Below are 112,933 nucleotides of genomic sequence, written 5' to 3' on the forward strand. Positions count from 1 at the left end.
TGTGGGAGTCCGTCAAGCAGGCCGTGGTCGAGCAATATTCACGTGAAGGCGAACCCGACCGCGCGTATGTTGCGCGTCTGCGGGAGCTGATGGGGCAGCTGATGCTGCGCGGGGAGTTCCTCAACGCCCACGCGGCGGTCGAGCAGGTCCTCGCCGAAACGATCGCCAAGCGGGCGGGCGGAGCGGATCACCTGCTGTGCCGCCTGATGGCCTCGTCGGTGGAAAGCGCGGTCCGGGTCGCCTTCGTCAACTGGTTCATGAGCGAGGGCGAACCGTTCCTGCCGACCCTGGAACGGCTGCTGGACGAGCTGGCCACCGGCATGCCGACCCTCACCGGCGGCACCACACCGAAAACCGAACCGGACACCACCACACTGGGGGAACCGTTGTGCTAGTCAAGCTCCTGCGCAGCCACCTGCGCCCGTACAAAACCACGCTGTGGGTGATCGTCGTGCTGCAGCTGGTGCAGACGATCGCGATGCTCTACCTGCCGACGCTCAACGCCGACATCGTCGACAACGGGCTGATCAAGGGCGACATGGGCTACATCATCCGCGTCGGCGGGGTGATGCTCGCCGTGACGCTGGCCCAGGTCGCCGGCTCGATCGGCGCGGTCTACTTCGGCGCCCGCACCGCGATGGCGGTCGGCCGCGACATCCGCGCCGGGATCTTCCACCAGGTGCAGGACTTCTCGGCCCGCGAGGTCGGCCAGTTCGGCACGCCGTCGCTGATCACCCGCACCACCAACGACGTCCAGCAGGTCCAGATGCTGGTGCTGATGACGCTGACGCTGATGGTGTCCGCGCCGATCATGTGCGTCGGCGGCATCGTCCTGGCGCTGAACCTCGACGTGCCGCTCTCCTCGCTGCTGCTGGTCATCGTGCCCGTGCTGGCCATCGCCGTCGGGGTGATCATCTCCCGGATGCGCCCGGCGTTCCGGCTGATGCAGGTGCGGCTCGACCGGATCAACCAGGTGCTGCGCGAGCAGATCATGGGCATCCGCGTCATCCGCGCGTTCGTCCGCGACAAGCACGAGCGCGCGCGGTTCGACGTCGCCAACGACGAGCTGCTGACCGTGTCGCTGCGGGTCGGCCGGCTGATGGCGCTGATGTTCCCGATCGTCATGCTCGTCATGAACGCTTCGAGCGTCGCGGTGCTGTGGTTCGGCGGGCAGCGCATCGACTCCGGCAGCATGCAGATCGGGGCACTGACGGCGTTCCTGTCCTACCTGCTGCAGATCCTGATGGCGGTCATGATGGCCACCTTCATGTTCATGATGGTGCCGCGCGCGGAGGTCAGCGCCGAGCGGATCAGCGAGGTGCTCGACACCGAGTCCAGCGTCCGCCCGCCGGTGACGCCGATCCGGCCCGGCAAGGTGCACGGGCACCTGGAGCTGTCCGGGGTCGAGTTCCGCTACCCCGGCGCGGAACAGCCGGTGCTGTGCGACATTTCGCTGATCGGGCGGCCGGGTGAGACGACCGCGGTGATCGGCTCCACCGGTACCGGCAAGACCACGCTGCTCAACCTGATCCCGCGGCTGATGGACGCCACCCAGGGCACGGTCAAGGTCGACGGCGTCGACGTGCGCGACCTGGACCCGGCGGTGCTCGCCCGCGCGGTCGGGCTGGTGCCGCAGAAGCCGTACCTGTTCGCCGGCACCATCGCGACCAACCTCCGGTACGGCAACCCGGACGCCACCGACGAAGAGCTGTGGCACGCGCTGGAAGTGGCGCAGGGCAAGGACTTCGTCGAGGCGATGGCCGAGGGCCTCGACGCGCCGATCGCCCAGGGCGGCACGAACGTCTCGGGTGGGCAGCGGCAGCGGCTCGCGATCGCCCGGATGCTGGTGCACAAGCCGGAGATCTACCTGTTCGACGACTCGTTCTCCGCGCTCGACTACGCGACCGATGCGGCCCTGCGCCGCGCGCTGGTGCCGGAGACGGCCGACGCCACGGTGGTCATCGTCGCCCAGCGGGTCAGCACCATCCGCGGCGCCGACCGGATCATCGTCCTCGACGAGGGCCGCGTCGTCGGCACCGGCACCCACCACGAACTCATGGACGGCAACGAAACCTACCGGGAGATCGTGCTGTCCCAGCTGACCGAACAGGAAGCGGCATGAGTACCACGGAAGAGTCGGCGAAGCCTGCCGTCACCGAAGCCGGGGAACGGCCCACCGCCGAGCGGCAGAAGAACACCGGCGCGGCGACCGCGGGGCCGGGGCGCTTCATGGCCGGCGGCGCGCCGCCGGAGAAGGCCCTCGACTTCAAGGGTTCGCTCAAGCGGCTGCTGCGCCTGCTGGCGCCGCAGCGGGCCGCCCTGATCGGCGTGCTCGTGCTCGGCGCGGCGAGCGTCACGCTCACCGTGATCGGGCCGAAGATCCTCGGCCAGGCCACCGACGCGATCCTGGCCGGCGTGCTGGGCAAGGCGGTGCCCCCGGGCGTCACCAAGGAGCAGGTCGTCGCGGGGCTGCGCGCCCAGGGCAACGGCACGCTCGCCGACATCTACGGCCGGGTCGACCTCGTGCCCGGCGTCGGCATCGACTTCGACAAGGTCGGCCAGATCCTGCTGACCGTGCTGGCGCTGTTCATCATCGCGTCGTTCTTCGGGCTGATCCAGGCCCGGCTGACCACGACGCTGGTGCAGCAGGCGGTCTACCGCCTGCGCCAGCAGGTCGAGGAGAAGTTCGCGCGGCTGCCGCTGAAGTACTTCGACCGCCAGCCGCGCGGTGAGGTCCTGTCCCGTGTCACCAACGACATCGACAACCTGGCGCAGTCGCTGCAGCAGACGCTGTCCCAGATCGTCGCGTCGCTGCTGACCGTGATCGGCGTGCTGATCATGATGTTCCTGATCTCGCCGCTGCTGGCGCTGATCGCGCTGGTCACGGTGCCGCTGTCGGCGGTCGTGGCGGGCAAGGTCGGCAAGCGGGCCCAGCCGAACTTCATCAAGCAGTGGGCCACCACCGGCAAGCTCAACGCGCACGTCGAGGAGATGTACACCGGCCACTCGCTGGTCAAGGTGTTCGGCCGCCGCGCCGAGTCCGCGGCGATCTTCGACCAGCAGAACGAGACGCTGTACCAGGCGAGTTTCCGGGCGCAGTTCATCTCCGGGATGATCCAGCCGGCGATGATGTTCATCGGCAACCTGAGCTACGTCCTGGTGGCCGTGATCGGCGCGCTGCGCGTCGCCTCGGGCAGCTTGACGCTGGGCGAGGTGCAGGCGTTCATCCAGTACTCGCGCCAGTTCAGCCAGCCGGTGACGCAGATCGCCAGCATGGCGAACCTGCTGCAGTCCGGGGTCGCCTCGGCCGAGCGGGTGTTCGCGCTGCTCGACGCCGAGGAGCAGGGACCGGAGCCGGCGGACCCGGAGCGCCCGGCCGTCGTGCGCGGGCGCGTCGAGTTCCAGGACGTCTCGTTCCGCTACCTGCCGGAGAAGCCGCTCATCGACGACCTGTCGCTGACGGTCGAGCCCGGCCAGACGGTGGCGATCGTCGGCCCGACCGGCGCCGGCAAGACGACGCTGGTCAACCTGCTCATGCGGTTCTACGAGCTCGACAGCGGGCGGATCACGCTCGACGGCGTCGACATCGCCAAGATGAACCGCGAGGAGCTGCGCGACCAGACCGGCATGGTGCTGCAGGACGCGTGGCTGTTCGGCGGCACGATCGCGGAGAACATCGCCTACGGCGCCGACGACCCGACCCGCGACGAGATCATCGAAGCGGCGAAGGCGACCTACGTCGACCGGTTCGTGCGGACCCTGCCGGACGGTTACGAGACGATCCTCGACGACGAGGGCGGCACGGTCAGCGCGGGTGAGAAGCAGCTGATCACGGTGGCGCGGGCGTTCCTGGCCCGGCCGGTCATCCTCATCCTCGACGAGGCGACCAGCTCGGTCGACACCCGCACCGAGGTGCTCATCCAGCGGGCGATGAACGAGCTGCGCTCGGGCCGCACCAGCTTCGTCATCGCGCACCGGCTCTCCACGATCCGGGACGCCGACGTGATCCTGGTGATGGAGCACGGGCAGATCGTCGAGCACGGCAACCACGACACGCTCCTGCACAGCGACGGCGCGTACGCGCGGCTGTACGCGGCGCAGTTCGCCGAGGCCATGGCCGAGACGGACTGAGCCGTGCGTGCCCTCCCGGAGCCAGCCGCTCCGGGAGGGCACGGCCGGAGGCGGGACCCGGTGCGGCGAGCGGTAATCTGGCTTCCTCGAAAGCGAAGTGGGGGTGCCGGTCCCGCGATGGCCGACCGACTCGACGAGTACCGGCGCAAGCGCGACCGTGCCAAGACGCCCGAGCCGTGGCCGGACGGCGCACCGGAGCCGGGCCAGGACGACCTGTTCGTCATCCAGGAGCACCACGCCTCCCGCCTGCACTGGGACTTCCGCCTCGAGCGGGACGGCGTGCTCGTCTCGTGGGCGGTGCCGAAGGGCCTGCCCCGCTCCCCCGGTGTCAACCGGCTCGCGGTGCACACCGAGGACCACCCCATGGAGTACCTCGCGTTCGAAGGCGAGATCCCGGCGGGCGAGTACGGCGGCGGCTGGATGGCGATCTGGGACACCGGCCGCTACGAGACGCTGCACTGGAACGACCACAAGGTCGAAGTCGTCTTCCACGGCACCAAGGCGAGCGGCAAGTACCTGTTCCAGAACCGGCACAACCCGGAGGACAAGGGCGACTGGACCCTGCGCCGCCTCGACCCGGCCGAGGCCGGCCACGAGGACGCCCCCGAGTTCCTGGAGCCGATGACCGCGGTGCCCGGCGAGCTGCCCCCGGCCGCCGAAGACGCCGACTGGGCCTACGAATTCGCCTGGGGCGGGGCGCGGACGATGCTCTGCGTGTCCGGCGGCCGGATCACCGCGCACGACGGCTCCGGCGCCGACGTCACCGGCCGCTACCCGGAGCTGCACAAGCTCGGTGAGAGCCTCGGCTCGACGGAAGTGCTGCTGGACGGCGAGATCGTCGTGATCCGCGACGGCCGCCCCGATCCCGAAGGACTCCAGGAGCGCAGCCGGTTCGAGGGTTACGACGCGAAGCGGATCATGAAGCACAAGCCGGCCTTCTTCTTCGCCTACGACGTGCTGCACCACGACGGCCGTCCGACGCTGGAGCTCCCCTATCTGGAGCGGCGGGCGCTGCTGGCGGACCTCGACCTGACCGGCGGGACCTGGCAGGTGCCCCAGTACTTCGAGGGCAACGGCGAGGCCGTGCTGGGTGCGGCCCGCCAGCACGGGCTCGGCGGCATCTACGCCAAGCGCGCCGACAGCGGCTACGCCCCCGGCGAGGGGGACGGGACCTGGCTGCACATCGAGACGTGACCCCGCGCGTCAGAGCTTCTGCAGCAGCTCCAACGCCTTCGTCGGCGATGCCGCGTGCTCGGCCATCCCGGCCCACGGGTCTTCCTTGCGCGCCAAGCGTTCCTTGATGCGCTTCGGCGTCCAGCCGTCCGGCTCGGCCTTGCCCAGCTCGTGCCAGTCGAGTGGCGTGGCGACCCCGGCCGAGGGCCGGGCCCGCAGGGAGTAGGGCGCCACGAACGTCGACGTGTAGCCGTTGCGCTGGACGTCCAGGTACACCCGGTCGCCGCGCTGGGCCTTGCGCACCGCCGTGGTGAGGCGGTCGGGGTCGAGCCGGGCCAGCACCTCCGCGGCCGACTTCGCGAGGTCACGCACCTCGTCGTAGGTCCGGCTCGGCTCGATCGGCGCGACGACGTGGAACCCGCGCCCGCCGGTGGCCTGCAGGTACGCGGTGAGCCCGGCGGCTTCGTAGACCTTCTTGACCAGCCGCGCGATGTCGCGCAGGTCGGCGACGGTGACGTGGTCGGGCGGGTCGATGTCGATCAGCACCAGGTCCGGGTGCTCCAGGTCGTCCACAGTGGACGACCAGATGTGGAACTCGATCGCGGCCTGGTTGGCCAGGTACACCAGCGTCGCGGGGTCGTCGCAGATCACGTGCCGCACGTCGGTCGTCGTCCGCTGCGGGATCGTCTCGACGCGGATCCACGACGGCAGCTTCGGGCTCGCTTCCTTCTGGTACCACGTCTGGCCGTCGATGCCGTTCGGGTAGCGGCGCAGGGTGAGCGGCCGCCCGCGCAGGTGCGGCACCATCACCTCGGCGACCCGCCGGTAGTGCCCGACGACGTCGCCCTTGGTCAGCCCGGCGTCGGGGTAGTAGATCTTGGCCGGGTTCGACGTGGTGATCTCGTCGGCATCCACCCGGCCGAGCCTGCCCGCCGCGGCCGGTCGCGTCCACTCGGAGCTTGCTCAGGCCCGGGTCACGACCCAGGTCAGCGGGCGCGCCCGCGGCTTGGCCGCGAGGTCACGATGGAGGATTTGGGACGCTGAGCGGCCGGAATCCTCCATCGTCGATGCTTCTCGGGGAGAACCCGTTCCGGTGTCCACCATCTTGCGAGGCACGGCACTAGCCCCGCGTCAGCAGCACCGCGCCGGCCAGCACGACGACGGCCGCGGCGACCACGTTGCCCACGAGCGCCCCGGCCGAGGGCCAGGTCACCCACGTCGGGCGCAGCATCACCAGCGAAAGCCCGGCCCACACGCCGAGCACCGGGACGACCCGGGTCAGCGGGCGCGCCCGCGGCGTCGCCGTCCGGGCGATCGCCAGTGCGGCCAGGACGAGCCCGGTGACGGTGTTGCTGAGCGCCAGGATCCCCGCTCCGCCGAAGTGGGTGAGCCAGGGCGCGAGGACCAGGTACACCCCGGCCAGCAGCACGGCTCCGGTGGCCGCCCCCACTACCGGGGCGGCGATGCGCGGTGAAGTCATCACGGCACCTCCCTCCGGAGAGGTACCCGGCGGTCGCACCCGGTAATCAGACCGGCCGGGACCTGCCCGCAGCCCTCATCGCGGGCAGGCTCCGGCCGGGACGTCAGCAGCCGCAGGTGTAGTACGTGATGTCCCAGTGGTTGCCCTCGTCGCAGTAGAGGTTGCCGGAACCGGCCTTCCACTGCGGGTAGCCGTCGCCGCGGAGGCCGTCGTAGCTGAAGCTGTTCTTGATGTAGTTGTCGATGCAGCTGTTGTGCGAGATGTCCACCTTGTAGCCGTTGTAGTGGCTGTAGGTGCCCGACGCGTGCCCGACCTCGGTGCCGCCGGTGATGTTGATCGCGCAGCCGCTCGCCCGCTTCAGCGTGATCACGCCGGTGACGGTGGTCTGGTTGATCTGGTCGTAGGACGTGCAGGTCGAGTTCGACCTGGTGGTGCAGCCGCCGCTGGAGGAGTGGGTCACCCCGGCCGCGGACAGCTGTGACGCGGCCGCCGACTGGCTGAGCTTGGTGACCTCGACCTCCGCCGAAGCGGTTCCGATGGTGGCGAACACCACCGCGGCCGAAGCGGTCAGCCCCACCGCCGCCCGCACGAGCATCCGTTGTCCCGACATGACCTGCCTCCTCGGTACCTTGATCCGACGGCGGCAGCCAAAAGGGCCCGACCATAACTTCGCCAAACGCGGACGTCCGCGCGGCGGGCGTGGCGGGGTCAGGTCCTGATCTTCGTCAAGACTTCACGAGTTCGCTCCCGCTCCGGGGATTCACTGGTCACGGCGTTCAGCTCGTGCAGCGCCCGCAGCTCCCACAGCGGGAACCCGAGGTCGCGGAACAGGTCGGCCGACAGCCGCAGCACCTGCACCGCCTGCCGTTCCGCGGCGTCGGCCGCCTGGGTCCGGCCGAGGCTGAGCAGGGCGTACCCGGCCCCGCGGCGGTCGCGCAGCTCGCGGAACACGCCCATCGCCAGGCGCAGGTGCTGCCGCGCGCCCGCGGCGTCGCCGGCCCGGCGGCGGGCCTCGGCCAGGCTGCGGTGGGTGTAGGCGGCGGCGTGCCGGTGCCCGATCTGCTCGAACAGGTCCAGGGAGCGGGTCAGGCAGCGTTCGCCGTCGGCCAGCTCCCCCGCCTCGGCGTGCAGGTCGCCCAGGCTGCGCAGGACGTGCGCCTCCCAGTGCCGCTCCCGGGTGCGGACGGCGCCGCCGAGGGCACCGGTGAGCAGGTCGGCCGCCTGGTCGCAGCCGCCGTGGCGGCGCAGGACGTCTGCGTAGCGCTTCGCGGCCTGGTCGTGCCAGCGCCCGTCCTCGCACTCGCGGGCCAGCAGCATGCTCACCTCGAAGCTCTCGACCGCGCCCCGGACGTCCCCGACGTCCTCGGCCAGCGAGCCCAGCTGCGCCGCCGCGGCCGCCTGGCCGCGCCGGTCGCCGCAGTCGCGCAGCAGGCCGAGCGCCTCCCGCAGCTCGGTCTCCGCGGCCCGCGCCTCGCCGCTGTCGAGGTGGATGTCGGCGAGCGCGGCCAGCACCGCGGCGGTGCCGTTCGGGTCGTCGAGCACCCGGAACCGGTTCTCCGCCATGACGAAGTAGGTGCGCGCCTGCCGCCACCGGCCCTGCTGCCAGTGCACCGAACCCAGGGTGAAGAGTTTCTCGGCCTCCGCGTGCGGGTCGTTGCGGCGCCGCGCCGCGGCCAGCCCGAGCACCGAAACGGCGCGGGCGGAGCGGTCGAGCCACGGCGTGCCGGCCAGCTCGGTGCAGGCGTCGGCGAGCCGTCCGGTGAGCTCGTGCCAGCCGTGCGCGCCGGCCAGCCGGACGGCCGCGGCGAGGTGGGCGGTCTCCCCCGCCGCCCAGCCCGCCGGGTCGGCCGCGACCCGGCGCAGCGTCGCCGGATCCGGCTTCGGGCCGCCGGGTGCCGGGCGGCCGCGGGCCTGCTCCGCGAGCGCCAGCGTCACCTCGCACGCGCGGCGCAGCGCGACCCCGTCGGTCTCGGGCGCCGTGCCCTCGGCCAGCACGAGGCGGACGAACGGCGCCACCGTCCAGTGGGCGCCGTCGGGCACCAGCACGTGCCCGGCGGCCAGGGCGTCGAGCCGGTCGCGGGCCTCGTCGAGCGGTTTGCCGAGCAGGGCGGCGGCACACCAGTCGGGGACGGGTGCGTCGAACGCGGTGAGCAGCCGCAGCAGGTACCGGTCGGCCGCGGGACGTTCACGCAGCGCCGCCGTGACCGCCGCCCGGACGCTCAGGTCGCCCGCCGTCAGCTCGTCGAGCCGGCGGCGCTCGTCGGCCAGCCGCACGGCGACCTCCGCGACGCGCTGCCGCGGCCGCCCGGCGAGCTTCGCCCCGGCGATCCGGACGGCGAGCGCCAAGCCTACGCAATGGCCGAGAAGCCGTTTCGCCGCTTCGGGTTCCGCGCGCAGCCGGGTCTCCCCCACGATCGCCGTGAGCAGCGCCCGGGCGTCCTCTGTGGACAGTCCGGTCACCGGGACCGGGTGCGCCCCGCACAGCCCGGGCAGCGCGCGGCGGGACGTCACGAGGGTGGCGCAGCCGGGCCCGCTCGGTAGCAAAGCGCGGACCTGGGCCTCGGACGCGGCGTCCTCGAGCACCACCAGGAGCCGCCGCTCGGCGGTGTAGCACCGCCAGAGCCCGGGCAGGCCCGCCCGGTCGGCCAGCTCCGCCGGGGTCGCGCCGAGCGCCCGCAGAAACCCGGTCAGCACGGTCGCCGGATCGGCCGGGCCGGACAGCGCCGCGACCAGCTGGCCGTCCGGGAACCGGCGGCGGGCCCGCCAGGCGGCCTGCACCGCCAGCGCGGACTTCCCGGCGCCGGCCGCGCCGTGCAGCACCACCGGGGCCGGGCCGCGCAGGGCCCGGGTGACGTCGGCCAGCTCGGCCGTCCGGCCGGTGAAGTCGGGCACCGCGGGCGGCAGCTGGGCGGGCGGCCCCGGGGTCGTCCAGTCGGTGCCGGCGATCCGGCGGTAGACGTCGACGAGGTCCGCGCTCGGCCAGACGCCCGCCTCTTCCCAGAGCGCGCGCCGCGTCCGCCGGAGCACTTCGAGGGCCGACTCGCGGCGGCCGACGGCGCCGAGCGCGGCCGCGAGGCGCCCGGCGAAGCGTTCGTCGGCGGGCCGGGCCGCGACCACCGGGTCCAGCCGTTCGACGACCGACCCGCCGTCGCCGTCGGCGAGCTCCAGCTCGACCAGCTGCAGCAGCGCCGCCGAGCGCCGGTCCTCCAGCCACAGCTTGTGCGCCTCCAGCAGCGGCCCGCCGGCGACGTCGGCGAAGGCGTCACCGCGCCAGCACGCCAGCGCCCGTTCGAGCGCGCGCCGGCGCTGGGCACGGTCGTCGGCCCCGGCGGACAGCAGCGTCAGGAAGTCGTCGGCGTCCAGCTCGCCGGGCTCGACGACCAGCGCGTACCCCCGCGGGCCCGACCGCAGGCGCTGCCCGGCCGCGGCGGCGCCGAGACCGGGCGAGAGCGTCTTGCGCAGCTTCGAGACGGTGACCTGCACGATCGCCGCGGCGCTCGACGGCGCGCCGTCCGGCCACAGCTCGTCGACCAGCGTGTCACGCCCGACGTACTGGCCGGCCCGCGCGAGCAGCACGGCGAGCAGCCGCCGCGGCTGGGCCGCCGAGGGCAGCGGGACGGAGGCCGTCAGAGGGCCGAGGACCTGGAACCGCACGGCTTAACACCCCACCCGCGAGATCACCTGATCGAGCGAGCTGACCCTAGCCGTCCGGGACCGTCCGGGAAGGCCACTCACCCGGATGGCCGACGCCGTTCGCCTCAGGCGTGCGCGAGCAGCTTCGCCAGCAGCTCCGGGTGGTCGGCGAGCCCTTCCCGCAGCGTGTACTCGCGAAGCGGCTTCAGGTCGCCGTAGGGCGGGTTGTCCCAGTCCAGCGCGCCCTGCGGCGGCTCCGGGTCGTACTCGATGACGAACTGGACGGTCTTCGCGACCTCACGCCCGGCCAGCCGTTCGACCAGGTGCAGGGCGAGGTCGATGCCGGCCGACACGCCCGCCGCGGTGATCACCTGGCCGTCCTCCACCCAGCGCTTCGCGACCGGCGTCGCGCCCAGGCCGGTGAGGACGTCGCGGAACATCCAGTGCGTCGTCGCCTGCTTCCCCTCCAGGAGCCCGGCCGCGCCGAGGACGAGCGAGCCGGTGCAGACCGACGTCACCAGCTCCGCGGTGGCCGCCGCGGACCGCAGCCAGGCGAGCAGCGTCTCGTCGGCCATCGCGCGCAGCGTCGGCACCGTGCCGCCGGGCACCAGCAGAGCGAACGGCGAGGGCACCTCGTCGAACGTGTGGCTCGGCGCGATCCGCAGCGGGACGTCCGTGGCGAGCTCGTCCTTGGTCGCGCCGACGACGACGGTCCGGTAGCCGGGATCGATCTGGGCCAGCGCGCTCAGCACCTGCAGCGGGCCCACCAGGTCGAGCGGCGTCAGCCCCGGGTAGAGGACGAAGGCGATGGTCTTCTGCGCATCGGTCATGGTCCCCACCCTGGCCGGGACGCCGTGGTGCCGAAGCCGTGATGTCCGTAATCCTGCGAACCGCGTCCGAGCGCCGGTCGGGCTGCTAGCGTCCGCTCATGCCAGGCTCACCCAGACGGGTCGTGATCGTCGGATTTCCTGACGCCGAACTGCTGGACATCGCCTGCCCCGCCGACGTGTTCGACGCCGCCAACCGGCACGGCGCCCGGCCACCGTACGAAATCCGCCTCGCCAACCTCGACGGCCAGCCGATCCAGACCGCCTCCGGCCTGATCCTGCAGCCGCACCTGCGGCTCGACCAGGTCCCCGCGGACCTGGACACGCTCGTCGTCGCCGGCGGCTGGGGCAGCACGACCGCCGCGGGCGACGAGCGCGTGCTCGCCCACGTCCGGCGCCTGGCCCGGACGAGCCGCCGTGTCGCGTCGGTGTGCACCGGCGCCGAGGTGCTCGCCGCGGCCGGGCTGCTCAACGGCCGCCGCGCGACCACGCACTGGCGCTACGCCGCGAAGCTAGCCGCGGACTACCCGGCCGTGACGGTCGACCCGGTGCCGCTCTACATCCGCCACGGCAACGTCTACACCGCGGCGGGCGTCACCAGCGGGCTCGACCTGACGCTGTCGCTGGTCGAGGCCGACCACGGCCCGTCGCTGGCCCGCGAAGCCGCCCGCTCGCTGGTCACCTACCTGCAGCGGCCGGGCAACCAGGCGCAGGTCAGCCTGTTCCTGTCCGGCCCGCCGCCGGAACACCGCGAGGTCCGCGACCTCACCGCCTACATCGCCGAGCACCTCGACGAGGACCTCGGCACCCCCGCGCTGGCCACTCGCGCCGGGATCAGCACCCGCCAGCTGACCCGCCTGTTCGACGCCCACCTCGGCACGACACCCGGCCGCTACGTCCGCACGATCCGCACCGAGCAGGCGGCCCGCCTGCTGTCCGGCACCGACCTCCCGCTGGCCACGATCGCTCGCCGCTGCGGCTTCGGCTCCACCGAGACGCTCCGCCAGGCCTTCCTCGACCACTTCGACACCCCGCCCTCGGCGTATCGGAGGGTCCACGTCCGCCACACCCACACCTGACCCCGTGTCGACCCTTCAATCACGCGTGTCGACCCTCTGATCACACGTGTCGGCTCCCGGATCACACGGGCGGGCTCGCGGGCTCACGTGATCCGGAGGTCGACACGCGTGATCGAGAGGTCGACACGCGTGATTGGCGGGTCGACACGGCATATCCGGACGAACCGGGCCGTCGGCGGCCCGTTGCGCGGGGCGGGGGATCGCGCTGTCAGGATGTGCGGGTGGACCGCCCCGACCTCGACGACGAAACCGGCCCGATCCGCCGGATCACCGACGAGGCTTCCCCCACGTCCGGAACGCCGGGTACGCCCCGGAAACCGGCCCGCCGGACACCGCCGGAAGGCACCCCCTCGGCACCTCGGCGCCGCGCGGACACCGGACCACAGCGAGTCCCCGCCGGCGACACCGGGGCCCAGCGGATTCCGGGCAAGGCGGGCGAAACCGGCGCGCAGCGAGTCCGTGGGAATCCGGGCGAGACCGGGTTCCAGCGAGTGCCCGGCAAACGCGGCGACACCGGACCACAGCGGGCCGCCGGAAAGCCGACCGACACGGGACCGCAGCGGGTGCCCGGAAAAGCGGGAACCACCGGGGCGCAACGGATTCCGGGCAAGTCCGGCGACACCGGACCACAGCGAGTGCCCGCCGACACCGCGACCCAGCGCGTCCCCAGGAAACGCGGCGATACCGGACCGCAGCGCACCGCCGGAAAACTGACCGACACGGGACCGCAGCGCGCCGCCGGACAACTGACCGACACCGCCGCCCAGCGCGGCGACACCGCGACCCAGCGCGTCCCCAGGAAAAGCGGCGACACCGGACCCCAGCGGGCCGCCCGGCGCGGCGACACCGGCCCGCAGCGAGCCGCTGACGGCCGCGCGAAGGCGAAACCCCAGGAACCCGCCGAAACCGGCCATGGTCACGGGCACGGCCACGGTCACGGCCCGGCCGCCCCGGCCTCCCGCCGCGTCCGGCTGCTGCTCATCTGGATGCTCGCTCCCCTGGCGCTGGCCACCGTGGTCGCGATGGTCGTGCTGTACCCGTGGGGCAAGGCGTCGCCGACGAGCGTCGTGCCGCAGGGGACCCCCGTGCACGCGTCGATCTCCACCACGGCCACCGGGCCGTGCCTCGCGCAGGGGCAGGTCCAGGTCGGCGACCAGGCCGACCCGAACGCCAAGCCGTGCCTGACCGTCGACCTGTCGATGACCGACGGCCCGGCCACCGGCAAGCCGCTGCGCCTCACCGTGCCGATCGAGCCCAGCACCCCGCGCTTCGCCGCCGGTGACGCCGTCGTGCTCGCCTACAACGGCGGCGACGCGAACGACCCGCAGAGCTTCCAGCTGGTCGACTTCCAGCGCGGCACCCCGCTGTTCGTGCTGGCCGCGCTCTTCGCCCTCGCCGTCCTGGTCCTCGGCCGCTGGCAGGGCCTCGCCGCGCTCATCGCACTCGGCCTGTCTTTCGCGGTGATCGCGCTGTTCATCCTGCCGGCCATCCTCGCCGGCGAAAACCCGCTGGTCGTGGCCATCGCCGGGGCGGGCGCGATCATGTTCATCGCGCTGTACCTGACCCACGGGCTGACGGCGAGAACGTCCGCCGCCGTGCTCGGCACGCTCGTCAGCCTCGCGCTGATCGGCGTGCTCTCGGCGATCTTCTCGGCCGCCGCGTCGCTGACCGGGCTCGACGACAGCACGTCCACGCTGATCGGCTCACTCGGCCACGGCATCGACGCGCGCGGGCTGCTGCTCGCCGGCGTCGTGATCGGCGCGCTCGGTGTGCTCGACGACGTCACGGTCACCCAGACCAGCGCCGTCTGGGAGCTGCGCCGCGCCAACCCGGACCTGAGCTGGCGGGAGCTGTACCGCTCGGGCCTGCGCATCGGCCGCGACCACGTCGGCTCGGCGGTGAACACCCTGGTCATGGCCTACGCCGGGGCCGCGCTCCCCGTCCTGCTGTACTCGTCGATCTCCGGGGTCGGGCTGGGCGCGCTGCTCGGCAGCGAGGAGATCGCCCAGGAGATCATCCGGACGCTGGCCGGCAGCGTCGGCATCGTGGCGGCCGTCCCGGTGACGACGGTCCTCGCCGCGCTCATCGCCTCCCGCGAGCCCGCCGGGTACCTCAGCAGCACCACGAAAGCCGTTCCGTCCCACCCGTAACACCGGCGAACCCCGGCCGCGCGGCACCCGCCCGAGAGCGGTAGGAAGACGGCAGCCGATCCGGGGAGGCGCCATGTTCGTGCTCATCGGCCCGCGTCAGGTCGTGCGCGGCGCGCTGCGGCTGTTCACGGCCACCGTCCAGGCCGTCGAGTCGCTCCCGCGCATCGCCGCGGCCCTCGACGACGTCCGGGCGACGCTGCACCAGGTCGAGCGCCTCACCGCCTACGTCGCGCAGGAGGTCCCGGAGCTCGTCTACCAGCTCGAGCAGCTGCGGGAGCCGGACGAGGAGCTCAGTCGAGAGTCGCCACGAACCGGCTGACGGCCTCCATCGTGAACCGCTGCACGTACTTGCCCGACGGCGCCACCGACGCCAGCCGGTAGAGCGGGCGCTCGGCGACGCCGGTGCCGCGCGCCTCCGCCTTCAGCTCCGCCACCAGCAGCTCCCCGAAGACCAGGCCGTTCGCCTCGGTGTTGTTCATCAGCGCGTTGGCCAGCTTCCGCAGCTGCAGGATGCCCAGCTCGCGCCCGCCGGTGCCGGCGAACACCGCGAGGTCGACCTTCGCCACCTTCCGCCGGTTGCCCGCGTTGACCAGCAGGCTCACCGTGCGGCTGCCGCGGACGTCGCCGACCACGAGGTCGAGCCGGGTCGCGGTGACGAGGTCGACGTGGCGCAGCCCCCACGTGCGCACGACCAGCGTCGAGCCCTCGAGCCAGACGCGGCGCCGGATGCTGACCGCCATCACGTAGACCAGCGGCAGGGCGATCACCACGGCGACGACCAGGCCGGTCACCGTGCCGCCGATCAGGCCCGCGACCCCGCCGAACGCGGCGGCGACGATCAGCACGCCGATCAGCCCGGAAATCCCGCGCCGGCGGCGGCCGCGCGCGTCCTCGTCGAACAGCGGCAGCCGCTCCTTCGACTCCTGCTCCATGCTCACGCCCCCGTCCCGGCGAGGAACGGGTTGCCCGCGCGTTCCCGGCCGATCATCGTCGCCGGGCCGTGGCCCGGTAGCACCACCGTCTCGTCCGGGAAGCCCGCCAGCAGGTCGCGCAGCGACGCCGTGACGTCGCCGCGGCCGACCGAGCCCGCGAACAGCGTGTCGCCGGTCAGCGCGATCCGCCCGCCTTCGGCCGACGTGATCGACAACACCACCGAACCCGGGGTGTGCCCCGGCGCGTGCCGGACGTCGACGTCGAGCCCGGCGAAGCTCTGCGTGCCCTCTTCCAGCGGCACGCTCTCGCCCTCGTACAGCGCGGCGTCCGCGGGGTGCAGGTGCAGCGGGCCGGCCGAGAGCGAAGCGGCCGAAGCCACGTGGTCGGGGTGGCCGTGGGTGGCGACGAGCGCCGCCGGGACCAGCCGGTGCTCGGCGAGCGCGGCGGCCAGCGGCGCGGCCACCTCCTGCCCCGGATCCACGACCAGGCACGGCCCGCCGGCGGCCGCCGCCAGCAGGTAGCAGTTGGCCTGCAGCGGGCCGCTGCCGAACCCGACGACGAGCACCGAACGCCTCCCGGACATCCGCGCCGGATGGCGCCGATCACGATCAGGTTGAGACTAGCGGGCCCTGTACATGGTCCTCACAGGCTGTGCCCATACACTGCCGCTACCTCAGACGTGTGACACGAGCGGAAACCTGGGAGGGTACGGGGTGGCGACCAACCAGCAGCGCCGCGAAGCTGCGAAGCGCAAGCTCGAGAGGCAACTCGAGCGCCGATTGGAGCAGCAGAAGCGGCGCAGGAGGATCGGCGCCGGAGTCGTCGGCGTGGCTGTGCTCGTCGTCGCGGGCGTGGTGGTGTGGATCGTGAGCGCCAACGGCGGTGACAGCACCGCCGATCCGGCCGCGTCGTCCTCGGCCGCCCCGCCGCCGACCGAAGTCCAGATCCCGACGCAGCGCGCGGCGATGCCGAAGCGGACGACGGCGCTGCCGAACCCGACGACGTGCGACTACAAGGCCGACACGACGGGCAAGACGCCGAAGAAGGTGAACGTGCCCGACGGGAAGAACGTCCCGTCGACCGGCACGGTGAACGTGACGCTGAAGAGCACCGCGGGCGACATCCCGCTGACGCTCGACCGCGCGCTCGCGCCCTGCGCCGTGCAGAGCTTCATCAGCCTGGCGAAGCAGAGCTTCTACAACGACACCATGTGCCACCGGCTCGGCACCGAGGGCCTGCAGATGCTGCAGTGCGGTGACCCCTCGGCCACCGGCGACCCGACGGCCGACGGCCAGGGCGGCCCGGGCTACACGATGCCGGACGAGGCGTTCCCGGAGATCAAGTACGGCCGCGGCATCCTCGCGATGGCGAAGACGCAGGCCCCGAACTCCGGCGGCAGCCAGTTCTTCATGGTCTACGGCGACGCCGAGCTGTCCCCGGACTACTCGGTGTTCGGCAGCATCAGCGACGAGGGCCTGAAGGTCCTGGACGCGGTGGCCAGGGCCGGCATCGCGAACCCGAACCCGCAGGACGGCACGGGTGCGCCGACCAAGCAGGTGAAGTTCACGGGCGTCACCGTCCAGTAGTGCCGCACCGCATCGAGCTGAACGGGGACCCGCTCGGCCCGGGCGCCTTCGTCGCGGGGATGACCTCCTACGGTCATTTCACCGCGATGCAGGTCCGGGACGGGCGGGTCCGCGGTCTTTCCCACCACCTGGACCGGCTCACCTCGAGCACGCGCCTGCTGTTCGGCGCGGAGCTCGACACGGACCTGGTGCGCGCCCACGTCCGGCAGGCGATCGCGGGCGAACCGGAGCTTTCGGTACGGGTCATGGTGCTCACGCGGTCCTTCGACGAGCCGATGACACCGGAGATCCTGGTCCGGACCCTGCCGCCGCACCCGGTCGACCCGGCGCCGCTGCGCCTGCGGGCGGTGCGGTACGAGCGGGACCTGCCGCAGGTGAAGCACCTGGGCACGTTCGGCCTGATCCACCATTCCCGCCAAGCCGAGCTGGCCGGGTACGACGACGCCTTGTTCGTCGACCACCAGGGCCGGATCAGCGAGGCGTCCATCTGGAACGCCGGGTTCCTGGCCGGCGGCACGGTCGTCTGGCCGGAGGCGGCGGTGCTTCCCGGCATCACGATGCTCGTCCAACGGGAGGCCCTGGAACGGCTCGGCGTCCCGCAGGAGACGCGCGAGGTCCGGCCCGCCGACCTGCCCGCGTTCGACGCGATGTTCCTCACCAACTCGGAAACCCCGGGCCGCCCGGTCGCCTCCGTCGACGACTTCGTGCTGCCGCCCGCGGACCGCGCCGTGAAGCTGCTCGCCGAGGCGTACGAAACCGTGCCCTGGGACGAAATCTGAACCACGCCTCCGCCCACCCCGTGTAGAGAGGAACACCGGGGCCATTTGTGCCACCGGGGAGAGGGTGGGCGACGATGGTCGAAAAGCGGGTTCCCGCGGTGCGCCGCGTCCTCGGGCGCACCGGCCAGGCCGCCTGCGCCGGCGTCCTGTTCGCCGTGCTGGCCGGCGGGCCCGCGCTGGCCCAGTCCGCGCCGCCGCCCTCGCCGTCGGTGAAGTACTTCATCGTTCCCCACGCCGCGAACCCCGACGACATCACGTTGTTCAAGATCGCCGAGAAGGCGCTCGGCGACGGGCAGCGGTTCCAGGAGATCTTCACGCTCAACAAGGGCAGGCCGCGGCCCGACGGAACGCCGTTCGACGACCCGGCCGCGATCGAACCCGGTCAGGTCCTCCTGCTCCCGGACGACGCCCGCGACCCCGCGGTGAAGTTCGGGCCCCTGCCCACGCCCGCTCCGGCCGCCCCGCCCACGCAGGCAGCGGCTCCCCCGTCCGCCGAATCCGGGCTGGGTACCGGTCTCGCGTCCGCGGTCAGCGGCACCGGCGGCCTGCTCACCGGCCTGATCGCCGGGCTCTGGTGGCGACGGCGGCCGCAGGTCGTGCCGCCGGCGCCGTTCGAACCGGCCGAGCCCGGCGAGTCCCACGAGCCGCTGTGGCCCGAGCCCGATTTCGACGACGACGACGGGTCCGGCTCGGTCAGCGGCACGTTGCCGATCCCGGTGGTCGTCCCGCTGCCGCGGCCGGACCAGTCCTCCGACAGGCTGCCGGTGGTGCTGCGGCAGGAGCCGATCACCGCCGAGCACTCGATCATCTTCTTCGACACCGCCGACACCCAGGTGATCGCCGCGATCCGGCCGGGCTCGCAGTTCCGGTTCCGGGTCGGCCCCGCCCGCGAACCGGACCCTGTCACCGTGCTCGTCGTGGACGACGAAAGCGAGTGACACCGGCCCGTACCTGCCGGGTCACTCTGCGCTGAACGGATCAACCGGCGCCCGAACACTGGCCATCAGCCCTCCCGTCCCGCGATAGTCGTCTGATGACCTGGGATCCCTTCGGCACGCTGCAGAAGGCGCTGTGGATCGGCGGCGCCCCGTGGACCGGGAAGTCCACCGTCGCCCGGCTGCTGGCCGAGCGGTACGACCTGACGACCTACCACCACGACTACCGGGCCCGGCCCGGGAACGCGCTGCCGGACGACGTCCCGGCCGGCGACCAGCTGACCGAGATCATGGCCGAGTTCCGGCACCGGTTCCACTACGCGCTGGACGACCTGCGCGCGCTGACGTCGCCGCGGCCGATCGTCGCCGAGGGCCGGGTGCTGCGCCCCGAGCTGGTCGCGCCGCTGGTGGACTCGCCGGGCCGGATGGTGGTGCTCGTGCCCACGGAGCTGTTCCGCCAGCACCAGCTGCGGCACCGGCCGGAGGAGCCCGCGATCCCCGCGCAGCGGACCCGGCTGACGCGGGACCGGATGCTGGCCGCGCACGCCGTCCGCGCGGCGCACGACCTCGGCATCCGCGTCATCGAGATCGACGGCAGCCTCGACCCCGACGGGGTCACCGACGTCGTCGGCGAGCACTTCCGGCAGTACCTGGACGCCTGAAAATAGTATTAGTCCCGCGTTGTCCGGTCGTTTCCCTCCGCGGGCGGTTGACCGGATCCGGAACGAGCGCCGAAGATCGGTTCCCGACACCGTCGCCGCTTTTCCGCGCAGCAAAGGGGCTGGTTTCGTTGGCGTTCCGGAAAACACTTCGCGTGGTCCTCGCCGCCGTTCTGGGATTGACACTGCTGGGCACCCCGGCGCAGGCCGCCACCCCCGACTGGTCGCGCGCCGTCGCGGACTCGACGATCGCCGCGCACCCCGCCGCGTCGCTGGGGCTCGGGTACACCGACGCCCTGTTCCTGCTCGGCCTGCACCGCGTCTACCAGCGCACGCACGAACCCCGGTACCTGGCCTACCTCGAAGCGTGGGGCGCGGCGAAGGTGAAACCGGACGGCAGCACCGGGAACCCGTACAACGACCTGGACAGCATGCTGGCGGGCAACGTCTTCCTGGTGCTGGCCGCCGAAACGGGTGATGCGCGCTACTCGCTGGCCGCCCGGCGGATCCACGACCGGCTGGCGACCTACCCGCGGACCACCGACGGCGGCTTCATTCACAACACGACGTTCACCGGGCAGCTGTGGGCCGACGGCGCATTCATGCTCGACCCATTCCTGGCCCGTTACGGAAAGGCCTTCGGCGACACCGCGAGCACCACCGAATCGGCCGAACAACTCGTCACGTATTTCACTCATCTGCGGCATCCGAGCGGTTTGCTGTACCACGCCTACGACGAGCGCCGGAAGCAGAGCTGGGCCGATCCGGTGACCGGGTTGTCCCCGGACGTGTGGTGCCGCGCGGTCGGCTGGTTCGGTGCCGCCACGGTCGACGTCCTCGACGCGCTGCCCGCCGCGGCTCCGCAGCGCGGCGCTCTCGTCGGGATCGTCCAGTACCTGGCCCGCGGGTTCCGGAAGTGGCAGGACCCGGCGACCGGCCGGTGGTTCCAGCTGACGGTGAAGCCCACGGCCGCCGACAACTGGACCGAGACGTCGTGCTCCAGCCTGTACACCTACACGCTCTCCCGCGCGGTGCAACGCGGGTACGTCGGGAAGGAGTACCAGCCGGTGGTCGACCGCGGTTACGCCGGCGTGCTCGCGAAGGTCTCCCAGGCCGCCGACGGCACCACCGCGATCACGGACATCAGCGTCGGGACGAACGTCGGCAACGGCCGCTACTACCTGGACCGGCCGCGTGCCACCAACGACTTCCACGGCCTCGGCGCGTTCCTGTACCTCAACGAGCAGGTCCGCGGATGAGGCGCGGCACCGTCCCGCTCGTCCTGGCCGTGCTGGCTACCCTGGTGGGCACGATGCCCGCCGACGCCGCCGACCGCTGGACGGTCAGCCTGACCGGTGCGGTGACCGCCGCGGTCGCCCGCACCGGTGACGGCGGGCTGACCTTCGCAGCCACCCGGGGCGCCACCACCGTACTGGCGCCCGCGCCGCTGGGCGTCCGGACGAAGACCGCCGACCTGACCCGCGACCTGCGCTTCCTGCGCCGCTCCGACCGGATCGTCGACGAGCGGTACACAATGACCACCGGCAAGCAGCTGCGGCGGCACGCGCGAGCCGCGGAGACGACGCTGGCCTTCGAGGGTGCGGGCGGGACCCGGCTCGACGTCGTCGTCCGCGCGGCCGCCGACGGCGTCGCCTACCGGTACGTGCTGCCCGGCCGCGGGCCGGTGACGATCACCGGCGAGGCGTCGTCGTTCACCCTGCCCGCGACCGCGCCCGCCTGGCTGCTGCCCTACTCCCCCAACTACGAGAACGTCCGCGTCGAAACCACCGCGGGAACGGCGAAGGCGGGCGACTACGGCTTCCCGTCGTTGTTCGACACCGGCGGCGGGACCTACACGTTGCTCACTGAGTCCGATGTGGACGGTCGCTACTCCGGTGCCCGCCTGGCGCACGCGGCGGGCACCGCGGACTACACGATCAAGCTGGCGGACGCCTCGGTCACCGCCTCCGGGCCGTTCAGCACACCGTGGCGGGTCGCGATCACCGGCGACCTCGCGACGGTCACCGAGTCCACTTTGGTCGACGACCTGGCCCCGCCGTCGAAGCTCGCGGACACGTCGTGGGTCCGGCCGGGCAAGGTCGCCTGGTCGTGGCTGTCCGAACACGACAGTCCGAGCGATCCCGTGCGCCAGAAGCAGTACGCCGACTTCGCCGCCCGCAACGGCTGGCCGTACCTGCTCATCGACGAGGGCTGGGACGCCTCCTGGGTCCCGGACGTCGTGCGCTACGCGCGGGCCCGCGGTGTCGAGGTGATCCTCTGGTTCCGCTGGAACACCCTCGACACGGCGGCCGAGCGCGCGAAGTGGCTCCCACTGGTCAAGGCGTGGGGCGCGGCCGGGATCAAGGTCGACTTCATGGACTCCGACACCCAGGCCCGGTTCCGGTTCTACGACGACATCGCCGCGGCCACCGCGCAGCAGCGGCTGATGATCAACTTCCACGGCGCGACCGTCCCCCGCGGCCTGCAGCGGACCTGGCCGCACGTGATGAGCTTCGAGGCCGTGCGCGGCGCCGAGCAGTTCAAGACGCGGGCCGCGACCAACACGATGTTCCCCTTCACCCGCAACGTGGTCGGCAGCATGGACTACACGCCGACCGCGTTCGTCGTGTCCGACCGGGACACCACGGACGCGCACGAGGTGGCGACGTTCTTCGTCTACGAGTCCGGCTGGCAGCACGGCGCGGACAAGCCGGAGAACTACGAGGCCCGCCCCGAAGCCCTGCACACCCTCGACCAGCTGCCGACGGTCTGGGACGAGACGCGGCTGCTGTCCGGGCGCCCCGGGCAGGAGGCAGTGTTCGCGAAGCGGTCCGGCGAGCGCTGGTTCGTCGGCGGCATCGAAGCGGGCCCGGCCAAGACGGTCGACGCGCCCCTGGACTTCCTCGGCCACGGGCGCTGGCTCGCCGACACCCTGCGCGATGGCCCGGCGGGCCTGCTGCGCGAGAAGACGACGGTGAGCGCGGGCGGGCGGCTGAGCGTCCCGGTCGCGAAGAACGGCGGGTTCGTCACGGTCCTCTGCCCCGCCTGGCCGGGCCGGACGACCTGCGACGAGGCGATCCGGCAGGTGCCGGCGACCAGCCTGAGCGTCACCCCGGAGACGGCGGAGGCGACCGCGGGCACGACCGTCGAGGTCAAGGCCACCTTCCGGCTGCCGGCGGGGGCGCCGCTGCTCGACGTCGAACTCGCGCCTGCCGTGCCCGCCGGGTGGACGGTGACCGGGCGGCCGGTGGTCCGGCCGGTGCTGTTCGCCGGGCAGCCCGTGTCGGGCACCTGGCGGTTCACCGCCACCGCGGCGGCCGCCCCGGGCACGACCGACCTGCCGATCGCGGCGACCTACCGGTTCCGCGGCCGGTCCGTCCACGTCGAAGGCGCGACCAGCGTGTTCGTCCCGCCGCCGGTGCCTGCCGGCACCGCGCAGGTCAGCGCGCTGCCGTTCCTGGCGTCGTCGAACGGCTGGGGCCCGGTGGAGCGGGACCAGTCCAATGGCGACACCGCCGAGGGTGACGGCCACCCGCTGACCATCGGCGGCACGGTCTACGCCCACGGCCTGGGCACCAACGCCCCCAGCACCGTGGCGGTGTGGCTCGGCGGCGCGTGCACGGCGTTCTCGGCGGTCACCGGCGTCGACGACGAGGTCACCGAAGAGGCGTCGGTCGCGTTCCGCGTCCTCGGCGACGACGGCAAGCCGCTGGCGGAGACCCCGGTCCTGCGCCCGGGCGACGGCGCCCACCCGCTGACGGCGGACGTCACCGGCGTCCGGCGCCTGACCCTGCAGGTCACCGACGGCGGCGACGGCAAGGACTCCGACCACGCCGACTGGGCCGACGCGAAGCTCACCTGCGCGGCACCGTGACGGTGGTCTTCGTGACCGGCATGTCCGGTGTCGGAAGTCGACAGCGCTCGCCGAGCCGGCGAAGACCTCGACCGGGAAACGCCGGCGTTGCGAAGACCGGGTCGACGCGCCGCCGGCCTACGAGCGGTCAGGCGAGCCGGTGTTCCTCGCGGGCACCTTGGTGAACCAGGACGCTCCTTCCACAGTTCGCCGAGGTCGTCGTGCTCAGCGCGCCCCGCCGGTCATGCTGGAGCGAATCGCGTAGCGAGACACGGCAGGTCGCGGACCGGCTCGAGGCGCTCGTCAGCCGAAGGTGAAGTTCGGCGGGCGGCGGGCCAGGAACGCGGCGACGCCCTCCGCGTAGTCCTCGCCGTGCAGGGCCTCGGAGCGGATCTCTTCGACCTCCGCGTCCGAGGTCTGCTGGCCGGCGACGATCTTCTCGATGATCCGGTTCATCCCGCGGACCGACGCCTGCGAGCGCGAGCACAGCGTCCGGACGAACTCCAGCGTCGAAGCCTCAAGCTCGTCCGCAGGGAAGACGTCGTTGAGCAGGCCGATCTCGCGGGCGCGGGCCGCGGTGATCAGCTCGCCCGACAGCAGGAAGTACTTCGCGTGCGCCGGGCCGACGAGCGAGACCAGCTGGCGCGTCGAGTCGAAGTGGTAGACGATGCCGAGCTTCGCCGGGGTGATGCCGAACCGCGCGCCCTCGGCGGCGAACCGGAAGTCGCAGGCGACCGAGACCTGGCAGCCGCCGCCGATGCAGTTGCCCTGGATCATCGCGACCGACGGCTTCCGCATCGACGTCAGCGCGGCCACCGCGCCTTCGACGGCCTTGTCGTAGCTCGCCGCGCCGTCGGCGGTGGTGCGCAGCTCGCCGAACTCGCTGATGTCCGCGCCCGCCGAGAAGTGCTTCCCGCCGCCCGCGATCACCAGCACCTTGAGCGCGGGATCGGCCTCGACCTCGCCCACGACGTCGGGGATCGCCGACCACATGCCGTAGGTGATCGCGTTCATCTTCTCGGGCCGGGCGAAGGTCAGCCGGGCGACTTCGCCGTCGCGCGTCAGCTCGAATCCGTCGGTCATATCCGGCACATTAGCTTCTCGCCCTGAGCGAAACCTCGGGTGTGTGACGCGGTCGCGGCGCTAGCTTGGGCCCATGGCGATGATCGAGGTGAACGGGACGACGTTCGGCTACGACGAAGCGGGTGAGGGGCCCGCGGTCGTGCTGCTGCACGCCGCGATCGGCGACCGCAGGATGTGGGAGCCGCAGTTCACCACGCTCGCCGCCACCCACCGGGTGATCCGCTACGACCGCCGCGGCTTCGGCGAATCCGCCGACGGCCTCGGCGAGTTCGCCCACCACGAGGACCTGCTGGCCCTGCTCGATGCCCGGGGGATCGAGCAGGCCACGCTGGTCGGGGCGTCGATGGGCGGCGCGGTCTCGATGGACACCGCGCTCGCCGCGCCGGAGCGGGTCACCCGGCTCGTGCTGCTCGGGTCCGGCCTCACCGGCCACACGTGGCCGGACCACATGCAGGCGGACATCGCCGAGCTGACCCGCGAGGTCGACCCAGCGGACGTCGTGGCCATGTCCGAGGCCAACATCCGGTACCTGGTCGCGGGTCCCGCGCGCGACGTGTCCGTGCTGCCGCCGGAGATGCTCGCGCTGGTGCGGGAGATGTGCGAGCAGGTGTACCACCGCCTGGCCACAGCTCCACAGTGGACGGAACGGATCCCGGACACCCGCCACCGGCTGGCCGAGATCACCACCCCGGCCCAGGTGGTGATCGGCCTGTCGGACGCACTGGGTCTGATCGAGCTTTCCCGGCACCTCGCGAAGTCCCTGCCGAACGCCGAACTCGTGGAGCTGCCCGACACCGGGCACCTGCCCGCGCTCGAACGCCCCGAGGACGTCGACGCGATCCTGCGGAAGGTCCTCTAGGCCAGGAGCTTCGCGGTCAGCTCACCCCGGCTGCGCACCGACACCTTCCCGAACACCGACTTCAGGTGGTCCTGCACGGTGTGCGCCGAGATCGCCAGGCGGGCCGCGATGTCCGATGTGGACCGTCCCGCCAGTACTTCCCGGCAGACGTCCCGCTCCCGGCCGGTCAAGCCGTAGGCCGCGAGCAGCACGCCCAGCAGCTCGGCGCCCGAGGCGCGTTCGATCGTCACGGCCGTCTCGCCGTCGTCGTCCGGAACCAGCCGGCTCGCGTGCAGGAGGATCCAGCCGCCGTGGGCGTCGCGGACGCGGGCGCGGAACGTGCCCGAAGCGGCCGCCCGGGCCCCGACGACCACCGCGCGCAGCAGCACGGCGAACCGGCCCGGGGCGATCTCGTCCAGTTCGGCCCGCCACGCCCCGGCCGCCGCGGTGGCCGCCCGCTGGGTGCCGTCCGCGGCCACCACCACGATCGCCGGGTCGGCCCGCTCCCCCGCGCCGCGCGTGCGCGCGGCCACCCGCGTCGCGGCGGCCAGCGCCGGCGCGATCGACGTCAGGAACCCGACTTCGCGGTCGGTGAACTCGCCGTCGCGCACCAGGCCGGCCGCGCCCCAGGACGTGCCGTCGACGCGGAAGACGACCCGCAGCTCGTGGCCGAGCCCCAGCGGCCGCCAGACCTCGGCGAAGCGCCCGCTGCGTTCGACGTCGCGGCGGGGCAGGTCGGACAGCCGCGCCGCCGGCACCGGCCGCCCGGCCAGTTCGGCGAAGGTGTGCGGCTGGGCGCCGTCGTACTCGTAGGTCGCCAGCAGCGGCTCGTACTCGCCGGGGATCCGGGCGCGGCCGCTGGTCATCGAGCTGATCACCGCGGTGTCCGGGTCGAGCGACGCCCAGCAGGTCAGCTCGGCGGGCACCACGGCCTCGACCAGGTCGATCGCGGCCGCGTGCAGCTCCGCGACGCCGAGACCCGCCGTCGCGAGCGCGGCGATCTCCCGCCGCGCTCCCTGCGCCCGCCCCTCCCACATGGACGCAGTATGCGCCGGGCGCCCGCCGCCGCGGAATCCCAGGATCCGGGGATGGCCGCCCCGCGGGGACGTTCCTAGCGTCGGCGGCATGACCACTCACTTCAGCGCCCCGGGCGAGGGCCCGGAACTCGACACGAAGGACGCGCGGATCACCGTCAAGGTCGGTGGTGAGCACACCGGCGACACCTACGAGGTCTTCGAGGTCGACGCGCACCGCGGCCCGGCCGTCCCGCCGCACGCCGAACCGTGGGCGAAGAGCTTCTACGTGCTGCACGGCCGCATCACCGTCTACGTGGACGGCGAGCTGCACGACCTCGGCCCCGGCGCGGCGATCGGCATCCCGGCCGGCGCGGTCAACACGTTCACCGTGCACACGGCGTCGGCGCGGTTCCTCGCGGTGAGCCTGACCGGCAAGATGGGCCGGTTCTTCCGTGACGCCGACCGGAGCCCGGCCGACCGGATCCCGCAGGTCGCGCTGCGCCACGGCATCAAGCTGGTGGAGCCGTGAACGCCGTCGCGCAGGTCTTCGCCGGCATCGCGGTCCTGGTGCACCTGCTCGCGTTCGCCTGGGAGGTGCTGCTGTTCGAACGGCCCGGGGTGCACCACGGCATCTTCCGCATCCCGAGCGAGAACCTGCCCGCCACCCGGCTGTGGTCGTTCAACGTCGGCTTCTACAACCTGTTCCTCGCCGCGGGCCCGGTAATCGGGCTGGTCCTGCTGCACACCGGCAGCACCGCGGCCGGCCGCGCCCTGGTGCTCTACACCTGCGGGTTCATGGCCCTGGCGGGTGTCGCGCTCGGCGTGTCCGACCTGCGCGCGCTCAGCCGCCCGCGCGGATCGGGACGCGGCGGCGCGCTGGCGCAGACGCTGCCGCCGCTGGTCGTGCTGGTCGCGAGTGCGTTCTAGGACGCAAGTTGTTCGACGCTGGGACGAGGTTCGCCCTCTGAAGCCTCGGCGACGGGTTCCACTTTGGAGGTGGCCCCCTCAGTGCTCGCGGCCATGCCCGCCGGCCGGACGATTCCGCGCTGGACGCACGCTGCCGGACCCCTACCGGTGACGGCGGCGAGCCCGTTCCCACGTCAGCAACTTGCGACGCGCAAAGCCTGGAGGTTCTAGGACGCCGAGGTCACGCGGTAGACGTCGTAGACGCCTTCCACGCCGCGGACCACCTTGAGGACGTGGCCCAGGTGCTTCGGGTCGCCCATCTCGAACGAGAAGCGGCTGACCGCGACCCGGTCGCGGGACGTCGTCACCGAGGCCGACAGGATGTTGACCTTCTCGTCGGCCAGCACCTTCGTCACGTCCGAGAGCAGGCGGTGCCGGTCGAGCGCCTCGACCTGGATGGCCACCAGGAACACCGACGACGCCGAGGGCGCCCACTCGACCTCGACCAGCCGCTCGGGCTGGGACTGCAGGTCACCGGCGTTGGTGCAGTCGGTCCGGTGGACCGAGACACCGCCGCCGCGGGTCACGAAGCCGAGGATCTCGTCGCCCGGCACCGGGGTGCAGCAGCGGGCGAGCTTCGCCCAGACGTCGCTCGCGCCCTTGACCACCACGCCGACGTCGTTGGAGCCGCGGCGCCGGGTGACGGTGGACGGTGTCGCCCGCTCGGCGAGCTCCTCCTCCGCCGCGTCGACCCCGCCGATCAGCGCGACCAGGCGCTGGACGACGTGCTTGGCGCTGGTGTGGCCCTCCCCGACCGCCGCGTACAGCGACGAGATGTCGGCGTGGCGCAGCTCGGTGGCGATCGAGCCCATGGATTCGGCGGAGACGAGCCGCTGGATCGGCAGGCCGACCTTGCGGATCTCCTTGGTGATGGCTTCCTTGCCGCCTTCGATCGCCTCGTCGCGGCGTTCCTTGGCGAACCACTGCCGGATCTTCGCGCGCGCCTTCGGCGAGCCCGCGAACTGCAGCCAGTCGCGACTCGGGCCAGCGTTCTCCGCCTTCGAGGTGAAGATCTCGACGACTTCGCCGTTTTCCAGCTTGCGTTCCAGCGCGACCAGGCGGCCGTTGACACGGGCGCCGATGCAGCGGTGCCCGACCTCGGTGTGCACGGCGTAGGCGAAGTCGACCGGCGTCGACTCGACGGGCAGCGTGATCACGTCACCCTTGGGCGTGAACACGAAGATCTCGCGCGCGGCCAGCTCGTAGCGCAGCGACTCGAGGAAGTCGCCCGGGTCCGCCGCCTCCCGCTGCCAGTCGAGGAGCTGGCGCATCCACGCCATCTCGTCGACGTCCACGGCGTTGCCGTTGTGCGTGCCCTTGGTCTCCTTGTACCGCCAGTGCGCGGCGATGCCGTACTCGGCGGTGCGGTGCATCTCGTAGGTGCGGATCTGCACCTCGAGGGGCTTGCCGTCCGGGCCGATCACCGTGGTGTGCAGCGACTGGTAGACGCTGAACCGCGGCTGCGCGATGTAGTCCTTGAAGCGGCCGGGCACCGGCTGCCACAGCGCGTGGACGACACCCATCGCCGCGTAGCAGTCGCGGACGTCCTCGACCAGGATCCGCACGCCGACCAGGTCGTGGATGTCGTCCAGGTCGCGGCCGCGGACGATCATCTTCTGGTGGATCGAGTAGTAGTGCTTGGGCCGGCCCTCGACCTTCGCGGTGATCCGCGACGAGACGAGGTTGCTGGTCAGGTCCGTGATGACCGAGCGCAGGTAGATGTCGCGCGAAGGCGCGCGGTCGGCGACCAGGCGCACGATCTCGTCGTACTTCTTCGGCTGCAGGATGGCGAACGCGAGGTCCTCCAGCTCCCACTTCACCGTGGCCATGCCGAGCCGGTGCGCGAGCGGGGCGAGGACTTCGAGCGTCTCGCGGGCCTTGCGGGCCTGCTTCTCCGGCGGCAGGAAGCGCATCGTGCGCATGTTGTGCAGCCGGTCGGCGAGCTTGATGACCAGCACCCGCGGGTCCTTGGCCATCGCGATGACCATCTTGCGGATGGTCTCGGCCTCGGCGGACGTGCCGAGCTTGACCTTGTCCAGCTTCGTGACGCCGTCGACCAGCTCGGCGACCTTCTCGCCGAAGTCCGCCTTCAGGCTCTCGACGGCGTAGCCGGTGTCCTCGACGGTGTCGTGCAGCAGCGCCGCGACGAGCGTCGTGGTGTCCATGCCCAGCTCGGCGAGGATCGTGGCGACGGCGAGGGGGTGCGTGATGTACGGGTCGCCGGACTTGCGCCGCTGGCTCCGGTGCAGTTCCTCGGCGACGTCGTAGGCGCGCTGCAGCAGCCCCAGGTCGGCGTTGGGGTGGAGCTCGCGGTGGCTGACCGCCAGGGGTTCGAGGACCTGCTTGACGGGGGCGGCGCGCTGGGCGGTGATCCGCCGGGCGAGCCGGGCGCGCACCCGCCGGGTGGCGGACGGGTTCGGCGCCGCGCCGTTCGGCTTCGGCGGCGCGGGCTGTGCCGCCGCCTGCCCGTTCTGCGGGGTGCCCTCTTGAGCGGGCACCGCGGCGTCGAGCTCCTGGCTCACCCGCACCTCCTGCTGCTCGTGCGGCCTTCGAACCACCAGGGTAGCCGTTCGGGTTCCCCGCCCTGCCGGGTGCGCCCGTTCAGGGTGATGCCAAGCCGCGGACCAGCGGATTCACCCGATCGCCCGGCGTGGCGAAAGCCATGAGGGGCACCTTCACGGCTTTAAGGGCCGTGAAGGTGCCCCTCATGGGACGTCAGCAGACCTGCAGTGCGTGGATCTTCCGGTCCCCCAGCACGCCGCGGCCGCCGAGGGCCGCCAGTTCCAGGACGACCGAGACGCTGTCGACGACCGCGCCCGCGTCCTCCAGGAGCTTGCCCGTGGCCGCGACCGTGCCGCCCGTGGCCAGGACGTCGTCGAGGATCGCGATCCGCTGCCCGGGGTGGACCACCCCGGCCGGCAGCTCGACGGTCGCCGTGCCGTACTCCAGCGCGTAGTCGACCCGGCCCGCGACCTGCGGGAGCTTGCCCGGCTTGCGGATCAGCACCACGCCGAGGCCGCGGGCGTACCCGACGGCCGCCGCCAGCAGGAAACCGCGGGCCTCCACGCCGGCGAGCGCCTCGACGCGAGGGTCGAGGGTGCCCGCCAGCGCGTCGACCACCGCTTTGAAGCCACCCGCGTCCGCGAACAGCGGACTCAGGTCGCGGAACAGCACGCCGGGCTCGGGAAAGTCCGGCACCTCGGCGATCAGGCCGAGGGCCTTCTCCAGCTCCACGTCAGCGCTTCCGCTTCCCGGCCGGCTTGCCCGACGGGCGCTGCTTCTGGATCCGGGCGGGCACGCTCGCCGCGGCGGCGTACGCCTTCTCCTTGCGCAGTTCCTTCGCCAGGGCGTCGTCGTCCGAGGCGTCGAAGTCGTCACCCGCGGCCTTGCGCTCCTGGCTGGCCCGGCGCTGCTGGACCCGCTCGGCCTGCTGCCGGTACTTCGGGTCGCGCATCTTGAAGTCCACCAGCAGCGGTGTCGCCAGCGCGACCGACGACAGGACGCCGACGATCGTGCCCGTGAGCTGCACCAGCGCCAGGTCCTGCAGCGTGCCGGAGCCGAGCAGCAGGTACCCGACGATCAGCAGGCCGAGGATCGGCAGCAGCGCGATGAACGCGGTGTTGAACGACCGCATCAGGGTCTGGTTCAGCGCCAGGTTCGCGGCTTCGCCGAACGTGCGGCGGGTCAGCCCGAGCAGGCCGCGCGTGTTCTCGCGGACCTTGTCGAACACCACCACCGTGTCGTAGAGCGAGAACCCGAGGATCGTCAGGAGGCCGATCACCGTCGCCGGCGTGACCTCGAAACCGACCAGCGAGTACACGCCCGCGGTGACGAAGATGTCGTGCAGCAGCGAAACGAGCGCCGCCGACGCCATCCGGAGGTCGAAGTAGACGGCCAGGAAGATGACCACCGCGACGAGGAACACCAGGAGGGCGATCAGCGCCTTCTGCGAGATCTCGCCACCCCAGGACGCGCTGACCGCGCTGTCACTGATCGCCTGCACGCTCGGCTGGTTGTTGCTGCCGATCGGGCCCAGGTCCTGGAACAGCGTCTGCTTGACCTTGGCGACGTCCGCCGCGTCGAGCACCTCGGAGCGGATCTGGATCGTCGACGCGGCGCCCGTGCCGACCTTCTGCGTCTCCGCGGGCTGGTGGCCGAGCGCCTTCTGGAACGACTCCTTGGCCTGGTCCTCGGTGATCACGCCGTGGACGCCGGCGGACGGCATCTGGATCTGCGTGCCGCCCTCGAACTCGATGCCGAAGTTGAAGCCGCGGAAGATCATCGACGCGAGGCACACCAGCACCAGCACCGCGAAGAAGATGTACCAGCGCTTGCGCTTGCCGACGACGTCGAACGCGCCGGTGCCGACGTAGAGCCGGCGGAAGATGCTGTCCCGCTTGCCGGGTTTCGCCGCGACCTTGGTGTCGCCGTCGGCGTCCCTGCCCAGTTCTTCGACGCCCACGTCAGGCCTCCTTCACGTTCGCGCGGCCGACCGAGGTCGACTTGCGCTGCGAACCCACTTGCTGCACGGCGCCCAGGCCCAGGTACTTCGGGTTGGACAGGAACTTCGACTTCGACGTGGACGCGAGCGCGACCAGCGGGTGCGTGACCAGGTAGACGATCACCAGGTCGAGCACGGTGGACATGCCGAGGGTGAACGCGAAGCCCTGCACGTCGCCGACCGCGATGATGTACAGGATCGCCGCGGCCAGGAAGCTCACCGCGTCCGAGGCCAGGATCGTGCGCTGGGCCCGGGTCCAGCCGCGGGGCACCGCGGACCGGAACGTCCGGCCCTCCCGGATCTCGTCCTTTATTCGTTCGAAGTAGATGACGAACGAGTCCGCCGTGATGCCGATGGCGATGATCAGGCCGGCGATGCCCGCCAGGTCCAGCGTGTAGCCGATCCAGCGCCCGAGCAGCACCAGCACCGCGAACACCAGCGAGAAGGACAGCGCCAGCGACAGGATGGTGAGCACGCCGAGCAGCCGGTAGTAGAACAGGCAGTAGATGAAGACCACCAGCAGGCCGATGCCGCCGGCGAGCAGGCCGGCCTGCAGCGAGGCCAGGCCCAGCGTGGCCGACACCGTGGTCGCGTCCGAGGAGGCGAACGACAGCGGCAGCGAGCCGTACTTCAGGATGTCCGAGAGGTCCTTCGCCTCGGACTGCGTGAACTTGCCGGTGATCTGGGTGTTGCCGTCCAGGATCGCGACCTGGATGTTCGGCGCCGAGACGACCTGCGTGTCGAGCACGAACGCGGCCTGCTGGTTGGTGTTCTTCGAGGTGAAGTCCGCCCAGATCTTGGTGCCCTCGCTCTTGAAGCTGAGGTTCACCACCCACTGGCCGCGCTGCTGGTCGTAGCCCGAGCTCGAGTCGGCGATCTCGGTGCCCGGCAGGAACTCCGGCTCCAGCAGGTACTTGTACGTGTCGTGGTCACCGCAGGCGACCAGCGGCAGCTTGGGGTCGTCGTTGCCCTCGAGGGGGTCCTTGGCGTTCGGCGCGCAGGTGAGCGAGGCCATCGCCTGGGCGACGAGGTCCTGGTTCATGTTGCCGTCCGCGCCGATCAGCTGCGGGTTCTGCCGGACGGCCTTCGCGGCCTGGATCTGCTTGGCCGTGTCGGCGTCGACCGAGCCGTCCACCGGGGCCGGGGCCTGGCTCGACGCGGGCGGCGGGGTGCTGCTGCTCGGCGGGGCCGGGGTGGTGCTCTGCGCCTGCGCGGGCGCGGCGGCCGGGGCACCGCCGCCACCGGCGGCCGGGCTGGTCGGCGGGGCGCTTGAGCCCGCGGTCGACGTGGCCGAAGGCGCGCCCGAGGACGGTGCACCCGAGGAAGGCGCGCCCGAGGCGGGCGGCGTGCTCGGGGTGCCCGAGGCGGGCGGCGGGGTCGTCTGCGGGGGCACCACCGGCTGCGTCGCGTTCGCGACGACCTTGCGGAAGCCCAGCTTCGCCGTCTTGCCCAGGTTCTTCGCCTGGTCACCCTGCTCGCCGGGGACCGTGATGACGACGTTGTTGCCGTCGAGGAGCACCTCGGTGCCGCTGACGCCGATCCCGTTGACACGCCGTTCGATGATCTGGCGCGCCTGGTTCAGGGACTCCCGGGTGGGCTGGCCACCGTCCGGGGTACGGGCCGTGAGGGTGACCCGGGTGCCGCCTTGCAGGTCGATGCCCAGCTTCGGGGTCGGCTTGTGGTTGCCGGTGAGGAACACCAGCCCGTAAAGCACGATCACGATCAGGGCGAAGAAGGCGAGATAGCGTCCCGGGCGGAGATGCCCGGCCGATGATGCCACGGTGGATCGGTCTCCTCGGACTGGTTACGCAGGCGTAGCGGTGCCCGCCCGGAGGTTTCCGGGCCGGGACTGTGTGCGATTCACTCCCGGGCACGGGTATGACGGCGGACACGCACGCAGCACCGAGACACTACTCGGTGCTGCGTGAGCCCGGCGTTGCGGCCACACCGACTTTCGTCGGAGGTTTCGCGCCCTGCCCAGGGGATGCCGCGAGGGCCTTACTTCTTGCCGTGCTCCAGCGGCGGCGCGACCTGCGCGGTCGTCTGCGGCTCGTCGTCCTTGATGCCGTTGCCCGACTGGATGATCGACTCCTCGGCCGGCGCGTCGGAGGACGTCACCGGCGTCACGACCTCTTCGTCGACGGAGTCTTCGTCGGTCTCGACAACGGGCTCGACCTTCTCGCGGACGGCCAGCCGCAGCCAGGTGGTGACGACGCCCGGGGCGATCTCGATGTCGATCGTGTTGTCACCCGAGGTGTCGGCGACGGTGCCGTAAAGACCGGAAGTGGTCATCACGCGGTCACCGGGCGCCAGGCTGCTCTGCAGGTCCTGCTGCGCCGCCTGCTGCTTCTTCTGCTTGCGCGAGCTCATGATCAGCGGCACCGCGAGGACGAGCACCAGCAGCAGGGGCAGCAATAGACTTTGCATGATTCTCCGTTCGACGGACAACGGGCCCAGCCGAAATGTCCGTTTCTTTGGGTGTGTGCTCCTGCCAAGTGTGCCAGGTACCGGCGCGGAGGCCAGCACCCACCCGCCGGTCCGGCCCGTTCAGTCCTGCTCGAACGACGCCGGTCCGCCCTGGTCCGGGCGCCCCGGGTGATCGGCGGGCGGCACCAGGCCGAGGTGTTCCCACGCGGTCGCGGTCGCGACCCGGCCACGCGGGGTGCGGGCGAGCATACCGGCGCGCACGAGGTAGGGCTCACACACCTCTTCCACGGTCGTCGCCTCCTCCCCCACGGCCACCGCCAGCGTCGAGATGCCGACCGGCCCGCCGCCGAAGGACTTGGTCAGCGCGGTGAGCACGGCCCGGTCGAGCCGGTCGAGGCCCAGCTCGTCGACGTCGTAGACGGCCAGCGCGGCCCGGGCGATCTCGACGGTCACCTTGCCGTCGGCCCGCACCTCGGCGTAGTCGCGGACGCGCCGCAGCAGCCGGTTCGCGATCCGGGGCGTGCCCCGCGAGCGGCCGGCGACCTCCGCGCTGGCGTCGCGGTCGATCGTGATGTCGAGGATCGTCGCCGCGCGGCGGACGACCAGGTCCAGCTCGGTGTCGGTGTAGAACTCCATCTGGCCGGTGAAGCCGAACCGGTCGCGCAGCGGCCCGGTCAGCGAACCGGACCGGGTGGTCGCCCCGACCAGGGTGAACGGCGCGATCTCCAGCGGGATGCTCGTGGCGCCGGGGCCCTTGCCGACCACGACGTCGACCCGGAAGTCCTCCATCGCCAGGTAGAGCATCTCCTCGGCGGGGCGGGCGATCCGGTGGATCTCGTCGATGAACAGGACGTCACCGGGCGCGAGGTTGGACAGCATCGCGGCCAGGTCGCCGGCCCGCTCCAGCGCCGGGCCGGAGGTGATCCGGATGGCCGCGCCCAGCTCGGCCGCGACGATCATCGCCATCGACGTCTTGCCCAGCCCGGGCGGCCCGGAGAACAGCACGTGGTCGGGCGGCACCCCCCGGCGGCGCGCGCTCTCCAGCACCAGCTCCAGCTGCTCGCGCACGCGCGGCTGGCCGATGAACTCGTCGAGCTTCCGGGGCCGGAGCGTGCCCTCGATGTCCCCGTCACCACTCTGGGCCCACGCCGAGAGGGCGTCGTCCTCTTCCTCGGTCACGGCCTCATGGTCCATCAAGACGCCCTACCGCTTCCGGCCGAGGGTGGTCAGCGAGGCACGCAGCACGCTGGAGGTCGTGTGCCCGTCGCCGTCGGCGAGGACCTTGTCCACGGCCTGCTCGGCCTGCTTCGCCGGGAACCCGAGCCCGGCCAGCGCCTCGACGACCTCCGCGCGCAACGCGCCCGGCGCGCTGACGGCCGGCGCGTCGCCGGAACCGAGCGCGGTGACCTTGTCGCGCAGCTCCAGGGTGAGCCGCTCGGCGCCCTTGCGGCCGATGCCGGGCACCGAGGTGAGCACGGTGATGTTGCCTTCCACCAGCGCACCGCGCAGCTTGTCGGGGTCGAGGACGGCGAGGGTGGCCAGCGCCAGCCGCGGCCCGATCCCGGACACCGTCTGCAGCAGGCCGAACAGCTCCCGCGCGTCGGCGTCGGCGAACCCGAACAGGGTCAGCGAGTCCTCGCGGACGATGAGCGCGGTGTGCAGCCGGGTCTCCTCGCCGCGGCGCAGGGTGGCCAGGGTCGCCGGGGTGGCCTGCACGGCGAGGCCCACCCCGCCGACCTCGACCACGACGTGGTCCAGGGCGACCGAAAGGACTTCTCCGCGTACCGACGAGATCATCGTGCTGCTCCAGGGTTCTCGACCGCGGGACTCGGCACCGCGGGCTTCTTCACCAGTGATTGCTTGGCCGGGAGTTTCTTGGCCACGGGCTTGCGGACCGTGGCCTGTTTCGCGGCCGCGGCCAGCCGAGCCTTGTGCGTGCGGGCCATCTCGGCCGCGCGGGCTTCGGCCTCGGCGAGCCGGGCCCGCATCGGCTCCCGCCAGAGGTGGCAGATGGCCAGCGCGAGCGCGTCCGCGGCGTCGGCGGGGTGCGGTGCGACCTCGAGGTTGAGCAGCCGCATGACCATGGCCGTGACCTGGGCCTTGTCCGCCCGTCCCGAACCGCTGACCGCGGCCTTGACCTCACTCGGGGTGTGGAACACGACCGGCAGGCCCCGGCGCGCGGCGGCCAGCGCGACGACACCGCCCGCCTGCGCGGTGCCCATCGCCGTGCGGACGTTGTGCTGCGCGAACACCCGCTCGACGGCGACCGCGGCCGGCTTGTACCTGTCCATCCAGCGCTCGACCTCGTCGGAGATGCCGAGCAGCCGGTGCGCGAGATCCGCGTCGGGCGGCGTCCGCACGACGTCCACGGCCACGCACCGGACGGACCGGCCCTTGCCGCCGTCGACCACGCCCAGGCCGCACCTGGTCAGACCGGGGTCGACCCCGAGCACCCGCACGCTGTTGTCCTCCCGTCGCGAACATCAGTTCGAGCTTGCAGGCTACTGGGCGGCACTGCGGCAGGATGGCTGACATGCCGGAGCCATCGGATTTCATCACCCACCTGGGACTTCAGCCGCTGCCGGTGGAGGGCGGCCGGTGGGCGCAGAGCTGGCGCTCGGACACCGGGTCCGCGATCTACTACCTGCTCGTCGCGCCCGAGCTCTCCGCGCCGCACCGGCTGGACCGGGTCGAGGTGTACGCCCACCACGCGGGCGCGGCGGCCGCGATGCTGCTGCTGCACCCGGACGGCTCGGTCGAGCGGCCCGTTCTCGGCACGGACGTCGCGGCCGGGCAGCGGCCGCAGGTCGTGGTGCCCGCCGGGACCTGGCAGGCGACCGTCACGCTGGGCGCGTGGAGCCTGCTGGGCACGGTCGTGGTGCCGCCCTACACCGACGACAGCGTGGAGTTCGCGACGGCGGCCGACCTCGCCGCGGAGTACCCGTCAGCGGCCGCCGACCTGCGGAAGTTCTGAATCAGGGACCGTCGACGCCGGGGGTCCAGCTCTCGGGGTCGCCGCTCTCGGTGAGCACGAGCTGCCACTTCGCGAAGCCCTCGGGCGCGTCGGGGTGCCACGGGAACTTGCCCTCCGGCGTGGCGACGATCAGCTGCAGGGCCGGGAAGTCGCCGTCCGGGTAGATGAGGAACGCGGTGCCGAAGTACTCGGGGTAGTGCCCCTTGGCGACCCGCTCGAGGACCACCGGGACGCCGTCGAAGAAGTCGTCGTAGCGGTGGCCGACCTCGAAGATCTCGCCGTTGGCGGCGCGGTCGACGTAGGCGTCGAGCAGGACCTGGCCCATCTGCTCGGGCAGCCCCACGACGACGGCCTCGGGCACGTTGTGCAGCGCCCACGCGCAGGCGGTGAAGCAGTAGCCGGCGCCCTCGTCGTCGCCGGCGACCGTGACGACGGCGTTCCCGCGTTCCTTCGCCTGCGTCTCGATCCATTCGAGCAGGCGCTGCTCGTCCGCCGTCAGGTCGGCGGTGAGTTCGGCGGATGCGGCGGGCGTCGTCGAGGTCACGGCGCACATTCTGCCTGACGAGTCCGCCGGCGCCCAGTACCCGGGCCCGGAAAGTTGCCGGATCGGGCCGGGATGCGTTGCGGGGCAAGGAAAAAGAAATGCGCCGCGGGATGTCCCGCGGCGCATTTCTTTTTGCTGTGGTGCTCAGCCGACTTCGGCGAGCACCTCGTCCGAAACGTGGAATGCAACACCGTGCGTAGACGTTCTCGGGGCCAAGCAGCCCGAAAGCCGCCACTCGGTTCCGTACCCTGGTGGCGGCCTTCGAGACATGCCCGTTCGTCGTCAGCCGACTTCGGCGAGCACCTCGTCCGAAACGTCGAAGTTCGCGTAGACGTTCTGGACGTCGTCGCAATCCTCGAGCGCGTCGATCAGCTTGAAGACCTTCTTCGCGCCGTCCGCGTCCAGGGGGACGCTGACCGTCGGGAGGAACGTCATCTCCGCCGACTCGTACTCGAACCCGGCCTCCTGCAGTGCCTTGCGCACCGGGACCAGGTCGCCGCCCTCCGAAACGATCTCGAAGCTCTCGTCGAGGTCGTTGACCTCCTCGGCGCCCGCGTCGAGGACCGCCATCAGGACGTCGTCCTCGGTGGCGTCCGCCTTCGGCATGATCACGACGCCCTTGCGGTTGAACATGTAGGCGACCGAACCCGGGTCGGCGAGGGAGCCGCCGTTGCGGGTGAGCGCGGTGCGGACCTCCATCGCGGCCCGGTTCTTGTTGTCGGTGAGGCACTCGATCAGCACCGCCACGCCGTTGGGGCCGTAACCCTCGTACGTGATGTTCTGCCAGTCGGCGCCGCCGGCCTCTTCACCGCCACCGCGCTTGCGGGCCCGCTCGATGTTGTCCTGCGGAACCGAGTTCTTCTTCGCCTTCTGGATGGCGTCGTAGAGCGTGGGGTTGCCGTCCGGGTCGCCACCACCGGTGCCGGTCCGCGCGGCCACCTCGATGTTCTTGATCAACCGAGCGAAGAGCTTGCCGCGCTTCGCGTCGAGGTTGGCCTTCTTGTGCTTCGTGGTGGCCCACTTGGAGTGGCCGCTCATCTCTCCTCCATCTGTTCCGTACCCCGGCCGGGCACCGCGTCTCAGGCCGTCTGCCGCACGAGGTCGACGAACAGCCGGTGCACCCGCACGTCGGGCGTCAGTTCCGGGTGGAACGCGGTCGCCAGCACCGCCCCTTGCCGGACCGCGACGATCCTAGCGGTCTCCTCGCCCAGGCCGGGCACGCCGCTGACCGTGGCCAGCACCTCGACGCCGTCACCGGCCTTCTCGACCCACGGGGCCCGGATGAACACGGCGTGCACTCCACCGCCGTCCACCCCGGCGAAATCGAGGTCGGCTTCGAACGAATCGACCTGCCTGCCGAAGGCATTGCGCCGGACGACCACGTCGAGGCCGCCGAGCTGCTGCTGGTCCGGCCGCCCGTCGAGGGTCTGGCGCGCCAGCAGGATCATCCCGGCGCACGAGCCGAACGCGGGCAGCCCGCCGGCGATCCGCTCGCGCAGGGGCTCCAGCAGCTCGAACGTCTCGAGCAACCGGGACATCGTGGTCGACTCGCCACCGGGCAGCACCAGACCGTCCACTTCGGACAGCTCGGTGGCCCGGCGCACCGGGATCGCCCGCGCGCCCGCCTCTTCCAGCATCGCGACGTGCTCGCGCACGGCGCCCTGCATGGCGAGCACACCGACGACCGGCTTGGACGACACCCAACCTCCCGAAAGACCCTTCCCACCAGCCTAGACGCACTCCCGCGACAGCGGAGCGGCAGGTCAGGGGACCCCGGCGAGGCGGAGCAGCGCCGCCGTGGCCGCCGCCGCGATGACCACCACCACGAACGGGGCCTTGCGCCAGGCCAGCACTCCCCCGACCAGGACCCCCGCCGGCCGGGCGAACCCGGCGAACGAGTGCTCTTCGGTGAACGCGCTGACCGCGACCAGCGCGGCCAGCAGCACGACCGCGCCGAGCACCATGAGCCGTTCGGCCTTCGGCGAGAGTTTCACCCGTTCGCGCAGCACCGGTCCGGCGAGGCGGAAGGCGAAGGTGCCCAGGGCCAGCACGACCGTGCCGATGATCAGTTCGGTGCCGTCCATCAGCCGACCTCCTGCTTCTCGGGTTCGCGAGCCGCAACGCCGGCGAGCACGCCCACGAGGGCGAGCAGCACCGGCACCCCGGCGGGCACGAACGGCACCGCCGCCAGCGCGATGACGACGCCGAGCAGCACCGGCAGCCGCGCCGCGCGGTCGCGCAGGGAGGGCAGCACCAGGGCCAGCAGGACGGCGGGGAACGCCGCGTCCAGCCCGAACGCGTCGGTGTCGCTGATCGCGCTGCCCGCGGACGCCCCGATCACCACGCCGATGTTCCAGCAGGTGAACAGGCCCAGCCCGCAGGCCCAGTAGGTCGCGCGACGCCGGTGCATCTCCTCCTGGGCCAGCGCGAACGCGACCGTCTCGTCGCTCATCAGGTGGCTGCCGGCCAGCCGCGCCCCCCACCGCTTGCCGAGGACGTCGCCGATGGCGAACCCGAACGGCAGGTGCCGCGCGTTGACCAGCAGCCCGGCCAAGACCGCGGCGAACGGGTTGCCGCCGGAGGCCACGATCCCGATGAACATGAACTGCGACGCCCCCGCGAAGACCAGCAGGGACATCAGCATCGGCGCCCAGATCGGGAAGCCGGAGCCCACCGCGATCGCGCCGTAGGAGACCCCCACGAGACAATCGGCCAAGCAGACCAGGCCGATGTCCCGGGCGAGAGCCCGGTCGAGTGTTCGCCATATCGAACGCATGTGTTCTATGGTGAACACAGGCACCCGTGTTCGTCAAGGCGAACGTACAGACCGATGGAGCGAACGGCATGTCGCAGGAAACCACCGGCGCGCCGCTGGAGATCATCGCGGCGTCGCTGCGCCGCGAACGGACCCGCGCGGGCCTGTCCCTGACCGAAGTGGCCCGCCGCGCGGGCCTGGCCAAGTCGACGCTCTCGCAGCTGGAGTCCGGTACCGGCAACCCCAGCGTCGAGACGCTCTGGGCCCTCGGCGTCGCGCTCGACGTGCCGTTCTCACGGCTGGTGGAGCCGGACCGGCCGAAGGTCCGGGTGATCCGGGCCGGCAAGGGGCCCACGGTGTTCGCCGAACACGCCGACTACGCGTGCACGCTGCTGTCGGCGTGTCCCCCCTCGGCCCGGCGGGACATGTACCTGATCCGCGCCGAGCCGGGCACACCGCGGCGGTCCGACCCGCACATGACCGGCGTGATGGAGCACATCGTGCTGTGCGCCGGACGCGCCAGGGTGGGCGTGCTGGAGGCGCCGGAGGAGCTGCTCCCCGGCGACTACATCGCCTACCCGGGCGACGTCCCGCACATCTTCGAAGCCCTCGAGCCGGGCACCTACGGCGTCGAGATCTCCGAGTACATCTAGGAAGTACGTCTAGGGAGTCACCAGCCGCGGTCGGCGAGGCGGTGCGGCTCCGGCAGCTCTTCGACGTTGATGCCGACCATGGCCTCGCCGAGGCCGCGCGAGACCTTGGCCAGCACGTCCGGGTCGTCGTAGAAGGTCGTGGCCTTGACGATCGCCTCGGCGCGCTGGGCCGGGTTGCCGGACTTGAAGATGCCGGAGCCGACGAACACGCCCTCGGCGCCGAGCTGCATCATCATCGCCGCGTCGGCCGGGGTGGCGATGCCGCCTGCGGTGAACAGCACCACCGGGAGCTTGCCGGCCTGCGCCACCTCCTTCACCAGCTCGTACGGCGCCTGCAGCTCCTTCGCCGCGACGAACAGCTCGTCCTCCGGCAGCGACGTCAGCTTGCGGATCTCGCCGCGGATCCGGCGCATGTGCGTGGTGGCGTTGGAGACGTCGCCGGTGCCGGCCTCACCCTTGGAGCGGATCATCGCCGCGCCCTCGGTGATCCGGCGCAGGGCCTCGCCGAGATTGGTCGCGCCGCAGACGAAGGGGACGGTGAACGCCCACTTGTCGATGTGGTTGGCGTAGTCGGCCGGGGTGAGCACCTCGGACTCGTCCACGTAGTCGACGCCGAGGGACTGCAGCACCTGCGCCTCGACGAAGTGGCCGATGCGCGCCTTAGCCATCACCGGGATCGAGACGGCCTCGATGATGCCGTCGATCAGGTCGGGGTCGCTCATCCGCGCGACACCGCCCTGCGCGCGGATGTCGGCGGGCACGCGCTCCAGCGCCATCACCGCGACCGCGCCGGCGTCTTCGGCGATCTTCGCCTGGTCGGCGGTGACCACGTCCATGATCACGCCGCCCTTGAGCATCTCGGCCATGCCGCGCTTCACCTTGGCGGTGCCGGTGACGGACTGGACGGTGCCTCTGGAGGTGGTCTGCTGCTCGGACACGACGGGGCCTTTCCACAAGAAGAACAGGGGGTGACGACTCCGAGCGTAGGTCGGCGGTGGCCCCTTCAAGCAGGCCAGTACACGGCTATCTCAGGAGTCCACTTCCGGCACGCCGCCGACCAGGACCTCCGCGGCCCGGGTGCGTGCGTAGAGCACGTGACGTCCGGCACGATGCCCGCTGACCAGGCCCGCGGCCTTGAGCACGCCGAGGTGCTGCGACACGGCCCCGGCACTGAGCCGGGTCCGGCGGGCCAGTTCCGAAGTGGACGCCGGTGCGGCCAGCTCGGCCAGCAGCAGGGCCCGGCCGCGGCCCACCACGGCGGCCAGCGCACCCGGCGCGACGGCGGTGCCGGTCTCCCACAGCGTCGCGATCCCGCGCGGCGGGTACCGCAGCACCGGCTGCCAGCGCGGGTCGGTCTTGGAGAACACCCGCGGCCAGACGAACGCCGAGGGCACCAGCACCAGGCCGCGCCCGTCGAGCGGGACGGCGGCGTGCAGGTGCCGGTGCGCCACCGAGAGCGTGCCGCCCCGCCACCGGACCATCGGGGTGAGGTCGTTGAACAGCTCGGCGGCCCCGCCGCGGGCCAGCAGCCGCGACCGGTGCAGCACGTCGGCCTCGAGCAGCGCCCGGATCCGGGGCCAGTCGGGCGCCAGCACGAGGTCCCAGTACGCCTCCATCAGCGTCGCGAGCCGCTCGAGACCCGCTTCCGGGTCGCGGTGGAAGCGGTTCAGCGCGGGCGAACGCGGCACGGCCATCGCGTCCACCTCGCGCCGGACGAGGCGGGCCGGCACGTCGCGGAGGTCGGCGAGCTCGTCGGCCAGCTCCGGCAGCGGGGTCGAGGGCGTGCCCGCCAGGAAGCCCGGCAGGTGCCGGACGGGCACCAGCTCGCGCAGGAGCGAGATGTCCAGCCCGGCCTGGTCGAGCGCCGCCGTGGCGCGCTTGACCCACGGCAGGTGCAGCGCGTGCTCCCCCGGCTGGTTCAGGACGCGGACGCTCGCCACGATCTCCCACGCGGGTGAGAACGCGAACCGGGTGTGCGCCAGGTCCTCTGTGGAGAATGCCAGGTCGAGCACGCGCTGCCTTCCCGCCGGGACCGCCGCAGTCTAGGACGATCCCTTGTGGACAGTCGAGCCAGGCGCGGAAAGTCCTTGCGGGAAAGCGAAAATTCCTCGCGGGTCGTACCTCCGGGCGACCGCCCGCAACCGCGGGAGGTTCACCCCGTAGTACGCCACCGGCCAGTCCGGCATCTCCGGGTCGAGGTAGTTCACGTACCCGGTGGTGCCGAACTCCGGCCCGAGCCCGTCCCGCACGAGGGCGAGCGAACGCCGGGCCTCGGCCTCGCCGCCGTCCGCGGGCTCGGCGCCGTGCAGGAACTGGAGGCTGGCCAGGGCCTTCCGGTGCGGGAACGGCGTTTCCCGGACGCCCACGCGCGCGATGGCGCCGCCGCCCGAGTCGACGATCGTGCGGACGAGCGGGTCCCGGGTCAGCACGCCGACCACCGCACCCGGGTCGCCGAGCGGCCGCGTGAGCATCCGCGACGTCCCGACGTAGGCCGCCCGGGCCTTGACCGCCGCCCCCGGCCGGGAGTCGTGGCCGTCGAAGGTCCGCATCGCGCTCAGGTGGTCCAGCACCCGCTGTCCCCCGCCGGTCGGCGGTGTGCCGACGCGGCGGATCAGGTCGTCGAGCAGTTCCTTCAGCCGAACCTCGGGGCCGAGGAACGTGCCGCTGAGCGAAGCCTCGCCCGCCGCGAGCCCCATGCCGGACCACAGCTCGTCCGGCATCGCCGGCTGCCACTCCTGCCAGGCGGCGAGCAGCGCGGCCTGGGTGCCCACCGGGAAGTGCAGCTCGAAGGTGGCGACGTCGGCGATCGGCACCGTCGCGAACGTGAACCCGGTGACGATCCCGAAGTTGCCGCCGCCCCCGCCGCGCAGCGCCCAGAACAGGTCCGGCTCCGCGGCGGCCGAAACCGTGCGCACCCGGCCGTCCGCCGTGACGATCCGCGCGGCCTCCAGGTGATCGCAGGTCAGCCCGTACTTGCGGTCCAGCACGCCGACCCCGCCGCCGAGCGCGAGGCCGGCGATGCCGACCGTGTCGCAGCTGCCGGCGGGCAGCACCCGTCCCGCCGCGGCGAGCGTCGTGGCGATCGGGCCCAGCAGCGCCCCGGCGCCGATCACCGCGCGCCCGTCCGGCCGGACGCCGACCCCCGAGAACCGGCTGAGGTCGACCACGATCCCGGCGTCCACTGTGGAGTAACCGGGATAGCTGTGGCCGCCGCTGCGCGCCGCGATCGGCAGGTCGTGCCGGGCCGCGAAGGCCACGGCCGCCTGGACGTCCTCGACCCGCGTGGCGCCGACGACGGCCGCGGGCATCCGGAAGTCGTACATCGTGAAATAGCCCTGCTTCGCCTCCGGATAACCCGGATCACCCGGCCGGAACAGCGGTCCGGCCAGCTTCCGGCGGAGCCGGTCCCACTCGTCTCCCGGCAGTCCGCCGGCCAACCCCGCCACCGGTACGGCCCCCGAAATCCGCAGGAAGGTACGCCTGTTCACCGTCACAAAACTCCCCCTCGCCCCGCTCCCCCGGGCATTCGGCTGGTCCCGGGACCAGTGCCTTGCCGTGACCAGGGTAACGGGTGTGTGATCGAGGACACATCCCGTACATGAGCCGTTCGCCGAGGAGTCGTCATGGCCGACAGGCAAGCCAAGAACGCCGACACCGGAGCCGCCGTCGCTGTGGACGACCCCGCCAAGGTCCGCAACGTGGTGCTCGTCGGCCCGTCCGGCTCGGGGAAGACGACCCTCACCGAGGCCCTGCTCGCCGCGTCCGGCACGGTGTCGCGCGCGGGCTCGGTGGTCGAGGGGACGACGGTGTGCGACCACGACCCGGCGGCGGTCCGCCAGCAGCGCTCGGTCGGCCTTTCGGTGGCCCCGGTGCTGCACCAGGGCCACAAGATCAACCTGATCGACACCCCGGGGTACGCGGACTTCGTCGGGGAGCTGCGGGCCGGGCTGCGGGCGGCCGACGCGGCGTTGTTCGTCGTCTGCGCGGCCGAAGGGGTCGACGCCGCGACCGTCGCGGTGTGGGAGGAGTGCGCGGCGGTCGGGATGCCCCGCGCGGTCGTCGTCTCCCGGCTCGACCACCACCGGGCCGATCCGATGGCCGAGATCGCCGCCTGCCAGGCCGCCTTCGGCGCCGGCGTGCTGCCGCTGTACCTGCCCGCGGGCGACGGCCTGGTCGGGCTCATCACCCAGCGGTACTTCGACTACTCCGGCGGGCACCCGCCGAAGATCGGCGAACCGGACCCGGCCGACCTCGAGCGGCTGGCCGAGGCCCGCAACGAGCTGATCGAGGGGATCATCGCCGAGAGCGAAGACGAGACCCTGATGGACCGCTACCTCAGCGGCGAGGAGATCGCCGAGGAGACGCTGATCGCCGACCTGGAGACCGCCGTCGCGCGCGGCACGTTCCACCCGGTCATCCCGGTCTGCGCGACGAGCGGCACCGGCCTGGCCGAGGTGCTGGACGGGATCGTCCGGGCCTTCCCCTCCCCGCTCGAGCACAACCCGCCCGACGTCACCACCCCCGACGGCGACCCGCACGCGGGGCTGACCGCCGACCCCGCGGGCCCCCTCGCCGCGGAGGTCGTCCGGACGGCCGTCGACTCCTACGTCGGCCGGGTTTCCCTCGTCCGGGTGTTTTCCGGGACGCTGCGGCCCGAACGTCCGGTGCACGTGTCCGGGCACGGCCTCACCGAACGCGGGCACGAGGACCACGACGCCGACGAGCGCGTCGCGCACCTCTACTCCCCGCTCGGCGCGAACCTGCGCGAGGTGCCCTACTGCGTCGCGGGCGACCTCTGCGCGCTGACGAAGGTCGGTTCGGCGGAGACCGGCGACACCGTGTCCTCGCCCGAAGAGCCGTTACTGATGGAGCCTTGGACGATGCCGGAGCCGCTCCTGCCGGTGGCGGTGGTCGCCAAGACCCGCAGTGACGAGGACACGTTGGCCCGCAACCTGTCCCGGCTCGTCGCGGGCGACCCGACGCTGCGGCTGGACCGCAACGCCGAGACCAATCAGCTGGTGCTGTGGTGCATGGGCGAGGCGCACGCGGACGTCGTGCTGTCCCGGCTGCGCGCGGGCGGCGCGGACGTCGACACCGAGCCGGTGAAGGTCAGCCTGCGCTCGACGTTCGGCAAGCTCGCCCGGGGCCACGGCCGGCACGTGAAGCAGTCCGGCGGGCACGGCCAGTTCGCCGTCTGCGACATCGAGGTCGAGCCGCTGCCGCGCGGCGGCGGGTTCCAGTTCGTGGACAAGGTCGTCGGCGGCTCGGTGCCGCACCAGTTCATCCCGAGCGTCGAGAAGGGCGTGCGGGCCCAGCTGCAGCGCGGGCTCGGCGACGGGCACCCGGTGGTCGACATCAAGGTGACGCTGGTCGACGGGAAGGCGCACAGCGTCGACTCCTCCGACGCGGCGTTCCAGACGGCCGGCGCGCTGGCCCTGCGGGAGGCCGCGGCGAACGGGCACATCACGATGCTCGAGCCCCTGGAGGAGGTGGCGATCCGGCTGCCGGACGAGCACCTCGGCACGGTGCTCGGTGACCTGTCGTCCCGCCGCGGCCGGGTGCTGGGCACGGAAGCCGGCGACGGCGGCCGGACGGTGATCAAGGCCGAGGTCCCGGCGACCGAGCTGCTGCGCTACCTGATCGACCTGCGCTCGATGACCTCGGGCACGGCGACCTTCAGCCGCCGCCACGCCCGCTTCGAGCCGATGCCGGAAGGAATGGCGGTCCACTGACCGATTGCCATGAGGGGCACCTTCAGGGACATATAAGCCATGAGGGGCACCCTCAGGGACATCAGCACCGTGAGGGACACCTTCAGGGACGTATAAGCCGTGAAGGGCACCTTCAGGGACATATAAGCCATGAGGGTGCCCCTCACGACGACCCGGCGTCAGGCCGTGAAGTCGAAGCCGCCCGGGCGGTTGTTGCGGTCGGCCAGCAGCCCGGCCAGCGTGGCGATCGCGATCTCCGGCGGGGTCCGCGAGCCGATGTTCAGCCCGACCGGGCGGTGCACCCGGGAGATCTCGGCGTCCGGCACCCCCAGCGCCCGCAGTGCGGCCAGGTGCGGGCCGGGGTGGCGCGGGTTGCCGAGCACGCCGATCCAGCGCGGCTTCTCCTCGAGCGCGGCCTTGAGCACCGCGCCGAGCTCGTGCCGGTGGTGGTCGGTGACGACGACGTCGGCGGAGCCGTCGAGCGGCGGCAGCGTCGTCGCGGCCTCGAACCCGTCCGGGACGTCGGTCGCGCGCGCGGCGTCCGGTTCGAACAGCGCGACGTGGAACCCGAGGTCCCGCGCGAACTTCAGCAGGTACCGCGACACGGGCGAGGCGAAGACGGCGACGAGCGTCCGCACGTCCGGGTCCGGCTCGGCGGCGCCGTGGGCGACTTCGCAGGCCTCGGGTTCACTCATGCCGCCATTGTCCCCCGATTCAGCGAATTTCCTCACCCAGCGAGACCCGGAACTGGTACGTGTCCGTCTTGCCCCTGATCAGCACCAGGTACCCGCCGGCCACGCGCAGCACCGTCCGGCCCTGCGGCGACCACGGGCGCGCCGGCCGGTGCTGCTTCGCGAGCATGTACGCCTCGTCCTCCGCGCTCTCGCGGTCGGGATAGCGCTCCGCCTCGGCGACCGACCAGCCCCGCGCGTCCCCGGCGCCGCCCTGCTCCTCGATGACCACCCACCAGATCGAACTCATGCCCCTTCGACGCGGGTGGCCGTCGATCCGTTTCAGATCTCTTCGCCGACGGTCAGCCGGAAGTGGAACGTCGAGGTGCGGCCGTCGACGATCACCAGGTAGCCGCCCGCGACCCGCAGCACCCGCCGCGACTTCTCCGACCACGGGTAGGCCGGCTGGTACTCGCGGGCGAGCCGCAGGGCCTCGGCCTCCGCGGCCGGCTGGTCGTCGAACCGGAACGTCTCCGACAGCGACCAGCTCCGGCCGTCACCGCTGCCGCGCTGCTCCTCGACGACGACCCACCAGCTCACGACCTCAGACCTCCGGCTCGGCGAATTCGAAGTACTCCGGCAGCGGCGCGGTCCCGGCCAGCCGGAAGTAGCGGACCTTCCGGCGCCGCCGCAGCCGCAGGGTGTCGCGGACGGCGTCGTTGTGGACGCGCCGCGCGATGATCACCCGGTGCTCGGCGTCGGTCAGCTCCTCGGCCAGCTCGGGCAGCAGGCCCGCCCGGTCGACGCGGCTCAGCTCCCGGGTCAGCTCGTTCTCTTCGGTCTCGCGGTCGGGCCGGGGCGCCGCCTCGGCGCGTTCGGCCGACGTCCGCAGCCCGGTGTCGCCCAGCACCACGGCCACCGCCCGCGCCACCACCGCGCGGCGGGCCAGCGCCGCGTCGAGGGCCGCCCAGCCCGCGTCCATCCGGACGTGCAGCCGGTCGAGCCGGTTCGCCGTCGCCACCAGGAACAGGCCGCCGAGCACGACGATCACCGCGAGCACCGGCAGCAGCCAGCCGAGCACGCTCACCGGGCGAACTCCCGCTCCGGCGCCGCGACGCGCCGCGGGTCGGCGGCCACGGCCGTCTCGTAGACGCGCAGGATCTGGGTGGCCACGACCGACCAGTCGAACATCGTGACGCGCTCCCCCGCCGCCGCGGCCAGCGACGCCCGGCGCGCGGGGTCGCCCAGCAGCTCGCGCAGCCCGTCGGCGAGCGCGCCCGGGTCGCCGGTCTCGACGAGCATCCCGGCCCGGCCGTCGTCGAGCACCCGGCGGAACGAGTCGAGGCCGCTCGCCAGCACCGGCGTGCCCGCGGCCATCGCCTCGGTGAGGATCATCCCGAAGCTCTCGCCGCCGGTGTTGGGCGCGCAGTAGACGTCGACGCTGCGCAGGGCCTGGGCCTTGACGTGGTCGTCGGCCTGGCCGAGCAGCTCCAGGTGCGGGGCCAGCTCGGGGCCGGCGTCACGGCGCAGCTGGTCCTCGTCACCGCGGCCGACGACCACCAGCCGCAGGTCCTCGAACTCCGGCAGGATCCGCCGCAGCGCCTCCAGCAGCACGCCCATGCCCTTGCGGGGCTCGCCGAACCGGCCGACGAACCCGACCGTGCCGCCGGCCCGCGGATAGCCCGGCAACGGCATAGCGGAGGAGAAGAACTCGACGTCGACGCCGTTGGGGACCTCGACGGCGTCACCGCCCGCGTGCTCCACCTGGACCCGCCGCGCCAGCGCGGACACGGCGATCCGCGCGGTGATCTTCTCCAGCAGCGGCCGCAGCACGGGCTGGAACGCCGAGAGCGTGCGCGAGCGGGTCGTCGCGGTGTGGAAGGTCGCGACGATCGGGCCGTCGGCGATGAGCAGCGCCAGCAGGGACAGGCTCGGCGCGGCGGGCTCGTGCAGGTGCAGGACGTCGAAGTCGCCTTCGCGGATCCAGCGGCGCACGCGGGCGTAGGAGACCGGGCCGAACTGGAGGCGGGCGACCGAGCCGTTGTACCGGATCCCCAGCGCCTTGCCGGCCGGGTGCACGAACTCCGGCAGGTCGGCGTCGTCGTCGGCGGGGGCCAGCACGGACACCTGGTGCCCGCGCGAGATCAGCGCCTTCGTCAGGTCGATCACGTGCCCCTGGACACCGCCGGGCACGTCGAAGGAGTACGGGCACACGATCCCGATCCGCATCGGCCGCGTGGTCACGGCTCAGCTCGCTTCGTCGAGGCTGCCCGGCTCGGCGGCCTCCATGTCGGCGGGCCAGAACTTCTGCACCATGTGCCAGTCGGCGGGGTGCGCGGCGATGTCGCCGGCGAAGATGTCGGCCAGCGCCTGCGTCGCGGCCGGGACCTCGGCCCGCGCGGTGACGCGGATGCGCGGGTGCAGCCGGACCTGCCAGCCGTCCTCGGTGAACCAGCAGCCCGCCGGGATCAGCGCGGCGCCGGTCGTCGCGGCCAGCCGCGCCGGGCCGCCGGGCATCCGGGCCGGCTCGCCGAAGAACTTCACGGGGATGCCGTTGTCGGTCAGGTCGCGGTCGCCGACCAGGCAGACGGCCTTGTTCTCCCGCAGCCGCTTGAGCAGCACGCGCATCGCGGAGCTGTCGCCGGTCAGCGGCACGATCTCGAACCCGAGCGACTCGCGGTAGGAGGCGAACCGGCGGTAGAGCGACTCGGGCTTCAGGCGCTCGGCGACGGTCGTGAAGCCGCCGAGGTAGTCGGCCAGCCAGACGCCGGCGATGTCCCAGTTGCCGCTGTGCGGCAGCGCCATCACGGCGCCGTTGCCCTCGGCCAGCGCCGCGTCGAGGTTCTCGACGCCGGTGATCGAGGCCGCGACCTTCTTGCTGACCTCACCCTGGTCCATCGACGGCAGCCGGAACGTCTCGTGCCAGTAGCGGGCGTACGAGCGCATCGCGCGCTTGGTCAGCTCGTCCAGCTCGACCGGATCGGCCTGCGGCACGACGCGGGCGAGGTTAGCGCGCAGCTGCCGCACGCCCCCGCCGTCCTGCCGGACGGCGAGGTCCGCGCCCAGCGAGAACACGGTGCCGCCGAACCCGGCGGGCAGCCAGCCGGCCAGCCGCCACGCGGCGGCGTACCCGAACTCGCTGAGCCTGCCGGACACCTTGCTCATACCGGCTGCTCCCCGGCGGCGGCCTCACGAGCCGCCTTCGCCACCCCGGCGAAGCGCTGCAGCAGCGTGATGACCGACAGCACCGCCAGCAGCCAGAGCGAGATGTCCACGGTCCACGGCACGCCGAGGCCGTGCAGCCCGGTGCCGACCAGCGCGATGATGAGCCGCTCGGCGCGTTCGACGAGACCGCCGTCGACCGGCAGGCCGGACGCGTCGGCGCGGGCCTTGACGTAGGAGATGACCTGGGCGAGCACCAGGCAGATCAGGGCCGCGGCGGCGGCGGGGTGGTTGTCGTCGACCACGAAGCACCACCAGGCGATGGCGGCGAACAGCGCGCCGTCCACCAGCCTGTCGCAGGTCGCGTCGAGCACCGCGCCGAACGGGGTGCCGTAGCCGCGGGCCCGGGCCATGGCGCCGTCGAGCAGGTCGAGCATGGCGAAGCCCCACACCGTGAAGGTGCCCCACAGCAGGAAGCCGTTGGGGAAGAAGACCAGGGCACAGGCGATCGCGCCGGCGGTGCCGAGCACGGTCATCGCGTTCGGGGTCAGCCCGGCGCGGACCAGCGCCTGGCCGATCGGATCGGTGACGCGGGAAACGGAGGCACGCGCGAAGATATTGAGCATCGGTTCGTCTGAGGCACCTGGCTACGAGGGTCGGGTGGGCGATGGCAGCCTATCGACCCGCTCCGGTGAACCCGACGCGCCGCCCCGGGTCAGCCCGATTTCGGCAGCCGGACGACCTCGCCCGGATACTCGCGCGCTTCTTCGGCTGCCTGCGCCGCGGCGCATTTCGGCGAGAGCCGGTTGCGGATCGCGGCGCTGATCTCACCCAGCGCGCTCACCTGCTCCGGCGTCAGCGGGTCGAACAAGCTCTCCCGGACGGCCTCGACGTGCCCGGGGGCCGCCGCTTCCAGGGCGGCGAAGCCTTCCTTCGTCAGGACGGCCCACGCGCCGCGCTTGTCGGTCGGGCAGGCCTCGCGGCGGACCCAGCCGTTGGCCTCCAGCCGGGCGACGGCGTGCGAGAGCCGGCTGCGCGACGCCTGGCGCGCGTCGGCGAGCTCGCTCATCCGGAGCCGGCGGCCGGGCGCCTCCGACAGCGAGACGAGCACCTCGTAGTACGTGTGGGGCATGCCCGAGTCGTGCTGCAGCTGACCCTCGAGGTGCGCGCTCAGCATGCGGGTGGCCATGTTGAACTCACGCCAGACGCGCTGTTCGTCGTCGCTGAGCCATCGAGTATCGGACATACCCCCAGCATACCCCTGGTTGAACCCTCAATCAGGGGTTGCCGGTTACGGCTTCACCAGGCGTCGGCCAGCAGGTCGCGGGTCTCGCCCAGCAGCTGCGGGAGCACCTTCGTCTGGCCGATGACCGGCATGAAGTTCGCGTCGCCGCCCCAGCGCGGAACCAGGTGCTGGTGCAGGTGCGCGGCGATCCCGGCCCCGGCGATGACCCCCTGGTTCAGCCCGATGTTGAACCCGTGCGCGCCCGACACCTCGCGGATCACCTTCATCGCGTGCTGGGTGAACTCCGCGACTTCGCGCGTCTCGGCAGGCGTCAGCTCGGTGTAGTCCGCGACGTGCCGGTAGGGCACCACCATCAGGTGCCCGGGGTTGTACGGGTACAGGTTCAGCACCGCGTACACGCTCTCGCCGCGCGCGACGATCAGGCCCGTCTTGTCGTCGAGCGACGGGATCCGGCAGAACGGGCAGCCGGTGTCCTCGTCGTTCTCCGGCTTGTCCTGGCCCTTGATGTAGGCCATCCGGTGCGGGGTCCAGAGGCGCCGGAACGCGTCCTGGACCCCGGCGCCCTGCTGCTCGACGAGTTCGGGACCGTCACTCACCGGACGACCGTCTCCAGCGCCTCGGCCGAGGGCGACGCGTTCTCGCGCCGCTCGATCCAGCCGGCGATGGCGGCGACGGCGTCGGCCACCGGAACGCCGTTGATCTGCCCGCCGTCGCGGAAGCGGAACGACACCGCGCCCGCCTCGACGTCCTTCGCGCCGGCCAGCAGCATGAAGGGCACCTTCTGCGTGGTGTGCGTGCGGATCTTCTTCTGCATCCGGTCGTCGCTCGCGTCGACCTCGGCGCGGATCCCCTTGGCGCGCAACGCCTTCTCGACGTCGTCCAGGAAACCGACCTGGTCGGCGGTGATCGGGATGCCGACCACCTGCACCGGCGCCAGCCACGCCGGGAACGCGCCCGCGTAGTGCTCGGTGAGCACGCCGAAGAACCGCTCGATCGAGCCGAACAGCGCGCGGTGGATCATCACCGGCGTCTGGCGGGTGCCATCCGGTGCGGTGTACTCCAGCTCGAAGCGCTTGTTCTGGTTGAAGTCCAGCTGGATGGTCGACATCTGCCAGGTGCGGCCGATGGCGTCCTTGGCCTGCACCGAGATCTTGGGGCCGTAGAAGGCCGCGCCGCCCGGGTCCGGGACCAGCTCGAGGCCGGAGTCGACGGCGGCCTGCCGCAGCGTCTCGGTGGCCTCCTCCCACTCCCAGTCCTCGCCGATGAACTTCTCGGAGTCGCCGCGGGTGGACAGCTCGAGGTAGAAGTCGGAGAGGCCGTAGTCGGCCAGCAGGTCCAGCACGAACTTCAGCAGCGACCGGAGCTCACCCGGCATCTGCTCCTTGGTGCAGTAGATGTGCGAGTCGTCCATCGTCAGGCCGCGCACGCGGGTCAGGCCGTGCACCACGCCCGACTTCTCGTAGCGGTACACCGTGCCGAACTCGAACAGCCGCAGCGGCAGCTCGCGGTAGGACCGCCCGCGCGAGCGGAAGATCAGGTTGTGCATCGGGCAGTTCATGGCCTTGAGGTAGTAGTTCTCCTCGTCGAACTGCACCGGCGGGAACATGGTGTCCGCGTAGTAGGGCAGGTGGCCGGAGGTGTGGAACAGCTCGCCCTTGCTGATGTGCGGGGTGTTCACGAACTCGTAGCCGGCCTCTTCGTGGCGGCGGCGCGAGTAGTTCTCCAGCTCCCGGCGGATGATGCCGCCCTTGGGGTGGAACACCGGCAGCCCGGAGCCGATCTCCTCCGGGAAGGAGAAGAGGTCCAGCTCCGCGCCGAGCTTGCGGTGGTCGCGGCGCTCGGCCTCGGCGATGCGCTCGAGGTAGGCGTCCTGCGCCTCGGCCGACTCCCACGCCGTGCCGTAGATCCGCTGCAGCTGCGGGTTCTTCTCGCTCCCCCGCCAGTACGCGGCGGCGACGCGGGTCAGCTTGAACGCGGGGATGAACTTGGTGGTCGGCACGTGCGGACCACGGCAGAGGTCACTCCAGACACGTTCCTTGGTGCGCGGGTCGAGATTGTCGTAGATGGTGAGCTCGCCCTCACCCACCTCCATCACCTCGGAGGTGTCTACTTCGGACTTGAGGTCGACCAGTTCGAGCTTGAACGGCTCGTCGGCCAGTTCCTTCTTCGCCTCGTCCACGGAGTCGAAAACGCGCCGCGAAAACTGCTGGGCGCCCTTCACGATCTGCTTCATGCGCTTTTCGAGCGCCTGCAGGTCTTCCGGGGTGAACGGGGTGTCGACGGCGAAGTCGTAGTAGAAACCGTCCTTCACCGGCGGGCCGATACCGAGCTTGGCGTCCGGGAACTGCTGCTGCACGGCCTGGGCGAGCACGTGCGCCGCCGAGTGGCGGATGACGCTGCGCCCGTCGTCGGTGTTCGCGGCGACCGGCTCGACCTCGGTGTCCGCTTCCGGCGCCCAGGCGAGGTCGCGCAGCTTGCCCTCGGCGTCGCGCACCACGACGACCGTGTCCGCACCCTTGGTCGGCAGGCCGGCTTCGCGGACCGCCGAGCCCGCCGTAGTGCCCGCCGGTACCACCACGCGGGAGGCGGCCACGGGGGAAACGGGGGACGGCTGCGACACGATCGGCTCCTCGGACTGCAGTGACAAAGATGACCCCGTCGATGCTAGTCGGCGGCCGGTTCGCGCCTCACACGCGTCCGGGAATGCCGGGCGGCCCGCCTCCACGCCGGAGACGGGCCGCCCGATCGGGGTAGTCAGTTCAGAGGGTCTCGACGACCTGGTCGAAGTCCAGCCGCGGCAAACGGTCGAACCACGGGTTCTCCCCCGGCTTGCCGACGTTCACGACGACCAGCGAGCGCAGCGGCTTGCCGTCGAAGAACTCCTTGTCGACAGCGGCGGCGTCGAACCCGGTCATCGGGCCGGCGGCCAGCCCGGCGGCGCGGACGCCGATGATGAAGTAGCCGACCTGCAGCAGCGAGTTCAGCTTGGCGAACTCGACGCGGCCGTCCTCGTCGGAGAAGTTGTCCTTCGCGGCGGGGGCGTGCGGGAAGACCTGCGGCAGGTTTTCGTGGAAGTCGACGTCGGCGGCCAGCACGACGGTCAGCGGCGCGGCTTCGGTCTTGGCCCGGTTGCCCGGGGACATGTGCGGGAGCAGGCGGGCCTTGGCCTCGGCGGTGCGGAGCACCAGCGCGCGCAGCGGCTGGGTGTTCATCGACGTCGGGGCCCACTTGACGAGGTCGTAGATCGCGCGGACCTGCTCCTCGGTCACCGGCTCGGAGCTGAAACTGTTGGCGGTGCGCGCCTCGCGGAACAGCAGGTTCTGGACGTCCGCGGGGAGCTGGAGTGCCTCGGTCTGCTCGGCAAAGGTGGTCATGGGGCGGGGTTCCTTCCGTGGGTCGGTCTCCCCGTCCAACATGCTTGAGCGTTGAACTATTTCGCGCTCAACCACTTCCGCCGATGAAGTGGATCACAAGACACGGCCGCCGACCCCCCGCGGTGGGGGTCGGCGGCCGTGGCACGGAACGCGCGATGAGAAGCCGGACGGGTCAGTAGGCGCCCTGACCGCCCATCACCGCGCGGAAGGTCTTCCAGAGGATCACCAGGTCCAGCGCGAGGGACCAGTCCTCCACGTAGCGCAGGTCGAGCCGGATGCTCTCGGCCCAGGTGAGGTCGCTGCGGCCGCTGACCTGCCAGAGCCCGGTCAGGCCCGGCTTCACCAGCAGGCGGCGGCGCGCGTCCGGCGCGTACTGCGCGGTTTCCTCCGGCAACGGCGGCCGGGGGCCGACGAGCGACATCTTCCCGGAGACGACGTTGAACAACTGCGGCAGTTCGTCGAGCGAATACCGGCGCAGCAAACCACCCACGCGGGTGATACGCGGATCCCGCTTCATCTTGAAAAGCGGGCCGGCTCCCTCGTTCTCCGCCTCGAGGTTTTTGCGGATCTCGTCGGCGTTCGTCACCATCGTCCGGAACTTCAGCATGGTGAACACGGCGCCGTCGCGGCCGACGCGGCGCTGGCGGTAGATCACCGGGCCGCGGTCGTTCAGCTTGATCGCGACCGCGATCACCAGCAGCAGCGGCGACATCATCGTGAGCAGGAGCGCCGAGCCGGCGCGGTCCACGACCTCCTTCACCACGCGGCGCCCGCCGGTGAACATCGGCGCGGTGACCCGCAGCAGCGGCATCCCCAGCACCCCGGTGACGTTCAGCCGGGGCCCGGCCACCTCCATCAGCACGGGAGCCACGACCATCTCGGCGCCGGTGCCCTCCATGTCCCAGGCCACGCGCTGCAGGCGCTTCGGGCTCCAGTACTGGTCCGCGGTGATCGCGACGACGCGGTAACCGCCGCGGCGCACGTGCCGGGAAAGTTCCTCCAGCCTCCCGACCACCGGGACGCCGTCGATCTCGCCGCTGTCGCGGTCGGCGCCGTGGCCGGTGAACGTGCAGGCCGCCTCGACCCGCCAGCCCACGTGCGCCTCGGACCGGGTGCGAGCGATCAGGTCGGCGACGGTCTCCGGGCTGCCGGCCGCCATCACCGGCAGCAGGCAGAGTCCCTTGGCGCGCTTGCGGTGCAGGACCTGACGCAGCAGGTAGCGCTGCGGGAAGGCGACGAGCGCGATCGCCGGGACGACGATGAACACCCAGACCTGGACCTCGAGCGCGCCGAACAGCAGCCCGCCCAGCGCCACGAGGACGGCGGCGGTGATGAAGCCGCGGCCGAGGGTGCGGTACTCCTCCGCGCCTTCACCGAGCACGCGCGGGCTCCACGCCCGGCTGACCGGCAGCGAGACGAACACCGCGAGGATGGTGCCGAAAGCGTGCATGTCGTGCGGAGCCACGCGGTCGATGACGAACGCGCTGATCGCGATCACCAGCAGCGTGACGAACACGTCGCTGCCGATGACCCAGGCTCTGTATCTGGCCTCCCAGGCCGCCGGCAACGCCTTCGGGGACGGAGTGCCGGCCGGTTCGGCGGCCGGGCTCTCGTCCCGCTTGGCGGGTCGCGGGATGGCTTGGAGGTCGATGTGCGGCGGTGGCTGCGCCACCGTGTACGAAGGCCGCACCGACTCTTCCATCAGACCTCCCGGAAACAGGAATCGGAGTTGTAACCGCGGGCACACTGCGTCACCGAGAGTGATTTCGGAGAGTGATGGCAAACTCGGTTGTCGCGCTGGGGCCGCGGAAGCTTCACAAGGCAAGGTATCGGCGACTCTCTCAGCATCGTTACAAGGATTTCCAGCCACATGCTGCGCGTCTTCCCCGACAGAAAATGGCCGCAAGATAACAAGATGATGACGATGGGTAATAGCGCGTATCCCCCGAAAAACTACGCAATGTAGCCATAAATCGCGATACCCGCACCCAGGTGGACGCCACCGGTCCGAACGGCCGAACGGCCGCCGCAATCTACTGTGGACACTTCACGAGGCCGGCGGTCCATTGTGGATCGAACCGGCCCGCGACGAGCGCCGGGGAGCACGCCGGGTGATCAAGCGGTGACGTTCACCGCCAAGCCGTCACAGGTACCGCTTTCCGTCACACGATCACCCTGCGCGAGCGGACCACGCGCCCGCAGCCGCCGAGCCGGTGATCCACCGCGCACACACCGTGACCGCCCGCTCACGACGAGGCGGACCGGCCCGATCCCGCCGCCGTCGCGTGCCGAGGATCACACCACCACCTCACAGTCGGCCAAGTTCGACAGAAAGCCACCGGCGCGGCGGTTTCCGGAAGAAGTTCTGCCGGACCCGGGTGTCCCCGGGTCCGAAGCTCTGTTGACACCCATACGGCGGAGTCGAAGTGACAGTTCACTCCGGATCGCACGACTACCCGCGCGGGGGATGACCGCCTTGATCGCGCGAGCCGAAACCGCCCGCAAAAAGTGACCCCACGCTGGGGGTCCGGGGGCTTGCCCCCGGCGGGGGCGTGGGGGCTCGGCCCCCACAGGACACAACGAAAGAGCCCTGCTTGCGTAGTCCGCAAGCAGGGCTCTACCCGATTGAGTTCGTGGGCGATACTGGGATCGAACCAGTGACCTCTTCGGTGTGAACGAAGCGCTCTCCCCCTGAGCTAATCGCCCGCTCGGGGTGTTGGGATAACTGTACCGCACTACTTCGGAACGCCTGCAAACGGGTGGTCCTGAGCGACCACACTCCGCTTACCGGCGAGTACGGAACGAACAACCCCGAGCTAGCCGGGGTTGTGGGGGCCGGGGGCCGCCCGACACCACGTTCGACATCCGTGCGACGGTGCTACCACGCGGCGATCAAACCGCGCAGTATGGACGGGTGAACCCTCGCGGGGCGCGTCCGTCGTGCTGCGCGCCGCGGGGTGAACACGGGCGGCCGACGGGGGCCGATGAGCCCGGACGGGTGATCTGCGGCGCACCCGCGACGGATTCGGCCTCCCGATGCGTCCCAGTGGTGACGCCCTCGGCCAGGCCGGGCCGGGAAGGGAGACGAGGGGTAGGACGATGCGCAACGATCACGTGACGCTCCGCTCGACGGCGGTCTTCGACCTGCTGGCGCCGCGGACGCCCGCGGTTCCGGTGAAGGTGGAGCTGCGCTACGACACACGCGACCCGTACGCGGTCGTCGCCGCCTTCCGCACCGGCCGGGCCGGCTGGGTCGAATGGGTGTACGCACGCGACCTCCTCGCGGACGGCCTGCTGGCCGACGCGGGTGACGGCGACGTCCGCATCCGCCCGTCCGTCGAGGACCCCGAATCGGTGCTCATCGAGCTGAACTCGCCCTCCGGGCACGCCATGTTCGAGGCGTCCGCCCAGGAGCTGGCCGACTTCCTCGACCGCACCTACGACGTGGTGCTGCCGGGCAACGAGCACCTGTGGGTCGACGTCGACGACGCGCTCACCCACCTCATCCCGCACGATCTGGCCTGATCACGGCCCCGCAACGGCCAAGTGACACCCCGGTGTCGCAGCCGTTTCCGGGGTCCGATATGGTTTTTCCACACCACGGCGACGGGGTGAGGCACAGGGCCACGGCCCAGAGCCTCCCGAACCGGAGCTGGGGAGTGCGGATGTAGCGCAGCTGGTAGCGCATCACCTTGCCAAGGTGAGGGTCGCGGGTTCGAATCCCGTCATCCGCTCGGTAGGCTCTCGAGGCCTGGCACGGTGGAGTGGCCGAGAGGCGAGGCAACGGCCTGCAAAGCCGTGTACACGGGTTCGAATCCCGTCTCCACCTCGCGCGATTAGCTCAGCGGGAGAGCGCTTCCCTGACACGGAAGAGGTCACTGGTTCAATCCCAGTATCGCGCACCACGTGTTTTCGCAGTCTGAAGCCCTGTCCCTCCTCGGAGGGGCAGGGCTTCAGTCGTCAGATGGCCAGCCTGGATCGTAGGTGCGAGAACCAGGGCACCAGCTTGGCCCGCTCCCCCGGGTACGACGACGCCGGCGACCGCGACCTGCGTTCCTCCAGGACCTGGTTGACCATCGCGGGTGCCACGCGGTCGATGCGCTGCCTTCGTAGAACGTGAAGGTCGACAAGAACGGCGGTCGCCAGAACCGGATCCGGAAGTTCGACCGCGGCCACGGGTGTCCCTCCGGCGTGGACAGCACGAACGGATCCCGGTGGCTGTCCATCAGCTCCTTGCAGAGCATCGCGATCCCGGGCGGCAGTGCCACGAACCGAGCCCCCGCAGCGGTTTCGTCCGGCCTTCCTCGGCCGGGAGTTCCCGCGTCGGGTCGGCGGCCGCTGACGGCCATCCGAGTGATGATCACCACTCCTCCGGCCTCCCTTGTAGACTTTCCCACCAACTTCCTTCAGCGGACTGCAAATCGCGATCCCGCGACGCTCCGAGTCATGCTCGTGCCGCTGCTGCCCGACAAGTTCACCCCATCGGGCGCCGGTAAGCCTGACTGCTCCTCCCGTCCCATCAGGACGCTTGTACAGCACATAGCCGTCCATGCCAACGAACCACCAGCAGTCAATAACCTCTCGAAAGAAATCACCATCGAGATATCCGACGGCAGCCGAGACGGCCAGACCGTCCTCTTCGGACTCGACGGCGTGTCGTAGGAGAGCGACCTCTCCGACACGAACGCCGACACCTTGCGCGCAGCACTGACTCCGTCCGTGACAGCAGCCCGACACCTTCAACTACGCCCAGTACGGGCTGTTCCTCGGCAACGAGACCTACCTCCTCGCCTGCCCAGCACACTGTCACCCGGCCGCGGCCTGGCCCGTCACCCAGAACTGAGACCAGCCCGGTCGAACCCTGTGATCTTTACCTCTCGGTACAGAACCGTCGCCCAGGTTCTGTACCGTTGGGTACGTAACCCGGGACAGGCCGGGCGATGACGAGGAGTCGAAACCGTGAGCGACGTTGTGCGCATGTACCGCCAGGGCGAGGCGGAGGTCCTGCAGCTCGAGAGTGAAGACGCCGGAGAGCCGGGACCCGGCCAGGTTCGGCTCCGGCAGGAGGCCATCGGCCTGAACTACGTCGACACGTACTTCCGGAACGGCACGTTTCCGGCCCGGCCCCTGCCTGCCGTGATCGGCGTCGAGGCGGTGGGGACCGTGGACGCCGTCGGGCCGGGCGTCACCTCGGTGTCGCCGGGTGAACGGGTCGGCTACTACTTCGCGCCCGGTGCCTACCGGGAGGTCCGGCTGATCGCGGCGGCGCAGCTCATTCCCGTCCCCGGCGACATCCCCTCCGATGTCGCCGCATCCGTGCTGGCGAAAGGGCTCACGGCCTGGGGACGGGTGCGGCGCGTCCACCCCGTCGGGCCGGGAACGCTGGCCGTTGTCACCGGAGTGACGGGCGGTGTCGGCTCACTGCTGGCGCCCTGGGCGTCGCATCTCGGCGCGGACGTCATCGCCGTGGTGGCTCGCCCCGAGCAGGTTGCGACGCTCAACGCCCGGGGACTGGAGCACGTCGCCGTGGCGGGCACGGGTGACCTGGCGCGACTGGTGGCCCGCGAGGAGCGGCCGGTCGACATCGTCTACGACCTGGTCGGGCAAGCCGTTTTCGACGAGGTGGCGGGCATTCTGGGCCGGGGTGGCCGGCTCGACCTGGCGGGAAGCGCGTCAGGGGAGATCGACGCTTCCCTGCTCAGGACCAAGGCGGCGGGCGTGCACGTCACCCGGTCCTCGACCGGGGATCATCTGCCCGGCCGCGAGGCGCTACTCGGTGCCGCCGGCGAGGTTTTCGGCGCGCTGCGCGACGGTGTGTTCGGCGAGCGCGAGGTCCGCCGGTATCCGCTCGCGGACGTGGTGCGGGCGCATCGTGATGTCGAGTCGCGTTCCGCGGGCCCGGCTCCGGTGCTCATCCCGTAGCGACCGGCTGGGCGAACACCCCCTGGATCGCGAGGTCCACCATGCGGTGCAGCTTCCCGGCCGGGATGCCGTCGTTGGCCCGTACCGCGATTCCCTCACTGAGGCCGGCCGTGTACAGCGCCAGCGTCTCCGGGTCCGAGCTCATCGTCGGATCCCCCTCGGCCACAGCTCGTTCGTAGCGCGCACGGATGAACTCGAGGGCGCTGGCGCGCTGCTGGGCGACGTAGTCGCGCATCGGCCGGTTGTCCGGCGAACACTTGCCGATGCCCTGCACGACGAGGCAGCCGTGCGGGTGGTCGTCGCTCGCGACGACGTCGACGGTGCGGTGCAGGAACGTCGCGGTCGCCTCGCGTGCCGTGGGCAGCGCGAAGGCCTCCATCTCCCAGGCGGGGCCGACGGCGATGTACCGCTGCACCGCCTTCTCGAACAGCCGGCGCTTGTCGCCGAAGGCGGCGTACATCGAGGGCTTGTTGATGCCCATCGCCTCGGTCAGCTGCGCCAGCGACGCGCCCTCGTAGCCGTGCTCCCAGAACACGTCGACCGCCCGGTCGAGAGCGGCATCGACGTCAAACTCGCGTGGCCTGGCCATACCCCAACTATACCTCGCGGTACAGAACGTGCCATCATGGTTCGATACCGCTCGGTACAAAACCAAACAGGAAGCAGGACATGGGAAATCTCGACAGCAAGGTCGCCCTCATCACCGGCGGCTCACGCGGCATCGGTGCCGCCATCGCCCTCCGGCTCGCCCGTGACGGCGCCGACATCGCCCTCACCTACACCGCGGCCGAGGACGCGGCCACCACCGTCGCCAAGGAGATCACCGGCCTCGGACGCAAGGCCCTGGTCCTGCGCGCGGACCAGGCCGACCCCGCCGCGGTCGACGCCGCCGTCCAGCAGGTCACCGGCGAACTGGGCCGGCTCGACGTCCTCGTCAACAGCGCCGGCGTCACCCACACCGGCCCGGTCGGACCCGGCGGCCTCGACCTCGAGACCTCCGACCGGCAGATCGACATCAACTACCGAGGCGTGCGCAACGCCGTCCGCTCCGCCGCGGCCGTCATGGCCGACCACGGGCGGATCATCAACATCTCCACCTCCACCGCCACCGGCTCGATCATGTTCCCCGGGTTCGCCGAGTACTCCGCGACCAAGGCGGCCGTCACCGTCTACTCCAAGGGCGCCGCCCGCGACCTGGGCGCACGAGGCATCACCGTCAACGTCGTCCAGCCCGGCCCGATCACCACCGACATGAACCCCGACGAGGGCGAACTCGCCGACCTGCTCAAGGCCCGCGGCGCCCTCGGCCGCTACGGCACGACCGAGGAAGTCGCCGCACTGGTCGCCTTCCTCGCCGGTCCCGAAGCCGGTTACATCACCGGCGCCACCTTCAACATCGACGGCGGACTCGCGGCGTGACGGGTGTGCCTCGTCCGCGCGGGATGCGCGCGGACGAGGCACTCCCGCGTCCGTTGACCGTCCACATGCGACATCGGGGAATCGACGGCGCCTTGTCAGCCCCGGTTCAAGGACGGTGGCGGTACGGCCACACCCCACGACCGGTTCGGTACCCCACTCATCCGGAGCACGAGTTCGCCGCCGTGAACGATCTCGTCGTGCGTGAGCCAAGCCCGCTGCAACGGCTTCCCGTTCAACGTCGCGGACTCCACGTACACCCGGTCCGGAGCGTTGCCCACCGCCCGCACGGTGAACGTCCGGCCGCGGCCGGTGGCGAACCGGACGCGGTCGAAGACCGGGCTGCCCAGCACGTACACCCCGCTGGCCGGGGAAACCGGGTAGAACCCCGCCGCCGCCAGGACGTACCACGCCGACATCTGGCCGGCGTCGTCATTGCCCGCCAGGCCGGTCGCGCCGGTGCGGTAAGCGTTTTCGCACACGTACCGGGACCACTTCTGGGTGAGCCACGGCGCACCCGCATAGGTGAACATGAACGGCATCTGCTGCACGGGTTCGTTGCTGTGGTTGTAGTTCTCGTTCCACTTCATCATCTCCTCGGGCGGCGTCCGCTCGAAGATCCCGTTGAGCCGGCTGACAAACGCCGCACGCCCGCCGGCCAGGCCGATGAGCCCGCCGACGTCGTGGGGAACGAACCAGCCCTGCTGCTCGGGGTTGCTTTCGATGCAGCCGTCACCGTCGCCCATCCAGCTGCCGTCGGCGTTGCGGCCGCGGAACCAGCCCGCGGCCGGGTTGAACAGGTGACGGTAGTTCTGCGACGTCCCGTATAGCGTCTTCGCGTCGTCACCCTTGCCGAGGGCCTCGGCGAACCGCGCGAGAGCGTAGTCGGTGTAAGCGTTTTCGAGCGTGGCCGAGAGACTGTAGGTGACGCAGTAGCCGAGCGAAGACCAGTTGGCGAAGTCGGTGCGGTTGGACCGGGCCGCCGGGCCGAGCGCGACTTCGCGGCAGAAGCGGTACGCCTTCTCGACGTCGAACCCGCGCAGCCCCTTGAGGTACGCCTCGGCGATCACGTTCACCGCCGCGTCCCCGAGCATGGTGTCGGTGTCCTTGCCGAGCAGCTCCCAGCGGGCGAGGCCGCGCACGTGACCGGCGTCGGTGAGCGAAACGAGCGACGCCACCGTCTCCTCGACCACGCCGGGGTCGATGATGGTCAGGAGCGGGAACTGGGCGCGGAACACGTCCCAGCCGCTGAACAGGGTGCGGTGCGTGACGCCGTCGCGCACCGGCGCGCTGTCGCCGACCCGGTGGCGGCCGTCGACGTCGCCGAAGAGGCGCGGGTCGATCATCGAGTGGTAGAGCGCCGTCTCGAAGATCTTCCGCTGCTCGGCCGTGCCGCCCTCGGCGACGACCTTGTCCAGCGCCTGCGACCACGTGCGCCGTGCGCCCGCGACGGCGGCTTCGAAGCCCCAGCCGGGCTGGTCGTGCCGGAGGTTGCGCCGCGCGCCGTCCAGGTCGACGAACGACACGCCGCCCCTGACCTGCAGCTGCTGTCCCGCCCGGACCGGGAACTCGGCGAAGAACCCCAGCTGGGTCCCGTCGCGCTCGGACAGGTCCGTGCGGACGTCCGTGCCGTCCCACGTCCCGAAGGCCCCGATCGGCTGCGCGAACTCGAGCACGAAGTACACGGTGTAGGCCGGGCTCTGGGCGCCGCAGCCCCAGCCGCCGCCGGTGTGGTCGCAGCGCAGCCACCCCTGGACGGTGGTGGCGTCGACCTGCCGGACGTGCTGCGCGATCGAGTGGGAACCGTCGGGCCCGATGCGGCGGGTGAGGTCGACCTTGACGCGGCCGGTCCCCGCGTCGTGGAAGGTGAACCGCAGGAGCCCGGCGCGCGTCGCGGCGGTGAGCTCGGCGCGCACGCGGTAGCGGTCGAGTTCGACGGCGTAGTACCCGGCGTGCGCGACCTCGGTTTCCTTGCGGTACGGGCTCTTCGCGTCGTCGCGGCCGGTGACCAGCGGGCCGGTCTGGGGCATGACCTGCAGGTTGCCGAGGTCGCCGTAACACCCGACCCCGGACATGTGCAGGAAGCTGAAGCCCTCGATCGTGGTCATCTCGGCGGAGTAACCGCTGCCGTTGTCACCCCCGGAGACGGTGTCGGGGCTCAGCTGAACCAGCCCGAACGGCGCGACCGCGCCGGGGAACGTCTTCCCGCACGCCGTGTCGGCGGCCGTGGTCACGGCCCCGATCATCGGATCGATCTCGTCCACCGAAGCAGGACGGCCACCTGATTCGGCCGCTGCCGCAGCGGTACCGGTCATCGCCACCGCGGCGAACGCGCCACCGGTTCCGGCGAGGAATCCTCGCCTGGACAACGAGTTCGCCATTGCCACCCCACCTCTCGATCGTATTGGCCGACGCAAACACCCTGACGGATCATGCCGACACGGTCAACACATAGGTCGGACGTATCGTCCTTCTGTCTGGTCCGTGTCCACCGCGGCCGGGTGCGCATCCTCGATTAGTACGGTAGGTTGATGGTCATGCATCTTGACTAACTGGAGGGTGTTCATGCTCGCGGCCTGCCCGGCCCGGATCGGCGAGCGGGCACCGCGGCCGAGCACGCGGTCGTGCCCGCCGCGCACGCGGTGGCGCCGCCGGCGGGCGCCATACCCACGTACGCGACCAGCGACGGCCACCCTCGACCGCGTCGCCGACGCCCAGGCCGGCGCGTCCGGCCGGGTGATGCTCGATCCGTCGCCCGCCGCCGGCCGCGATCCACGCAGCAAGGGCGAAAGTCCGTCGTGGCCTGATCCGGGAAATGTAACTTTCATGGCCGTTCCGTCCTTTGTGGACCCGGCGCGACGGTCGTGAGGTGCCCGGTCACCCGGGCCGTCGCGCCGGGTCCCCGAGGGCGCGGCCGTCCGGATTGACATTCCTTCTCCCGGAAGCCCAGGGTGGCGCACCGCATGTTAGCGATAACACTCGTCTCGCTCGCCGGGAGAAGGTCGTCATGAACAGAGGAAGCACCAGACGCAGGATCCAGACCCTGATCGGTGTGTTCACCGCCGCGTCGACCGTGGCGCTGGCGGTGACGCTGGGGGCCGGCGCGGCCGCGGCCGACGTCACCGGCGCGCTGCGCGGTGCCGGTTCGGGCCGGTGCCTGGACGTCTCGAACACCAGCCAGGCCGACGGTGCCCTGCTGCAGATCTACGACTGCACCGGCGGGGCGAACCAGCAATGGACGTCGACCTCCGCCGGCCAGCTGACGGTGTACGGCGGCAAGTGCCTCGACGTGCCCGGCGGCGCGACCACCGGTACCCGGGTGCAGATCTGGACCTGTCACGGCGGGGCCAACCAGCAGTGGCGGGTGAACTCCGACGGCACGATCGCCGGGGTGCAGTCCGGGCTCTGCCTGAACGTCGCCGGCGCCGCGACGGCCAACGGCACCGCGGTGCAGCTCTGGACGTGCAACGGTGGCAGCAACCAGAAGTGGACGGGCCTGTCGGCCACGCCCACGACCACGCCGACCACGACCACAACCGGCGGCGGCTGCGCCCTTCCCTCGGCCTACCGGTGGAGCTCGAGCGGGGTGCTGGCGACACCGAAGAACGGCTGGGTCTCGCTCAAGGACTTCACCACCGTCGTCTCCAACGGCCAGCACCTCGTCTACGCGTCGGACGTTTCGGGATCGTCGTACGGCTCGATGGCCTTCAGTCCCTTCACGAACTGGTCCGACATGGCCTCGGCCGGCCAGAACGGGATGAGCTCGGCCGCGGTGGCGCCCACACTGTTCTACTTCGCGCCGAAGAACATCTGGGTGCTGGCCTACCAGTGGGGTGCCTGGCCCTTCATCTACCGCACGTCGAGCGAACCCACCAACCCCAACGACTGGTCCTCGCCGCAGCCGCTGTTCACCGGCAGCATCGCCGGCTCCGGTACCGGTCCGATCGACCAGACGCTGATCGCCGACGGTGCGACCATGTACCTGTTCTTCGCCGGTGACAACGGCAAGATCTACCGGGCGAGCATGCCGATCGGGAACTTCCCCGGAAGTTTCGGCTCGTCGTACACGACGGTACTGAGCGACTCGACGAACAACCTGTTCGAGGCGGTCCAGGTCTACAGGGTGCAGGGCCAGAACCAGTACCTCATGATCGTCGAGGCGATCGGCGCGAACGGGCGTTACTTCCGCTCGTTCACGGCCGGCAGCCTGAGCGGATCGTGGACCCCGCAGGCCGCCGGCGAAAGCAACCCCTTCGCGGGCAAGGCCAACAGCGGCGCCGGCTGGACCAACGACATCAGCCACGGTGACCTGGTCCGCACCGATCCGGACCAGACCATGACCGTCGACCCCTGCAACCTGCAGCTGCTCTACCAGGGCAAGTCCCCCAGCGCGACCGGCCCGTACGACCAGCTGCCGTGGCGGCCGGGGGTCCTGACGCTGCAGCGCTGACAACGTCCGTCCCTCGGGATGAGGCCATGGCCTCATCCCGAGGTGCGCGCGACGAGCTCGGTGTCCAGCACCGCGCGGCGCGGTCCGGCCGACCCGCCGAGCATCGCCAGCAGCTCGCCCGTCATCCGGGCCCCCATCTCTTCGATCGGCTGGCGCACGGTCGTGAGCGGCGGATCGGTGCGACGGCCGATCGGCAGGCCGTCGAAGCCGATGACGGCCACGTCGCCGGGGACCCGGCGCCCCGCGCGGCGCAGGGCCCGCAGCGCGCCGATCGCCATCATGTCCGAGGCGGCGAAGATGGCGTCCACATTCGGCCTGCGGTCCAGCAGGCGGGCGGTGGCGTGCTCGCCGGAAGCCTGGCCGAAGTCCCCGAACACCACCAGCCCGCGGTCGCCGTGGCCGGCATCCGACACCGCCTGCCGGTAGCCGAGCAGGCGGTCCACGCCGGCCGTCATGTCCTGGGGTCCGGCGATGGTCGCCACCGTGTGCCGGCCCGCGTCGAGGAAACGCTGGGTGGCCCGCCGGGAGCCGCCGCGGTTGTCCACGTCGACGTAGGAGAAGCGGCCTTCCCGCCCGCAGGCCGGGCGGCCGCCGAACACCACCGGGATGCCGAGCCGGCCCAGGTCGAGCGGCCGGCGGCCGTGCATCCCGATGACCAGGGCGCCGTCGACGTGCCCGCCGTCGAGGTAGCGCACCACCGGCGCCTGGTAGTCCTCCGTCGCCGGCACGGTGAGCAGCACGAGCTGCAGGCCGACGCCGGTCAGCGCCCGGCCCGCCCCGGCGGCCACTCGGGCGAAGTAGGGATCGGCGAACAACCGCGGGACTTCTTCGCACACCACGAGCGCGACCGAGCCCGTGGGCCCGGCCAGCGCCCGCGCGGCACGGTGGCGGGCGTACCCGAGCGCCGCCATCGCCGACTCGACCTGCTCGCGCGTTTGCGGCCGGACCCGGGGGAAACCGTTGAGCACGCGGGACGCGGTGGCGGTCGACACCCCGGCCACCCGCGCGACGTCGGCCAGGGTCGGCCGTGACTCGGCGAAGGACACGTTCGCTCTCCCAAGACGTCGTCGTCTTTTTGGCTGCGGGGGATGTCACGACCGCTTTGGTCCACAAAGGACCGAGTGGTCACCACCCCGTCGTCACCCGACGAGTATGACCCACTCGACGCCCGCCACCGCCTGCCCGGAAGACCGCCGGGACCGAAGGGCTCTTTCCCGCCCGCCTCGCGCCGGTTACAGTGTGCCGGTATGGGAGCGCTCCCAGTCGCCAACGCCGACGACGCTGTGAGGACTCATGAGAGCGACGAAACAGGTACGCATTCCCGACGAACGCACCACCCCTCCGACCGCCCGAAACGCCCGGCCGGAACGGCTGTCCGCCGGGCCGGGGAAGAGAAGCACCAAGTTCGCCGTCACGGCCCTCGGCACGACGCTCCTCGCCGGCGCCACCGCTCTCACGGTGGGTGGCAGCGCCCAGGCCGCCTCCTCGCCGTTCTACGTCGACCCGGGCACGAACGCGGCCCAGTGGGTCGCCGCCAACCCCGGCGACGCACGGACGCCGATGATCCGGGACCGCATCGCCGCCACACCGCAGGGAAGGTGGTTCACCACCACCAACACCTCGACCGTGCGTGCCGAGGTCGACGCCTACGTGGGCGCCGCCGCGGCGGCGGGCAAGGTCCCGATCATGGTCGTCTACGACATCCCCAACCGCGACTGCGGTGGCGCCAGCGGTGGCGGCGCGCCGTCCCACGACGCCTACCGGGCGTGGATCGACCAGGTGGCCGCCGGCATCGCGGGCCGGCCCGCGGCGATCGTGCTGGAGCCCGACGTGCTCGCGCTGATGTCGAACTGCCAGTCGGCCGACCAGCAGAACCAGACCAAGGCTTCGGTGGCCTACGCGGGCAAGAAGCTCAAGTCCGGTTCGACGCAGACGAAGGTGTACTTCGACATCGGCCACTCCGCGTGGCTCTCCCCCGCCGAGGCCGCGTCACGGGTGCGGGCCGCGGACGTCTCCGGCAGTGCCGACGGCATCGCCACCAACGTCTCCAACTACCGCTCGACCGGCGACGAGGCGGGCTTCGCCAAAGCGGTGCTGAACGCGGTGGGCGACTCGCGGCTGCGCGCGGTGATCGACACGAGCCGCAACGGCAACGGGCCGCTGGGCAGCGAGTGGTGCGACCCGGCGGGACGGGCCGTCGGCACACCCAGCACCGACGCCACGGGTGACGCGCAGATCGCCGCGTACCTCTGGGTCAAGCCGCCGGGCGAAGCCGACGGCTGCCTCGCCGCGGCCGGGCAGTTCGTCCCGCAGCGGGCCTACGACCTGGCGGCCGCCGGTGCGCCGCCGGCCAGTACCACGCCGACGAGCGCCACCACGACGGCGACCCCGACGACCTCGACGACTCCGCCGACAACGCCGACCTCGCCGGGCAATGGCTCGTGCGCGGTGACGCACCGGGTCGTCAGCTCGTGGCAGAACGGTTTCACCGGCGAGGTCGTCATCGAGAACCGGGGCGCACCCGTCGACGGCTGGACACTCACGTTCTCCGCGCCGGGAGTGACCGTCGGCCAGGGCTGGAACGCGACCTGGACCGACACCGGCGACACCGTACGGGTCGTCAACGCCTCGTGGAACGGCAAGCTCGGCACCGGCGGCTCCGCGACCGTCGGCTACAACGCGGACTACAGCGGCGGCACCCCGCCGTTCCTGTCCCCTGCCCTGAACGGAGTGTCCTGCTCCTGAGTCCCCGGTGCTCGTCGCCTTGGTCCGGCTAGCTCGCGTGGCGGGTCCAGCTGGACCGCGGCGGCGTGCGCGGCCCCTTCCCTACTTCGCGATCGTCTCCTTGCTCAGCAACACGTCCACCTTCCGGACGTGCGCGGCGGTGGCCAGGATGGTGTTCATGCGCTCGATGTCGCGAAAGACGTCGCCCCCGCCGCCGGCGATGTGCGCGTTGCGGCCGGCGATCGTCGGGAAGGCCTCGAAGATCGCGAACTCCGTCTCCGAGTGCCGGACCGCGTACCACGGCCCCGTCGCGGGTTCGTCCTCCACGCACGCGCGGATGTCGCGCAGCATCCGGAGAACGTCGTCCTGCCGCCCTGGCCGTGCTTCGATGCGGATGGAGAACGCCTTGGGTCCCTCGGCGCCGTCCTCCCCCGTCATCGTGACGCCCGCGTGCCGTGTGGTGACGTCCGCGGGTTCGACCTCGACGAGGTTGGTCACGTGGTAGTCGCCGTCGATGACCCGGGCGAGGCCTGCCTTGTGCTCGGCGAAGTACGGCGTCTTCACATGCGCGTCCTGGGCTTCCTGGCCGGCCCAGAGTTCGTTGACGTAGACCTCCAGCCGCCGGTCTTCGGGGCGTTCCGGCTCCTCCCCGAAGAAGCGGCGGCTGCTGGGCACGCTTTCCAGGTACTCGTAGAACAGGCATCCCTCTTCGGCCCGCGTCGGCGCGAGCATCGACCGGAAGACCGCACGGGCCTCGGCTTCCCGGCCGGGACGTACGAACCCCCGCGCCATCACTCGCACCTGCGCCATGGTGGTTGAGCCTAGGACGCGGCGCGGGCCGCTTCGGTCCCGTTCGTGCGGACCGGCGGGCCGGATCTTGCTGTTCGCTCAGCGGCGGAGGTCCCGCCGGAACTCCGACGGGGAGATACCGTTCTCCCGCCGGAAGAGCGCGGCGAAGTGCTGGGCGCTGCCGAAGCCGCAGGCGATGGCGATGTCGGCGATCGACGTCCGTTCGCGCTCGAGGCGGGCGGTCGCCTTGCGCAGGCGCAACCGCTCGAGGTAGCGGCGCGGCGTCTCGCCGGTCGCTTCCCGGAACAGGCGGAGGAAGTGGTACGGGCTGAGGTGGACGGCCGCGGCGATGTCGGCGAGCCGGATCGCGTCGCTCAGGTTGTCGTGCATGAACTGCTCGGCCTTGCGCACGCGCGCTTCGTCACGCCCGAGCGCCTTCACCGCGTTCCGGCCGGTGTGGTGCTCGAGCAGGTGCATGCAGAGGAAGGCCTGGGCGGAGTCGGCGTACAGCGCGCTCGCCCGTGCCTCGGCGGCTCGGGCCAGCGCGCGGACGACGGCCTCCACCGTCGGGTCGCGGCACAGGAGCGCGTCCGGCAGCCGGACCCCCGTCCCGCGTCCGTCCCACAGGTGCTCGGCGGCGTCGGCGAGGCTCTGCCCGGGCAGGTGGACCTGGATCGTCTCGATCGGCTCCGGCCCGGTGGCCCGCCACCGCAGCGTCGAGGGTTTGCCCGGCTCGGTCATGGCGATGGACCCCGGCACGTGGTGCGCCCGCCGCCACCGGCCGCCTTCGGTCGATTCGACGGCCATCGATCCGCGCACCTGCAGGTGGATCAGCTGATCGGGGACGGGCGAGAGCGTCGTGTGCTCCATCACCGACGCGTGCTCGAAACGCCGGACCAGCAGCGAGGTCCAGTCCGTGTGCGCGCCGCCGTCGAACTTCCGCACGGCGTGCGCGCTCTGAGACTGGCCGAGCGTCTCGACCGAGATTCGTGGCGCCGCGGCGCCGGCAAGGTGACCAGGCACGATGACCGAAGGTTATCGCGACGGCGAGCCCCGGCGCACGTCCGCAGGATCTCCAGCAGCGGGTCTGGGACGCGAGCGTGGCGGCCTCGGCGCTGCCGGACACCGCCTTCCGCGACAGCGACCGCAGGAAGAGCGCGCGGCTCATCCCCGGCTGCGCCGTTACCGGCGGCGCGGGCCGCGACTTCACGAAGGACCACCTCGCCATCGTTTTCTTGCCGCCGCCTCGGCGGCTGTCAGCTGACGGCCTCGCCGTCGGTCGTGCGGGAAAGCTCCGCCCAGGCGTCGAGCTCCGCGAGCCGCGCCTGGTACTCCTCCCGGGCGCTCTCGAGGGCGTCCGAGCCGAGCAGCAGGTGCAGCGGCGGTTCCGCCGCGTTCGCCAGCTCCACGATCGCGGGACCGAGCTTGGCCGGGTCACCGAGCTGCTGGTGGTTGTGCGCCTTGTAGAAGGATTCGGTCTCGTCACGAACCGCGGCGTAGTCGTCGATCGCGTGGTCCGAGAACTGAGCCGAACTCGAGTCCAGGAAGTCGGTCCGGAAATAGCCCGGCTCGACACTGGTGACCTTGATTCCGAGGGACTTCACGTCCAAAGCGAGATTGGCGCTGAAGCCCGCGACGGCGAACTTCGACGCGGTGTACAGCACACACAGCGCAAAGGGAACGACGCCGGCGATCGAGCTGAAGTTGATGATCCGGCCCGCTCGCTGCTTCCGCATCGTCGGCAGCACGGCACGCGTGATGCGCATCAGCCCGAGGACGTTGGTGTCGAACTGCCGCTGCACCTCTTCTTCGGGCGTCTCCTCGAAGATCCCGATCAGCCCGTAGCCGGCGTTGTTGACCAGCACGTCGATGCTCCCGAACCGTGCGAGGGCCGCCTCGACGACGGCCGCGGGCCCCTCGGGATCGGTGACGTCCAGCGAGTGGGCCAGCAGCTGGTCGCCCGCACCCGGAAACGCCTTCTCGACGGCAGCGGAGTCCCGTGCGGTGGCCACGACGTTGTCGCCCGCGGCAAGCGCGGACTTCGCGATTTCGGCGCCGAGCCCGCGCGCCGCGCCAGTGATGAACCAGGTCTTCGTCATCTTGTCTCCCATAGTGAATTCGTCACTTGGCATTCGGTGCCAAGCCTAGTTTTCCGGCGCCGCGGTCCTCGCCCCGATTCTTGTGGACCGGCGGACGAGATCTTGCGGAACGCCCGGCACCTCAGTTCGGCTGGGGAACGAGGACGTACTTGCCGACGACCGCACGGCCGGCGTAGCGGCCCAGAACCGCGCCGGCCTCGTCGAGGGTCGCCGTGGCCGGCTTCGGCGGATGCACCTCGGCCCGCGCGATCCGCCCCAGGACGTCCTCGAGCAGCGCCGCGGTGCCCTCGGGGCCGGCCACCTCGCGGGCCCTGTCACCCCAGTCGACGCCGATGACCGACCGGTTGCGCAGCAGCACGACGTTCGCCGGCAGCCGCGGGATCTCCCCCGAGGCGAAGCCGAGGACGCAGAAGCGGCCACCCGCGCGCAGGGCCCGCAACGACGATTCGGCCGCCGCCCCGCCGACCGGGTCGATTACCACGTCCGCGCTGCCGCCTGTTCGCCGCCGCCATCGGCAACGCGCTGGAGTGGTACGACTGGACGATCTACGGGCTGTTCAGCATCTACTTCGCCCCCCAGTTCTTCCCCACCGAGAACGAGACCTTGGCGCTGCTCAACGTCGCCGCCACCTACGCGCTGGCCTTCTTCTTCCGCCCGCTCGGCGGACTGCTGCTCGGGCGCTTCGCGGACGTCCGGGGCCGCCGGCCGGCGATGCTGCTCACCATCGTGCTCATGGGTGGCGGGACGCTGCTGATCGGCGTGCTGCCCACCTACGCCGAGATCGGCTGGCTCGCGCCCGCCCTCCTGGTCCTCGTCCGGATCGGCCAGGGGCTCTCGGTCGGCGGTGAGACCGCGAACTCCAACGCCTACCTCGCCGAGATCGCTCCGCCGGACTTCCGCGGCCGCTACAGCTCGTTCTTCCAGATGTCCACCGCCTCGGCGGTCCTGCTCGCTTCCCTGAGCGGCTTCTTCCTCACCGGATCCCTGGGTGGCGCGGTGATGCAGGCCTGGGCCTGGCGGATCCCGTTCGTCGTCGGCGGTGTGCTCGGGGTGCTCGGCCTCCTGCTGCGCACGAGCCTCGCCGAGACCGAGCTGTTCGAGGCGCGCGGAACCGTCGCCGCCCGGATCCGGCACCCGCTGCTGACAACCCTCCGGCGCCACCCCATGAGCGTGCTCCAGATCGCCGGGATCGGCATGCTGGCCTCCCTCGCCTTCTACACCTTCTTCGCCGCCGTCACCCCGTTCGCGACGAAGGGCCGCGGCGCCGAGGCGCCGACCGTGTTCCTGGCCCTCTCGATCGCCACAGGCGGGTACGCGGCCCTGCAGTACCCGATGGGCAAGCTCTCCGACCACATCGGACGACGACCGGTGCTGCTGGCCGGAGCCGGCGGGCTGGCGCTCGCCGTCGTCCCGCTGTCGTTCCTGATCGGCCCGGGCTTCCCCGGGCTGCTCACGATGTTCGTGGTGGGGCTGACGGACCGCGCCCTTCATCCTCACCGCGCTCACCGCGGCCGGCGGCGCAACGGCCTTCTTCTGGTACGTCGCCGCGAGCGCCGTCATCACGTTCCTCATCGTGCTGGTCACCCTGCCCGAGACCCGCGGCAAGACACTGTCGTGACCCTCGAGGCGCGCGGCGTGCTTTGCTAACGTCCTCGTCGTGACCCGGGTCGACTCGATGACGTTCGCCCACCAGCACGCGGATCTCCTCCGCGCGCGGGCGGCGGCGGTGGAGTTCGACCCGCACCTGCACGGCACGTACTCGGTCGTGGTCGTCACGAACGGAACCGCCCACATCCGGTCCGGCCGGTGGAGCCGGACCGTCCACACCGGAGACGTGTTCTTCTTCAACCCGTTCGAGGTGCACGCGGGCCGGAGCGCGGGCGGTCCCGCGCGGTACGACGTCCTCTACCCGTCGGAGGCGTTCCTCGACAACTGCGCCGCCGCGACCCGGCCGGGCGAGATCCGGACCCTGCGCACCGAGGTGCTGGCGCGGAACCGGACGACCCGTGAGCTGGTGGATGCACTGTCCGCGCCGATCGGCGGGGACAGCGCCCGGATCGAGGAATCCCTCCGGCAGGTGCTGCGGGAATGCCGTTTCTCGGTCGAGTCCCCGCGGTCGACGCCGATGTCGATAGCGCGCACGGCGTGCCGGCTCATCCGGCGGGACGGCCCGCACTCGACCCGCACGGACGACCTGGCCCGCGAGATCGGCGTCAACCCGAGCCACCTCGCCCGCTCCTTCCGGAAGACGATCGGCATTCCCCCGCAGACCTACGCCCGCCAGGTCCGCGTCGCCCGGGCCCGGGAACTCATCTGCGCCGGGTTCGAGCTGAACGACGTCGCGCAGATGGCGGACTTCGCCGATCAGCCGCACCTCACCCGCGAGTTCAAGAAGGTGTTCGGCGTGCCGCCGGGTGTGCTGTCACGCGGCGTGCGGCAGCCTCCGCGGTAGGGGCCGCGGCGCACATCCTGTTCAAGATTCCGGGACCGGCCGCGCCTTACCGTCGACCTGCCCGAAAGGTGGTCACGATGCCGCGCAGCACAAGCAGTCACGCCGGCCGTTTTCCCGATGCCCACGGTTACTACGGAGAGTTCGGCGGCAACCACTGGCCTCCGCTCCTGGGGCCCGCACTCGAAGAACTCGCCGGCACCTACGAAGAACTCCGGTCGTCGCCGGACTTCCGGCGCGAGCTCGACAGCGTCCGCACCGGCCTCCAGGGCCGGCCCACACCGGTGCACCACCTGAAGAACACCTCGGACCAGGTGGGTGGCGCCGCCATCCACGTCAAACGCGAGGACCTCAACCACACCGGCGCGCACAAGATCAACCACTGCGTGGGGTTCGCACTCCTCGCCAAGAAAATGGGCAAGCGGAAGGTGATCGCCGAAACGGGTGCCGGCCAGCACGGCGTCGCACTCGCCGGCGCGGCCGCACTTTTCGGGCTCGAATGCGAAGTCCACATCGGCGCGGTCGACGCCGACAAGGTGAACGCGAACGTCGGCCTGATGCGCCTCCTGGGTGCCCGGGTCGTTCCGGTGGCCGCCGGCCAGTCGACGTTGAAGGAGGCCAGCGACTCGGCGCTGGACGCCTACACCGAGCAGCACGCCCACGCGCTCTACGCGATCGGTTCGGCCATCGGGCCCCATCCGTTCCCGATGATCGTCCGGGACTTCCAGTCGGTCGTCGGGCAGGAGGCTCGCGCGCAGTTCCTGGCGATCACCGGCGGAAACCTGCCCGACCACGTGGTCGCCTGCGTCGCCGGTGGCTCGAACGCGCTCGGGCTGTACTCCGGGTTCCTCGACGATCCCGAGGTCGTCCTGCACGCGGTCGAACCGCTCGGCAGGAGCGCCCGGCCCGGTCAGCACGCGGCCACCCTGACGTTCGGCCGTCCGGGAACCCTGCACGGGGCCCGGTCCGTCGTCCTGCAGGACGACGACGGCGGACCCGCCGCGGTGAGGTCGATCGCCTCGGGGCTCGCCTACCCCGGTGTCGGCCCCGAGATGGCCATGCTGGGTGCGTCCGGCCGGTTGTCCGTCGCCACCGTTCCCGACGAGGAAGCGGTCGCCACGTTCCGCCGCATCGCCCGGTCGGAAGGCATCATCCCGGCGCTCGAGAGCGCGCACGCTCTCGCGTTCGCCATCCGCCTGGCCGCGACCAGGCCGCCCACCGAGCACATCCTGGTCAACCTGTCGGGGCGCGGCGACAAGGACGTCGGCTTCGTGCTGGCCAATCACGACGGCGATACCTCCGAATATCGGCCCTGAAGGTCGATATTCGGAGTCCAGTACGCTACCGTGTCGGAGTCAAGGAGGTTCCTGTGCCCGAACTCGACGCGCTGGACAAGCGGATCTTCGGACTGCTGGCCGAGAACGGGCGCATGTCCAACCTCGAGGTGGCCGCCCAGGTCGGTGTGTCGGAGAAGACCGTGCGCCAGCGGATCCGCCGGCTGATCGAGCGCGACGGGATGCGGGTCGGAGCCACCATGGCCCTCCCGGCGCCGTCGCGGCTCATCGTCCTGGTGCGGGTCGAGTCGGGCCAGCGGTACGCCGTGGCGGACCGGCTGGCGTCGATGCCCCAGGTGGACGAGGTCCACCTGACGACCGGGGCCTACGAGCTGATCGTCCTGGCGTCGTTCGAATCCGACAGCGAGGCTCTCGAGTTCTACGTCCGCCACGTCGAGCAGGTACCCGGAATCGAGGAGTCGGTCTCGACGCACGTCGTCGAGACGATCACCCTCGGCACCGCCGGCCGGTCGGACCACGTCAAGCGGTTCGACGAGCAGGCGTCCCGGGTCGGGAGCATGACCGAACTGCTCGACCTCGCCTGCGACGTGGCCACCGCGTCGCTGGGCGCCGACCGGGTCCACGTGGCCGCCGGGGACGCCCGGCTCGCCGATCCGGCGCCGTCCCCGTCGCCGGGCACGATGCGCTGGCGCGGTCTCTCGTCCCGCTACGTCGAGGAGATCCTGATCAAGGGTCGGGCCGAGGGGGTCGTCCTCCCCAACATCGTCAAGCACAACCAGCACGTCTTCGTGGCCGACGCCCAGACCGACCCGATCTTCCGGTCCGCGACCGACCTCGTCGTCTCCGAAGGGTTCCACAGCTGGCTGGGCATGCCCGTGTGCCACGGCGACACCCGCCACGGCACCCTCTGCCTGTACTGGAACACCGTCATCACCTACCGCGAGGACCTGGTCCGCCAGGGCCAGGAGCTGGCCGACACCCTCGGCAAGCACCTTCCGCGCTTCTCGGCCGAGCCGGCTGAGCCTTCGCCGGCCTGAGGTTCCCGCCCCGTTCGTCATGCCGCGGTGTCGTTCAGCCAGTTCAGGTAGCGGGAGAAGCGCTCCACGTAGGACGCCGGGGTCGGTGCGGTGGCCATGGCCTTGGCGTGCCGGCGCACCTGCCGGTACCGGGCGATGCGGTCGGTTTGGTAGCTGTCCAGTGCCGACGGGATGTCGCCCCGGCTGAGCCGGTCGCCGAGCACGTACGCGTCTTCGATGCCCAGTGAGGCACCGGATCCGATGTGCGGGGACATGGCGTGTGCGGCGTCCCCGGCCAGCACGACACGGTTGCTCTTCCAGTGCGGGATCTCCGGTACCACGGCGACCTGGTTGTCCATCACCGCATCGTCCGGGGTGGCCAGGACGACCTCGCGCAGCACGAACCGGGAAGGCCCGTCGTGCAGGTTCTCCACCCTGGCAACGGCTTCCTGTTTGGGGCTTCCGGTGAACTCGCCGGTGACACCGAACTGGGCCAGCACCCAGAAACAGGAACCGTCGGCGAGCCGCGTCACCATGCCGCGGGTGCGGTGGTGCCCGATGGTCGGGTAGCTGTCGCCGAGATCCCCGTCGAACGGCAGTACCGCCCGCCAGACATGATGGCCCTCTTCGTAACGGTGGCTGTCCGAGCCCGGAACGAGCCTCCTGCGCACCCGGGAGTTCAGGCCGTCGGCGCCGACGAGCAACTCCGCGCGCTCCTGGTCGCCACCGGCGTAGTGCACGAGGACGCCGGTCTCGTCCTCGGTGTAGCCGGCCACTTCCGTGCCGGTGCGGATGTTCTCTTCGCCGACAGCGGAGACGAGCAGCGCGCCGAGCCGCAGGCGGTGCACCACCCGCGCCGACGGCATGTCGCCTGCGTCCAGTACGGCACCGGAGGGGTCGAGAAAGCGTTCGAACCGGGTTCGGCCTTGATTTCGGACAGCCGTGGACCGAGCCCGAGCCGTTCGAGCTCGGTGATCGTGTGCTGCCAGATTCCGAGCCCGGCACCGGCCTGCCTGACCTCCGGTGCCCGTTCCCGGACCGCGACCTCGAACCCCGCCCGGCGCAGCGACAGCGCGGCACTCAACCCGACGATGCCCGCACCGGCCACGATCGCCCGGCCGCGCGCCCTCACACCGTCACTCACGTGCGGCTTCGGGCCCCGGTGGTCGGGGCCGGTCGGGATCTCGGTCATTTCGCCCTCCCCTCCGGCGTTCCGCCGGGGCCGAGGCCGGCAAGGTGGCCCCTCGGCGCGACGGGCACCGCACGTCGGCCAGCGCGGCGATCCGCTTCCGCACGTCTTCCATCGTTCCGGAGGGCTCTTCGCCCGGGCGGCGCGTCGCGTGGATTCCGTGACGACCACGGTGCACGGCTCCTCGGAAATCACTTGCCACCGGTGGTTCGAACCACAAAAGACGACGACGTCGCCCTGCTTCAGGATCTCGCGGGTCCCGTCGGACGCCTCGAGCGCGATCGTTCCGCTGACGATCGTGTCGATGGCTCCTGCGAGGCCGGCGACCACGCACCTGGTACGGCTCATCCGGATATTCCTTCACCTCCTTTCGCCGGTCGCCCAGATCCGGTGCATGACGTCGACCTTGGCGATGAAGCGTTTCTCCGCACCGTCGAATTCGTCGGTGTCGCGGCCTCAGCCGGCCGCGATCGCCGGGGCGAGACCGTCGAGGACGGCCATCGCCGGATCGTCCAGTTCGACCAGGACCGACGCCACGTTCTCCCGGAGGTGGCCGACACTGGCGGTGCCGGGGATGAGCAGCGTCGAGGGATCGTGCGCGAGCAGCCACGCGAGCCCGACCTGGGCGGGCGTGGCACCGAGCCGGGCGGCGACGTCGAGCACGGCGGGTTCGGCCAGGACGTTCCGGCTCCCGGGCGTGGCCGAGCCGAGCGGGAAGAACGGCACCCAGGCGATTCCGTTCTCGCGGCAGAGCTCGAGCACCGGGTGGTCGGCTCGGTGGAGGAGGTTGTAGAAGTTCTGGACGCACACGATCCCGGCGGGCAGCGCCCGGCGAAGCTGGTCGGCGTCGACCGAGCTGAGACCGATCGCGCCGATCTTGCCCTCGTCTCGGAGCGCGACGAGCTCGGCCAGCTGGTCGTCCAGATCGACGATCTGGTCGTCGGGGACGGTGAAGGCGCCGGTCCGGCCGTGCTGGACGCTGCGGATGTTGACCACGCCGACCTGGTCGACACCGAGGCCGCGCAGGTTGTCCTCCACCTGGGCGCGCAGCTGTGCGGGCCGCTGCGCCAGGACCCTGCCCTCGCCGTTGTGCACGGCGCCGACCTTCGAGACGAGCACGAGGTCGTCGCCGTAGGGGGTCAGCGCCTCCCGGATCACCTCGTTCGCCGTGCCGGGGCCGTAGAAGCCGGCGGTGTCGATGTGGTTCACGCCCAGTTCGACGGCGGTGCGCACCACGTCGATCGCGGTCTCGCGGTCGACGGCCGGGCGCCCCGGCAGCTCCGCCAGCTGCATCGCGCCGAAGCCGACGCGCGTGACGTCGCGGCCGGCCATCCTGCCCGTCTTCGTCGTTCGGAGCATGTCCGTTCCTCTCGGTCCGTGAACGCCGGTCACCAGGACTCGAAGTGCAGGACGTCCTCGATCGGCTTCCGCTTGAGCGGGCCGAACGGGCGGGCCGCCCACCCCACCGCCATGGTCACGCCGATGATCTTGTGGTCCGGCACGCCGAGCACCGCTCGGACGCCCCTGGTGTTGAGCGTGTGTATCCCGGTCGGGGCGACCCCCAGGCCCATCGCCCGCCCGGCCACGAGCATGTTCTGCGCGGCCCCGTAGATGGCGGCGAACTGGTAGCGATCCTCCTTCGGGTCGCCGGGAACCCACGACGACGCGCAGATGAAGATGAGCACCGGAGCGTCTCGAAGGGTGGTCAGCAGGTGTGATCCACCGTCGTACATGCGGCGCTTCACCGGGTCGGTGACACTCGCCGTCCGCGCCTTGACGCCATCGAGCGCCGAGCTGTCGGGAAAGATGGTCTCGTGCAGGCGCGTGCGCTGTTCCGGTGACGTGACCACGACGAAGTCCCAGAGCTGGGAGTTCTCCGGAGTCGACGCCCTGGTACCGGCCCAGATCAGCTTCCGGACCACCTCGTCCGGCACCGGCTCCCCGGTCAGCCAGCGCATGGTCATGGCCGAGCCCATCGCCTCGAACACGTCCATGGTCGGCGCCTCGATGTCCGTCGTCATATCGATCTCCAGCTCGTACTGATCCGAGGTGTCGGTGCCGAAGTCCGAATATCGGCGCTTAAGGTCGACTTCCGGAACCTACAAGGCGAGATTCCGGCCGTCAAGAACTCAGCCGTCGGATATCGACGGACCCGACATCCACTACGGCCGCCCGTCGTCCGCCTGAGCGGTGGTGGCATTCACCCTGCCGCCGCCGCGGTTCCCGGCTGTTCGGCACTTGTTGACCGCCGCGCTCCGCCCTCCGTAGGTTCGCCAGTGAACGAGGAGGTCCGGCATGAGCCACCTGGTGCGATTCGCCGACGGAACCGGCGACATCCGAGTCGGCCTGCTCACCGGTGAGCAGCTGCGGCCGCTCGCGGTGGCGTCGATGAGCGAGCTGCTGCGCCGCCCCGTGGCGGAGATCCGCGAGCTGGCCGAGGCCGCCGGGGAGCCCGTGCCCACCGCCGGAACACGGCTGCTGCCGCCGCTGGACGGGCGGATGGAGGTGTGGGCCGCCGGAGTGACCTACCTGCGGTCCGAAGAGGCCCGCCGCGAGGAGAGCGCCGACGAGGACGTCTACGCGCGGGTGTACCGCGCGCAGCGGCCCGAGTTGTTCTTCAAGTCGCCCGCGTGGCGCGTGGTCACCGACGGCGAGCCCATCGCGGTCCGCGCCGATTCCGGCAACAACGTGCCGGAGCCGGAACTCGGGCTGCTGCTGACCGGTGCCGGGGAGGTCGCCGGGTACCTCGTGGTCGACGACGTCAGCTCCCGCAGCATCGAAGGCGAGAACCCGTTGTACCTCCCGCAGGCCAAGATCTACACCGGGTCGTGCGCGGTGTCGGCGCGGGTGCGGCCGGCGTGGGAGGTGCCGGACCCGCTGTCGCTCGGGATCCGCATGCGCATCCTGCGCGACGGCCACGAAGTGTTCGCCGGCGAGGCCAATACCGCACAGCTCAACCGCACACCGGCCGAGCTGGTCGAATACCTGTGGCGGGACAACGACTTCCCCGACGGCGCCGTGCTCTCGACGGGCACGTCCGTCGTGCTGGGACTCGACCAGGGGCTGCGGGCGGGAGACGTGGTCGAGATCGAGATCGACGACGTCGGATCGCTGCACTCCCCCGTGGTGCCGGGCGCGGACGAGGTGCGCCGGGTGCTCGCCGCGCGCTGAGGGCAGGACGTCGCGGAAGCAGGTCCGCCGGACTAGGCTCGAATCGAGAGATTCATGGGCAGTCAAGGTCAGCGCGGATCCGAGGGAGCCACCGACGTGGTCGAGACGCACGACATCGTTCGCCCGCCCGCCGAGCTCAGCGCGGCCCTCGCGGCCATCGGCAGCGCGACGGCCAGCGGCGAGCTGAGCCGCATGGGCATCCGCAGCGCGTTCATCAGCGGCCCGGTCTCGGTGACCCCCGGCGTGCGCGTGGCCGGACCGGCGCTGACGCTGCAGTTCCTGCCGAAGCGGGAAGACCTCTACCCCGTCGACGAGTACGAAGAACCGGAGAAGCAGCTGCACCGGCACGTCATGTACCACGCCCGGCCCGGCGACATGATCGTCGTCGACGCGCGCGGAGACATGGGCAGCGGCGTGTTCGGCGAGATGATGCTGACCTACTTCAAGGGCCGCGGCGGCCTCGGTGTGGTGGTCGACGGCTGCCTGCGCGACATCGGCGAGGCCAAGCAGCTCGGCCTCGGGCTGTGGATCCGGGGCGCCACACCGAACTTCCACGTCCAGACCGGCATCGTCCCGGCCGCCGTCAACGTGCCGGTGGCGTGCGGTGGCACGCTCGTCGAGCCGGGCGACATCGTCGTCGCCGACGACGACGGGGCGGTCGTGGTGCCGGTCAAGCTCGCTCCCGCCCTGGTGGCCCACGCCCAGGAACACGCGGAATGGGAGGAGTTCTCCCGGATCCGGCTGGCCGAGGGCGGCGATCTGCGGCGCTACTACCCGCTCTCGGACGAGGCCCGGCCCGAGTACGAGCAGTGGCGCGCCGAACAGGGCCGCGCCTAGGGCCTGGCCCGGGACTGGGTCACGGACGGCCGATACCCGGCGCACCGAGAGCCCGCCGTGCGGGATTCCGGAGCTGGTACGGGCGCGAGTGACGGAAACTCCCGATGTCCGCCACCCGATCGCCCGTCTGTGCGGCACCGGGATTGCCGCCGCCGGCAAGAATACCGGGCCGCGCCTAGCTCCACAGGCGGTCGTGGCTCGACTCCTCGTCCCAGTGCGTCGTCTCGGCGAAGAACACCGGATCGCGCGGGTCGAGGTGGCGGCGCAGCAGCTCCTCGTTGACGTCCCCGAACCCCAGTCCCGGCGTGTCCGGCACGGTGATGTGGCCGTCCTGGATCAGCGGGCCGGTGACGAGGTCGCTCCAGAACTCCACGTCGGCCGCGTGGTGTTCGAGGGCGAGGAAGTTCTCCGTGGCCGCGGCCAGGTGCACGCACGCCATCGTCGCGATCGGTGACGCCGCCAGGTGCAGCGCCATCGCGATCCCGCGCTCCTGCGCGTAGTCACCGATCCGCTTGGTCTCGGCGATCCCGCCCGCCGTCGCCGGGTCGGGGTGCACGACGCGGACGGCGCCGGCGTCCAGCAGCGGCCGGAAGCCGTCGAGCAGGTAGATGTCCTCCCCCGTGCACGTCGGGACGGCGACGGCCTCGGTGAGCTGCCGCCACTGGCCGGTCAGCTGCCACGGGATCAGGTCCTCGATCCACGCCAGGGTGAACGGTTCCAGCGCGCGGCCGATCCGGATGCCCGAGTCGAGGGCGATGTGGCCGAAGTGGTCGGCGGCGAGCGCGACGTCGTAGCCGACGACGGACCGCACGATGTCCACATAGGACACCAGATGCTCGACGCCCTTGGCGGTGACCTGGATGCCGGTGAACGGGTGCATCGTCGTCACGTCTTCGCGAGCGCCCGGTGGCGCGATCAGCGCCCCCGGCACGTCCCACAGCAGGTCGACGCCCACGTCCATCTTCAGCATCGTGAACCCGCGCTGCTTGCGCTCCAGCAGCCGGGTGCCCATCTCGTGCGGGTCCGGCAGCGACGGAGTGTCCGCGTAGCAGCGGATCTCGTCCCGGAACCGGCCCCCGATCAGCGCGTACGCGGGCACGCCGTACGCCTTGCCGGCCAGGTCCATCAGCGCCATCTCGACGCCGGAGACGCCGCCGCCCTGGCGGCCGTGGAACCCGAACTGCTTGATCTTGCGGAAGATCTTGTCGACGTTGCAGGGGTTCTCCCCCACGAGCCTGCTCTTGAGCATCAGCGCGTAGGTGGCGCTCGCCCCGTCGCGCACCTCCCCGTAGCCGACGAGACCCTGGTTGGTGTCGATCCGGATGATCGACGAGCGGAACGGCACACCGGCCAGCGTGGCCACGCGCAGGTCGGTTATGCGCAGCTCGCTCGGCCGGGACGCCGTCGCGACGTGCTCTTCGGTGATCTCGCTCATCCCTTCACCGCTCCCGCGGTGAGGCCCTCGGTCAGGAACCGCTGCCCGAACCCGTACATGAGCACGACCGGGATGCTGACCAGCAGCGACGCCGCGGCCAGCTGGCCCTGCGGCACGACGTCACCGAAGATCATCGACTGCATGCCGACGGGCAGCGTCTTGTAGTCGTCCTTGGTGATGAACACGAAAGCGAACAGGAACTCGTTCCACGCGTTGGTGAGCGTGAACAGCGCGACCGCGAGCAGGCCCGGCTTGGCCAGCGGCAGCACGATCCGGATGAACGCGCCGAACCGCGTGCAGCCGTCGACCAGCGCCGCCTCCTCGAGGTCGGCCGGGATCGACTTGAAGTAGCCCACGAGCAGCCACGTCGCGAACGGCAGGGTGAACGTGGGGTAGGCGAGCACGAGCGACCACAGCGAGTCGTTGAGCCCGATCCCGCTCATCAGCTGGTACAGCGGGATGAACAGCAGCGCGCCCGGCATCACGTAGGTGAGCAGGATCGTCACCGTGAAGCTCTCCGAACCCCGGAACTTCAGCCGTGCCAGCGCGTAGCCGGCCAGCGCCGCGCAGACCAGGGCGATCACCGTGGACGCCACCGACACCAGGATCGTGTTGAGGTACCAGGTCCCGAACGCCCGGCCCGAGAACAGGTTGGTGAACTGCTCGGTGCTCCACGGGGTCGGCCAGAGGTCGTCGGTGCGCGCGACGATCTGGTCGTCGGACTTGAAGGCCGTGACCGTCATCCAGTAGATCGGGGCGAGCACGAAGCCCAGCAGGCCCACGAGCGCGACCCCGGAGCCGCCACCACCGACGAGGCGGGCGGCGAGCCGGTTGCCGCGCGCGGCGAGCGTGGAGACGAGCCGTCCGACGGCGGCCGCGAGCACCACGAACACGCCCAGCACGAGCGCGGCCTTCCAGATGATCTGCGGCGACGCCCAGACCAGCAGGAGCACCGAGCCCGCGACGATCACCCACGGCAGCGCCCGGCGCTGAGCGGGACTCAGCCGCCGGCGCCCCATGTCGGCCGCGCCCGGCTGGTCGCTGCGTCGCATCATCCGCACGAGGATGACCACGAGGACGGCGATGACCGGCAGCATCACCAGCGTGACCGCGGCGCCCGCGCCCAGCTGCAGCTGCTGGATGGCCTTCGAGTAGGCCACCATCACGTACGGGGCGGTGGCGTCCCCCGGTCCGCCCTGGGTCATCAGCCAGATCAGGTCGAAGTTGTTGAACGTCCAGATCGACGACAGCAGCGTCGTCACGATCATGACCGGGCGCAGCCCCGGCAGCGTGATGTGCACGAAACGCTGCCACGGCGAGGCGCCGTCCATCATCGCCGCCTCGTGGAGCCCGCTGTCGATGGCCTTGAGCCCGGCGAGGAACGTCACCGTGAAGAACGGGATGCCCTTCCACACGTTGACCAGGATGACCGCCGGCATCGCGAGCGCGGGATCGGACAGCCACTCCGCGGGCCACTTGTCGACGAGCCCGATCGCGGCCAGGCCGGGCCCGATCCCGGAGTCGGTGAGCAGGACGTTGACGCTGCCGAAGATCGGGTCGAGCAACGACCGCCAGGTGAAGGCCGTGACGACCGTCGGGATCACCCACGGCAGCAGGATCACCCCGGCGATGACCGCCCGGCCGCGGCGCATGTGGTGGAGCATCATCGCCGCGATGAGACCGAAGACCACCTTGAAGATCTCGGCGTAGGCGGTGAAGACGAACGAGTTGAGCACTCCTTTGTGGAACAGGGAGTCGCGGATGAGGGCGGTGTAGTTGTCCAGCCCGACGAAGACCGTGCCCGCACCGTGGCGCTCGGTGGCGCTGGTGAAGACCGAGCTGATGATCGGGACCAGGATCAGGCCGGCGACCAGCACCAGCGTCGGCCCGATGAACACCGCGGCGAGGCGCCAGTCGCGCCCGAGCCGCCGCTGCGTGCGCGTGAGCGAGGACGACGCGCCCGGCGCCGGACGGGCCGGCGCCGGGTGTGTCCTCTTCGGACGCAGGATGGTCACTGCCGGTAGCCCTGTTGCTCGAAGATCTGGACGATCCGGGTGTGGGTCGCGGCCACGGCGTCGGCCGGCCGGGCGCCCTGGATCACCGACTGCATCATGTCGGTCAGCAGGTAGGCGGCGACGGCGGCCTGCTCGCCGGGACTCGGCGCCTGGGGGAAGGCGTACCCGGTCCTGGTCTTGATCGGCAGCACCGCGCGGGTCTGCTCGCGCAGCGCGGCGAAGGCCGGGTCACCGGTGGTGTAGTACGGGTCGGAGTCCCACACCTTGTCCCACGAGGGGTTGACCAGGCACGGTGCTTCCTTCGCGACCCCGAGCAGCGCGCTCCCGCTGACCATGAACTTCGCCACCAGCTTGGCCAGGTCGGGGCTCTTCGCCCCCTTGAACACGACGAACGAGTTGGACTGGCCGTACGCGAGCGGCCGGTCGACCGCCGGTCCGGTGGCACCGTTGAACGGGTGCGTGTTGGCGTAGACCGGGTTCTTCTTGGTCTTCGAGTCGGCGTAGACGCTGAACTGGTTGAGCGTGAGCCCCAGGATCTGGGCCAGCCAGTTCTCGTTGTTGCTCGAGTCGGTCCAGCTGCCGATGCCGGGCGGCAGCATCGGCGCGTACTTCGGGTTCGTGTAGATGTCGCCGATGAACGTGACGGCCGCGACGGTCTCCGGCGAGTTGAACACCACCTTCGTGCCGGTGTTGTCCGCGATCGCCCCGCCGTAGGTGCTGATGACGTTCTGGATGAAGCCGTTGGCGTCACCGGAGCGGTTCACCGTGAGCCCCCAGCCGAAGCGCCGTTTCGCCGGGTCCGAGACCGCCAGCGCGTTGTCGCGCAGCTCTTCCCACGTGTAGTGGAGCTTGAGCGGGAGGCCCTTTTCCTGGTACCAGTCCTTGCGCAGGTACATCCCGGTCGCGATGAAGTGGTACGGGATCGCGAACCAGCGCCCGTCGAACACGCAGTAGTTGGCCGCCTCCGTCGCGGGTTCCCCGTAAAGCGCTTTCATCTCGTCGACCACGTCGGTGACGTCGGTGAGGGCACCGAGGTTGTGGAGCTGGCCGACGAACCGCAGGTCGCTCATGAACGCCAGATCGCGGTTGGTGCCCGCCTTCACCTCGGCGTCCATCTTCGCGACCAGGTCGCCGGCGTCGCCGGAGACCAGGTCGTTGTGGACGGTGGTGCCGGTGGCCTGGGCGAACACCTGCAGCGACTTGTCCAGCGCCTTGTTGGCGGCCTCCGAGTACAGCTTCTGCGAGAGCATCCCCACCGAGCCGCCGCGGAGTCTGGAAGCTTGATCGAGCAGCGCCTGGGGCACTTGGACGTCGACCTGCGGCGCCGGTGCGGGGCCGCCCCCGCACCCGGCGAGCCCGAGCACGCCGAGCGCGCTCACCCCCGCGCTCATCCCGAGGAACGTACGCCTCGACAGGTCCATTTTCTCTTCCATGACAACTCCTCGTACCGACGGGGCGACGGTGCAACCGGCGGGACAGCGAGGCGAGTGCCACGCTGTGAGTGCTTCAAAGCTGAGTTCTTCAAAGCTGGTCGTTCAAGCGGCGAAGGACGCCGAACTGCTGATGCGTTGTCCCGGCAGCCCGTCGAACAGACCGGCCGAGCCACGGGGCCGCCACAGCGGAACCGGGCCCGCGCCGGGCACGGGGTCGAGCGCCAGTACCGCCGCCCGTTCCGCGGAGTCGAGCGCCCGCTGGACGACCATCGCGTTGGCCACGCTCTGCGCCACGCTGCCGACCGGCCGCACGCCGAACTGCACGGCGTCGGCGAAGTCGACGAGCTCCGCGCGGTAGCCGTTGTCGCTGCCGCGGAAGACCGTCGTGTGGGCGGTGGCGTCGGACCCGCTGTGCGTCACGCGGCGCTCCGATTCGGACCCGGCGAGCACGAGCACGCCGTCGGTGCCGTAGAGCCGCATCTCGTTGGGTTCGGGCGGGACCGGGATTTCGGGGAAGGACGCGGTGTAGTTGCCGATGGCGCCTCCGGTGAAGACGAGGTTGAGCGCGAGGTCCGACGGTGCGTCGATCGTGCTGTTGGCCGTCTGCACGGCACCGTGCAGCCGCGCGATGTCGCCGCAGAGCAGCCGGATCTGGGCGATGTGGTGCACGCCGAAGTCGAGGTGCACGCCGCCGCGGTACTGCGGCCGGTGCCGCCACGGGGTCCCGCTGAACCCGCCCTCGCGGGGCACCAGCCGGCCGGCGAACCGCCACGCCATCAGGTGCAGGCGGCCGATCGCGCCGTCGTCGAGCAGTGCGCGGGCGTACCGCAGGTCGTCGCGGTAGAAGTAGTTCTCCCCCATCACGAAGGTCCGGCTCCGATGTCCGGCCGCCAGCGCGAGGAAGGCCGCGGCCTGCTCCGCGTCGACGCCGGCCGGCTTCTCGCAGAGCACGTCCTTGCCCGCGGTGAGCGCGTCCCGCGCCACCTCGTACAGGTGCGGGATCGGCACCGAGATCAGCACGGCGTCCACGTCGTCGCGGGCCAGCAGCGCGGCCCGGTCGATGACGGCCCGGGCCGGATCGGTCCCGCTGTAACCCGCGAACCGCGTGCGCTGCTCGGCGGAGGAGTCGGTGAACGCGGTGACCACGTACCGGTCGGCGAGGGTCCGCAACGCCGGCCAGTGCAGCTTCTCGACGGCGAGCCCGGTGCCGATCAGCCCCAGGCGGATCGGCTTGATCGCGGATGCTGCCATGCCTCGTCCGTCCTCGTCATCGGTTCCGGAACTCGGTCGTGCAGAGTGCTAACGCCGCCGGGCGGCCCGCTTGCTTCGCTGCTCCTTCTCCGCGAGGAGCGTGGAGTAGCTGTTGCTCAGGTGCTTGCGCATCGCCGCGCGGGCCGCCGCCGGGTCGCGCGCCACGAGCGCCTCGTAGATCTCCGTGTGCTGGGCGGTGGCGCGGCGCAGCCCGGCCGGTGCCTCGTTGGTGAGACGCCGGCTGGCCGTGCCGAGCCAGCGGGCGGAGTACATGATCCGGTCGAGGATGCGGTTGTCGGCCGCCCGGCAGATCTCCATGTGGAACTCGTGGTCGACCTCGAGGTAGGCCTCGGGATCCGCCTCGAGCGCCGACATCCGCCCGATCTCGTCCCCGAGCCGGGCCAGCGTCTCGTCGGTGATGCCGGTCGCGGCCATCGCGGCGAGCTCGGGCTCGAGCAGTACGCGCATCTGGTGCAGTTCCTGCAGCAGCTCGTCGACGATCTCCGCGGGCAGCCACTCGATCAGCAACGGGTTCAGGTAGTCCCACTCCGCGCGGGGGCGGACGACGACGCGGCGGCCCTGCGCGACGTCGACGATGTCGAGCGAGGCGAGGATCTTGAGCGTTTCCCGCGCCACCACCCGGGATACGCCGAACTCCTGCGAGATCTCGAGCTCCGACGGCGCCCGGCCGTCCTCGATTTCGCCGCTGACGATGCGCCGGGTCAGGTGGGCCGCCACCTGCACCGGGAGAGTCCGGACCTTGACAGCGTCCGGAGACTCTTGTCTCCTTGGCATGTCATCAGCTTATAGGACAAGTTGGACCTCGCGACAGACCGTTTCCCCAGGCACTACTCTGCGGCGGGAGAGTTATGCGGATCGTGAACGTCACGACGGCGGTGGTGGCCTACCACGGTCAGGCCACGCTGGTGCGGATCGACACCGACGAGGGCCTCAGCGGCTTCGGCGAAGCCAATCCCGACGCCGGCGCGGGCGCCGTCGTCGGGATGATCGATTCGCTGACGCCCCTCCTGATCGGCGAGGACCCGCGCAACGTCGAGCGGTGCTGGGAAAAACTGCGCCGCAGCAAGGTTTTCGCGGGTGCCCAGAGCGGCGTGTTCGTGATCGCGCTGTCCGGGATCGAGCTCGCGCTGTGGGACCTCGCGGGCAAGGCCGCGGGCCAGCCGGTGTACCGGTTGCTCGGCGGGAAGTTCCGCGACCGGATCCGCCTCTACGCCGACTGCGGCGACGGCGACGACCCGGCGGGCTCGATCGCCGGATGTGTCGACCGGGCCCAGCGGATGGTCGCCGAAGGCTTCACCGCCATCAAGTTCGACATCGACAACCTGCACCACCCGGCCAAGTTCGACGATTTCAACCACACGATCAACGCCGCGGAGCTGCGCTCGATGGTCGAGCGCGTGGCCGCCGTCCGGGAGGCGATCGGACCGGACGTCGACCTGGCCATCGACCTGCACGCCCGCTACGACGTGCCGAGCGCGTGCCGGATTTCCTGGGAGCTTGAGCCGTTCAACCTGATGTGGCTGGAAGAACCGCTGCCGGCGGAGAACATCGACGCGCTGGTGCGGGTGCGGGAGCAGACCCGCACGCCGATCTGCGCGGGCGAGAACCTGTACCTGCGCTGGGGATTCCGCGAACTGCTCGAACGCGGCGCGGTGGACGTCATCGAGCCGGACGTGCCGAAGTGCGGCGGTCTCGCCGAGGCCAAGAAGATCGCCAACCTCGCCGAGCTGCACTACATCCCGTTCGCACCGCACCTGGTGTCGACGCCGCTGGGCACGATGGCCACGTCGCACCAATGTGGCGCGATCCCCAACTTCCTCGTCCAGGAGTGGCACGCCCTCGAGGAACGCGAGGTGTGGGACAGCTACGTCCACGCCCCCGACGGCAGCGGCTCGATCGTCAAGGACGGCTACATCACGCTTCCCGACACCCCCGGCATCGGCGTGGAGCTCGATATGGACGGCGTCCGGGCCCACGCCGTCGCGGGCTACGGCGTGTTCGAGTAGCCGAGGCGACAGAAGCGGGCGTAAGCCCCTCCGTCGGCCAGGGTGCGGTGGAACGCTCGATCTTGCCGTGGGCCTGTGGTCGGTAAGGCCGGGTCCGTCTGGGGGCGATGCCCAGCGCGGCCGCTCGGCGGAGGACGCCGAGGACGATGTGAGCTTTCTCGTCGGCGTGGATTTCGGCGTGGGCGAGGCGGGAGTGGTTGTCGATGATGGTCTGCACGTAGTCTTTGCCGCGGCTGTGGGACACGAAGGCCTCCGGAGGCGTGGAGCGGTTCCTGGACAGCTCCACTTCACCTCTGGAGGCCTTCACCTGTCAGCACGACAGGCCCTCACCGCCTCAACCCGGGACAACCTCCCCGGACATCACCTAGTCGACCCTCGGCCGCTTCGACGGACGGTCGTCGATGGGCGATCCCGGCGGCGTGTGGACCGCGGGAAGGCCGTTCGGGGGCCGTCCGGTCGTCGGCGCGTTCGGCATCGGGGTGCCGTCGGGCAGGATGTTCGACGAGTTCGGCGGCAGGCCGTTCGGGGCCTGGGGGTACGACGGCCACGGACCGCCCGTGTGGCCCGGCGCCGCCGGGTTGGTGTAACCCGGGTGGGAACCGCGGTCGGGGCGCGGGGGCATGTACTTGTCCTCGTGCGCGCCGGTGCCCGACGAGTGCTTCGAGTACTCGACCTGGCCGTAGCTGCTGCCCTGGCGGTTGTAGAGCTTGTTGTCGTCGATCGGCAGCTTGTGCCCGGTCTCGTTGAAGTAGGTGCCCGCCGCCTTGTTGTGCCCCATGATGGCGTCCTTCTTGGGGACGATCTGGTCGGGTGTGCCGTCCTGGTGGTAGGTCTGGAACTGGCCGTTCTTCTGCATCCACTTGTTCTGCTGCGTGGTGTTGAGGCCGGGCGGCATGCTGTTCTTGTTGACCATCGCGTCTTCGAACATCGGCCGGATGTTCTGGTGCGTCCAGCTGGGGTTGTCCATGCCCGCCGCCGGCCGGTTCTTCTTGTTCTTCATCGGCCCCGCCGGCGCCGACTCCTTGTACCAGTCGCCACCCGGGGAATTGCTGTACTTCCCCCCGCCCGGCGACTGCTTCATCGGCTGGTTCCCGATGTTCGTGTCGATCGACAGCTTGGGCTTGCCACAGGACTGCGGGGCGAGGCCCAGCGGGTCGATCTGCCCGAACGGGTTGCCCACGTAGGCGTAGGGATTGGGCCCCGGCACCAGGCCGAGCGGGTCCGGGCTGAGGTAGCGCGCGGTCACCGGGTCGTAGTAGCGCTGGGCGTTGTAGTGCAGACCGGTCTCGGCGTCGAAGTACTGCCCGGGGAACCGCAGGGGCGTCGCCGCCGGGGAGCCCGCACCGGCGGGAGCGCCGTACACGCTCGTGCGCGCACACCACGTGATCCGGCCCTGGTCGTCGACGAGCTCCGCGGGGCTGCCCGTGAGATCGGCGACGATGGCGTCGAACCGGGTGTCCACCCACGCCTGTCCCGGCCGGGCCAGGCGGCCGCGCTGCGAGAGCGGCCGGTAGTCACCGGGCTCGTAGTCCCACACCGTGGCCTGCACGCCGTCGGGCGTGTGCCGGGCCTCCTCGACGAGCAGCTGCCCGTCCCAGGTGAAGTCGACGCGTTCGAGCGGGGTCCGGCCGTCGGCGGCCAGGTGCTCCTTGGTGACACGGCGGCCCAGCGCGTCGTAGGTGTAGTGCCAGCTGCTGCCGTCGGGAACCCCGGCCGCGACGAGCCGGTCGTCGTCGGCCCAGGTGAACCGCCAGGTGAGCTTCGCGCCGCCCGGCATCGTGCGTTCCCGCAGCACGACCCGGCCGCGCCGGTCGTGCCCGTAGCGCGTCCCGCCGGCCGTGGTGACGAGCGGGCCCGCGAACGTGCGCCGGCCCACCAGGTCCGCCTCGGCCGTGGGCCACGACGCGTCGGTGACGTTCCCGGCTTCGTCGTAGCGGTAGGACTCGGCCCCGCGCGGTGACCGCACCTCCGTGACCCGGCCGAGCGGGTCGAGGCCGAACTCGCGCGGACCGGCCGCCTGGTCGTGCAGCGCGACCAGCTCGCCGTCGGCCCGGTAGCCGTAGGAGCGCTGCTGGCGGGTGGCACTGGCCCGGTCGGTGATCACCTGGGACGCCAGCTGCGAGTTCGGCGTCCAGGTCTGCAGCAGGGTGGCGCCGGTGCCGAGGGTGCGGCGCACCTCACGCCCCGCGGCGTCGTGGGCGAACCGCAGGTCCCGGCCGGCGAGCCGGGCCACGACCGGGAGCCCGGCGGCGTCGTACTCCCATGCGCTTTCCGCGCCGGACGGCGTGCTCCGGTGCACCCGGCGGCCCGCGGCGTCGTAGGCGGAGCGCACCGTGCGGCCGTTGACCGTCTCGGCCAGGACTCGGCCCGCCGCGTCCCGCTCGTAGCTGATCCGCGTGGTGCCGTCGTCGGCCGACAGCAGCTGCCCGGTCGCGCTGATCTCGAACCGGGTGGTGCGGCTCCCGTCGCTCTGCTCGACGAGGTGGCCGGCGAGGTCGTAGCGGAACGTCGTGCGCTGCCCGTCGGGGCGGACGCGCTCGACGAGCCGGCCGGCCGCGTCGTAACCGAAGGTCGTCACGCCGCCGGCGAAGTCGGTCTCCCGGACCAGGTTCCCGGCCGCGTCCCGTTCGTAGCGCCAGACCCGGCCCTGCTCGTTGGTCACCGCGTCGACCCGCAGTTCGCCGTCGTAGCTGACCGAGATCCGGTTCCCGTCCGGGAGGATCTGCGCCGTCGGCTGGTCGAAACCGCCGTATTCGTAGCGGGTGACGGCGCCGGCCGCGCTGGTGTGCATCCGGTTGTTGCCCTCGCCGTCCAGCACCCACTGGTCCTGGCTCCCGTCGGGGTCCTGGTGCCAGGCGAGGTTTCCGTCCACGGAGTAGGCGAAGCGCTCCACGCCGCCGACGGGGTCGGTGATCGTGACGAGGCGGCCGAACTCGTCCCGTTCGTAGCGGGTGACGGCGCCCAGCGGGTCGGTCACCGCGATCGGCAGGCCGGCCGCGTCGTTGACGATGGTGGCGGTGGCCCCGGCCGGGTCGGTCAGCGCGACGGTGAACCCGTTGCCGTCGTAGCGGTAGCGGGTGGTCGCGCCGTCGGGTGCCACGACCGCGGTGAGGTTGCCCCGCTCGTCGAACTCCTGGCGTGTCAGGACACCGGGTGCCTCGTGGACGGTCACCGAGCGCCCGTCCGCGGCGCGGTCCCAGGTGCGTTCCGTGCCGTCGGGCCGGATCTCGGCGACGAGGTTGCCGAGCTCGTCGTAGCGGTAGCGGGTGGTGCGCCCCAGCGGGTCCGTCGAGCTCAGCAGGTGGCCGCGGGCGTCCCACTCCGAGACCGTCGCCTGTCCGAGCGGGTCGACCTCCCGGGTCACCTGGCCGGCTTCGTTGAAGTGGAACTCGGAGGTGTGGCCGAGCGCGTCGGTGGACCGGGTGACGCGGTTGACCGGGTCGTACTCGAGCACGCAGTCCAGGAAGCCGCCCGAGCCTTCGGTGCGGACGACCCGGCCGGCGTGGTCGTAGTGGTAGCGGAACCACTCGTCGTTGCGGTCGGTCCAGCCCACGATGCGCCCCGCGCGGTCGTAGGTGTAGGTCATCGGCTGGCCCGACGGGTTGGTGACCGAGACCAGGTTCCGGCGGTCGTAGGCGTAGCGGACCAGCTCGACCTCGCCGTCGCCGGTGACCGCGAACAGCGCGGTGACCAGGCCGTCCCGGGTCTCGAAGCGGACGCGGTGCCCGGCGGTGTGCCGGATCTCCAGCGGCAGGCCGTCCTCGGCGCGCACGACCTCGAAGGCGTTGCCGTTGCGGTCGGTCACCGACGTCAGCAACGCCCGTTCGCCGCCCGGTGCGAAGTAGAGCAGCCGGCCCAGCTCCTGGTCGTCGACCAGGTAACCGCCGTCCGGCGCGCGCCTCAGCGGGCGAAGCGGGCCGCCTTCGGCGACGACCCAGTCGTCCGTGCCCGGCAGCGGGTAGCGCAGCAGGGTGCCGTCTTCGGCGGCGAAGCTGACCCCGTGCTCGTCGGCCTCGATCCGCTGGTCCACAGTGGACACCCAGCCGCCGCCGAGGAAGATTCCCGCGCGGTAGCCGGAGAAGTGCGTCCGCCGGAACACCAGGGGCAGCACCCCGAGCAGGGTGGCGTCGACCTCTTCCATCACCATCTGCCCGGTCGAGACGGCGACCGGGTCGGTCACGCAGACCTCGTTGCCGATCGAGCGGTTGTTCTCCCCCTGGCCGCGGATTCCCTGGGGCGTGGTGTCGTCGGGGTTGCCGCGGGAGCCGTTGCCGCCCTGGTGGTTGCCCGAGTTGTCCGGGCCCTTGCCGTTGCCGTTGCCGTTGCCGTGCGCGCCGGCGGTGCCGGTGGAGTCGCCGTTGCCCTTGCCCTTGTCCCCCGGGGTGTCGGCGGAGTCGCCCTTGTGGCCATCCGGGGCTCCACTGTGGTCACCGGCGGTGCTGGTCGAGTCGCCGCCCTTGCCCTTGGGCCCGTCCAGCCCCTTCGGGCTGCCGTTGATGTCGGCGTGCTTCGGCGGCGGCGCGGTCTTGCCGGGCTTGATCTTGCGCAACGCCTTCGCCGCATCGGAAAACAGGTTCCCCGCGCGCTTCAGCAGCGGAATCAGCGCCTTCAACGCCGTCACCAGACGCTTCACCAGGTCCGCGATCTTCGACGCCGTCTTCGCCACCGCACCGATCACCTGCGGGACGACCCACGTGAGCCCGATGCCGAGCGTGAACACCACCTGCAACGCCCAGCTGATCAGGTGCCCGATCAGCTCCGCGATGATGTCCCGCACCAGAGCCCGGACCGCGGCGACGACCTCACCAGCGGTCTTCACGCCACTGGAAGCACCCTCGCAGCCTTTCTGGGCCGTGGCCAGCAAAGTGACCGTGTCATCGGCCCGCTGGCGATAGGTGTCGGCGGCATTGCCGGTCCAGGAAACGGTGTCGGCCTTGACCATCCCGGTCAGATCCTCACCGATACTCCCCAGCTCGGTCGCGATGTTCTTCCACGTCTCCGACTGAGCCGCGATCTCATCCGCGTTGCCAGTCAAGCCGTTAAGCGCTTCCTTGAGCGGACCGACGTGCTCCATCAACCAGCCGACCCCGGCAGCGAGGACCGCCCCGAACGGGTCCATCGCCATCGACAACGCGTCCAGCGCCGTCCCCACCGCGCCCATCGCCACGGAGGCCCAATCCCCGGACTCGATCGCGGACTTCAGGTCGGCCGCCGACTCCAGCATCGACACACCCGAGTACGCCTTGGTCGAATCCTTCACTGGTGCAACCAGCGGATTACTCACCGCGTGGGTCCCCCTACTGCAGAGTTCACGATCACGTCGCCGAAGCGCCCGACACTAGCGAACCGGCCACGCCGCCGCAGGAACCCTGCCCGATCGACCCAGCCGGACCGCACTGACAGGCACTCCTGGAACCGGTGGGGAACCCCGGCACGGTGCAGTTACCCGACTACCGGCGCCGGCGTCCGCAGTCAGCGGGTCGAACGCATCGAAACGACGTCGTGGCCGGTGTCCCAGAGCAGGGTCAGCAAGGCTCGCTCCGACGCCGGGTCCAGGCCGTCGACGGTCACGGTGGTTCCGCGCCCCGCGCCGGGCCGGACGGTGATCTCGCCGAAGCGGCTCTCGATCAGCTCGAGGAAAGGCTCGGCGAGCCGGCCGTCCACAACGACCTCGCAGCGCGACACCTCCTGCCTCCCAACCCGGCCTGCGCCGTCTCGGAGGGAACGGTCCACCGCCGCCGGGGGCCGGCACACCACCCGCCCCCGGGAACCACCCGGGGTGGCTCAGATCAGGCCCAGCCGGCGGGCCGCGCGGACCGCGTCCTGCCGTCCGCCGACGCCGAGCTTGCGGTAGAGGCTTTTGTTGTAGGCCTTGACGGTGTTGATCGACAGGTAGAGCGCGGCGCCGATCTCCCGCTGCGTCGCGGTGCCGGGCAGCAGCCGCAGGATCGACAGCTCACGGTCGGTCAGCTCTTCGAAGAGCGCACCCGCGTCGGCCGCCGTCCGGGCGGCGGCCCGGCCGATCCGGTTCTCCGCCGCCTCGAGCCAGGTCGTCAGGAACGGCGCGACCGGCTCGTTGTCGGCCAGTTCCCGGGCCCGCACCAGCGTGGCCCTCGCCGCGGCGCGTCTTCCGGTTCCCAGCTCGGCATCGGCCGTGAAGAGCAGACCCGCGACCCGGTAGAGGGACCGGGCCGCGACTTCGGCCAGGCGCAGGCCGTGCGCCAGCTGGGCGCCGGCCGCGGTCAGGTCACCCCGCTGGTAGCTGCGGCGGCCCTCGACGAGGCGGACCAGCGCCACGACGTGGGCGGCCACGCCCTCGCCCCAGTCACGCTCGGCCGCTTCGGCAACCGGGACGGCCTCGGCGAGGAGCCGGTCGGCCTCGTCGCCGGCTTCCGTCGCGAGGAGGAAGAGGCCCAGCAGCCCGGCCACCTGGAGGTCCACCCCGGTCGACCAGTGGCCCTGGCCGCGCATCCGCCAGGAGTCGGCGAGGATGCGCGCCGCCTCCTCGAACCGCCCGGCGACCCCGTAGGCGCGGCCCAGCGCCACCAGCGCGACCGGATGCCGGGCGGTGCCCGCCGCCGCTTCGAGAGCGACCGCCTGTTCGCACAGCGCCACCGCCTGATCGGGGTCGGACGCGCTCACCGCCAGCACACCGCGCAGGCTCAGCTCGGCGGCCCGCGGGCTCCGCCAGTCGTCGACGACGGTGTCTTCGCCGATCTGCCGGCCGCAGACGTCCAGCCACTGGACGACCCGGTCGTGGTTCCCGCTGACCTCGGCGGCGTAGGTCAGGAACAGGGCGAGCTGGGGCGGTACCGCCGCTTCGGGCAGCCGCTGCCCGAGCGCCAGGTACGTCGCGGCCCAGCCGCGTGCGAGGAACCACTGCTGCCGCGCCCGGAGCAAGCCGGCCGCGGCCGCGTGGTCGCCCGCGTCCAGCAGGCAGCGGACGGCGTCGTCGATCCGGTCGTGCTCCTCGAACCACCGGGCCGCGCGGCGCAGGACGTCACGGGTCGCGCTGCCGGGCGCCGCGTCCGGGGACCAGCCCAGAGCGTTGCGCAGCAACCGGTGGCAGCGGTACCACTCCCGCTCCCGGTCGAGGGCGACGACGAACAGGTCGGTTCGTTCGAGCTCCGCCAGGACCGCCGCCGAACCCTGGACGTCGAGAGCGGCGTCGCACAGCGCGCCGGACAGCAGTTCCAGTGGGGCGGCCCGCACGAGCAGGTCGCGCTGGGCCGGCGCGAGGGAAGGGAACACCTCCGCCGTGAAGTAGTCGAACAGGTGCCGGTCGTCCCCGCGGACCGGTGGCGCCGCGTCGCCCCTCGCCAGGCTGCTCCGCAGAGCGAGGCCGGCCAGCTGCAGCGCGGCGGCCCAGCCCTCGGTCTGGTCCAGGATCGCCGACGCCGCACCGGAATCCAGCTCGGCCGCCGCCACGGCCGACAGCAGGGCGGCCGATTCCTCCTGGGAGAAGCGGAGATCGTCGGCGCGCAGCTCGGTCAGCTGGCCGCGCACGCGCAACCTCGCCAGCGGCAACGGCGGGCCCGACCGGCCGGCGACGACGATCCGCAGTGGCGTCCCCGGCAGGTGCGCGACCAGGAACTCCATGCTGTCGTGGATCTCCGGGTGGGTGATGACGTGGTAGTCGTCGAGCACCAGCACGTGCTCGGCCGACGCCGCCGCCAGCTCGTTCAGCAGCAGCGGCAACGCCTGGGAAATCGGCCCGTCCCCCGAGGCCAGCAGCGCGTCGGCCGCGGCCGGGCCGAGCTGATCGCTCACCCGGTGCAAGGCGGTCAGCACGTAGCTCCAGAACCGGACCGGCTCGTCGTCGCTCTCGTCGAGCGACACCCACGCGACGGGCGCGCGTGCCGCCGCGCCGGCGGCCCAGCTGCTCACCAGGCTCGTCTTCCCCCACCCGGCCGGTGCCGCCACCACGGTGAGCTTCGCCGCCGTGTCGAGGCGGTGCTCCAGCCTCGTCCGCGGCACGACAGCGGCACGCATCGGCGGGATGGCCTGCTTGACCACGAGAAGCGGGCCGGCGGGGCGATGCGAGGTCACGACGGTTCCACCTCCGCTCACCGACGGCGCTCGCATTCTGGCACCCCGGGTGCTTTCCGCCAACGGGTGCTGCGGCGGCACCAGGGTGCTCACGAATCTGAGACGGCCCACCCCGCCTGAACGGAGGCTCGCCATGCGGACCGTCCCGATCGACCCAGCCACGACCACCGAGCCCGCTCGCCCCGACCGGCGGCTCCCCCTGAACCGCCGTCGCCTCCTGCGGCTCCTCGGAGCCGGCGGGGTGACCATCGCCGTCGCCGGAACGGGTGCCCTGAGCTATCGGGTCTACGACACCGCGGCGCTCGACCCCGGGCACGGCGACGCCTACGACCCGTGGCGGCACTGGCGGGACACACCCGGGCTGCTGGGCGCGGTCGGCGCGGCCGTGCTGGCGGCCAGCCCGCACAACACGCAGCCCTGGATCTTCGGGATCCGCGCCGACGCGGTCGACGTCTTCGTCGATGCCGGCCGCGGCACCGGCACGGTCGACCCCTTCCGGCGCGAGCAGCACATCGGGATCGGCTGCGCGCTCGAGAACCTCGTGCTCGCGTGCCAGGCGCGCGGGCTGCGGCCCGAGGTGGCCCTGCTGCCCGACGGCCCGGCCGGCCCGCGGCTGGCCGAGGTCAACGTCCGGCCCGGCACGCCGGTGCCGAGCCCGCTCCACGACGCGATCGGCGACCGGCACACGAACCGCGGTCCCTTCGAGGCCGCGGCCGTACCGCGCGAGACGCTCGGCGAGCTGGCCGGCCGAAGTGACGTGAGCGGCCTGGAGGTGCACTGGATCACCGACCCGGCACCGCGGGCAGCACTGAGCCGGCTCCTCGTCGACGCCGCGGTGGCGCTGTGCGCCGACGACCGGCAGTCGCGGGACAACTTCGCGTGGTTCCGCGGCCACGACGACGAAATCCAGCGGCACCGGGACGGGCTGACGCTCGGCGGTCAGGGGTTCGGCCCGCTGATGCTGGCGGTTTCCCGGCTGCTGCCCGCGTCGTCCCGCGTGGACGGTGACCGGTTCTGGGTGAAGCAGACGGCCACGGTGCACACGGCGACCGCCGCCGCGTACGGCGTCATCACGGCCGCCGCGCCCGACGACCGGGCCATCCAGCTCGAGGCCGGCCGGCTGCTCGAGCGCGTCCACCTCGCGGCGACCAGCCGGGGCGTCGCCCTGCACCACATGAACCAGATCACCGAACGGATCGACCGTGAGCGCGAGACCGGGGTCGCTCCCACCTTCGGACCGCGCTTCGCCGAGCTGCTGCCACGCGGGGCACAGCCGTTGCTGACCTTCCGGGTCGGCTACCCCGTCCGGACCGCTCAGCCCGCTCCGCGGCGCTCCGCCCGGTCCGTGACCCGATGAACCGCCGTAGCGCGACCGCCGGCCTGGGCACCACCGGTGCGCTGCTCGGCGTGGTCGCCGGCCTGATCCAGGCGACCGTCGGGGCCGGCATCCCCGAATTGACCGGCGACAAGCTGGCCCACGGCGCCCTCGGTCTCCTGACCACCGCGCTCGCCGCCGTGGCGGGTTTTGCCGCGCTGCGCCAGCGCAAGGCGGGCTTGAGCGTGCTGTCGCGTGCCGCCTGTTCCCTGGCGCTGATCGGGCCGGGTCTGCTGTGCCTCACGACGGTCGGACGGCTCTGGTACCTGCCCGCGGCCCTCCTCACCACGGCCGGCGTCCTGACCGTCGACAGCTGGCGCGACACCGCCGCGGCACTGGTGCGGAGCGGGCCGCGGGTCCTGCTCACCGCACTGGCCGGCTGCGAGGTGCTCATGGCGGCGGCCGGCCCCGCGTTGCTCATGGTCGTGGGCGGTCTCGGCGCGGCCGCGCTGGTCGCCGCCGCCTGGTGGCGGACCGCACCACGGTCCGCCGTCCTCGCCCTGGTCCTGTCGGGCACCGTCCCGTTCGGACTCCTCGGCTGGACCGCACTCGTTCCGCTCGTGCTGGCCGTACTGGCCTTGCTGCTGTCCCTGCCCCTGCTCCGCGGGCCCGTCCACGACGGCGCACGCGCGCTCCGAACCCGCTGAACGACCAACAAGACAGGAGATCGTCATGACCGAGCGGACCACCGTCGCGATCGTCGGCGCCGGACCCACCGGGCTGCTGCTCGCCGGCGACCTGGCGCGAGCCGGCGTCGACGTGACCGTGCTGGAGCGCCGTGGCACCGAGTCCAACCTGACCCGCGCCTTCGGCGTCCACGCCCGGACGCTGGAACACCTGGACGCCCGCGGCCTCGCCGACGAAGTCGTCGCCGGCGGTGCGCCCATCGAGCGGTTACGCCTCTTCGACCACCTGCGGATCGACCTGTCCACCCTGCCGACCAGGTTCCCGTACCTCCTGATCACCCCGCAGTACAACGTGGAACAGGTGCTGGCGAAGCGGGCCATCGCGGCCGGCGCGCGCATCAGGCGCGACGCCCGGGTGACCGCGGTGCACCAGGACGCCGACGGCGTCGATCTCACCATCGACGACGGTGCGGTGGTCCGGGCCGGCTACGCGGTGGGCGCCGACGGCGTGCACAGTGCCGTGCGGGACGCCCTGGGCCTGCCGTTCCCCGGCAAGTCGGTCCTCACCTCGATCATGCTCGCCGACGTGCGGCTGGCCGACGCCCCCGAAGACGTGCTCGCGGCCAACGCGGTCGGTGACGCGTTCGCGTTCGTCGCCCCGTTCGGCGACGGCTGGTACCGGATCTTCGCCTGGGACCGCCGCCACCAGCTCCCCGACACGGCGCCGGTGACCCTCGACGAGATTCGCGACGTGACCCGGCGCGCGCTGGGCACCGACTTCGGCCTGCGGGAGGCGCGCTGGATGTCCCGCTTCCACAGCGACGAACGCCAGGCGCCGCACTACCGGGCCGGACGGGTGTTCCTGGCCGGGGACGCCGCGCACGTGCACTCACCGGCCGGTGGGCAGGGCATGAACACCGGCCTGCAGGATGCCGCGAACCTCGGCTGGAAGCTCGCTTCGACGGTCCAGGGCCGGGCGCCTGCCGGGCTGCTCGACACCTACGAGGACGAGCGGCACCCGGTCGGCCGCCTGGTGCTGCGCAGCAGCGGCGCCATCATCCGGATGGCGATGATCCGGTCACGGGCCGGGCGCCTGGCCCGCAACGTGGTGGGCGGTGCAGCGCTGCGGCTGCCGCCGGTGGCGCGCAAGGCCGCGGGAACCATTTCCGGCATCGGTATCGACTACCCGGGCGCGCCGCGGGCGCAGGACGTCGCGCTGCGGGATGGGAGCCGGTTGTACGAGGTGCTGCGCGAGGGCAAGTTCGTGCTCCTGACGCCGGACGCGACGCAGCCGGCCATCGCCGGCCTCGCGGACCGGGTCGTGCCGGCCTCGCCGGCAGACCCGGCGGTGCCGTGGACGCTGGTCCGCCCGGACGCCCACGTCGCCTGGCGCGGCGACCCCGCCGCCCTCGGCACCGTCCTGGCCCGAGCGGGGCTGTCGCGCTGAAGGGCACCGATCAGGTTTTCCCGCCGCGCCCGTCTGTACCTGTGAGACCCACTCACGAGAGGCTGGCACGATGCGGAAACTGATCTTCGGCATGAACCTGACCCTGGACGGCTACGTCGCCGCGCCCGGCGACGACATCGGCTGGAGCGGGCCGCCGAGCGACGAACTGTTCCAGTGGTGGCTCGACCGGGAGCTGGCGAGCGAGCTGACGCTGTACGGGCGCAAGCTGTGGGAGGCGATGAGCTCCCACTGGCCGACCGGCGACCAGCAGCCCGGCGCCACCCCGGCGCAGGCCGAGTTCGCGCGGAACTGGCGGGACACCCCGAAGGTGGTGTTCTCCTCGACGATCGACAAGGTCGACTGGAACACCCGACTGGTCACCGGCGACGCGGTCGCCGAGATCACCCGGCTCAAGGCCGAGGACGGCGGCCCGATGCGCATCGGCGGCGCCACGCTCGCCGGAGCCGCCATGCGGGCCGGGCTGGTCGACGAGTACGAGATCGTCACGCATCCGGTCCTGGTGGGCGGCGGCACGCCGTTCTTCACGGCGCCGGACAGCTGGGTGGACCTGAACCTCCTGGAGACGCGGACGTTTCCCGGCGGTGTGGTGATGGCCCGGTACGAGACGAGGCGCTGAGCGCGGGCCCGAGCAGCCCCGCCGGCAACCGCCGGCGGGGCACGGGTGTCACAGTGCCGGGGGCAGGCCCAGCCATGGTTTGCCGGTGACGTCGAACCCGGTGAGCTCGGCGATCTTCCCGTCGGCGATGTGCAGGACCGCGATGTTCAGCAGCCGGTACTCCGGGTCTTCGGGCGTGCGCAGGTACAGCGCGGCGGCCGGCATGCGGTTGACCGTCGTGGCGACACAGCGCCAGTCGTCCTTGCCGCGCTGGAAGAGCCCACCGGAGACCCAGCCGTCCACCGCGTCCTCGGCCCCCACGATCACGGTGCCCGGATCAGGCAGCATCGCGAAGCGCAGGTCGTCGCGCAGCAGGGCCGTCAGCCCGTCGAGGTCGTTGCGCTCGTGGGCGTCCATGTAGGACTTCACCACACCGCGCTCGTCGTCCGACAGCTCGTGGGTGGCGGGGCTCCGCCAGTCGAGGCGGCGGCCGGGCAGCTGCTCGCGCATCGTGACCCGCGCCCGCTGCAGGGCGCTGGTCACCGACGCGACGGTCAGCTCGAGGACGTCGGCGGCCTTCGGCGCCGGCCAGCCGAGGACGTCGCGCAGGATCAGCACCGCCCGCTGCCGCGGCGGCAGGTGCTGGACGGCGACGACGAACGCCAGCTCGATCGTCTCCCGCGCCACCACCGACTCCTGCGGGTCCTCGGGGAGCATCCGGTCGGGGTACGGCTGCAGGTACGGCAGCTCGGATTCCGGCAGCCCGGACGGTACCGGTGTGCGGTCGTTGCGCTTGTCCAGGAAGTCGAGGCAGGCGTTCGTCGCGATCCGGTACAGCCAGGTCCGCAGCGTGGCGTGGCCCTTGAACGTCTCCCGCTTGTGCCACGCCCGCAGGAACGTCTCCTGCGTCATGTCCTGGGCGTCCTCGTAGTTCGCGAGCATCCGGTAGCAGTGCACCTGCAGCTCACGCCGGTGCCGCTCCGTGACGACGGCGAACCGCGCCGGATCGCCGGCGCGGACCGCCGCGATGAACGTGGCCTCGTCGGCGGCCCGTGATCCGGCGTCGGTCATGGTCGTCGATCCTGCCACCGGCACCGGACGTTCGTCAGCGCGCCACGGCGGCGGGAGGGCCGGTGTACCGCGCCCCGCCGAAGGCGAGGATCAGGTAGCCGATGATGGAGAACAGGAACAGCCCGAAGAACCCGAAGACCCCGCTCTTGCCGAACGCCTTCGCGACGTCGATCGAGACGATGATCGCGACGACCAGGTTGACCAGCGGGATCAGCAGCAGGAGCAGCCACCACCCGGAGCGGCCGGCGATCTTCAGCAGGACGTAGACGTTGTAGATCGGGATGATCGCCGCCCAGCCGGGACGTCCGGCCTTCGTGAACACCTTCCACAGCGCGATGATCGTGATGATGGCGAAGACCAGGCCCGAACCGAACCCGAGACCGGGGCCGAAGACGGACGGCGAGTTGTCGGAGTTCATGAAGGCGGGAGTGTCCTTTCGGGAACGGTGGCAAGATCGGGTGACCTTAGCGTCGCCGATCCGGATCGCCGCATTTGGGCGATCGCTCCCGGACGTGTCGCGCCCGCGGGTCAGGCCTGCTCGGCCGCTTCGGCGAGGAGGCGGGCGAGCTCGGCCGGCCTGGTGTGCATGGGCCAGTGACCGGAGTCGATGTCGACGTACTCGAGGTGCTTGACCTTCGGGAGCTCGGCCACCTCGCCGGCGTCGACCATTTCCTTGGCCTGGGCCGGGGTGAACTCGGGACACACGAGCACGACCGGCACGTCGAAGCGGCGCTCGTCCGTCAGCCGCACGACACCCTTGGCCACCCCCTCGGGAACGGGGATCGCGGCGGCCGCGATGGCCTGCCGGGCTTCTTCGTCGAGGTCGGCCGAGTCCGGCCCTTCGAACGGGGCCCAGCCGGGAAAGGGCATGGCGCCGTCCCGCAGCTCGAAGAAGTCGGCGTAAGACTTCCCGTCGCCGGTCGGGAAACCGCCGATGAGGACGACCTTGGCGACCTTCTCCGGACGGGCGTCGGCGGCCAGCCACGCCAGGGCGCAGGCGGCCGAGTGCCCGACCACCACGGGTTTACCCGAAGCCGAGTCCACTTCGGCGAGCACGGCCGCCACCTGGTCGTCGAGCGTGGCGGAAGCCGATCCGTCGCCCTGGCCCGGCAGCGTCAGCGGCACCGGGTGGTGGCCGAGCGAGCGGAGCGTGGACGCGACGTCATCCCAGACGGATCCGTCGAGCCACAGGCCGCCGATGAGCAGGACGTCCATGATCGGTTCTCCCTTGTTCCCGCGCGGCCGGTCGCCGCGGCGCTTCGGCCCGTCACGCTATAGCCAATTCCGGACAATCGGCTTCCGGATCAGCAAAAGTTCGTCTAGCCTGCGCGAGGTGCCCAGCGACGTCAGCCCGACCGCGCGGGCGCTGCGCGCCCTCGAGATCCTCCAGGTCCGTCCCGGCGCGACGGCCGATCAGCTCGCCGAGGCGCTGGGCGTGACCGAGCGCGCCGCCCGCCGTTACGTCGGGATCCTGCGGGAGGCCGGCATCCAGGTCGAGTCGGCCCGCGGCCCGCACGGCGGGTACCGGCTCCGGCGGGGAACGAGACTGCCGCCGATCGTGTTCACCCAGGCCGAAGCCCTGGGGCTGGTCATGGCGGTGCTCGACGGCCAGCCGGCCGCCACCGACGTCGACAACCTCGTCGGGGCGGCCCTCGGCAAGGTCATCCAGGCGCTGCCGGAGAACGTCGGCCGGCAAGCGGCCGCGCTGCGCGAGCACGCCTCGGCCGCACCCGATCGGCGCTCCGCCCGCCCCGATCCCGCCACCACCAGCACCCTCGTCACCGCCGTCGCGGCCCGGCGCCGGGTGCTCATCACCTACCGCGGCGAAAGCGGCAGCGAGTGGGAGGCCGAAGTGGACCCGTGGGCGGTCGTCGCCCGCCACGGGCGCTGGTACCTGCTGTGCCACTCCCACCGCGCGGACGCCGTCCGCACCTACCGCGTCGACCGGGTCCGCGCGGTCGAGCAGACCGCCCACGAGTTCGAGCCGCCCGGCGACCTCGACCCGGTGGCGGCGCTGGAGGAAAACCTCGGCACCGGCTGGAAGTTCCCCACCCGCGTCGTGTTCCACGCCCCACTGGCCGACGTCGCTCCCTGGATCGGGGCGCCGATGGGGCAGCTGCACCCGGCCGAAGACGGGTGCGTGCTCGTCGGCAGCACCAGCAACCCGGCCATGTACGCGCAGGAGTGGCTGGCGGCCATCCCCTTCGATTTCCACGTCGAAGGGGGCGACGAGCTGCGTGCCGCGGTCGCGGCCGTCGCAACGCGCTTCGCCGCGGCCGTTGCCCCCCGTGCTCGGTAGTCACCCAAAGTTACGGGCAACGCGCGCCGGCCGGACGCCGTATTAGGCGGTGACGAACCGAAAGGGGTGCCGGGTGCTTGATCGGGACCGGGAGTTCCGGGCGTACTTCGAGGCGCGGGCGGCCGTGGTGCGGCGGACCGCTTTCCTGCTGTGCGGTGACTGGCACTGGGCCGAAGACCTGGCGCAGACCGCGCTGGCCAAGGTCTACCAGCACTGGGGGCGGCTGGACCGGAACGGGCAGGTCGACGCGTACGTGCGCAAGGTGCTCGTGCGGACCGTCATCGACGAATCGCGGTGGCGGAGGAGACGGCCGGAGACGGTCGTCGACGTCGTGCCCGAGGTCGCCGAGGCGGTGAAGAGCCTCGAGGAGGCCATGGACGTCCGGCACGCGCTGGCGGCACTGCCGCCGAAGCAGCGGGCCGCGGTCGTGCTGCGGTACTGGGAAGACCTGCCGGTCGCGGCGACGGCGGCGGCGCTGGGGTGCAGCGAGGGAACGGTGAAGAGCCAGGTGTCCAAGGGCTTGGGAGCGTTGCGGCGAACGCTGGCCGCGCGCCGGACGGTGTTGCGGGAGGGCTCGTGAGCGACGAGGTGCGGGACATGATCGGATCGGCGCTCGCCGGCGAACCGGCGCTCGGGCTGGAGTTCGACCAGGTCGTCGCGGACGGGCGCAGGCGGCGGACGCGGCGGCGGGCGGGCGCGCTGACGGCGGCGGCGGCCGGGATCGCCGTGGTCGCCGCGGCGGCCACGGCGCTGAGCGGGCCGCCGGACCGTACGCCCGCGCGGCCTGCCGGCCCGGCGTCCACCGCCGCGCCGGCGGACCCGGGGTGCGTGCAGCCCGCCCGGGCCGGCGGATATCCCGACACCCCGCGCGGCACCGCGAGCGCGGCGGAGCTGAAGGAGTCCGGCCGGCTGACCGAGGCGTTCCGGCGGATCCCCCTGCCGCTGCCCGCCGGGATCGAGGCGAGCCCACTGGCGCTGTGCGTGATCCGGGACAGCTGGGGCGGCAGCTTCAAGCTCACCGGTGACCAGACGGTGTTCGTCTACCTCCGGTCGCGCGGTGGCCAGCCGCCGGGCGAATGCTTGGCCCACCCGGGCACCGCGTGCTCGGCCCGGACGCTCCCGGACGGCTCGGCCGCGCTCGTGACCTCGACGGACCCGACCGTGGTCGACGTCGACGTGTGGCGGGCGGACGGCACGTACGTGCGGCTGATGGAGAACCGCGGCGACGGATCGCAGGAACGGGCGTTCAATGACGACGCGCTGCTCGCCCTCGCGACGGCGCCCCAGCTCAAGGTCGAGCTGAGCGGTCCGGCGGTGCCCTCGGCACCGACCGACCGGCGCGCGGCCGAACTGGACACGGTGATCGCCACGGCCCTGCCCGCCGGCATGAGCGCCAAGCTGGCACCGGGCTCCGACCGCGGCTGGCGGTTCCGGGTCAGCCAGGGTGGTTACAAGGCCTACGCCGACCTCACCGACGCCAAGGGCACGGGCTCGGCCCTGGTGTTCCTGGAGGCACCGGCCGAGGGCGCGGTCACGTGCGGCAACCTGCCGGGCTGCGAGCCGATCGACCTGGCCGGCGGGCGCAAGGGCACGCTGACCACCACCCAGATGCCCGACGGCGTGACCGTCGTGGCGCTCAACGCCAGGGCCGCGGACGGCACGGCGATCACCGTCCACACCTCCAACACCGCCGGGTCGGGTACCGGCGCGCGGACCCGCCCCACCCCGGCGCTGACCGAGGCGGACCTGGTGCGGATCGCCGAACTGCCCGGCCTGCACTGGTGACCGCGGCGGTGTCGTGATCGGCGCGGGCGGGCCGGACGCGGGCCAGCTCCCGCGCAGCCCGAAAGCCCCCTCAGAGCCAGCCGTTGGTTTCGGCGAGCCGGGCGGCTTCGGCACGGGTACGGGCTTCGGTCTTGCCGATGGCCGAGGACAGGTGGTTCCGGACCGTCCCCGCGGTGAGGCCGAGCGCCCTCGCGATGTCGGCGACCGTGCCGCCCTCGGCCGCGGCGCGGAGCACGTCGGCTTCGCGGTCGGTGAGCGGGCTGGTGCCGGCGGCGAGGGATTCGGCCGCCAGGGCCGGGTCGATGAACCGGAGTCCCGCGTGGACCCGGCGGATCGCGTTGAGCAGCTGCTCGGGCCGGGAGTCCTTGACCACGAACCCGGCCGCGCCCGCGGACATCGCGCGGGCGAGGTAGCCGGGGCGGCTGAACGTGGTGCAGATCAGCACGCGGCAGGCCGGCAGCGCGTGCCGCAGCTCGGCGGTGACCGCCAGCCCGTCGCGGCCGGGCATCTGCACGTCCAGGAGCGCGAGGTCCGGGTTCGTGCGCCGGGCCGCCGGGACGACTTCGGTGCCCGAGCCGACTTCGGCCACGACGTCGATGTCCGGCTCGAAGCGGAGCATCGACGCCAGCGCGCCGCGGAAGAGGGCCTGGTCGTCGGCCAGCAGGATGCGGATCACGCCGGCGCCGCCTCGGCGAACACCCGGTAGCCGCCGCGCGGGGCGCGGCCGTGCTCGAGGTGGCCGGAGACCGCGGCCAGGCGTTCGGCCAGGCCGGTGAGGCCGTGCCCGGCCGCGGGTTCGCCGGTGACCGTCCCGTCGTCGGTGACCTCGACCCAGGCGGGGCCGACGCGCACCCGGCACTGCCCGGCGTCGGAGTGCCGGAGCACGTTGGTGACCGCTTCCCGGACGACGTAACCGAAGACGCCGTGCAGCCCGGGCCGCACGGCGTCGGCCGAAAGCGGCAGTTCGGCCTGCACCCCCGCGGCGCGCAACGCCAGCCGGGCACCCGAAAGCTCGGTGGCCAGCGTGACCTCCCGGTACCCCGAAACGGTGGCACGCACGTCGGAAAGCGACTGGTGGCACAGGGTTTCCAGGTCGCGGACCTCGGCCAGGGCCGGGCCGGCGTCCGCGCCCGACTCGAGAATCCGCCGGGCGAGGCCGAGCTTGACGGCCATCGTCGAGAGGTTGTGGCCGAGGATGTCGTGGAGCTCGCGGGCGACCCGTTCGCGTTCGGCGTCCACGGCCATCCGCCGGATCTGCGCGCGGGCGGCCTTCAGGTGACCGCTGGTGAACGTCAGCGCGAAGACGGTGCCCACCGCCGCGGTGACGCCGCCGAGCGTGGCCACCTGGGTCCAGTTCACGTGCCCGGTGCCGGCCCGCATCCAGACGAGCTGCCCGGCCGCCGTGGCGAACCCGAGCGGGACGGAGTAGCGCAGCGGCAGCAGCATCAGGCCGATCGCGATGGCGAAGGTCAGGTCGGTCAGGTAGTCCGGCGAGCCCAGCAGCAGGCTCGGCGCACCGCCGAAGGCGAACAGCATCGCGATGATCACCGCCCGCTGCCGTCGTGGCGCGGCAGGACCGGACCACAGCGCGACGAGGTAAGTGGCGGCGTACAGGCCGATCGCGGCGAGCGCGAGCGCCGTCCGCGCCGCACCGTTCCCGCCGTGGACGATCATCGTGACCCGGGGCAGCAGGACCAGCAGCGTGAGGCCGTTGACGACGAAGGGGGCCACCCGGCGCCGCCGGTCCTCCCAGAAGCTCCAGTCCGGCCACTGCCGGACGGAGAACCGGCCGGGATCACGCTCGCTCACCGGCTCACCCTAAGCACCGGTGGCGCGAGCCGCCCCGTGACAGATGGCACGGGTCGTCCCGGCCGGCCGGTGGTGCGGTGAAGCCATGGAACCGATGAAGAAGATCTTGCCGGCGGCGCTCGCCGCGGCCGCGGTGGTGGCGGGGGTGTCCGCGGCGGGCGCGGCCGAAGGGACGTCGATGGCCTGGGGGCCGTGCCCGGCCGACGTCACCGGCCCCGGCTTGCGATGCTCGACGCTCGACGTGCCGCTGGACTACCACCACCCGGACGGGCCGAAGATCACCGTCGCGCTCTCCCGGCTGGCGAGCGCGAACCCCGCGAAGCGCCGCGGCGTCCTGCTGGTCAACCAGGGCGGGCCCGGCCTGACCGGCCTGGACTTCCCGGCGGCGCTGGTCACCGCGGGACTGCCGCAGCCGGTGCGGGACGCCTACGACGTGATCGGGTTCGACCCGCGCGGGGTCGGCCACAGCAACCCGGTGACCTGCGACATGACGCCGGAGCAGACCGCCCAGAGCGTGAACCCGCCCTTCCCGTACGGCCCGGCGGACGTGACGAAGGCGGCCGAGGCCGCGAAGGTCGTCGCCCGGCAGTGCACGACGTCGGAGACGGCCGCGGTGCTGCCGTTCATCACCACCGCGAACACCGCACGCGACATGGACCGGATCCGGACGGCCCTGAACGAGCCGAAACTGTCGTACTACGGCGATTCCTACGGGACCTACCTCGGCGCGGTGTACACGACGCTGTTCCCGGAGCGCAGCGACCGGATCGTCCTGGACAGCAGCCTCGGACCCGAAGGCTACGACGCCGATGCGCTGCGAAGCCAAGCGCTGGGCTTCGAAATCCGGTTCCCCGACTTCGCGAAGGTCGCCGCGGCCGACCCGGCACAGTACGGCCTGGGTGCTACTCCGGCAGCGGTGCGCGCGAAGTACTTCGAGCTGGCCGAGCGCCTGGACCGGACTCCGGTGCAGGGCTACGACGGCACGACGTTCCGCACGATCACCGCGGCCCTCCTCCGCTCGGACGTCACCCTGGCCCCGCTCGCGAAGCTGTGGCACAAGCTCGACGTGAACGAGCCGGTGCCCGCCGACGCCGGCTCCGGCGCGGGCTCCGACAACTTCGCGGCGAGCTACCTCGCGGTCGTCTGCGGCGATTCACGGTGGCCGGAAGCGGTGGGAACCTACCAGCGCAACGTCGCGGTCGACCGCGTCCGCTACCCGATGTACGGCCCGTATGCGGCCAACATCCGGCCGTGCGCGTACTGGCCGTCGCCGGCGGAACCGCGGGTGCGGATCACCGGCCACGGCCCGGCGAACGTGCTGATGCTGCAGAACCTGCGCGACCCGGCCACCCCCATGCCCGGAGCCCTCCGCCTGCGCGCGGCGTTCGGCGACCGCGCCCGCCTGGTCACGGCGGACCAGGGCGGTCACGTGGCTTACCTCAACGGCGCGAACCAGTGCGGCAACAACGCCGTGAGCGACTACCTCGCCACCGGAAACCGCCCGGCACACGACACCTTCTGCCGGGCCTGAGGTCGTAGGCCGTCAGGCAGGGCGGCGCGCGGCCACGGCGTTCTTCGCCGCCAACCTCAACCCGGCTTCGACGAGAACCCAGCCGAGACGCTGCCGCCGCGTGCCTTCCCTGCGACGGTGTTTCACCTGGCTCGCCGCCCGTCTCAGGTCCGCCTCGCGTTCGCGGACCAGATCCTCCGCCAGAAGAAAATGCACCGTACTCGTCCCCCTCAGCCGGACTTCGACGTGTCAGGTTTCTCGGGCCGCGACTGCCGGGGGAACGCCGACCAGTGCGCGATCACGTTGTGGTCGCCCGGTCGCGCGTCCCGGCGGAAGCGGTTGACCACCGCCTCGACCTCCGCGCTCATCGCCACGGCCTCTTCCGGAGTCAGGGACAACCGCGCGTCGTTGAAAACGGCCTTGTCGTACCACTCGTCCATCCACTGCGGAAGCTCACTGACGAACCGCGACTCGGCCTCGTACCGCTGCTCGATCACCGATCTCAGGTACATGTCCAGCGGACCCGCGAGTTCCGGGTCACCGACGAAGTCGGCCGCCCGCATGTGAATCGACTTCTGGGCGGACCGCCACCAGCGTTCGCGTTTGTTGCCGCGCTCGCTGTCCTCTTCGACCAGACCGGCCTCGGCCAGCAGCCGCAGGTGCCAGCATCGGCCCGGCACTGGTATTCCCGCTGCCCGTGTTCGTGATCTGCGGCCTGCCCGGCGTACCGCGGGACGACCGGGATCGGTTCGCGCGACGGCATCACGGCCCTGCCGACCAAGCCGCCGCAGTCCGGCGGCTAAGCGCTCGCCCGCTTCTTCGCTCCGGAACGGCGGGCCGGATCGGTCAGCCGGTGCATCATGGTCACGCTCGCCCGCCGGGGCACCAGGCGGCCGAAGCTCGCGCCCATGCGGTTCGAGCGGCCGTCGATGACGCTCGGGCCGGGGTTGCGGCTCTCGAGGTGGGACAACGCGGTGGCGACGACGTCCTCGGGGGTGCGCGCCTTGGCTCCCGCGGTGGCGTCGTCGGTGCCGACGACGGCGTTGAACTCGGTGCTCGTCGCCCCCGGGGACAGCGCGAACGCGGTGACCCCGCTGCCGCGCAGCTCGGCCCAGAGCGACTCGGTGAAGTTGAGGACGAACGCCTTCGTCGCGCCGTAGACGGCCATCCGCGGGGTCGGCGTGTAGGCGGCCATGCTGGCGACGTTGATCAGGAAACCTTGCGCCGCAACGATGTCCGGCAGAAACGCGGAGCTCAGCTGCACCGGGGCGGCGACGTCCACCGCGATCTCCTGGGCCAGGCGGGCCGGATCCTCGTCGGCGAACTCGCCGAACGTGCCGAAACCGGCGTTGTTGATCAAGCTGGTCGCCGTGAGACCGGCGTCGGCCACCGCCGCTTTCAGGTCCGGGCCGATCGTGGACGAGGTGAGGTCGAGCGCGATCGCCGTCGCGGCGACGTGGTGCTTCCGCTCCAGTTCGGAAGCCAGCTCCCGCAGGCGGTCGAGACGGCGCGCCACCAGGATCAGGTCCGCGCCCCGGGCGGCGAGGGCGTGCGCGAACGTGGCGCCGATGCCGGAGCTGGCTCCGGTGACGATGACGGTCTGGCTGCGGTAGTCCGGTCGCGGCATCAGTTCTCCAAAGGGGTGATCGGCCGACTGGCCATTTCACCGTATGCCTGCCTGGCACTCAG

Annotated in this window: 101 protein-coding genes, 4 tRNA genes and 2 pseudogenes (1 of these 107 running past the window's edge); 43 read left to right on the forward strand and 64 right to left on the reverse strand. The window is 71.6% G+C overall.

What is annotated here, in order from left to right:
• The 4 genes from ACIOD2_RS06695 to ACIOD2_RS06710 form a co-directional block, all read left to right on the forward strand.
• Positions 1-395 carry the 3' portion of a TetR/AcrR family transcriptional regulator gene (locus ACIOD2_RS06695; protein WP_400535120.1) on the forward strand. It extends 268 nt beyond the left edge of the window, so only the last 395 of its 663 coding nucleotides appear in the window; its start codon lies beyond the left edge, outside the window; it ends in the stop codon at positions 393-395.
• Positions 389-2,122, forward strand: coding sequence for an ABC transporter ATP-binding protein (locus tag ACIOD2_RS06700; protein WP_400535122.1), 1,734 nt, complete (start codon positions 389-391; stop codon positions 2,120-2,122). The genes ACIOD2_RS06695 and ACIOD2_RS06700 overlap by 7 nt, the downstream gene beginning before the upstream one ends.
• On the forward strand, positions 2,119-4,131 hold the full coding sequence (locus tag ACIOD2_RS06705; RefSeq protein ID WP_400535124.1) for an ABC transporter ATP-binding protein: 2,013 nt from the start codon (positions 2,119-2,121) through the stop codon (positions 4,129-4,131). The genes ACIOD2_RS06700 and ACIOD2_RS06705 overlap by 4 nt, the downstream gene beginning before the upstream one ends.
• Positions 4,132-4,248: 117 nt before the next feature.
• Entirely contained in the window at positions 4,249-5,325 is a 1,077-nt protein-coding gene (locus tag ACIOD2_RS06710) for a DNA polymerase ligase N-terminal domain-containing protein (protein WP_400535126.1), read from the forward strand.
• A gap of 9 nt (positions 5,326-5,334) precedes the next feature.
• Here ACIOD2_RS06710 and ligD read toward each other — a convergent pair whose 3' ends face one another.
• The 5 genes from ligD to ACIOD2_RS06735 form a co-directional block, all read right to left on the reverse strand.
• Complete coding sequence (gene ligD, locus ACIOD2_RS06715; protein WP_400535128.1) at positions 5,335-6,219, reverse strand: non-homologous end-joining DNA ligase; 885 nt, start codon at positions 6,217-6,219, stop codon at positions 5,335-5,337.
• Positions 6,220-6,424: 205 nt separating this feature from the next.
• Positions 6,425-6,784 carry an SPW repeat protein gene (locus ACIOD2_RS06720; RefSeq protein ID WP_400535130.1) on the reverse strand — a complete coding sequence of 120 codons (360 nt, stop codon included), beginning with the start codon at positions 6,782-6,784 and terminating at the stop codon, positions 6,425-6,427.
• 103 nt (positions 6,785-6,887) lie between these two features.
• Positions 6,888-7,394 carry a hypothetical protein gene (locus tag ACIOD2_RS06725; protein WP_400535132.1) on the reverse strand — a complete coding sequence of 169 codons (507 nt, stop codon included), beginning with the start codon at positions 7,392-7,394 and terminating at the stop codon, positions 6,888-6,890.
• Between the two features lie 98 nt (positions 7,395-7,492).
• Positions 7,493-10,438: a BTAD domain-containing putative transcriptional regulator gene (locus tag ACIOD2_RS06730; RefSeq protein WP_400535134.1), complete on the reverse strand. Its 2,946-nt coding sequence runs from the start codon at positions 10,436-10,438 to the stop codon at positions 7,493-7,495.
• A 104-nt stretch (positions 10,439-10,542) separates the two neighbouring features.
• On the reverse strand, positions 10,543-11,247 hold the full coding sequence (locus ACIOD2_RS06735) for a DJ-1/PfpI family protein (protein ID WP_400535136.1): 705 nt from the start codon (positions 11,245-11,247) through the stop codon (positions 10,543-10,545).
• A 98-nt stretch (positions 11,248-11,345) separates the two neighbouring features.
• Between ACIOD2_RS06735 and ACIOD2_RS06740 the strand changes: the two genes are divergently transcribed.
• The 3 genes from ACIOD2_RS06740 to ACIOD2_RS06750 all read left to right on the forward strand — a co-directional run bounded on the left by ACIOD2_RS06740 (position 11,346) and on the right by ACIOD2_RS06750 (position 14,792).
• Positions 11,346-12,323 (forward strand): GlxA family transcriptional regulator, encoded by a 978-nt coding sequence (locus tag ACIOD2_RS06740; protein WP_400535138.1) that lies wholly within the window; start codon positions 11,346-11,348, stop codon positions 12,321-12,323.
• A 986-nt stretch (positions 12,324-13,309) separates the two neighbouring features.
• A complete protein-coding gene (locus ACIOD2_RS06745; protein WP_400535423.1) occupies positions 13,310-14,473 on the forward strand; it encodes a YibE/F family protein in 1,164 nt (387 codons plus the stop codon).
• A 73-nt stretch (positions 14,474-14,546) separates the two neighbouring features.
• Positions 14,547-14,792 (forward strand): hypothetical protein, encoded by a 246-nt coding sequence (locus ACIOD2_RS06750; RefSeq protein WP_400535140.1) that lies wholly within the window; start codon positions 14,547-14,549, stop codon positions 14,790-14,792.
• On the opposite strand, the gene ACIOD2_RS06755 is transcribed toward ACIOD2_RS06750, so the two are convergent.
• On the reverse strand, positions 14,764-15,405 hold the full coding sequence (locus ACIOD2_RS06755) for a hypothetical protein (RefSeq protein WP_400535425.1): 642 nt from the start codon (positions 15,403-15,405) through the stop codon (positions 14,764-14,766). The two genes, ACIOD2_RS06750 and ACIOD2_RS06755, sit on opposite strands and share 29 nt — an antisense overlap.
• Positions 15,406-15,407: 2 nt before the next feature.
• Positions 15,408-15,971: an MBL fold metallo-hydrolase gene (locus ACIOD2_RS06760; RefSeq protein WP_400535427.1), complete on the reverse strand. Its 564-nt coding sequence runs from the start codon at positions 15,969-15,971 to the stop codon at positions 15,408-15,410.
• 148 nt (positions 15,972-16,119) lie between these two features.
• On the opposite strand from ACIOD2_RS06760, the gene ACIOD2_RS06765 reads away from it, so the two are divergent.
• From ACIOD2_RS06765 to ACIOD2_RS06790, 6 genes are all read left to right on the forward strand, one after another.
• Positions 16,120-16,992, forward strand: coding sequence for a peptidylprolyl isomerase (locus ACIOD2_RS06765; protein ID WP_400535142.1), 873 nt, complete (start codon positions 16,120-16,122; stop codon positions 16,990-16,992).
• On the forward strand, positions 16,992-17,771 hold the full coding sequence (locus tag ACIOD2_RS06770) for an aminotransferase class IV family protein (protein ID WP_400535144.1): 780 nt from the start codon (positions 16,992-16,994) through the stop codon (positions 17,769-17,771). The genes ACIOD2_RS06765 and ACIOD2_RS06770 overlap by 1 nt, the downstream gene beginning before the upstream one ends.
• Before the next feature lie 74 nt (positions 17,772-17,845).
• On the forward strand, positions 17,846-18,709 hold the full coding sequence (locus ACIOD2_RS06775) for a LysM peptidoglycan-binding domain-containing protein (protein WP_400535146.1): 864 nt from the start codon (positions 17,846-17,848) through the stop codon (positions 18,707-18,709).
• A gap of 95 nt (positions 18,710-18,804) precedes the next feature.
• On the forward strand, positions 18,805-19,368 hold the full coding sequence (locus tag ACIOD2_RS06780) for a hypothetical protein (protein WP_400535148.1): 564 nt from the start codon (positions 18,805-18,807) through the stop codon (positions 19,366-19,368).
• Positions 19,369-19,520: 152 nt separating this feature from the next.
• Positions 19,521-20,624 (forward strand): glycoside hydrolase family 105 protein, encoded by a 1,104-nt coding sequence (locus ACIOD2_RS06785; RefSeq protein WP_400535150.1) that lies wholly within the window; start codon positions 19,521-19,523, stop codon positions 20,622-20,624.
• Positions 20,621-23,239, forward strand: a complete 2,619-nt coding sequence (locus tag ACIOD2_RS06790; RefSeq protein ID WP_400535152.1) for a glycoside hydrolase family 97 catalytic domain-containing protein — start codon at positions 20,621-20,623, stop codon at positions 23,237-23,239. The genes ACIOD2_RS06785 and ACIOD2_RS06790 overlap by 4 nt, the downstream gene beginning before the upstream one ends.
• Positions 23,240-23,521: 282 nt before the next feature.
• Here the strand turns inward: ACIOD2_RS06790 and ACIOD2_RS06795 are convergent, their stop codons facing one another.
• Positions 23,522-24,301 (reverse strand): enoyl-CoA hydratase/isomerase family protein, encoded by a 780-nt coding sequence (locus tag ACIOD2_RS06795; protein WP_400535154.1) that lies wholly within the window; start codon positions 24,299-24,301, stop codon positions 23,522-23,524.
• Positions 24,302-24,374: 73 nt separating this feature from the next.
• On the opposite strand from ACIOD2_RS06795, the gene ACIOD2_RS06800 reads away from it, so the two are divergent.
• A complete protein-coding gene (locus ACIOD2_RS06800; protein WP_400535156.1) occupies positions 24,375-25,160 on the forward strand; it encodes an alpha/beta fold hydrolase in 786 nt (261 codons plus the stop codon).
• Here the strand turns inward: ACIOD2_RS06800 and ACIOD2_RS06805 are convergent.
• Positions 25,157-26,176 carry a LuxR C-terminal-related transcriptional regulator gene (locus ACIOD2_RS06805; protein WP_400535157.1) on the reverse strand — a complete coding sequence of 340 codons (1,020 nt, stop codon included), beginning with the start codon at positions 26,174-26,176 and terminating at the stop codon, positions 25,157-25,159. The genes ACIOD2_RS06800 and ACIOD2_RS06805 overlap by 4 nt on opposite strands.
• 88 nt (positions 26,177-26,264) lie before the next feature.
• Between ACIOD2_RS06805 and ACIOD2_RS06810 the strand changes: the two genes are divergently transcribed.
• Both ACIOD2_RS06810 and ACIOD2_RS06815 read left to right on the forward strand, forming a co-directional pair.
• Entirely contained in the window at positions 26,265-26,684 is a 420-nt protein-coding gene (locus tag ACIOD2_RS06810; RefSeq protein WP_400535159.1) for a cupin domain-containing protein, read from the forward strand.
• Positions 26,681-27,082, forward strand: a complete 402-nt coding sequence (locus ACIOD2_RS06815; RefSeq protein ID WP_400535161.1) for a DUF1304 domain-containing protein — start codon at positions 26,681-26,683, stop codon at positions 27,080-27,082. Before ACIOD2_RS06810 ends, ACIOD2_RS06815 begins: the two co-directional genes overlap by 4 nt.
• A gap of 206 nt (positions 27,083-27,288) precedes the next feature.
• On the opposite strand, the gene ACIOD2_RS06820 is transcribed toward ACIOD2_RS06815, so the two are convergent.
• From ACIOD2_RS06820 to ruvC, 8 genes are all read right to left on the reverse strand, one after another.
• Positions 27,289-29,643, reverse strand: coding sequence for a RelA/SpoT family protein (locus ACIOD2_RS06820; RefSeq protein WP_400535163.1), 2,355 nt, complete (start codon positions 29,641-29,643; stop codon positions 27,289-27,291).
• 193 nt (positions 29,644-29,836) lie between these two features.
• Entirely contained in the window at positions 29,837-30,355 is a 519-nt protein-coding gene (locus tag ACIOD2_RS06825) for an adenine phosphoribosyltransferase (protein ID WP_400535165.1), read from the reverse strand.
• A 1-nt stretch (position 30,356) separates the two neighbouring features.
• Positions 30,357-31,583: a protein translocase subunit SecF gene (secF, locus tag ACIOD2_RS06830; protein ID WP_400535167.1), complete on the reverse strand. Its 1,227-nt coding sequence runs from the start codon at positions 31,581-31,583 to the stop codon at positions 30,357-30,359.
• Between the two features lies 1 nt (position 31,584).
• On the reverse strand, positions 31,585-33,402 hold the full coding sequence (gene secD, locus ACIOD2_RS06835; RefSeq protein ID WP_400535169.1) for a protein translocase subunit SecD: 1,818 nt from the start codon (positions 33,400-33,402) through the stop codon (positions 31,585-31,587).
• Between the two features lie 218 nt (positions 33,403-33,620).
• A complete protein-coding gene (yajC, locus tag ACIOD2_RS06840; protein WP_400535171.1) occupies positions 33,621-34,049 on the reverse strand; it encodes a preprotein translocase subunit YajC in 429 nt (142 codons plus the stop codon).
• Positions 34,050-34,169: 120 nt separating this feature from the next.
• Positions 34,170-35,243 carry a Holliday junction branch migration DNA helicase RuvB gene (ruvB, locus tag ACIOD2_RS06845; RefSeq protein WP_400535173.1) on the reverse strand — a complete coding sequence of 358 codons (1,074 nt, stop codon included), beginning with the start codon at positions 35,241-35,243 and terminating at the stop codon, positions 34,170-34,172.
• 9 nt (positions 35,244-35,252) lie between these two features.
• A complete protein-coding gene (gene ruvA / locus ACIOD2_RS06850) occupies positions 35,253-35,846 on the reverse strand; it encodes a Holliday junction branch migration protein RuvA (RefSeq protein WP_400535175.1) in 594 nt (197 codons plus the stop codon).
• On the reverse strand, positions 35,843-36,508 hold the full coding sequence (ruvC, locus tag ACIOD2_RS06855) for a crossover junction endodeoxyribonuclease RuvC (protein ID WP_400535177.1): 666 nt from the start codon (positions 36,506-36,508) through the stop codon (positions 35,843-35,845). Before ruvC ends, ruvA begins: the two co-directional genes overlap by 4 nt.
• 74 nt (positions 36,509-36,582) lie before the next feature.
• On the opposite strand from ruvC, the gene ACIOD2_RS06860 reads away from it, so the two are divergent.
• Positions 36,583-37,023: a cupin domain-containing protein gene (locus ACIOD2_RS06860; protein WP_400535179.1), complete on the forward strand. Its 441-nt coding sequence runs from the start codon at positions 36,583-36,585 to the stop codon at positions 37,021-37,023.
• 1 nt (position 37,024) lies between these two features.
• Here ACIOD2_RS06860 and ACIOD2_RS06865 read toward each other — a convergent pair whose 3' ends face one another.
• The 5 genes from ACIOD2_RS06865 to ACIOD2_RS06885 all read right to left on the reverse strand — a co-directional run bounded on the left by ACIOD2_RS06865 (position 37,025) and on the right by ACIOD2_RS06885 (position 40,343).
• A complete protein-coding gene (locus ACIOD2_RS06865; RefSeq protein ID WP_400535181.1) occupies positions 37,025-37,576 on the reverse strand; it encodes a DUF4262 domain-containing protein in 552 nt (183 codons plus the stop codon).
• 273 nt (positions 37,577-37,849) lie between these two features.
• Positions 37,850-38,605 carry a YebC/PmpR family DNA-binding transcriptional regulator gene (locus ACIOD2_RS06870; protein ID WP_328454281.1) on the reverse strand — a complete coding sequence of 252 codons (756 nt, stop codon included), beginning with the start codon at positions 38,603-38,605 and terminating at the stop codon, positions 37,850-37,852.
• A gap of 41 nt (positions 38,606-38,646) precedes the next feature.
• A complete protein-coding gene (gene pdxT, locus ACIOD2_RS06875) occupies positions 38,647-39,267 on the reverse strand; it encodes a pyridoxal 5'-phosphate synthase glutaminase subunit PdxT (protein ID WP_400535183.1) in 621 nt (206 codons plus the stop codon).
• Positions 39,268-39,330: 63 nt separating this feature from the next.
• Positions 39,331-39,651, reverse strand: a complete 321-nt coding sequence (locus tag ACIOD2_RS06880) for an AzlD domain-containing protein (RefSeq protein WP_400535184.1) — start codon at positions 39,649-39,651, stop codon at positions 39,331-39,333.
• A complete protein-coding gene (locus ACIOD2_RS06885; RefSeq protein ID WP_400535186.1) occupies positions 39,651-40,343 on the reverse strand; it encodes an AzlC family ABC transporter permease in 693 nt (230 codons plus the stop codon). The genes ACIOD2_RS06880 and ACIOD2_RS06885 overlap by 1 nt, the downstream gene beginning before the upstream one ends.
• A 68-nt stretch (positions 40,344-40,411) precedes the next feature.
• Here ACIOD2_RS06885 and ACIOD2_RS06890 point away from each other — a divergent pair, with 68 nt between their 5' ends.
• On the forward strand, positions 40,412-40,975 hold the full coding sequence (locus ACIOD2_RS06890) for a helix-turn-helix domain-containing protein (RefSeq protein ID WP_400535188.1): 564 nt from the start codon (positions 40,412-40,414) through the stop codon (positions 40,973-40,975).
• A gap of 17 nt (positions 40,976-40,992) precedes the next feature.
• Here ACIOD2_RS06890 and pdxS read toward each other — a convergent pair whose 3' ends face one another.
• From pdxS to ACIOD2_RS06905, 3 genes are all read right to left on the reverse strand, one after another.
• Entirely contained in the window at positions 40,993-41,913 is a 921-nt protein-coding gene (pdxS, locus tag ACIOD2_RS06895) for a pyridoxal 5'-phosphate synthase lyase subunit PdxS (protein WP_400535190.1), read from the reverse strand.
• A gap of 90 nt (positions 41,914-42,003) precedes the next feature.
• Positions 42,004-42,987 (reverse strand): DUF5937 family protein, encoded by a 984-nt coding sequence (locus ACIOD2_RS06900; RefSeq protein ID WP_400535191.1) that lies wholly within the window; start codon positions 42,985-42,987, stop codon positions 42,004-42,006.
• Between the two features lie 30 nt (positions 42,988-43,017).
• Positions 43,018-44,463: an FAD-binding oxidoreductase gene (locus ACIOD2_RS06905; RefSeq protein ID WP_400535193.1), complete on the reverse strand. Its 1,446-nt coding sequence runs from the start codon at positions 44,461-44,463 to the stop codon at positions 43,018-43,020.
• A gap of 135 nt (positions 44,464-44,598) precedes the next feature.
• Between ACIOD2_RS06905 and ACIOD2_RS06910 the strand changes: the two genes are divergently transcribed.
• On the forward strand, positions 44,599-46,707 hold the full coding sequence (locus ACIOD2_RS06910; RefSeq protein ID WP_400535194.1) for an elongation factor G-like protein EF-G2: 2,109 nt from the start codon (positions 44,599-44,601) through the stop codon (positions 46,705-46,707).
• 158 nt (positions 46,708-46,865) lie between these two features.
• On the opposite strand, the gene ACIOD2_RS06915 is transcribed toward ACIOD2_RS06910, so the two are convergent.
• The 13 genes from ACIOD2_RS06915 to ACIOD2_RS06975 form a co-directional block, all read right to left on the reverse strand.
• Positions 46,866-47,381: an XdhC family protein gene (locus ACIOD2_RS06915; RefSeq protein WP_400535196.1), complete on the reverse strand. Its 516-nt coding sequence runs from the start codon at positions 47,379-47,381 to the stop codon at positions 46,866-46,868.
• 19 nt (positions 47,382-47,400) lie between these two features.
• Positions 47,401-47,667: a hypothetical protein gene (locus ACIOD2_RS06920; protein ID WP_400535197.1), complete on the reverse strand. Its 267-nt coding sequence runs from the start codon at positions 47,665-47,667 to the stop codon at positions 47,401-47,403.
• Between the two features lie 32 nt (positions 47,668-47,699).
• Entirely contained in the window at positions 47,700-47,957 is a 258-nt protein-coding gene (locus tag ACIOD2_RS06925) for a hypothetical protein (RefSeq protein WP_400535199.1), read from the reverse strand.
• A 4-nt stretch (positions 47,958-47,961) separates the two neighbouring features.
• On the reverse strand, positions 47,962-48,444 hold the full coding sequence (locus tag ACIOD2_RS06930; RefSeq protein ID WP_400535201.1) for an NUDIX hydrolase: 483 nt from the start codon (positions 48,442-48,444) through the stop codon (positions 47,962-47,964).
• Positions 48,441-49,586, reverse strand: a complete 1,146-nt coding sequence (locus tag ACIOD2_RS06935) for a glycosyltransferase family 4 protein (protein ID WP_400535429.1) — start codon at positions 49,584-49,586, stop codon at positions 48,441-48,443. Before ACIOD2_RS06935 ends, ACIOD2_RS06930 begins: the two co-directional genes overlap by 4 nt.
• An 18-nt stretch (positions 49,587-49,604) precedes the next feature.
• Entirely contained in the window at positions 49,605-50,522 is a 918-nt protein-coding gene (locus ACIOD2_RS06940) for a phosphatidylinositol mannoside acyltransferase (protein ID WP_400535202.1), read from the reverse strand.
• On the reverse strand, positions 50,519-51,145 hold the full coding sequence (gene pgsA / locus ACIOD2_RS06945) for a phosphatidylinositol phosphate synthase (protein WP_392778834.1): 627 nt from the start codon (positions 51,143-51,145) through the stop codon (positions 50,519-50,521). The genes ACIOD2_RS06940 and pgsA overlap by 4 nt, the downstream gene beginning before the upstream one ends.
• Positions 51,146-51,234: 89 nt before the next feature.
• The gene (locus tag ACIOD2_RS06950) at positions 51,235-51,765 is read right to left on the reverse strand and encodes a MarR family winged helix-turn-helix transcriptional regulator (RefSeq protein ID WP_400535203.1); all 531 of its coding nucleotides are present in this window, start codon (positions 51,763-51,765) and stop codon (positions 51,235-51,237) included.
• A 53-nt stretch (positions 51,766-51,818) separates the two neighbouring features.
• Complete coding sequence (locus tag ACIOD2_RS06955) at positions 51,819-52,361, reverse strand: HIT family protein (RefSeq protein WP_400535205.1); 543 nt, start codon at positions 52,359-52,361, stop codon at positions 51,819-51,821.
• Positions 52,358-54,385, reverse strand: a complete 2,028-nt coding sequence (gene thrS, locus ACIOD2_RS06960) for a threonine--tRNA ligase (RefSeq protein ID WP_400535207.1) — start codon at positions 54,383-54,385, stop codon at positions 52,358-52,360. Before thrS ends, ACIOD2_RS06955 begins: the two co-directional genes overlap by 4 nt.
• 139 nt (positions 54,386-54,524) lie before the next feature.
• Positions 54,525-55,139 carry a malonic semialdehyde reductase gene (locus ACIOD2_RS06965; protein ID WP_400535208.1) on the reverse strand — a complete coding sequence of 205 codons (615 nt, stop codon included), beginning with the start codon at positions 55,137-55,139 and terminating at the stop codon, positions 54,525-54,527.
• Positions 55,140-55,311: 172 nt separating this feature from the next.
• Positions 55,312-56,841 carry a sugar transferase gene (locus ACIOD2_RS06970; RefSeq protein WP_400535209.1) on the reverse strand — a complete coding sequence of 510 codons (1,530 nt, stop codon included), beginning with the start codon at positions 56,839-56,841 and terminating at the stop codon, positions 55,312-55,314.
• Between the two features lie 932 nt (positions 56,842-57,773).
• A tRNA-Val gene (locus ACIOD2_RS06975) sits at positions 57,774-57,845 on the reverse strand.
• Between the two features lie 393 nt (positions 57,846-58,238).
• Between ACIOD2_RS06975 and ACIOD2_RS06980 the strand changes: the two genes are divergently transcribed.
• The 6 genes from ACIOD2_RS06980 (at position 58,239) to ACIOD2_RS07005 (ending at position 61,061) form a co-directional block, all read left to right on the forward strand.
• Positions 58,239-58,664, forward strand: a complete 426-nt coding sequence (locus ACIOD2_RS06980; RefSeq protein ID WP_033293569.1) for an SsgA family sporulation/cell division regulator — start codon at positions 58,239-58,241, stop codon at positions 58,662-58,664.
• Positions 58,665-58,800: 136 nt separating this feature from the next.
• Positions 58,801-58,873 (forward strand) — tRNA-Gly (locus ACIOD2_RS06985).
• A gap of 24 nt (positions 58,874-58,897) precedes the next feature.
• A tRNA-Cys gene (locus ACIOD2_RS06990) sits at positions 58,898-58,968 on the forward strand.
• A gap of 1 nt (position 58,969) precedes the next feature.
• Positions 58,970-59,044 (forward strand) — tRNA-Val (locus ACIOD2_RS06995).
• Between the two features lie 541 nt (positions 59,045-59,585).
• Positions 59,586-59,801 (forward strand): hypothetical protein, encoded by a 216-nt coding sequence (locus tag ACIOD2_RS07000; RefSeq protein ID WP_400535211.1) that lies wholly within the window; start codon positions 59,586-59,588, stop codon positions 59,799-59,801.
• Positions 59,802-60,098: 297 nt separating this feature from the next.
• Positions 60,099-61,061 carry an alcohol dehydrogenase catalytic domain-containing protein gene (locus ACIOD2_RS07005; RefSeq protein WP_400535212.1) on the forward strand — a complete coding sequence of 321 codons (963 nt, stop codon included), beginning with the start codon at positions 60,099-60,101 and terminating at the stop codon, positions 61,059-61,061.
• Here the strand turns inward: ACIOD2_RS07005 and ACIOD2_RS07010 are convergent.
• Positions 61,051-61,650 (reverse strand): TetR/AcrR family transcriptional regulator, encoded by a 600-nt coding sequence (locus ACIOD2_RS07010; protein ID WP_400535213.1) that lies wholly within the window; start codon positions 61,648-61,650, stop codon positions 61,051-61,053. The genes ACIOD2_RS07005 and ACIOD2_RS07010 overlap by 11 nt on opposite strands.
• Positions 61,651-61,730: 80 nt before the next feature.
• Here ACIOD2_RS07010 and ACIOD2_RS07015 point away from each other — a divergent pair, with 80 nt between their 5' ends.
• Positions 61,731-62,480 (forward strand): SDR family oxidoreductase, encoded by a 750-nt coding sequence (locus tag ACIOD2_RS07015; RefSeq protein ID WP_400535215.1) that lies wholly within the window; start codon positions 61,731-61,733, stop codon positions 62,478-62,480.
• Between the two features lie 95 nt (positions 62,481-62,575).
• Here the strand turns inward: ACIOD2_RS07015 and ACIOD2_RS07020 are convergent, their stop codons facing one another.
• Entirely contained in the window at positions 62,576-64,741 is a 2,166-nt protein-coding gene (locus ACIOD2_RS07020; RefSeq protein ID WP_400535216.1) for a GH92 family glycosyl hydrolase, read from the reverse strand.
• 743 nt (positions 64,742-65,484) lie between these two features.
• Between ACIOD2_RS07020 and ACIOD2_RS07025 the strand changes: the two genes are divergently transcribed.
• Complete coding sequence (locus ACIOD2_RS07025) at positions 65,485-66,927, forward strand: non-reducing end alpha-L-arabinofuranosidase family hydrolase (RefSeq protein ID WP_400535218.1); 1,443 nt, start codon at positions 65,485-65,487, stop codon at positions 66,925-66,927.
• A gap of 32 nt (positions 66,928-66,959) precedes the next feature.
• Here the strand turns inward: ACIOD2_RS07025 and ACIOD2_RS07030 are convergent, their stop codons facing one another.
• The gene (locus ACIOD2_RS07030; protein WP_400535220.1) at positions 66,960-67,973 is read right to left on the reverse strand and encodes a LacI family DNA-binding transcriptional regulator; all 1,014 of its coding nucleotides are present in this window, start codon (positions 67,971-67,973) and stop codon (positions 66,960-66,962) included.
• 247 nt (positions 67,974-68,220) lie between these two features.
• Between ACIOD2_RS07030 and ACIOD2_RS07035 the strand changes: the two genes are divergently transcribed.
• Positions 68,221-69,672 carry a glycoside hydrolase family 6 protein gene (locus ACIOD2_RS07035; RefSeq protein WP_400535221.1) on the forward strand — a complete coding sequence of 484 codons (1,452 nt, stop codon included), beginning with the start codon at positions 68,221-68,223 and terminating at the stop codon, positions 69,670-69,672.
• 81 nt (positions 69,673-69,753) lie between these two features.
• Here ACIOD2_RS07035 and ACIOD2_RS07040 read toward each other — a convergent pair whose 3' ends face one another.
• The 4 genes from ACIOD2_RS07040 to ACIOD2_RS07055 form a co-directional block, all read right to left on the reverse strand.
• Positions 69,754-70,461, reverse strand: coding sequence for an antibiotic biosynthesis monooxygenase (locus ACIOD2_RS07040; RefSeq protein ID WP_400535222.1), 708 nt, complete (start codon positions 70,459-70,461; stop codon positions 69,754-69,756).
• A gap of 78 nt (positions 70,462-70,539) precedes the next feature.
• The gene (locus tag ACIOD2_RS07045) at positions 70,540-71,463 is read right to left on the reverse strand and encodes a helix-turn-helix domain-containing protein (protein ID WP_400535224.1); all 924 of its coding nucleotides are present in this window, start codon (positions 71,461-71,463) and stop codon (positions 70,540-70,542) included.
• A 233-nt stretch (positions 71,464-71,696) separates the two neighbouring features.
• Positions 71,697-72,539 (reverse strand): oxidoreductase, encoded by an 843-nt coding sequence (locus ACIOD2_RS07050; protein ID WP_400535225.1) that lies wholly within the window; start codon positions 72,537-72,539, stop codon positions 71,697-71,699.
• Positions 72,540-72,660: 121 nt separating this feature from the next.
• Positions 72,661-73,020, reverse strand: a complete 360-nt coding sequence (locus tag ACIOD2_RS07055) for a zinc-binding dehydrogenase (protein WP_400535226.1) — start codon at positions 73,018-73,020, stop codon at positions 72,661-72,663.
• On the opposite strand from ACIOD2_RS07055, the pseudogene ACIOD2_RS07060 reads away from it, so the two are divergent.
• The 4 genes and pseudogenes from ACIOD2_RS07060 (at position 72,984) to ACIOD2_RS07075 (ending at position 77,320) form a co-directional block, all read left to right on the forward strand.
• Positions 72,984-74,157, forward strand: a pseudogene (locus ACIOD2_RS07060) (MFS transporter). The gene ACIOD2_RS07055 and the pseudogene ACIOD2_RS07060 overlap by 37 nt on opposite strands.
• A gap of 39 nt (positions 74,158-74,196) precedes the next feature.
• Entirely contained in the window at positions 74,197-74,991 is a 795-nt protein-coding gene (locus ACIOD2_RS07065) for an AraC family transcriptional regulator (RefSeq protein WP_400535227.1), read from the forward strand.
• A 77-nt stretch (positions 74,992-75,068) separates the two neighbouring features.
• Entirely contained in the window at positions 75,069-76,304 is a 1,236-nt protein-coding gene (gene trpB, locus ACIOD2_RS07070; protein ID WP_400535228.1) for a tryptophan synthase subunit beta, read from the forward strand.
• A 53-nt stretch (positions 76,305-76,357) separates the two neighbouring features.
• Complete coding sequence (locus ACIOD2_RS07075; RefSeq protein ID WP_400535229.1) at positions 76,358-77,320, forward strand: AsnC family transcriptional regulator; 963 nt, start codon at positions 76,358-76,360, stop codon at positions 77,318-77,320.
• Between the two features lie 17 nt (positions 77,321-77,337).
• On the opposite strand, the gene ACIOD2_RS07080 is transcribed toward ACIOD2_RS07075, so the two are convergent.
• The 4 genes and pseudogenes from ACIOD2_RS07080 to ACIOD2_RS07095 all read right to left on the reverse strand — a co-directional run bounded on the left by ACIOD2_RS07080 (position 77,338) and on the right by ACIOD2_RS07095 (position 80,509).
• On the reverse strand, positions 77,338-78,165 hold the full coding sequence (locus ACIOD2_RS07080) for an FAD-dependent monooxygenase (protein ID WP_400535231.1): 828 nt from the start codon (positions 78,163-78,165) through the stop codon (positions 77,338-77,340).
• Positions 78,166-78,239: 74 nt separating this feature from the next.
• Positions 78,240-78,836: pseudogene (locus ACIOD2_RS07085) on the reverse strand (hypothetical protein); the annotation flags it as partial.
• A gap of 108 nt (positions 78,837-78,944) precedes the next feature.
• Positions 78,945-79,847, reverse strand: a complete 903-nt coding sequence (locus ACIOD2_RS07090; RefSeq protein ID WP_400535232.1) for an aldo/keto reductase — start codon at positions 79,845-79,847, stop codon at positions 78,945-78,947.
• 29 nt (positions 79,848-79,876) lie between these two features.
• Complete coding sequence (locus ACIOD2_RS07095; protein WP_400535234.1) at positions 79,877-80,509, reverse strand: nitroreductase family protein; 633 nt, start codon at positions 80,507-80,509, stop codon at positions 79,877-79,879.
• Positions 80,510-80,783: 274 nt separating this feature from the next.
• Here ACIOD2_RS07095 and ACIOD2_RS07100 point away from each other — a divergent pair, with 274 nt between their 5' ends.
• Both ACIOD2_RS07100 and ACIOD2_RS07105 read left to right on the forward strand, forming a co-directional pair.
• Entirely contained in the window at positions 80,784-81,659 is an 876-nt protein-coding gene (locus ACIOD2_RS07100) for a fumarylacetoacetate hydrolase family protein (RefSeq protein WP_400535235.1), read from the forward strand.
• Positions 81,660-81,755: 96 nt separating this feature from the next.
• A complete protein-coding gene (locus ACIOD2_RS07105; RefSeq protein WP_400535237.1) occupies positions 81,756-82,496 on the forward strand; it encodes a ribonuclease activity regulator RraA in 741 nt (246 codons plus the stop codon).
• 175 nt (positions 82,497-82,671) lie between these two features.
• Here the strand turns inward: ACIOD2_RS07105 and ACIOD2_RS07110 are convergent, their stop codons facing one another.
• From ACIOD2_RS07110 to ACIOD2_RS07130, 5 genes are all read right to left on the reverse strand, one after another.
• Positions 82,672-83,931 (reverse strand): mandelate racemase/muconate lactonizing enzyme family protein, encoded by a 1,260-nt coding sequence (locus ACIOD2_RS07110; RefSeq protein WP_400535239.1) that lies wholly within the window; start codon positions 83,929-83,931, stop codon positions 82,672-82,674.
• A complete protein-coding gene (locus tag ACIOD2_RS07115) occupies positions 83,928-85,946 on the reverse strand; it encodes an ABC transporter permease subunit (protein WP_400535241.1) in 2,019 nt (672 codons plus the stop codon). Before ACIOD2_RS07115 ends, ACIOD2_RS07110 begins: the two co-directional genes overlap by 4 nt.
• Positions 85,943-87,379: an ABC transporter substrate-binding protein gene (locus ACIOD2_RS07120; RefSeq protein WP_400535243.1), complete on the reverse strand. Its 1,437-nt coding sequence runs from the start codon at positions 87,377-87,379 to the stop codon at positions 85,943-85,945. Before ACIOD2_RS07120 ends, ACIOD2_RS07115 begins: the two co-directional genes overlap by 4 nt.
• Positions 87,380-87,481: 102 nt before the next feature.
• A complete protein-coding gene (locus ACIOD2_RS07125) occupies positions 87,482-88,630 on the reverse strand; it encodes a Gfo/Idh/MocA family protein (protein ID WP_400535245.1) in 1,149 nt (382 codons plus the stop codon).
• A gap of 48 nt (positions 88,631-88,678) precedes the next feature.
• Positions 88,679-89,425: a FadR/GntR family transcriptional regulator gene (locus ACIOD2_RS07130; protein WP_400535247.1), complete on the reverse strand. Its 747-nt coding sequence runs from the start codon at positions 89,423-89,425 to the stop codon at positions 88,679-88,681.
• A 74-nt stretch (positions 89,426-89,499) separates the two neighbouring features.
• On the opposite strand from ACIOD2_RS07130, the gene ACIOD2_RS07135 reads away from it, so the two are divergent.
• Positions 89,500-90,657 carry a mandelate racemase/muconate lactonizing enzyme family protein gene (locus ACIOD2_RS07135; RefSeq protein ID WP_400535249.1) on the forward strand — a complete coding sequence of 386 codons (1,158 nt, stop codon included), beginning with the start codon at positions 89,500-89,502 and terminating at the stop codon, positions 90,655-90,657.
• A 364-nt stretch (positions 90,658-91,021) separates the two neighbouring features.
• On the opposite strand, the gene ACIOD2_RS07140 is transcribed toward ACIOD2_RS07135, so the two are convergent.
• The 3 genes from ACIOD2_RS07140 to ACIOD2_RS07150 all read right to left on the reverse strand — a co-directional run bounded on the left by ACIOD2_RS07140 (position 91,022) and on the right by ACIOD2_RS07150 (position 98,706).
• The gene (locus ACIOD2_RS07140) at positions 91,022-95,917 is read right to left on the reverse strand and encodes an RHS repeat-associated core domain-containing protein (RefSeq protein WP_400535251.1); all 4,896 of its coding nucleotides are present in this window, start codon (positions 95,915-95,917) and stop codon (positions 91,022-91,024) included.
• A gap of 212 nt (positions 95,918-96,129) precedes the next feature.
• Positions 96,130-96,342, reverse strand: a complete 213-nt coding sequence (locus ACIOD2_RS07145) for a hypothetical protein (protein WP_400535253.1) — start codon at positions 96,340-96,342, stop codon at positions 96,130-96,132.
• A gap of 99 nt (positions 96,343-96,441) precedes the next feature.
• Positions 96,442-98,706, reverse strand: coding sequence for a LuxR C-terminal-related transcriptional regulator (locus ACIOD2_RS07150; RefSeq protein ID WP_400535255.1), 2,265 nt, complete (start codon positions 98,704-98,706; stop codon positions 96,442-96,444).
• Between the two features lie 133 nt (positions 98,707-98,839).
• Here ACIOD2_RS07150 and ACIOD2_RS07155 point away from each other — a divergent pair, with 133 nt between their 5' ends.
• The 4 genes from ACIOD2_RS07155 to ACIOD2_RS07170 all read left to right on the forward strand — a co-directional run bounded on the left by ACIOD2_RS07155 (position 98,840) and on the right by ACIOD2_RS07170 (position 102,791).
• Positions 98,840-100,063 (forward strand): Acg family FMN-binding oxidoreductase, encoded by a 1,224-nt coding sequence (locus ACIOD2_RS07155; RefSeq protein WP_400535257.1) that lies wholly within the window; start codon positions 98,840-98,842, stop codon positions 100,061-100,063.
• Positions 100,060-100,728 carry a hypothetical protein gene (locus ACIOD2_RS07160; RefSeq protein WP_400535259.1) on the forward strand — a complete coding sequence of 223 codons (669 nt, stop codon included), beginning with the start codon at positions 100,060-100,062 and terminating at the stop codon, positions 100,726-100,728. The genes ACIOD2_RS07155 and ACIOD2_RS07160 overlap by 4 nt, the downstream gene beginning before the upstream one ends.
• Before the next feature lie 25 nt (positions 100,729-100,753).
• Positions 100,754-102,154: an FAD-dependent monooxygenase gene (locus ACIOD2_RS07165; protein ID WP_400535261.1), complete on the forward strand. Its 1,401-nt coding sequence runs from the start codon at positions 100,754-100,756 to the stop codon at positions 102,152-102,154.
• Between the two features lie 70 nt (positions 102,155-102,224).
• Complete coding sequence (locus ACIOD2_RS07170) at positions 102,225-102,791, forward strand: dihydrofolate reductase family protein (protein ID WP_400535263.1); 567 nt, start codon at positions 102,225-102,227, stop codon at positions 102,789-102,791.
• A gap of 48 nt (positions 102,792-102,839) precedes the next feature.
• Here ACIOD2_RS07170 and ACIOD2_RS07175 read toward each other — a convergent pair whose 3' ends face one another.
• The 3 genes from ACIOD2_RS07175 to ACIOD2_RS07185 all read right to left on the reverse strand — a co-directional run bounded on the left by ACIOD2_RS07175 (position 102,840) and on the right by ACIOD2_RS07185 (position 105,056).
• Positions 102,840-103,841, reverse strand: a complete 1,002-nt coding sequence (locus ACIOD2_RS07175) for an RNA polymerase subunit sigma-70 (RefSeq protein WP_400535265.1) — start codon at positions 103,839-103,841, stop codon at positions 102,840-102,842.
• A gap of 34 nt (positions 103,842-103,875) precedes the next feature.
• Positions 103,876-104,259 carry a DUF5684 domain-containing protein gene (locus tag ACIOD2_RS07180; RefSeq protein ID WP_400535267.1) on the reverse strand — a complete coding sequence of 128 codons (384 nt, stop codon included), beginning with the start codon at positions 104,257-104,259 and terminating at the stop codon, positions 103,876-103,878.
• Between the two features lie 110 nt (positions 104,260-104,369).
• On the reverse strand, positions 104,370-105,056 hold the full coding sequence (locus tag ACIOD2_RS07185) for an alpha/beta fold hydrolase (protein ID WP_400535269.1): 687 nt from the start codon (positions 105,054-105,056) through the stop codon (positions 104,370-104,372).
• Between the two features lie 118 nt (positions 105,057-105,174).
• Between ACIOD2_RS07185 and ACIOD2_RS07190 the strand changes: the two genes are divergently transcribed.
• From ACIOD2_RS07190 to ACIOD2_RS07200, 3 genes are all read left to right on the forward strand, one after another.
• Complete coding sequence (locus ACIOD2_RS07190; RefSeq protein WP_400535271.1) at positions 105,175-106,140, forward strand: helix-turn-helix transcriptional regulator; 966 nt, start codon at positions 105,175-105,177, stop codon at positions 106,138-106,140.
• Between the two features lie 73 nt (positions 106,141-106,213).
• Complete coding sequence (locus ACIOD2_RS07195) at positions 106,214-106,720, forward strand: SigE family RNA polymerase sigma factor (RefSeq protein WP_400535273.1); 507 nt, start codon at positions 106,214-106,216, stop codon at positions 106,718-106,720.
• Positions 106,717-107,925, forward strand: a complete 1,209-nt coding sequence (locus tag ACIOD2_RS07200; protein WP_400535275.1) for a hypothetical protein — start codon at positions 106,717-106,719, stop codon at positions 107,923-107,925. Before ACIOD2_RS07195 ends, ACIOD2_RS07200 begins: the two co-directional genes overlap by 4 nt.
• A gap of 70 nt (positions 107,926-107,995) precedes the next feature.
• Here ACIOD2_RS07200 and ACIOD2_RS07205 read toward each other — a convergent pair whose 3' ends face one another.
• Both ACIOD2_RS07205 and ACIOD2_RS07210 read right to left on the reverse strand, forming a co-directional pair.
• The gene (locus ACIOD2_RS07205) at positions 107,996-108,601 is read right to left on the reverse strand and encodes a DNA-binding response regulator (protein WP_400535276.1); all 606 of its coding nucleotides are present in this window, start codon (positions 108,599-108,601) and stop codon (positions 107,996-107,998) included.
• Positions 108,598-109,734 (reverse strand): sensor histidine kinase, encoded by a 1,137-nt coding sequence (locus ACIOD2_RS07210; protein WP_400535278.1) that lies wholly within the window; start codon positions 109,732-109,734, stop codon positions 108,598-108,600. The genes ACIOD2_RS07205 and ACIOD2_RS07210 overlap by 4 nt, the downstream gene beginning before the upstream one ends.
• A gap of 94 nt (positions 109,735-109,828) precedes the next feature.
• On the opposite strand from ACIOD2_RS07210, the gene ACIOD2_RS07215 reads away from it, so the two are divergent.
• Positions 109,829-111,265 (forward strand): alpha/beta hydrolase, encoded by a 1,437-nt coding sequence (locus ACIOD2_RS07215; RefSeq protein WP_400535280.1) that lies wholly within the window; start codon positions 109,829-109,831, stop codon positions 111,263-111,265.
• A 209-nt stretch (positions 111,266-111,474) separates the two neighbouring features.
• Here ACIOD2_RS07215 and ACIOD2_RS07220 read toward each other — a convergent pair whose 3' ends face one another.
• Together ACIOD2_RS07220 and ACIOD2_RS07225 are read right to left on the reverse strand one after the other, a co-directional pair.
• Positions 111,475-111,924 carry an ArsR family transcriptional regulator gene (locus tag ACIOD2_RS07220; protein ID WP_400535282.1) on the reverse strand — a complete coding sequence of 150 codons (450 nt, stop codon included), beginning with the start codon at positions 111,922-111,924 and terminating at the stop codon, positions 111,475-111,477.
• 119 nt (positions 111,925-112,043) lie between these two features.
• Positions 112,044-112,871 carry an SDR family NAD(P)-dependent oxidoreductase gene (locus ACIOD2_RS07225; RefSeq protein WP_400535284.1) on the reverse strand — a complete coding sequence of 276 codons (828 nt, stop codon included), beginning with the start codon at positions 112,869-112,871 and terminating at the stop codon, positions 112,044-112,046.
• Positions 112,872-112,933: the final 62 nt, after the last annotated feature.

It is taken from the genome of Amycolatopsis sp. NPDC088138 (genome assembly GCF_044741685.1).
In the GTDB taxonomy this organism is placed as follows: Bacteria; Actinomycetota; Actinomycetes; order Mycobacteriales; family Pseudonocardiaceae; genus Amycolatopsis.

What these genes read in the sequence shown, in the direction of transcription:
- ACIOD2_RS06890 (WP_400535188.1), top strand. Translation starts at nt 40,412, where the DNA reads ATGTCGCAGGAAACCACCGGCGCGCCGCTGGAGATCATCGCGGCGTCG.
- ACIOD2_RS07120 (WP_400535243.1), bottom strand. Translation starts at nt 87,379, where the DNA reads ATGGAAGAGAAAATGGACCTGTCGAGGCGTACGTTCCTCGGGATGAGC.
- ruvA (WP_400535175.1), bottom strand. Translation starts at nt 35,846, where the DNA reads ATGATCTCGTCGGTACGCGGAGAAGTCCTTTCGGTCGCCCTGGACCAC.
- ACIOD2_RS07180 (WP_400535267.1), bottom strand. Translation starts at nt 104,259, where the DNA reads ATGAACTCCGACAACTCGCCGTCCGTCTTCGGCCCCGGTCTCGGGTTC.
- ACIOD2_RS06720 (WP_400535130.1), bottom strand. Translation starts at nt 6,784, where the DNA reads ATGACTTCACCGCGCATCGCCGCCCCGGTAGTGGGGGCGGCCACCGGA.
- ACIOD2_RS06970 (WP_400535209.1), bottom strand. Translation starts at nt 56,841, where the DNA reads ATGGAAGAGTCGGTGCGGCCTTCGTACACGGTGGCGCAGCCACCGCCG.
- trpB (WP_400535228.1), top strand. Translation starts at nt 75,069, where the DNA reads ATGCCGCGCAGCACAAGCAGTCACGCCGGCCGTTTTCCCGATGCCCAC.
- ACIOD2_RS07100 (WP_400535235.1), top strand. Translation starts at nt 80,784, where the DNA reads ATGAGCCACCTGGTGCGATTCGCCGACGGAACCGGCGACATCCGAGTC.
- ACIOD2_RS07000 (WP_400535211.1), top strand. Translation starts at nt 59,586, where the DNA reads ATGCTCGTGCCGCTGCTGCCCGACAAGTTCACCCCATCGGGCGCCGGT.
- ACIOD2_RS06920 (WP_400535197.1), bottom strand. Translation starts at nt 47,667, where the DNA reads ATGAGTTCGATCTGGTGGGTGGTCATCGAGGAGCAGGGCGGCGCCGGG.
- ACIOD2_RS07110 (WP_400535239.1), bottom strand. Translation starts at nt 83,931, where the DNA reads ATGAGCGAGATCACCGAAGAGCACGTCGCGACGGCGTCCCGGCCGAGC.
- ruvB (WP_400535173.1), bottom strand. Translation starts at nt 35,243, where the DNA reads ATGGACCATGAGGCCGTGACCGAGGAAGAGGACGACGCCCTCTCGGCG.
- ACIOD2_RS06800 (WP_400535156.1), top strand. Translation starts at nt 24,375, where the DNA reads ATGGCGATGATCGAGGTGAACGGGACGACGTTCGGCTACGACGAAGCG.
- ACIOD2_RS06735 (WP_400535136.1), bottom strand. Translation starts at nt 11,247, where the DNA reads ATGACCGATGCGCAGAAGACCATCGCCTTCGTCCTCTACCCGGGGCTG.
- ACIOD2_RS07215 (WP_400535280.1), top strand. Translation starts at nt 109,829, where the DNA reads ATGAAGAAGATCTTGCCGGCGGCGCTCGCCGCGGCCGCGGTGGTGGCG.
- ACIOD2_RS06710 (WP_400535126.1), top strand. Translation starts at nt 4,249, where the DNA reads ATGGCCGACCGACTCGACGAGTACCGGCGCAAGCGCGACCGTGCCAAG.
- ACIOD2_RS07015 (WP_400535215.1), top strand. Translation starts at nt 61,731, where the DNA reads ATGGGAAATCTCGACAGCAAGGTCGCCCTCATCACCGGCGGCTCACGC.
- ACIOD2_RS06725 (WP_400535132.1), bottom strand. Translation starts at nt 7,394, where the DNA reads ATGTCGGGACAACGGATGCTCGTGCGGGCGGCGGTGGGGCTGACCGCT.
- ACIOD2_RS06915 (WP_400535196.1), bottom strand. Translation starts at nt 47,381, where the DNA reads ATGAGTGAACCCGAGGCCTGCGAAGTCGCCCACGGCGCCGCCGAGCCG.
- ACIOD2_RS06790 (WP_400535152.1), top strand. Translation starts at nt 20,621, where the DNA reads ATGAGGCGCGGCACCGTCCCGCTCGTCCTGGCCGTGCTGGCTACCCTG.
- ACIOD2_RS07125 (WP_400535245.1), bottom strand. Translation starts at nt 88,630, where the DNA reads ATGGCAGCATCCGCGATCAAGCCGATCCGCCTGGGGCTGATCGGCACC.
- ACIOD2_RS06910 (WP_400535194.1), top strand. Translation starts at nt 44,599, where the DNA reads ATGGCCGACAGGCAAGCCAAGAACGCCGACACCGGAGCCGCCGTCGCT.
- ACIOD2_RS06935 (WP_400535429.1), bottom strand. Translation starts at nt 49,586, where the DNA reads ATGCGGATCGGGATCGTGTGCCCGTACTCCTTCGACGTGCCCGGCGGT.
- pgsA (WP_392778834.1), bottom strand. Translation starts at nt 51,145, where the DNA reads ATGCTCAATATCTTCGCGCGTGCCTCCGTTTCCCGCGTCACCGATCCG.
- ACIOD2_RS06965 (WP_400535208.1), bottom strand. Translation starts at nt 55,139, where the DNA reads ATGACCACCTTTGCCGAGCAGACCGAGGCACTCCAGCTCCCCGCGGAC.
- ACIOD2_RS07225 (WP_400535284.1), bottom strand. Translation starts at nt 112,871, where the DNA reads ATGCCGCGACCGGACTACCGCAGCCAGACCGTCATCGTCACCGGAGCC.
- ACIOD2_RS06950 (WP_400535203.1), bottom strand. Translation starts at nt 51,765, where the DNA reads ATGTCCGATACTCGATGGCTCAGCGACGACGAACAGCGCGTCTGGCGT.
- ACIOD2_RS06885 (WP_400535186.1), bottom strand. Translation starts at nt 40,343, where the DNA reads ATGCGTTCGATATGGCGAACACTCGACCGGGCTCTCGCCCGGGACATC.
- ACIOD2_RS07035 (WP_400535221.1), top strand. Translation starts at nt 68,221, where the DNA reads ATGAGAGCGACGAAACAGGTACGCATTCCCGACGAACGCACCACCCCT.
- ACIOD2_RS06775 (WP_400535146.1), top strand. Translation starts at nt 17,846, where the DNA reads ATGGTCGAAAAGCGGGTTCCCGCGGTGCGCCGCGTCCTCGGGCGCACC.
- ACIOD2_RS06810 (WP_400535159.1), top strand. Translation starts at nt 26,265, where the DNA reads ATGACCACTCACTTCAGCGCCCCGGGCGAGGGCCCGGAACTCGACACG.
- ACIOD2_RS06870 (WP_328454281.1), bottom strand. Translation starts at nt 38,605, where the DNA reads ATGAGCGGCCACTCCAAGTGGGCCACCACGAAGCACAAGAAGGCCAAC.
- ACIOD2_RS07175 (WP_400535265.1), bottom strand. Translation starts at nt 103,841, where the DNA reads ATGACCGACGCCGGATCACGGGCCGCCGACGAGGCCACGTTCATCGCG.
- ACIOD2_RS07165 (WP_400535261.1), top strand. Translation starts at nt 100,754, where the DNA reads ATGACCGAGCGGACCACCGTCGCGATCGTCGGCGCCGGACCCACCGGG.
- ACIOD2_RS07160 (WP_400535259.1), top strand. Translation starts at nt 100,060, where the DNA reads ATGAACCGCCGTAGCGCGACCGCCGGCCTGGGCACCACCGGTGCGCTG.
- ACIOD2_RS06880 (WP_400535184.1), bottom strand. Translation starts at nt 39,651, where the DNA reads ATGGACGGCACCGAACTGATCATCGGCACGGTCGTGCTGGCCCTGGGC.
- ACIOD2_RS07090 (WP_400535232.1), bottom strand. Translation starts at nt 79,847, where the DNA reads ATGCTCCGAACGACGAAGACGGGCAGGATGGCCGGCCGCGACGTCACG.
- ACIOD2_RS06860 (WP_400535179.1), top strand. Translation starts at nt 36,583, where the DNA reads ATGCCGGAGCCATCGGATTTCATCACCCACCTGGGACTTCAGCCGCTG.
- ACIOD2_RS07010 (WP_400535213.1), bottom strand. Translation starts at nt 61,650, where the DNA reads ATGGCCAGGCCACGCGAGTTTGACGTCGATGCCGCTCTCGACCGGGCG.
- ACIOD2_RS06795 (WP_400535154.1), bottom strand. Translation starts at nt 24,301, where the DNA reads ATGACCGACGGATTCGAGCTGACGCGCGACGGCGAAGTCGCCCGGCTG.
- ACIOD2_RS06940 (WP_400535202.1), bottom strand. Translation starts at nt 50,522, where the DNA reads ATGAGCAAGGTGTCCGGCAGGCTCAGCGAGTTCGGGTACGCCGCCGCG.
- ACIOD2_RS06745 (WP_400535423.1), top strand. Translation starts at nt 13,310, where the DNA reads ATGCTCGCTCCCCTGGCGCTGGCCACCGTGGTCGCGATGGTCGTGCTG.
- ACIOD2_RS06805 (WP_400535157.1), bottom strand. Translation starts at nt 26,176, where the DNA reads ATGTGGGAGGGGCGGGCGCAGGGAGCGCGGCGGGAGATCGCCGCGCTC.
- ACIOD2_RS06705 (WP_400535124.1), top strand. Translation starts at nt 2,119, where the DNA reads ATGAGTACCACGGAAGAGTCGGCGAAGCCTGCCGTCACCGAAGCCGGG.
- ACIOD2_RS06750 (WP_400535140.1), top strand. Translation starts at nt 14,547, where the DNA reads ATGTTCGTGCTCATCGGCCCGCGTCAGGTCGTGCGCGGCGCGCTGCGG.
- ACIOD2_RS07170 (WP_400535263.1), top strand. Translation starts at nt 102,225, where the DNA reads ATGCGGAAACTGATCTTCGGCATGAACCTGACCCTGGACGGCTACGTC.
- ACIOD2_RS07155 (WP_400535257.1), top strand. Translation starts at nt 98,840, where the DNA reads ATGCGGACCGTCCCGATCGACCCAGCCACGACCACCGAGCCCGCTCGC.
- ACIOD2_RS06740 (WP_400535138.1), top strand. Translation starts at nt 11,346, where the DNA reads ATGCCAGGCTCACCCAGACGGGTCGTGATCGTCGGATTTCCTGACGCC.
- ACIOD2_RS07135 (WP_400535249.1), top strand. Translation starts at nt 89,500, where the DNA reads ATGCGGATCGTGAACGTCACGACGGCGGTGGTGGCCTACCACGGTCAG.
- ACIOD2_RS07095 (WP_400535234.1), bottom strand. Translation starts at nt 80,509, where the DNA reads ATGACGACGGACATCGAGGCGCCGACCATGGACGTGTTCGAGGCGATG.
- ACIOD2_RS07040 (WP_400535222.1), bottom strand. Translation starts at nt 70,461, where the DNA reads ATGGCGCAGGTGCGAGTGATGGCGCGGGGGTTCGTACGTCCCGGCCGG.
- ACIOD2_RS07025 (WP_400535218.1), top strand. Translation starts at nt 65,485, where the DNA reads ATGAACAGAGGAAGCACCAGACGCAGGATCCAGACCCTGATCGGTGTG.
- ACIOD2_RS07050 (WP_400535225.1), bottom strand. Translation starts at nt 72,539, where the DNA reads ATGACGAAGACCTGGTTCATCACTGGCGCGGCGCGCGGGCTCGGCGCC.
- ACIOD2_RS07080 (WP_400535231.1), bottom strand. Translation starts at nt 78,165, where the DNA reads ATGCCGTCGGCGCGGGTGGTGCACCGCCTGCGGCTCGGCGCGCTGCTC.
- ACIOD2_RS06780 (WP_400535148.1), top strand. Translation starts at nt 18,805, where the DNA reads ATGACCTGGGATCCCTTCGGCACGCTGCAGAAGGCGCTGTGGATCGGC.
- ACIOD2_RS07130 (WP_400535247.1), bottom strand. Translation starts at nt 89,425, where the DNA reads ATGCCAAGGAGACAAGAGTCTCCGGACGCTGTCAAGGTCCGGACTCTC.
- ACIOD2_RS06980 (WP_033293569.1), top strand. Translation starts at nt 58,239, where the DNA reads ATGCGCAACGATCACGTGACGCTCCGCTCGACGGCGGTCTTCGACCTG.
- ACIOD2_RS07185 (WP_400535269.1), bottom strand. Translation starts at nt 105,056, where the DNA reads ATGGACGTCCTGCTCATCGGCGGCCTGTGGCTCGACGGATCCGTCTGG.
- ACIOD2_RS06865 (WP_400535181.1), bottom strand. Translation starts at nt 37,576, where the DNA reads ATGTGCGCCGTGACCTCGACGACGCCCGCCGCATCCGCCGAACTCACC.
- yajC (WP_400535171.1), bottom strand. Translation starts at nt 34,049, where the DNA reads ATGCAAAGTCTATTGCTGCCCCTGCTGCTGGTGCTCGTCCTCGCGGTG.
- ACIOD2_RS06755 (WP_400535425.1), bottom strand. Translation starts at nt 15,405, where the DNA reads ATGGAGCAGGAGTCGAAGGAGCGGCTGCCGCTGTTCGACGAGGACGCG.